This is a genomic window from Desulfatiferula olefinivorans, assembly GCF_054657895.1.
Genome location: NZ_BAAHXV010000005.1, coordinates 1 through 115,343, shown reverse-complemented (window position 1 = coordinate 115,343; position 115,343 = coordinate 1). Strand labels below are relative to the sequence as shown.

The following is a 115,343-nucleotide window of genomic DNA, read 5'->3' as shown; positions in this document are numbered from 1 at the left end:
GTGGCCCCTTTGGAGGCCCCGCTGTTTTTCAGCGAGGTGGCCACCGGCACCACCCCGCAGGAACATAAGGGAAGCGGAATACCGAACAGGGTGGCCTTGACGACCGAGCCCATGGAGTTTTTCCCCAGATGCTTCCGAACCAGCGATTCGGGAAAAAAAATATGCAGAATCGCCGCCACCAGAAAACCGAACAGCAGGTAAATCGCCACCTCATTGAAAAACAAGGCGATCTCCCTGATCAAATACACAATAAAATCCATGCCGTTACTCCTTTCAACACCTCAGGCCGTCAACCCTTGCGGACCTTGTAGATGGTCTCCACCAGCTCATCGATGGCCTGCTGCCCCTGCCCCAGACTGATGGCCGAGGCCACACAGCTTTCCACATGCCGTTTCATGATGATCCGGGAGACACCCGACAGCGCTTTTTCCGCTGCGGTAATCTGGTTGATGATGTCGATGCAGTATTTTTCATTCTCCACCATCTTCATGATTCCCCGAATCTGCCCCTCCACCTTCTTGAGCCGCGTCATGGCCTCGCTCTTCACCGCTTCGTTGATCATCTCTCCTCCGTCCCTGATTAATACCATACCCCAGTAGGGTATCCATGGACATACATTAAGACTCCGTCTGCAAAAGGTCAACTCTGTTTTTTCGAAACAGGACAATCGCATTTATCGTTTTTTCACATTCACGACCACGACAGGCCGGAGTATCTTACCTGTATCATCATTATGCGTATCCAAGGTCATGATAGAAAAGAACTCCGGCTCTTTTCTTCGTGGCTCTTCGTGACCTTCGTGGTTAAATCATTCAACCACCCGGTCGCTGCGCTCCCTGAAGCACACGAAGAGCACGAAGGAAACATGATTTGTCAAAGCCTAACACCATCATATGGAACCTGCTCGTGAAACACGTCCCTCAGGGGGCCATACAATACATGCGATTGCCCTGATTTAACGCCGCCGTCAAAGTAAGGCCGCTTCCAAAGCGAAACGACCTGTCAGAGAAATGAGGACTTAAAGGGGTTTGGGAATGTATCGGCTGTAATCTTTGATTTCGGCGTTGTAATTCGCGGTCATCAGGGGGCTTGAGATAAGAAAGTCGGCGGAGGCCCGGTTGCAGGCCACGGCCACGTTGTACAGCACGCTCATCCGGAGCAGGGCCTTGACATCCACGTCGTGGGGCTGGGCCGCCATGGGATCCCAGAAAAAAATCATGATATCAAGGCCCATGTCGGCGATCAGGGCGCCGATCTGCTGGTCGCCGCCCAGAGGACCGCTCTTGTAACGCCGGACATCGAGCCCGCATTTTTCGGCGATCAGTCCGCCGGTGGTGCCGGTGCCGCAGAGGTCATGCCGGGACAGAATGTCCCGGTTCTTGTCCGCCCACTCAAGGAGATCCATTTTCCGGGCGTCGTGGGCGATCAGGGCAATGCGTTTTCTGGGTGTCATGGGATTGGGCCTCCGTGTTGGCAATTGAAATGGTCCGTACCAGCCGAAGCGGTGACGGGCACGATCGGAATCCATTCATATCAAAATCACCTTCGAGTCGAAAGGATTTAGTGAAGGACAGGGGCAGCTCGTCGGGTTCATTCGCCTGATTTACAAAAGTATTACATGCCGTCCCGCCTTGCACCTTGCCTTTCAAAAGCCCCTCATTATAGTATGGCTCCATTATCGACAACCTCAAACCAAGCAATGTTTAATTTATGACGTCACATTCACCCATCGCCGTGGTCGGGATGGCCGGGGTTTTCCCCGGCGCAAACGACATCGACACCTTCTGGTCCCATATCGAAGGCGGCATCTGCGCCATCGGCGAGGTCCCCGAAGACCGGTGGATTCTGAATCCGGCCCGGACGGTCGCACAAACGGTCGCACCGGACAGAACCCTGTCCCGGAAAGCCGGTCTGATCCGGAATTTCCATTTTGACGCCGAAGGATTTGCTCTTTCACCCGGCCTGCTTTCGGAACTGGACCCCATGTATCACCTGGCTTTGACCGCAGGACGGGACGCCCTTAGGTCGGTTCGGACCACCGACGATCTAAGGAAACGATGCGGCGTCATTCTCGCCGCCATCGCCCTGCCCACGGACGCCGCGTCACGGGTCACCCGGGAGATTCTCGGGAAAACCGTCGAGGCCTCCATGTTCGGCGATGATATCCTTCACACCATGGCCCCGCTCTCACCGGCCCAATGTCTGGCCTCACGGGTGACGGCCCTGCCCGGTGCGCTCCTGGCCCGAGGTCTTGATCTGGGCGGCGGGAGTTACACACTGGATGCCGCCTGCGCCTCATCCCTGTATGCGATCAAACTGGCCTGCGACGAACTTGCCTCAGGCCGGGCGGACATGATGCTGGCCGGGGGCGTGTCCCGCCCCGAATCCCTGTTCACCCAGGCCGGGTTCACCCAGCTCAAGGCCCTGTCCCCCTCGGGCGTCTGCGCCCCCTTCGACGCCTCGGCCGACGGTCTGGTGGTCGGCGAAGGTGCCGGCATCATCGTTCTCAAACGTCTGGATGACGCCCTGCGCGACAAGGACACCATTCACGCCCTGATCCACGGTGCGGGCCTTACCAACGATATCGGCGGCAACCTTCTGGCGCCGGACACGGAAGGCCAGGTCCGGGCCATGCGCCTTGCCTATGCGACCACCGGCTGGTCTCCCGTCGATGTGGATCATATCGAATGCCACGGCACCGGTACGCCGGTGGGCGACGCCATCGAACTCAAGAGCCTGCGCGCGGTCTGGGGATCGTCCGGATGGACCCGGAACCAGTGCGCCATCGGCAGCGTCAAATCCATGATCGGCCACCTTCTGACCGGCGCGGGCATCGCCGGCGCGCTAAAAAGCATCCTTTCACTGACCCGCAAAACCCTGCCTCCGTCCCTGAATTTTAAGGCCCCGGCCTCCGGCAGTCCCCTGATCGACGGACCCTTTACCGTTTTAAGCCAGGCCGCCCCCTGGCCCCGGCCCGCACACCGACCCCGACGGGCCGCCGTCAGCGCATTCGGTTTCGGAGGGACCAACGCCCATGTCCTGATGGAGGAATGGGAACCGACCCGTGCCAAAACTTATGCGGTTCCCGCCATGCCCGATCCCAAACGGCCCGATGTGGCCATCGTGGGTCTTGGAGCGGTGTTCGGTCCGACGGATGATCTGTCTGGATTTCAGGATCTTATCTTTGACGCCCGACCCATGACCGGTTCGCCGGCCCCTGCCGAACGCCTTCGCGGTACGGACAGGGCCGCTCTGGTACACCTTGCCGGCACCCCCCTGCCCCGGGGGAATTACCTGAACGGGCTGACGGTTTCCATCGGCGAATTTCACATCCCCCCCAATGAATTTGCGGACATCCTGCCCCAGCATCTTTTGATGCTCAAGGCGGCGGCCCGGGCCATGGACGATGCGGGCCTTGCAAGGCGCGAGGACCGGCCCCGCATGGGAACGGCCATCGGCATGAACCAGGATTTCGAGGCCGCCAACTTCCATCTGCGCTGGAACCTGGAAAACCAGGTGAGTTCCTGGAACCGTGACTATGGATTGGGGCTTTCCCCCGATCAGGAACAGGTCTGGCTGTCGGATCTCAAAAAACAGGTTCAGCCGCCCCTGACCGCCGCCCGGACCACCGGCGCCCTTGGCGGAATCATCGCCAGCCGCGTGGCCAAGGAGTTCCGGCTGGGAGGCCCCAGTTTCATCGTGTCCGGTGAGGACACGTCCGGCCTCAAGGCCCTGGCCGTCGGCCTTCGGGCCATCCAGAACAACGAGGCCGATCTGTTCCTTGCCGGAGCCGTGGATCTTCCCGGCGAAATCCGCAATCTGGTCACCATGCGGCACCAGCGTTCCTGGTCCCATTCGGACACCATCACGCCCTTTGATCCGGCCTCGCCGGGGACCCTGCCCGGTGAAGGCGCCGTCGCCGTGGTCCTCAAGCGTCTGGATCAGGCCCGGACCGACGGAGACCGGATCTATGCCGTGATCAAAGGCGTCGGCGGGGCCGTGGCCGGTCCGGACCATCTGGCAGACGCCTACGCCGCATCCCTTGACCGGACGTTCACCGATGCCCGGCTGACCCCGTCCGCCATCGGTTATATCGAATGCCACGCCGGCGGCTTTGTGCCCGAAGACAGCGCCGAAGCCCGGGCCGTCAGCGATTGTTTCAGCGGCGTGTCCGGTCCCGTGGCCCTGGGGTGTACCAGTCCCGTCACCGGCCAGACCGGAGCGGCATCGGGGCTGACGGCCCTGATCAAAACCTGTTTGTGCGTCTATCAGCGGACGATCCCCCCCTTTGGACCCCATGGCCTTTCCGGCGGATCACCGTTTGACATCCGGACCTTCAACGCACCCGCTGCGAAAAAAGCCTGGGACACGCCGGTCCGCAGAGCCCTTTTGGGCTCCATCAGTCCGGACGGCAACGTCTGCCACGTGATCATCGAAAATGCCCCCGACGAAGACGCTCACACAAAACCCGGCACGGCCCCTCTGAAACCCGTGTCGGCCATGACGCGCAAGCCCGGAGCAAAAACGGTGACCCTGCCCGTTTGCGGCCCGCCCCTCTCAGGCGTGCTTCCGGAAGGCGTCCGGCCCATTCGGCCCGGTCGCCCGGTCATCACCCCGGCATGTTCGGGCCAGACGGATGCGATCGATCATGATTTTTTCGGGCAGACCCTCCGATCCTTCGAGGACACCATCGCCCAGACGGCCCGGGCCCACACCCGGTACCTCGAATTTTCCCAAACCATGACCCGGGCCTTTGCCGACGCCCTGGACTTCCAGAGTGACCTGATCGGCCGGGCTGTTTCCGCGGGTGATCCGGCATTGGCGGATGCCCTTGTGATCGACCGGCCCTTTGCCTGCGATCCGAAAACACCCCCCGTCGCCCGGCACATTCCGCAGACCCCCGCACCGTTGACGATTCCTGTGGAACCCGTCTTCGAACCGAAGGCGCCGCCCCGGCCGGAACCGACGTTTCCCCGCGACATGTGCATGGAATTCGCCATCGGCTCCATCGGCAAGGTGCTGGGCCCCATGTTCGATGAGGTCGACACGTACAAGGTCCGGGTCCGTCTGCCCGACGAACCCCTGATGCTGGTGGACCGGATCATGTCCGTTACAGGTGAAAAAGGCTCGCTGGGCTCCGGCACGGTGGTGACCGAGCACGATGTCCTTCCCGGAGCCTGGTATCTGGACGGCGGACGCTGCCCGGTGTGCATCTCCATCGAGGCCGGTCAGGCCGATCTCTTTCTCTGCTCCTACCTGGGCATCGATCTGGCCGTCAAAGGCAAGCGCAGCTACCGGCTGCTCGACGCCGTGGCCGAGTTTCACAGCGGCCTGCCCAAACCCGGCGACACGATCCGTTATGTCATCGACATCGACCGGTTCATCCACCAGGGAGAGACCTACCTGTTTTTCTTCCGGTTCAACGGCTACATCGGCGACCGCCACATCATCAGCATGCGAAACGGCTGTGCCGGTTTCTTCACCGAAAAAGAGGTCAAAGACTCCGGCGGCATCATCCTCACCGCAGAGGAAACCGCCCGCGTTCCCGGAGTGCTTGCCGCCGACTGGAAGGATCTCACCTCTTTTTTCCATTCCGGTGAGACTTACAGTCTGACCGACAATCAGGTCGACGCGCTCAGGCGGGGGGATGCGGAAGGCGCCTTCGGACCGTTGTTCAAATCCAGGCGGATTTCACCGTCCATGGTCATCCCCGGCGGTCGCATGAAGCTGGTGGACCGGGTGCTTGAAATCGACCCGGCCGGAGGCCGTTACGGTCTGGGTTCCATAAGGGCCCAGGCGGACATCCATCCGGATGACTGGTTTCTGACCTGCCATTTCGTCGACGACATGGTCATGCCCGGCACCCTGATGTACGAGTGCTGCATGCACACACTGCGCATCTTCACCATGCGCATGGGATGGATCACCGATCTGACCGATGTCGTCTGTGAACCGATCCCCAACGTAAAAAGCGTGCTCAAATGCCGGGGACCGGTGACCGTTGCGACAAAGCATGTGTTCTATCAGGTTGATATCAAGGAAATCGGATACAATCCGGAACCCTATGTGCTGGCGGACGCCCATATGTTCGCCCACGACCAGCACATCGTCATGTTCCGGGACATGTCCATGAAGCTATCGGGAGTCACCCGAAGTGATATTGAACGTTATTGGGGGATTGCGTGATCATGAACTACTCGAAGGTCTACATCGATTCATTCGGCTATGAACTGGCACCGGTGGTGGTCAGCTCCAGCGATCTGGAAAAACGACTGGAGCCGGTCTACAAAAAAATGCGCCTGAATCCGGGCCAGCTCGAAGCTCTGACCGGCATTTACGAACGACGGTACTGGCATCACCGTCACTCCATGCACGAAGGAGCGTCCATCGCCGCCAAACGGGCTCTGGCCAAATCGGGCCTGTCGGCCGCCGACATCGGCATGGTCATCTACGGCGGTGTCTGCCGCGACAACATCGAACCGGCCACGGCCTGCTCGGTGGCCGACTGCATCGGGGTGGGTTCCCATGCGGTGGTCTACGACGTGTCCAACGCCTGCCTGGGGGTTCTGACCGGCATGATCCAGGTGGCCAACGCCATCGAACTGGGCCAGATCAAGGCCGGGATCGTGGTGTCGTCCGAATCGGCCCGCCAGATTGTCGACCTGACCATCGACCGGCTGATCGCCGATCCCACCATGGAGGCCTTCCGGAAGACCATCGCCACCATGACCGGCGGTTCCGGCGCCGTGGCCGTGCTCCTCACCGCAGCCGAGATTTCGGACAAGGGTCACCGGCTCAAGGGCGGCGTCCTTAGAAACGCCGTGGAGCACCACAAACTGTGCATCTGGGGCCCCGATGCGGGGGTCATGGGAGCCGGGGCCCAGGTTTACATGGAAACCGACTCGGTCGGGGTTCTCAACCACGGAACCAAACTGGGCAAGGACACCTTCGAAGCCTTCAAACAGGAAATGAAACTCCGGCCGGACCAGCCGGACAAGGTCATCTGCCATCAGGTGGGGTCGGCCCACCAGAAGCTCATCATGGAAACCCTGGGCATCGACACGAACAAAGACTACGCCACCTACCCGTATCTGGGGAATATCGGCACCGTGTCCCTCCCCCTGACGGCGGCCATCGCCTCGGAGAGGGACTTTCTCCAGAAGGGCGATCTGGTGGGGTTCCTGGGTATCGGCAGCGGCCTGAACTGCATGATGCTGGCCGTCGAATGGTAGGTCGGACCGAATTTATCATTGCATCGGCGGCCCTTTGTCGTCTATAAACGACCTGTTCACCGATTATTCTCAAGGAAACCCATTGACATGACGACCATGGATCTGACCGACATCCGGCATCTGTACCCGTTTGACTCCCATTACCTTTCCGTCCGGGGCTTCAACTACCACTACATCGACGAAGGCTCCGGCGATCCTTTGATCATGATTCACGGAAATCCCACCTGGTCCTTTTACTTCCGTCACCTGATCGCGGGACTGTCCGGATCATACCGGACCATCGCCGTGGACCACATCGGCTGCGGCCTGTCGGACAAACCCGGCACGGACCAATACGACTATCGCCTGAAAAGCCGGGTGGATGACCTTGAAACCCTCATCGATCACCTGAACCTTGACCGGAAGCTCACCCTCATCGTCCATGACTGGGGCGGCATGATCGGCCTCTGCTACGCCCTTCGCCGGCCGGAACGGATCGGTCGCCTGGTGATCACCAACACCTCGGGCTTCTTTCCGCCGGGTCGGGGTATTCCCCTGCGGCTATGGATCATGCGCTACATCACGCCCTTTGCGAAAATCGCCACCCTGGGCTTCAATCTTTTCGCCCGGGCCGCCCTGTACATGGCCCCCCGGCGGCCCCTTGCCCCCGATGTCAAAAAAGGGCTGATTCTTCCCTACAACAGTTGGAAGAACCGCATCGCCACTTACCGGTTCGTGCAGGACATCCCCCTCACGCCGAAAGATCCCAGTTACGATCTGGTCAAATCCGTGGACGAGAATCTCCACACCCTTTCAGACATCCCCATGACCATCGTCTGGGGAAAACACGATTTCGTCTTTACCATGGACTATTTCAACGAGTGGAAGCGGCGTTTCCCGCGGGTCCATGCCCGGCTGTTCCCCAGTGCGGGCCACTATCTTCTGGAAGACGCCCCGGATAAAATTCTGGCCCATATCGAGGCCTTTCTGGCCAAGCATCCGCTGGATGAATAACGACGGGTGATATGATGGCGGATGACAAGGACACCAAAAAAAAGGCAAAGAAATCATCGCGAAAAAAAATGATCCTCGCGCTGGTCTTAACGGTTGCCCTGGCCCTTTCCGGAGCCGCCGTCTACCTTTTTCTGATGGGCAACAAACCGGCGGTCATGGAGACCATTGACCTGCCTCCCGAAATTGTCGCCTTCTCCTTTGAACGGCTTCCCGACGCCTACGCGATGCTTGTCTCTCTCGATGAGGAAATCCGCCGAACGGAAGGTGAAATCGCCCGTATCTCGGCCGTGGGCGAAACCTATCCGGACCAGAAGAAAATCGCCGAGGCCGAGGCCAAGGCCTGGACCGCGAACCTTTCCGCCCTCACCAAGATCCGTTCCGAATTTGAAAAACAGATTGAAATGCTGTACGTCTCCGTCACGGTCAACCCCGAAACCGGCCAGGCTTTGATCGACGAAAAAAAAGACGAATTCCTGAAAAAAACCGAGGCGGTCATCGTGCAGTCCAAAACCCTGACCGACAAGCTTCGGGCCATTGACGAGGCCCGGAGTTTTTTTGAAAAAACCCGAGACCGATTCAAAAAGTGATGATGCCGATGAACGAATTTACCACGGTCAATGTGGCCGCCCATCTGAAACTGCAAGCCGAGAAACAGCCTTACAAACGTGCCGTGGTCTACCCTGCGGGCCGCGATCAAAAGGGTCGGGTCACCTATTCCCACCTGACCTTTGCGCAGCTGGACCGGGAATCGGACCGCCTGGCCCAGGGCCTTGCCTCCATCGGCATCGTCCGGGGTACCAAGACCATTTTGATGGTCAAACCCTGCATCGATTTTTTCATTCTGACCTTCGCCCTGTTCAAGGCGGGCGCCGTCCCCGTGGTGGTCGATCCGGGCATGGGCGTGAAACGCATGCTCGAATGCCTCGCATCCACCGAAGCCGAGGCCTTTATCGGCATTCCCCTGGCCCACGTGCTCCGGACCGTCGCCTCCCGTTTTTTCACCTCGGTGAAAACCTGGGTCACCGTGGGCCGCAGACTGTTCTGGGGGGGACACACCCTCGATCAGATCCGCCATGTGTCCGACGAGCCCTTTGAATACGCACGGACCCTTTCCGATGAAACGGCGGCCATTTTGTTCACCACGGGCAGCACCGGCCCGGCCAAGGGCGTGGTCTACACCCACGGCACCTTCGACGCCCAGCTTCGGAACATTCAGGCCCACTTCAAGATCACGGCCGACGAGATCGACCTGCCCACCTTTCCCCTGTTCGCCCTGTTCGATCCGGCCCTGGGCATGACGGCCGTCATCCCGGACATGGACCCCACCAAACCGGCCAGGGTCAATCCGGTCAAAATCATCGAGGCGATTCAGAATCAGGGGGTCACCAACATGTTCGCCTCCCCGGCTCTCTTGAACCGGGTGGGAAAATACGGCAAGGACCACGGCGTCAAACTTCCGTCCCTCAAACGGGTTGTCTCGGCGGGAGCCCCGGTGCTTCCGTCCAACATCGAGCAGTTCACATCCATGTTCACCGGCGACACCCAGGTTCACACACCCTACGGCGCCACGGAGTCGGTGCCCATCCTGTCCATTGAAAGCGACGAGATCCTCCGTGAAACCCGGCAGTTCAGCGAAGACGGATACGGCACCTGCATCGGCCGTCCCATCGAGGACGCGGACGTCAGGATCATCCGGATCAGCGACGACCCCATTGAACAGTGGTCCGACGACCTGGAGGTTCCTCCGGGCGTGGTGGGTGAAATCACGGTCAAAGGCAGCCTGGTCACCACAGAGTACTACAACAATCCCGAAGCCGACCGCATGGCCAAGATCCATGAAAACGGCCACATCCGCCACCGCATGGGGGATCTGGGCTGGCTGGACAACAACGGCCGCATCTGGTTCTGCGGCCGGAAAAATCACCGGGTGGAAACGGGACGGGACACCCTTTACACCATCAGCTGTGAAGCGATTTTCAACAATCATCCGGACGTTTACCGCAGCGCCCTGGTGGGCATCGGCTCCAAAGGCAGCCAGATTCCGGTGATCATCATCGAGCTGAAACCCGAAACACCCCGGCGTGAACGCAAACGCATCCAAAACGAACTCCTGGCCCTGGCCCAGACCTTCGAAAACACCAAAACAATCCGCCACCTTCTGTTCCACCCTTCCTTTCCCGTGGATATCCGTCACAATTCCAAGATATTCCGCGAGAAACTTAAAGACTGGGCTGAAACGAAGGTGAAGGTGCAATAATTTAAAAACGAGGCGCAGATGACCGACACACAGAAGATTCTCGTCACCGGCGGCGGCGGCTTTCTCGGATTCGCCATTGTGAAGATGCTTATGGACAAGGGGCATGAGGTCACAAGCTTCTCCCGGAATCGCTATGACAGCCTGGATGACCTGGGGGCCGCCCAGATCCAGGGAAACCTTACCGACCCCGACGATGTGGACCGGGCCGTCCGGGGCATGGACGCCGTGTTTCACGTAGCGGCCAAACCCGGTGTCTGGGGGCGTTACGAGGACTATTACACCACCAACACCCTGGGCACGGAACACGTGGTCGACGCCTGTGTGCGCCACCGTATCCATCATCTGGTCCACACCAGCTCCCCCAGCGTGGTGTTCACGGCGGGGGACATGGAAGGGGTGGACGAATCCGTGCCCTACACCGAGGTCTTCCACACCCATTACATCAAAACCAAGAAAATGGCCGAAGACATCGTGCTCGACGCCGAGCGCAACCGGGGCCTTTCCGCCGTCATCCTCCGTCCTCATCTGATCTGGGGCCCCCGCGACAACCATCTGGTGCCCCGGGTCATCCAGCGTCGCAAAAAGCTGTTCAAGGTGGGAAAACGAAACAACCTGGTGGACACCATCTACATCGACAACGCGGCCCACGCCCATGTGCTGGCCCATGAAAAACTCTCCGAAAGCTCTGCCCTGTCCGGCCGGGTCTATTTCATCAGCCAGGACGACCCCATCCCCATGTGGGACATGATCAACGGCATTCTTGCCGCCGCAGGCCATCCCCCCATCACCCGCACCCTTCCCCACCGGGTGGTCTGGTGTGTCGGCGCGGTCCTGGAAGGGATCTACGCCCTCTTCCGCCTGCCCGGCGAACCGAAGATGACACGGTTCGTGGCCGATGAACTGGGCACCTCCCATTATTTCGACATCAGCGCCGCCAAACGGGATCTGGGCTACCGGCCCCTGATCTCCACCGACGAGGGGCTGGCCCGCCTCTCGGCCTGGCTCACGGAGCATCCGATCGCGGGGTGAGGCGCATACCGACAATTCACGATAATTCAGCTGATGGGCACCCTGCGCGTTGCCCATCCTACGGGCGAAACAAGGTAGGATGGGTAAAGCGCAGCGTGCCCATCCTGATTTTGAGCCGATAACCGGCTGGGAAAAGACCCTTTAAGATCTCCCGAATCCGACACTCTCGCATTGACTCTTTACAATCGTTCAATTATATCTGACATATGTTCAATGACCCCGCACCGGCCCATGGCACGACGGGTGTTTTTTTAAGCGACTCCCGTCATCAGAAGGTCCAAGGCCGCTACCGGGACCGGACGGTTCAAAAACGAAAGGATTCCGGATGAAACAGATCGTCACCGTGATGTGCCTGCTGGTCGCGTCCATACTCACTGAAACGGCCCGGGCCGACCAGTTCGTCGGCACCGGCTCACGCTGGCCCGTGGCCCAGACCAAGGCCATCGCCGGTCACCCCGACCTCGATGTCGTATTCGTCGGCGACGGCGACACGCTGAACGTGTTCAGCAAAAGCGACCTCACCCTTTCGGCCCACATCAGACTGTCCTCGATCAGTGAGGGCATAAGGGCTCTTTTGTATGATCATGATCGGCATCTTCTTTTTGCGGCCTGCGGCTTTTCCGGCATCCGGGTCGTCAATGTCCAGAACCCGTTGGCCCCCCTTGAAACCCCGGATGCATCAGCGGACCATGTGTACACCACCTCAGCCCACTACGCCTCCGTCAACCGCATCAACGCCTATGATATCGCCCTTCACGGGAATTATCTGTTTATCGCGGATTACAGTTACGGCCTGAGGGTTCTCGATGTTTCCGTACCGGACATCCCCCTTGAAAAAGGATGGCAGAATCTCGTGTCCGGCGAGGACATCATGACCCCCATGCGGATCGACCTCTATGCCGAGGGTCCCAACACGAATGTCCATGCCGTTGTCCTGATGAATTCGAACAAACTGCCCCTGATCGCGCGTTTTCCCATCTCAGGATTCGATGTCACGCCTCTCACCATTGCCGCACCGGACCTGACCCAGATGCCCTCGGTCATTGCCACGGGCTCCCTTCTGGTTCGGGACACCATGGCCTATTGCACGGAAGCGTCCATCCATGACCTGATCATCTGTGACGTCGATCCCGAGAACGACGTGGTCGAACCTGTGTTCTCCCAGTCGACGAACCCCGACTACGACCCGAGCGGCGACGACGACACCAAACAGACCCTGCTGCTCTTTTTTCCCCGGGGCTTTGACAAATTCAACGAGTATCTCTTTATCACGACCCACGGAAACTACGATCCTACCGGCCAGTCCAACTATTTCGGGCTGAATGTCGTCAATGTGGCCGATCCGTCGGCCCCCCGGGCCATCAGCCGCTATCCGCTGACCGGGGCCAACAGTGTCATGGTGGAGACTGACTCCGCTTACATCATGTCGATCCATGAAGGACTCTACAAGGTCGATCTGACCGTGGACCCCGACGCTGATCCGGAAGTCACCATCACCGACCCGCCCGGTCTTTCCCCTTCCCGGACCATGGTGAACGCCCATGGCCTCTGGGTCCAGAAGGACCTGGGCATCGTGTATATCGCGGACAACATCGCCGGAGCCGGCGGCGGACTGACCCTGCTTAGGCTCAAACCCCAGACCGCCGACGAGGAAGGCGAAACCGTCATCACCCGGTACGCCTCCCCGGCGCTGCCCATCCACGAGCGTTTTATAAGTACTCCGGGAACGGCCAAAGCCGCCTGCATCAATGAATGGAACTCTTACGCCTACGTGGCCGACGGCGACGCAGGCATCCAGGTCTTCGAAATTTCAAATGAAGGCGGCCCCGCCGATCCTATCCTCGTCCCGGGGTCCAACATTGGAATCGCGAGCGGTGACGTGATCGATGTGGAACCCATGGGCTCCCTGCTTGTCGCCGCCACCACGGACCCCGATGAAGATTTGTGGGTGGTGGATGTGTCGGCCCCCACCGACATCGACAATCCGGCCGTCTATACCCCCCGGCCGATCGACCTGTCCCTGGGCGCCGAGACGGCCCGCGGCGTCACTGCCTACGCCCGGGGGGACGCCCTCTACGCCATGGTTCCGGCAGGCGCTGAAGGCCTTGTCATCGTCCGTCTGAACCCCGATGACGAGCACCCTGATCAGTTGCAGATTCCGCCCTTGCCGACGCAGATTGTCACGATCGACGGCACCGACGCCAGAGGCGTCTTCGCCAAAGCCAATCATTCCGGTGATTATGCCGCCCTGGCCGACGGTGCGGGCGGCGTGAAACTCATCCGGCTGTTCCAGGACGACGCGCCCCTTGAGCTGGACCCCGTCACGGCGGCAACCATCGACACCTCGGCCTACGGCGACGCCATCGATGTGGCCGTCTTCGCCGACAGCACCGACACCCACCTCTACGTCCTCACGGACAACCCGGACCGGGCCATTTTACTCTATCAGGTCACCGACATGGAACACCCTGAATTCATGGGATATGCGGCATCCTACGGACGGGGCTCGGCCATCCTGGCCACCGAAATCATCGTCCCGTCGTCCACATCCCTGACCGGACAGGCCACCATCCGGGGCGTCATGGTTGCCGACGGCCCCGGGGGCATCGCCTTTCGCCAGGTGACCAACGACGGCAGTTCCCTCAGCGACCGGACCTGGCCCGACGACGGCAGTTCCTTCTGCTTCGTCTCCCAGGCCTTGTCATCCCCCGCTACCGGCATCCTGCTTTTGACGGCGGCGCTGTGGGCTGCAGCGGCCTTTCTTTTTCACCGGTTTTCTCGAGGAAAGGACAGAACCGGCCGATCCTTATGAGATCAAGGACTGCCGGATTGACGCCGGAGGACATTTGATTCGATGATGCGTTCCGACTATCATCAAAACATCAAATGGGTTAAATAAACGCAGTGACGTTAACCTAAGCCGTACCGGCGTATCAGATAGTGTGGTCGGGACAGGGTCGAACGAAGCGGTCGATGGCGTCGAAGAGGGACTGGGCTTTGATGGGCTTGGCGACGTAGGCGTTCATACCTGCGTCCAGACAGCGTTCCATGTCCCGTTTCATGGCGTTGGCCGTAACGCCGATGATGGGGATATCGCGGTAGGAGACCTCGGGGCCCTTGCCCCGGATAATCCGGGTCACTTCGATGCCGTCCATTTCCGGCATCTGCATGTCCATCAGGATCAGGTCGTAATGCTGTTTTTCAAGAGCCTCGATCACCTCCAGCCCGTTTTGGGCCAGTCCCGTCGAAAAGCCTCTTTTTTCGAGAATTCGCAAGATCAGCGTCTGGTTGACGGGATTGTCCTCGGCCACAAGGACCTTAAGGCGCGCCGATGCCGCAAGCTTCGTTTCGGCAAGGGTGTGGCGGGTGACCAGTTGGGTTACGGCCGTCATGTCCGGACCGCGGCGCGTCACCGTGTCCAGAACCAGATCAAGGCACTCGTAAAGCTGGGTCCGTTTGATCGGTTTGGTCAGATAAGCGGAAAACCCGATCTTTTTCAAACGCCCGGCGTCGCCACGCTGCCCCCGGGAACTGAGCATGACGAGAATGGTGTCGGCAAGAGCCTCATCCGCTTTGACGGCGGCGCCCAGGGCCTCGCCGTCCATGCCCGGCATCATGTGGTCGGTCAGGACCATGTGAAAGGGGTCTTTGTCCCTGGCGGCGGTCTTCAGCATGTCCAGCGCCTCCCGGCAGCCCCCCGCCGTGGCGTAGCGACAGCCCCAGGATTCCAGATAGGCGGAAATAATCTGAAGATTGGTGATGTTGTCATCCACGGCAAGAATACGGCGGCTGGTCAGGGACTCGCGCGGGGAGCCCACGGGCCTCTCCGATGTTTTTTTCGTTTCAAGCACGGCGGTAAACCAGAATACGGACCCCTGCCCTTCGACGCTTTCCACCCCGACCTGCCCGCCCATCAGTTCGGCCAGGCGCTTGGAGATGGCAAGGCCCAGGCCCGTGCCCCCGAAACGACGGCTGATCGACCCGTCCACCTGACTGAACGAACGGAACAGCTTGCCCAGAAGCTCGTTTGGAATCCCGATACCCGTGTCCTTGACCTCGAAACGCAACACCGCTTCACGGTGATTCTGTTTGACCACCGAAACATGGACGTGAACGCCGCCCTTTTCGGTAAATTTGACGGCGTTGCCGATAAAATTGATCAGAATCTGCCTGATGCGGCCCGGATCACCGCAGAGTTGTGCCGGCACATCCTTTTCGATCTCGCAGGTATAATCCAGGTTCTTTTCCTGAAGCCTTATGGCCATCATGTCCCCTGTTTCATCCATCAGGGCGCGGATATGGAAATCAATGGTGTCGATATCCATTTTCCCGGCGCTGATTTTGGAAAAGTCCAGGATATCGTTGATAACCGACAAAAGGGATTCCGCGCTGAGCCGGATGATTCCCGCGTAATCCCGCTGCTCATCGGACATATCCGTGTCAAACAGAAGATCAACCATGCCGATGACCCCGTTCATCGGAGTCCTGATCTCATGGCTCATGTTGGCCAGAAATTCGCTCTTGGCCTCACTGGCCGCCTCAGCGGCTTCCCTGGCCGCTTCGGCCATTTCCCGGGCCTGAACCAAATCCACGGTACGCTCGGTGACCATGTCGTTGAGACGCTTGTTGAGCAGCCGGCTTTCGAGGTGCACACTGATCCGTGCAATAAATACTTCCTTGATAAAGGGCTTGACCACGAAATCCGAAGCACCGGCCCTGAAGATGCGGATTTCCGTGGCCCTGTCCGACTGGGAGGTGAGGATGATCACGGGGACGGTCTTCAACCGATCGCTCTTTCGGATATTCCGGCACAGATCTTCCCCGCTCATCGCCGGCATGTTCAGATCGGTGATCACCATGTCGAAGTCAACCGACTCGTCCATCAGGAGATCCCAGGCTTTCTGTCCGTCCGGGGCCGTGACGATATCGATACCGAGTTCATACAGCACGTCGGAAATAATCTTGACCACCGCCCGGCTGTCATCGACCACCATCACGCGCAGCCCTTTGAAACTCATGCCCTGCTTGATCATGCCTTCCAGGGATGCCTTAAGAGCGCCTTCTTCGAACGGGGTTTCGATGATCCGGGTGATGCCCGCCTTGCGTGCGGCATTCTGGGCATCCCGGTCATGGCCGCTCATCCCCCCCAGGATGGGTATGGGCTCACCGTCCTCTTTTCGGGTGATCTGCCGCTCACGGATTTCCCGGGTATGCCAGACCACGGGAACAAAGGCCAGAACCACGGCGCTGAACGGTTCCGCAGAAAGACGTTCGACGGCCTCCGGCCCCGAATGAAAGAAAAAAGGCCGAAACCGCGTGTCATGGAACTCGCTCTCAAGGACGCGCTGAATGATAGGATTGTCGCAAATCACTGCAATATTCATGGTTCCACCGTTTATGCTCGCCTATCCGCCCTTGGTCAGGACCTGGCCCGAAGCCGGGAGGCCCCGAAAACGGTCCGCATCATTTCATGGGCGATCTGATCAAGGGGCAGCATCCGATCCGCCCCTCCGATTTCCCAGGCCTTTTTCGGCATTCCGAAAACCACTGAGCTTTCTTCGTCCTGAACGAAGGTCTGCGCTCCGGCCCGCTTCATGTCGAGGAGCCCCTCGGCGCCGTCGGCCCCCATTCCGGTCAGCAAAACGCCCAGGGCACGGGGACCGGCACAACGCGCCACCGACCGCATCAAGATATCCACCGACGGACGGTGGCCGGACACGGGCTCGCCGTCTTTGAGCAGCACTTCATACCGACCGTTTCGTTCGTAAACTTCCATGTGCCGGTTGCCCGGGGCGATCAGGACCCGTCCCGGTTCGACCACATCGCCCGATCGCGCTTCGGACACCTGCATCCGGCACTGGGCATTCAACCTTCGGGCGAACATCTCGGTAAACTTTTCGGGCATATGCTGAACAATGACCATGCCGGGGGCCGTGGGGGGAAGCTGCATGAGGATCGTCCGGATGGCTTCGGTTCCCCCGGTGGACGCCCCTAAGGCGACCAATGTTCCTGTGGAGCCCGTGACGCCCGACGCCGGGGCGAAGGCCTGGAACAAAAGGGGCTTGCGAGCTTTCCAATGGGACACATTCACGGTGGATGCAATTTTGATCTTGGTCCGAAGCTCAACCAGCATGTCCGCAAGACTGCTTTCCCTTCCGGACCTTGGCTTGGCCACAAAATCCACGGCGCCGTATTCCAGGGCCTCCAGGGTCACGGCGGCCCCTTTTCCCGTAAACGCACTGACCATCACCGTGGGCAGGGGGTACTGCGGCATGAGTTTCTGGAGGAATTCCAGGCCGTTCATCCTGGGCATGCTCACATCCAGCGTCAGCACATCGGGGTCCAGGGAAACAATCTTGTCCCTGGCCGAATAGGGATCCGATGCCGTCCCCACCACCTCGATGTGGGGGTCCTGATTGAGGCCCGTCGTCAGGATCTCACGGACAAAAGGAGAGTCGTCGATCACAAGGACCCTGATTTTTTCATGGTCCATCATCCCTCCTTTTGATAGATGCCGGGCAGGACATAACGGTAGGGAACCGTTTTTCTGTTCAGAGCTTCGGAATGACCGACAAACAGATACCCTCCCGGCCGGGTCTGTTCATACAGAGCCCTGATCAACTGATCTTTCATTTCGGCATCGAAATAAATCATCACGTTGCGACATGAAATCACATCAAATCTATGCTTGAAAGGAAAGGAGTGATTTTTCAGGTTCAGACGCCGGAAGGTCACTTCCCGCCTGACCGCCTCGATGATTTCATAGCAATCGTTGTCAAGGCATTTAAAATAGCGGTTTTTCAGGGCCGACGGGATCTCGGTCAGCCGCTTTTCCGAATAGACGCCCCGCCGCGCCTCGTTCAGCATCCGTTCCGAAATATCCGTGGCCAGAACCCCGGCGTCCAACGCGCCGTAATGCTCGCCGAAATACTCCAAAAGCTGGATCATGAACGAATAGGCCTCATCACCGGCCGAACAGCCGGCGCACCAGACCCTGACATCGCGGGCGTTCTGCGCTGAGAGTCGGGCCTCGATCTCCGGCAGGGCCGTCCGGATAAAAAAATCGAAATGGTCCGGCTCACGAAAAAAAAACGTGTGGTTGGTGGATATATGATCGATCAGGCCGCCCAGTTCTTCGCCGCTGCCGTCGTTTTCCACATGGTCGAGATAATCGTCGAAGCATGAGAACCCTTTCAGGCGGAGGGTATTCTGGAGCCGGCCCACCACCAGGGACCGTTTTTCATCGGTCAGCCGGATGCCGAAACAGTCGAGAATCAGCCTGCGGATCCGTTCGAACTCACCGGGGCTGATGTCCATGGTCGCAAACGGTTCGGACGAAAGGCCAGGGGATCTAAGTGCCGTTACGGTGCCGGTGTCATGGGTTCTCGTGGGCGTCATCGACGGAGTCCTTGTCGTCATACAGCAGTTTTTCAAGATCGAGGATGATTTTGACGTCCTCTCCAAGCTTGCCCAGGCCCTGAATGAACCGGTTGCGAAACCGCCGATTGGCCATGGGGGGCGGCTCCACCTGATCGGAAGGGAGATCGAGCACGTCGCTGACCGTATCGACCACCAGACCGACCAGGCTGTCGCGGACCGAAACCACAACGATACAGGTCCTCTCCGTGTACTCGCGAATTTCCAGACCGAAACGGGTCCTGACATCGGTGACGGGAATCACCTGTCCCCTCAGGTTGATGACGCCTTTGACAAAATCCGGCATTTCGGGAACATAGGTGATTTTCTGCATCCCGATGACTTCGATGACGCAGGCGATGTCCACACAGTACTCTTCGGTGCCCACAAAAAAACTCAGATATTTGTCTTTCTGAGCGTCCTCGTCGTCATCCTCGTCACTATAATAATAGTCCTCACGCATATCGTTCCCTCGAGGGTTTCCTAAATAGCCAGAGGCTGGGGCGCCCATCCGTATGCCTGGGCTTTTTCGATGACCCCGCCCACATCGAGAATCAGGCTCACCTCACCGTCACCTAAAATGGTGCAGCCCGAAATCCCCTTGACCTGATCCATATAACCGGACAGGGCCTTGATAACGGTCTGCTGTTCGCCGACAATCTCATCGATCAGAAACCCGGCCGCCTCATTTTGGTATTCGACCACCACAATCAGGTCATGGTCCTGCAGGCCGTCCGCCTGGTCAAACCCGTAGAGCCGGTCAAGATGAATCAGGGGGACAAGCTGCCCCCGCTGAAGAATCATCTGCTGTCCGTCCATGGTGGTGGTTACGGTGACGGCCCCGGACTGAATCGTTTCCCGGATCGACAACAGGGGAATGGTGAAACGGGTCCGGCCCACCCGGACCAGCATGCCGTCGATGATGGCCAGGGTCAGCGGAATCCCCAGAATCACCGTCGTCCCCCTGCCGGGTTTGCTGTGGACATGGATATGACCTTTGATTTTCTCCATGTTCTGCTTGACCACATCCATCCCCACCCCCCTGCCGGAAAGATCGGTGACCGTGTCTCGGGTGGAAAAGCCCGGATGAAAAATCAGGTTGTGGATGTCCTGCCGGGTCAGGCTTTCCGGGTCTTTATCGACAATCCCCCGGCTGACGGCCCGTTCGAGAATCCTGTCCGTATCAAGTCCCGTCCCGTCATCGCTCACGAGGATCTGGATCTCTCCCCCGTCGTGGCGGGCCTCAAGGATGATGTGCCCGTCCACGGTCCCGTCGGGCCGGTCGGGTTTCCTTAGAATACCGTGGTCGATGGCGTTCCTGATCAGGTGCACCAGCGGATCCGAAATCAGTTCCGCCACCGTCTTGTCGATTTCCGTGTCTTCACCGATGATGGTCAGGTTGACCTTTTTGCCTGATTTCACGGACAGATCGTGAACCAGCCGGACCATTTTCCGAAACACGACATCAATGGGAATCATGCGAACGGACAGGGCCACCTCCTGGAGGTCACGGATGATTTTCCGAAGATGGGCCCCGGCTTTCTCGAAGTTTTCAAGTTCCAGGTTCCGGAGGTCCGGATTTCTGATCACCATGTTTTCGGCGATGACCAGTTCGCCGACCAGATTGATCAGTTCATCGAGTTTTTCGATGTTGACCCGGATATCCCGGCGCTCGACCTGACGGCGTTCGCCGGTCCGGATCGGGGCGTCGGCATGGACGGACGGGGCGTTTACGTCCCGTTGTTCCGATGGGAAGACGTGTGCCTGCGCCGTCGGTTCCTTCATCCCGGGGTGCGGAGGCAAATGGATATCGGCCGTCTTGTCGTCCATCGTCCGTCCGGAACCGATCTGCTCCAGGATATGAACGAGGGCCGCTTTCTTGTAGACCATGCCCCCGGCCCCCTGCTCCATGGCGGACAGGGTTTTCCTGATTTCCAGAAACACATGCCCCACGGCGTTCCGATCCCAGTCATCGAACACGGCATCGCCGTCCGCCACACGGTCAAGAACCCGCTCGGCACATTCGGCGAGCTGCTCAAGATCCGCCTGACCGGCCATGCCCGAACTGCCCCGAATACGATGGAAGCCGTCCCGGATATCGCTGATCCACAAACGGTCTTCCTTGTCCTGCTCGCCTGCGGCCATCGCCTTTTCCATCATGGCCAGCGATTCGAGAACATCCCGGCGATACAGCGACAAAACATCGACGGCCGGCCCTGATGGTTCATCCGGGCCTTCCTGCGGTACACATTCGCCGGGCAGGGCATCGTCGGACAGATCATGACCCACGGTATCGATCTGACCGATCACCCGTATCAACTGGTCCCCGATATCATGAAGCATGCCCTGCTCGTCGGGACCGGGCAGGCATCCGCGTTGCTCAAGCCTGTCCAGAACGGCCCTGGGTTCGGAGAGAATCAGGCCCACACGATCAAAACCCAGAAAGGCGGCGCCCTGAAAGATAACGTCCACAATGTCTCTGGCCCGCGCGACACGTGACGGCGTCCATCCCGCCCCCGTTTCAAATCCGTCGATCTCATCGATGAGCTTCCGGCATTCCGCCACAAAGATCCGCGTCTGCCTGCCGATTTTAACCGGAGAACACGGCTCCTCGTCTCGGACGCCGGCCATCGCCGTGGCCGCGGCCGGGGCGGCCCCGCCCTGTTCTTCCAGGTTCCGCATACATCGCTCGATCCGTCCGTTAAGCCGGGACAAAAGGGACGAAAGGGCATCGGCATGGCCCTCCCGTTCATCCGGCATTTCGATATCGTCAAGCAGGGAAGCGATCACATCGCAGGATTCACAGAGCAGATCGGTTATTGACGGACTGATCGAAAGGGACCGGTTCCTGAAATATTCCAGGAGGGTTTCCGCCTTGTGCGCCACGGAAACAACCTCATCAAGCTGGTAGAAGGCGGCGGTCCCCTTGATGGTATGAAACCCCCTGAAAATCAGGTTGATCGTTTCATCATCGGGCGCCCGGTGATTTTCGAGCAGATCCCCAAGGCCCACAAGCCGGGGTTCGATATCGTCGATGATCTCGCGACATTCCGAAATCAGTGACCGCAAATCCTCATCAAGTGTGATCGGTGTTTTTTTCATCAAAACGCCCCGGTTTGATCTTCGAGAAGGGACCTGTCGGCTTTTCGATCCTCATTCAACGTGAAACGGGCAACAATCCGTCGAACATGACCGGCCTGGGCCGACAGTTCCTCCACGGCGGCCGAGGTCTCTTCGGAGCTGGAACTGTTGTCCATGGTCACGGTATTGACCCGCTCAAGTCCCTGATTGACCTGGGCGATGCCCTGGGCCTGTTCCAGACAGGCCTGTGCGATGTCGCTCACAATCCCCTTGAGCGCCGTGGTTTCCTGTTCGATATCGTTGAGCACGGCGGCGTTGGTTTCGGTCAAACGGGTTCCGTCGGCCACTTTTCTCACGGAGTCTTCCAGAAGTTCGGCGGTTTCACGGGCCGCCGCCGCCGATCGTGTGGCCAGATTCCGCACCTCCTGGGCCACCACGGCGAATCCTTTGCCGTGTTTCCCCGACCGGGCGGCCTCCACCGCCGCGTTCAGAGCCAGTAGGTTGGTTTGAAAGGCAATGCTGTCGATGGTTGCGATGATCTTCATCATCCGGTCGGTGGATTCGTTGATCGTAAACATGGATTCGGACAGATGCTCCATCTTGCGCACACCGTCCCGGGCTTTTTGATGGGCCGAATTGGCCAGTTCCGACGCCCTGGCCGCATGTTCGGCGTTGATTTCCGTCTGGGTGCCGATCCGGGTCATGGAATGGGAGATATCCTTCATGGCCACGGCCTGGCTCATCGCTCCGTCGGACAGGACCTGGCTGGACGAGGCGATTTCGACGGCACCTGACTCCACAAGGGTCGCGGCCTGATTGAGTTCACCGATGATCGTGTTGAGGCTCAGGATCATCTGCTGCATGGCCTTGCCGAAATGATCCCGGTCCGAATCCAGCGCCACGGTTTGTGTCAGATCACCGTTTGAAATGGCCTGGGCGATGTCTACCCGGTTTTCCATGCGCTCGATCATCCCGTTGAGAGCCGTGGCAACGACGGCGATTTCATCGCCGCTGCGGGTATCGAAACGGACGGTGAGATCCCCCTTGGAAATGCTGCGGATCTTGTCAAGGGTTTCACGGATGGGCCGGATAACCGAACGACGCAGAATCAGAAACACCATGGCCGACGCCATGGAGACCACCAGAGCCGCCATGATCAGATTAGCGCGCTGTTTTCGCCGGTTGAGCGTTCGGGCCTCGATCAGCTGATCTCTGACGGCGCTTTCACATTCATCATAATACTGTTCCAGCCGGTTCAGACATTCATTCCCCTGGGCATTGAGGGCCTGAAACCGGGATTCGTCGACGGGCAATCGCTTATCGTCTGGGGCGTGGATCAGCAACCGGTATTCCCGACCCGCATTTTCGGAAAAGGCCTGAAGGGACTCGATCAAAGCCAGGCACCGCGACGCGTCGATACCCCATTCCCGTGACCGGGTATGGATATCGATCAGCGCCTGAACCGACTCGTCATGGAACTGCGCTGCCTTGTCCAGCAGAGCCGCATCACCAAACAGCACCCCGTCCTGATAGGCCCTGAGCTCATGCCTGAACCCTTCAAGCGCCATGCCGCTTTTTTGTGATGCCGGAAATCCGTAGTCCGAAACCCGGAACAGTATATCGTCGATGGCCTGACCCACACGGGTGCCTGAAGCGAGAATCAGGATATAACCTCCGATCAGGATGGCCATGCACGTCAGAATTTTCTGAACGATGGAAAATCTCATGACCGCTCTCCATAAGATGGGAATCCAGGGCAGATGACGGCTCGATCCGAAGAATTCAATGGAAATACCCCCGAAGGATTGACGAAAATCGCTTCACGATGGAGAAAATCGCTTCCGTAACGACGCAACCGACCCTGCCTTCGATCTTTCTGAGGCGAACGGGGATGGAAAGAACATTGTCGCAGGGTGAAAAGGGTCTTGAATTGGGATAAATATAACCCATTTGCCGAAAAGGGTCAATTCCAACTTCAGGTTTCATCAACTAAACCATGGAATTCCCGTCGAAAAATTTCTTGATTTCCGTAAGCCGTACGGGTATTATCCACAGTTGACGAAAAGCTAGAAAAGTGCTATTGCCTTTCCTTTTTTGCAAATCGTATGTTCGATGATATTCATATAATTCACGATGGGTGACAGGAGCCGTTAATGTCAAAAGTATTTCGACCGAACAACAAGGAATCCATGCTTCTTTCCAAAATTGAATCGTCAAAGGAAAGGGACCGAAGGCAGTCGATCAATATGGTCAGAGAGCATGGTGATGCACTGAGCAACACCATCGCCATGAAACTGGTCGAAAACAAATTTATCGAAACCCAGAGCAAAAACTCCCTCGAAGAACAGATATCCTACAAACTCAATGAACTGCTCAAAGCCGATGATTTCGATATCGACTATCAGGTGGCCCCCTATCGCCACCTGATCGACAACCCCAATCTGGTCAGCCTCTATCTTACCGCATTTGTGCTGGAGACCCTGATCAATCACAAGGACGTCATCGATATCTACGGGTCGGACGAAGAAATTTATCACTGCATCAACAAACAGACGATGAAATACATGCCCGAGTAAGAACCGCCCGATCAGGCCCCGGGTATTCATCGTCAAGGCCCTGTTCGGCAGGGCCTTGACAGGCAGGGGTCACATCTTCCGTTTCCGGATCTCTTCCAGACGATCTTCATAAAAGAATTTTTCTTCACCAAAGGCGGGCTTCAGTTCGGTGATCCACTTGGCTTTTTCGTCATAGCGGGCGAAAAACACCCGGTTGACCCAGCTGCTGTCCCTGCCCTGAATAAATTTCAGGACAAAGACCTTTTCGCCGGCAACCTCGGCAATCCCCTCGATCTTGATTTTCCCCGGCGTGGCGGACATGGACGGGCCTCGAACCGTACGGCACAGGCCCGAGACCTGGCGGTAGGCTTCGGTGAAGATCTCATGGGCGCGGGCCAGGGGAACACCGAAATAGTCCTTGGGGCCCGTGTCGCGTTCCACGAACATATAATAGGGTGTGGCCCCGTAATTGACCTGCATGTTCCACATGGTGGCCCAGACCTTGGGGTCATCGTTGATGTGACGGATCAGGGGAGCCTGGCAGCGGATCATGGCGCCGGTTTCGGTGATGCGCTTCATGGCCGACGCCACCACGTCGGTTTCCAGCTCCCGGTAATGGCTGAAATGGGCCATGATGGCCAGATGCATGTCGCTTTCGAGAATTTCGTCGAACAGGCGGATCAGATCATCCGAATCCTTGTCGGTCAAAAAACGGTAGGGCCAGTAGGCCGGAACCTTGGTCCCGAAGCGAATGGTCCGGACATTGCCCGGTTTCTGCCTGATCAGGGGTTCGACAAAGCGCCGGATGATTTTGGAGCTCATGATCAGCGGATCCCCTCCTGTAAAGAGGACATCGGTGACCTGGGGATGGGTCTCGAGATATCGGATCAGCTCATCCACCTCTTTGGAGGCGAATTTCAGATCTTCATGACCCACAAACTGGGCCCATCTGAAACAATAGGTGCAGTAGGCATGGCAGGTCTGGCCCTGGGTGGGGAAAAACAGCACGGTTTCATCGTACTTGTGCTGCATGCCGGAAAGGGGCTTGCCCTTGTGGACCGGGACATTCAACTGCATCTGACCCGCCGGGTGGGGATTCATTTTATCCTGCACCGCCTTCACGGTCCTGCCGATCTCAGCGTCCGAAGCCCCTCGCTCGACCAGTGCATAAATCGCTTCGAAGTCCTCTTTGGCCAGCATGCCCGGCTGGGGAAACACGAGCTGGAAAATCGGATCGTCCGGTATGTTGTTCCAGTCAATCAGTTCATCGACCACATAATTGTTGGCCCGGAACGGCAAGACCCGTGACACCACCCGGATGGCTCTGAGCACATCGGCGGGAAGGGTGTCGAATTGACGAATTTCGTGAATATTTCGGTTGGTGTAAGCCTTGTATTGTTTTGGCGTGCGCGATCTGTTTATCTTCATGGCAGCATTCCCCTCAACGAAATCGGAATAGTTAACACCCTGAAGCCGTACGGATCAATCGTCGATAACAGGGAACCGGGGTTGAAGGAAGATCAGTCTATCTTGAAAATGAACAGAAAAACGGAATCTGAACGAAAACACCTCAAAATGGAGGAATCTGATAGAGCACCGTCGCTGGCGCGGTGCGGACCCGAACACGTTCGAACCATTGTACCCTGAAAACGTCTTTCGCATGGCTTCGATCTACAATCTAATAGTACAATTTTCTCGATATGTCAACGCACGCGGCAATTATCGAAATCAGAAGGGAATGATGTCGGGATAAGGTTGTCATCCATCGATTTATTCGTTTTTTCTCCGATATCCGACCTTATCCGTCTTTGCGTTCGAGCAGGGCCACGGATTCGATATGATAGGTGTGGGGAAACATGTCCACGGGCTGGACTTCCACAATCCGGTAGACATCCTTGAAAAGCCCCATGTCTCTGGCCAGGGTTGCGGGATTGCAGGAGACATACACCAGGCGACGGGGGGCAAGGGTAAGCACTGCGGCCACCACATCCTTGTGCATGCCCGACCGGGGGGGGTCGATGATCATCACCTCGGGTTTGTGGTCCAGACCGGGCAGAACATCCTTGATATCACCGAGGATGAAACGGCAGTTGTGCACCCCGTTGTCGAGGCAGTTTTTTCGTGCGTCACTGACGGCGCTTTCGACGATTTCTATCCCGATGATTTCCCGGGCCGAAGCCGACAGAAGGATGGGAATGGTTCCGGTGCCGCTGTAAAGATCGAGCACCTGTTCATTGCCGGTCAGACCGGCATAGGCCTCGACCACGGCGTAGAGCGCCTCGGCCCCTTTCGTGTTGGTCTGAAAAAAGGAATTGGCCGAAATCTTGAACTCATAGGCCCCGAGTTTGTCCGAGATATGATCGTCGCCGGCCAGATGGACTTCATACTCCCCGACGGCAATCCCCGCCTTCCGTGCGGTAATGTTGTTGACCACGGATACGATCTGGGGATAATCGGCCGTCAATTGTTCGGCAAGGGGCATGACCACGTCCTTTTTCAATGACGACGTGATGATGTTCACCATCCAGGCATCACGGGATGCCGAATGTCTGAGCATCAGAAACCGCCAGAAGCCTTCATGGCTTTTCAGGCCGTACACGGGTTCGGACGATTGGGCGATGTAGCGCCTGACATCTCCAAGAATGCGGTTGCCCAGAGCGGGCTGGATATCACAGGACTCGATATCGATGACCTTGCTGAAGGTTCCCGGGGCATGAAGACCGATCCCGAACCCCTTTTCGATGTCCTTGTTGGCAAGCTCCTCGGGCATCAGCCAGCGCTGGTCCGAGCATGAAAACTCCATCTTGTTCCGGTACCCGAAAATCAGGGGAGAGGGGATCGCCGGATGAACGGTCACACCGTGGATCAGGGCGATATGCTCGATGGATTCACGGACATGGGCGGTTTTGTATTCCAGCTGCCTGTCGTATTCCAGAAACTGCCACTTGCACCCGCCGCAATATCCGCTGTACCGGCATCGGGGCGGAACACGCAAGGGCGAGGGTTCAAGGATATCGACCACCCGGGCTTCGGCGTAATTTTTTTTCTTGCGGGTGATCAGGGCGCTGACCCGGTCTCCGGGCACCGTCTTGTCCACGAACACCGCAAGGCCTTCATGCCGGGCGATCCCCTTGCCGCCAAAGGCGATATCCGTGATCGAAAGTTCGATTCCCTGCCCTTTTTTCAAGCCCATCACCCTCACCTCCGCAAACAAAAACCATCCGGGACACCGTCCCAAAAAAACCATGACAAACCAAAAGCTTTTGTATATATCGTTTATTTCACTTCAAAACAAGGATTCATTGATGCACGAAACCACCCTGCCCATCACCTTTACGGCTGACGGATACCGCCTCAGCGGCGTCCTCCATCTGCCCGACGCGGACAGGCCTCCCGTGGTCATCGGCTCCCACGGCCTGGCCAGCGACGGCGACTCCCCCAAACAGATCGACCTGGCCCGGGCCTGTACCGACCTGGGGCTGGCCTATTTCCGGTTCCATCACCGGGGCTGCGGCACCAGTGAGGGATTCTTCCCCGACGTGACCAGCCTTGAAAACCGCATTTGCGATTTGAAGGCCGCCGCAGACGCCGTTCTTTCCCGACCTGATACCGGAGACCGTCTGGCCCTGTTCGGCAGCAGCATGGGAGGCACCACCTGCCTGGCCGCGTCCCGGGATCTTCCGGCCCTGGGTTATGTGGTGGTTGCGGCTCCGGTTTACGGCCCGAGCCTGACCACTCCGCCGGAACGGCTGACGGACGAACCGCAGCTCGACGAGGCCTTTTACAAACGATTGCGAGACTTCGACATCCGCCCCCTGTTGTCGGGAATTCGGAACATCCTGATTTTCCATGGGGACAAGGACGAGGTCGTTCCCATCGAAAACGGCCGCATGCTGTTTTCAGGCGCAAGAGACCCCAAACGCATGATCGTGCAGAAAAACGGGGATCACCGGATCTCGGACCCGAAACATCAGAAGGAGTTTATTCGGGAAGCGGCGCTGTGGCTGGCGAAGAGCTTTTCCGGATAGAACGGCGCAGGCCTGTCACGACGGCCAGATGCCGTGAAAATGATACACCGGGCCGTGCCCCCGGCCGAGACGGTAACGGGCCCCGGCCTCAAGGGCCCGGGTCACGTAATCCTTGGCAAGGCGCACGGCATCGTTCATGCCCTTCCCCTTGGCGAGAAACGCGGCAACGGCTGACGACAGCGTGCAGCCCGTGCCATGATTGTTGGGGGTATCGATCCGTTTTTCGGTAAACCGAATGAGCTCGCCGGAATCCGAAAGATACAGAAAATCCGTCGCCTCCGGCCCGTCCAAATGCCCGCCTTTGAGCAGAACGTGGGGGCAGCCCAGATCCGCCAGGTCCCGGACGGCCTTCTCCATGTCCGAGACGCCTGAAATCGTCCGGCCCAAAAGACGTTCGGCCTCGGACAGGTTGGGGGTGATCAGATGAACATGGGGCGCAAGACGAGTCACCATGCGACGGGAGTCCGTATCGTCAAGCAGGGAATCCCCGCTCTGGGCCACCATTACGGGGTCGAACACCACATGGGGCACCGGGTAACGCCCGAGCACCTCGGCCACAACCCCGGCCAGTTCCGAGGACCAGATCATCCCGATTTTGACCGCATCGGCCCCGATATCCGACAAAACCGACGCGATCTGGGCCGCGACGCAGGACGGATCCATGGGGTAGACCGCCTGGACGCCCTCGGTGTTCTGGGCCGTGATCGCCGTGATCGCCGTCATACCGTAACAGCCCAGGGCCGAAAAAGTTTTGAGATCGGCCTGAATGCCCGCACCTCCCCCGGAATCCGATCCGGCGATGGTCAGCGCCCTGATGTATGGTTTCATCGTCATCAATCCCAGACCGGCTTGGTGGCCGCCGCTATGATTTTTTCCTGACGGGCGATGGTTTCCCGGTACTGGGTGACCTGAATGTCTTTTTCCCGCACTTTCTTTTCCAGAGCGTTCACCTCGTCAATGTAGTTCTGAAGCTGCTTTTCCAGGGCCTCGTAGCTGCGTTTGGCCGAAGCGTCGCTTTCCTCGAAGGCCCGTTCGCGTTCCTTGTACCCCTCGACGATCCGGTTAAACCTGAGCTTGATGACATCCTCGGCTTTTTTGGCGATCTTGGCCATGACAATCTGGTTGATCACCTCCATGCTCAAAGCCAGGATAAAGGCATAGACGATACCGGCTTTCCCCAGGTTGGTCGTGAGCAGAAGGCCCGCCATGCACGTCAGGAATACCATAGGTCACCCATCCTCCCGTTACGCTTGATTAAAAACTGTCCTCAGCCCATACGGACACCCGGACAATGCCGTTCATATCCGGCAGGTCCGGATGTCGGAAACGATAATGCCCCGGCACCCGGCCCGGCTCAGGTCGTCGATGATGGTGTTGATGCCCCGTTTCCGGGTCATGGCCTTGACGGCGAACCACCCCTCCCGGCTCAGCGGCGCCACGGTGGGAGCTTCGATCCCCGGCGTGATCTCACAGGCCCTTTGGAGATTGTCCGTCGACACATCGTATTCGATCATCACATACTCACGGGCCACCACGATACCACGGATCCGGTCGATGACCGTCCGGACCTCAGGCCGGTCGGCCGCGTCGGCATCCCGTCCGATCAGCACGGCTTCGGATTCGACCACCGCATCACCCACAATTTTAAGACCGGCCTCCTGGAGGGTCCGACCGGTCTGGACCACGTCGGCGACGGCATCGGCCACCCCCAGGTTGACGGATATTTCGATGGCTCCGTCGAGTTTGATGATTTTGGCCTTGATCCGGCGTTTGTGAAGATCGATGGCCACCAGATTCGGATAGGAGGTGGCGATCCGTTTTCCGGACAGCGTATCGACCGTCAGGTCGCTGTCTGCGGGAACGGCATAAAAAAAACGGGATTTCCCAAAGCCCAGGGCCAGAAGCTCTTCGGCATCGGCCTCACTGTCCACCACCAGATCCCGTCCGGTGATGCCCAGATCCAGAACGCCGTTGCCCACATAGACGGCAATGTCCTTGGGCCTTAAAAAAATGAACGACACCTGGTTTTCATGGTCGACCAGCTTCAACTCCCGGCCCAGTCGTTTGACATGGTACCCGGCATCGGTCAAAAGCGTCACGGCGTCATTGGAAAGCGATCCTTTGTTGGGGATGGCGATGGTCAGCATAAAACTCCTCGTGTCACAGGTATTTGTAGACGTCGTCCAGTTCAAGACCGCAGGCGATCATCATCACCTGAAGATGGTACAGAAGCTGGGAGATTTCCTCGGCGGTCTTTTCTCGGCCTTCGTACTCGGCGGCCATCCAGACTTCACCGGCTTCTTCAATGATTTTTTTCCCGATAAAATGTTTGCCGCGCTCAAGCTCACGGACGGTGCCTGATTGGGGATCCCGGTCCAGGGCTTTTTTCTTCAGTTCGGCAAACAGGTCTTCAAATCGTTTCATGGCGGATGCGTTCCAGGGTCAAAAAACGTAAAAATGCTCGTTGGTCCGGTGATGGGCACGCGTTGCTTTGCCCATCCTGCCTTGTATCGCCCGTAGGATGGGCAAAGCGCAGCGTGCCCATCAGGGTCTTAAGTTAATGACATTGGGTTATACCCTATTTATTCCAAAACCTCAATTTGAATAAAAATCGGCATCTCCGCCCGGTACATGGGCGGAGATGCCGCAAATGACGGGAAAAGGACAGGGAACCGGTCCTTTTTTCACCCGCATAGACTAATAATGCTTGTCCGCGTATCCGACCCAGCCCCCGGCTTCCACCAGGGCCCGGTCAAACCCGGAAACGGCAAAGGGTATCTCCTTTGAAAGATCCCCGGCTCTCAGGGTAAAGACATTCCGGTCAAGATCGGTTTCAAGGGTGGTGTCCTTGCCCGCGAAGGTATTGAAAATCTCATCGAGTACGTCCGACGGCAGCTCTACGGCCATCATGCCGCAGTTGAACATGTTCTGCTTGAAAATCCGGGCGAAGCTTTCGGCCACCACCAGATTGATGTCGTTGACCTCAAAGGCCCAGGGTGCATGTTCCCGGGATGACCCGCAGCCGAAATTGGCCCGGGAAACGACCACCTGGGCCGGAGCGATGTCCGTGGACGCCGAAAACCCCTTCATCTCGAGATCCTCGAGAAGATAGGGTTTCAGGGCCTCCTTGCTGATCTCCGTCAGATAGCGGGCCGGAATGATTTCATCGGTGTTGATGTCCGACCGGTCGAGAAAAAGGACTTTTCCGTTGAACTGCTTCATTTCGCACCTCCCTGTTCCGTGTAAAGACCGGAATTCCTGATCACGCCGGCAACGGCCGTTTCCGCCGCCGTGGCCGGGCTCATCAGGTGGACCATGCCGCCCTTGCCCATGCGCCCGTTGAAGTTTCGATTGGTGGTGGAGGCACAGACCTCCCCTTCGGCCAGCACCCCGTTGCTCATGCCCAGACAGGCGCCGCAGGTGGGATTGGTCACACAGAAGCCCGCATCCATAAAAATCTTGATCAGACCCTCATCCAGCGCCTTGCTGAAAATCGCCGGGGTGGCCGGTGAAACGATGGCGCGAAGGCCCGGGCTGATGGTCCGTCCCTTGAGAACCTGCGCGGCGATTCTCAGGTCTTCCAGCCGTCCGTTGGTGCAGGATCCGATATACACCTGGTCGACCTTTTCACCGTCCATCTCCGCAACGGGCTTGACCTGATCGGGTTTGTAGCCGAAGGTCACCATGGGCGACAGAGTGGAGGCGTCCACATGGATTTCCTGGTCGTAGACGGCATCGGCATCGGCGGTAAACCGTTTGAAATCCTCAAGGGCCGCCTCTTTCGAGGGGTATTCGTCCTTGATGAAATCCCACAGGTAATCGACGGTGACCCTGTCCGGAGCGCAGATCCCGCAGGTGCCTCCGGCTTCGATGGCCATGTTGCACAGGGTCATCCGGGCTTCCATGCTCATCTGATCGACCACGGGCCCCGTAAACTCGATGACCTTGTTGGTGGCCCCGTTCACACCCAGGCGCCCGATCACGGCAAGGATCACGTCCTTGGCGTACACGCCCCCAGGCAGGGTTCCATCGATGACCACCTTGATGGCGGCCGGGTAATGGAAGGCGCAGACGCCTTTGAGGATCCCCACCTCCAGATCCGTGGTGCCCACACCGGCGGCAAAGGCCCCGAAGGCCCCATGGGTGCAGGTATGGGAGTCTCCCATGATGATGGTATAACCCGGACGGACAAACCCCTTTTCCGGGAAAATCGCATGGCAGACCCCGTTGCGGCCGATGTCGAAAAAGTCGACAATGCCGTGCCGCAGGGCCCAGTCCCTGAGGATCTTGCCCTGCAGGGCCGTTTTCGAGTCCTTGGCCGGAGTCACGTGATCGATGACCGCCTTGATTTTTTTCGGATCGAACACCCGGTCCATGCCCCGGCTCACCAGATCGTTGATGGCGACCGGCGTCGTGATTTCGTGACAGAACACCGCATCCAGACGAATCACATGGATATCGCCGAACGGATTGTCCACACGATGGGAATCAAATATTTTTTCCGCTATCGTTTTACCCATAACACCTCCCTGTTTTCCAAGTCATAACCTGATTTATTTTCTGGCGAACAGAAGCCTGGGCGGTGTGATCACCCACAGGGCCTTTAACACCTGATCGCCGGTGTTTTTCAACGTATGGGGGATATCCGATGAAAAAGACACGCTGTCGCCCTCATCCAGACGATAGGTCGACGTACCGTAGACCAGATCGCAGCTCCCTTCCAGGATAATCCCGAATTCCTTACCCGTATGACCGTATTCCAGATCCCCTTTTTCCGAACCAACCCCGATTTCCAGCATGAAGGCCTCGACGGCATGATCGTCGGACAGCTCACCGACCCGGGAAAGCTGGCGCAAGGTCACCCGGCCGAGGGCCAGGGTGCTGCCCTGCCCGCGACGGACGATGGACACCTGTTTGATTCGCTTGTACTCGGTGAACAGGTATTCATGATCGATATCGAGCACATCGGCGATGGTCAGAAGGGTATCGATGGACGGAGAGACCTTGTTCCGTTCGATCTGGGACACCAGACTCTCACTGACCCCCGCCCGCCTGGCCACCTCCTTGAGGGTGATATTCTTCCGTTCACGCACCTCGCGAAGCTTCCCGCCGAACATGTATTTGACCGCTGACTTAACCAATACTTCACCTCCTTCAGTATTTATAAAGTCAGCCCGTGGTTTTGTCAAGCGGGTTTTCGAGGAGAGCAAGGAAAACAATCACTTTACACGCATAGCCGGTTGGCGGTACACAATCAAACGAAACGCCCGACACATTCATTCGGAACCAAAGGAGGTCCCATGCACACAACCAACCATCCATTGCCCGACGATCTGGCGGAATGCGTCCGTTTCCACGGTCATCTCTGCCCCGGTCTGGTCTACGGCTACCTGGTGGCCAAAGAGGCCATCAACCGCCTGGGTATCGGCCGGTCCGCCGATGAGGAAGTGGTCGCCGTCATCGAAAACGATTCCTGCGCCGTGGACGGGATTCAGGTCATGCTGGGCGCCACGGCGGGGAAAGGCAATCTGATCATTCGCAACTACGGAAAAAACGTGTTCACGATCCAGTCCCGAAAAACGGGAAAAGCCCTTCGATTTTCGAGGGTATCGGATTACAGGTATCAGGGAGACCGGCCGGATGAATTCGAGCCCCTCGAACGAAAGATGGCGGAAAAAATCGCCACGCCGGGAGAGATGAAACGACAGAAAAAACTCAAGGCCCTTGATCTGATGAACCGGGAGTGCGACCAGGTTTTCACGATAACGGACACGGCTATGGAACCGATCGGCTATGCACCCCTGGCCCCGTCCCGGGCCTGCGCACGATGCGGTGAATTGACCATGCAGAGTCGGATGGTATCGGACGGCAACGAACGCCTGCTGTGCGTTCCCTGTGCCTCAGCTCTGGGCGTTTCGCCGGGGTTCTGAGTCAGGGTTCCGGGGTTTCGGCAGACGGTTGGGCTGTGCCGTGCTCTTCGGCATACAAGCGTTCGAATTCGGTCACGCTGTCACGGTTAACGGTCACCACCACCTTGTTGACCTTCACCTCGGTCAGGCGGCCCTCGAAATAGGGGGAAAGCACGGCCTGGAATTCACCGATCAGTTCCTTGACCTTTTCCAGGGTCTTGGTGTCCGAATAGGTCTGGCTGCTGAAAAAAAGGATGGCCGTATCCTTGACCACGGGATGCAGATGATAGGTCACCGCGCCGGTCTTGGGATCCGTCTCCGCGGCGAGATACGGGAGGCCGTCCGGGTTTTCCACGCTGATCGACAGATCCAGGCAGAGAAAACGGAAATTCCCGTGGACCCGGTCCATTTCAAGGTTCACCACCAGCGGCCCCGGGTTGAGGATCGCAAGATTCCCTCCCGCAGTCCCATCGTCCGATTGGGAACCGCGTACCCGGGCCCAGGTCCTGACCTGCCCCTGCTCATCTGAAAGAACCAGTTTTTCGGCATTGATTTCAAGAACCTCGAAGCGGTTCGGCTGATCCTTGACCCAGGACCGGTTTCCCTCGACCGTCACGGCTGTGGTGATCACGAGATACAGCTTTTTTGAATCCTTGTCGTAATCCACCTTCCACTCGCCGTCGATCTTTTCCTTGCTTTCAATGATCTGGGAAAATTTTCCTTCCACCCGTTCCTGTTCCGTCCAGCTCCGGTTGTGGCGGTAGCTGTGAACCCAGTGGCTGTTGGCCCGGGCGTAACGCCAGGAACCGATCAGCAGCAGATCGATGTCCGGACCCTTGTCACAGGAAAGCGTCAGGCCGCTCAGAAGCATGGTCAGAAGGGTCACGATCACTGTTTTTTTGTTCATGGTTTTTCCTTGCATGTGAGGGCGGAATGCGTCTGTTACAATTCTTTTACCCGAACCGCGAATCGGACCCGCAGGGCCGATGACGTCGAAAACAATAGTAACGATGATACACCAGTTTCCTTTCAAAGAAAAGATTCGAATCAGGCCGTCCCGGCTTCACGCTTGACAGCCTCACGGCTTTCTGAGTAGGGTAACGGTGTTTTTTCACACGGACGCGCCCATCCGGCGCAGACACCATCACACGATCAGACGGAATCCTATTGTGAAATCATCGCATCATCAGAAAGGCCCCATGGGCGTCTGGACCGGAGGAAGCGCCAACAAAACCATCACCCTGCACGAGGCCCTGCTCCAGACCCGCCATCCCCTTGCCGTGATCCGGACGGGTGATCGGCTTGACATCGCAACCGAAGGAACCATGGCCTTGGGCGGAGACGCCTCCCCATTGCCCGGGGCCGACCTCATGGCCTACGTTCCCGCCCTTCCCCTGGAACATCTGGGCGACCCCGACTTTATGGCGGCCCACGGCCTTCGCTATCCCTATATCATGGGAGCCATGGCCAACGGCATCACCTCCACGGACATGGTCGAAGAAGCGGCCCGTGCCGGCATGGTGGGTTTTTTCGGCGCCGGCGGCTTGTCCATCGACCGAATCAGGGACGCCGTCGACCGGATTCAAAGCCGCGTGGGGAACCTGCCCTACGGATTCAACCTGATCCACAACCACCATGATCCCGATCATGAACAGAAGGTGGTGGATCTTTATCTGGAAAAAGGAGTCCGGCTGGTCAGCGCCGCCGCCTACATGAGACTGACGGCCCCCCTGGTTCAATATCGGGTCACCGGCATCCACCGGGATCAGACGGGCCGGATCATCTGCCCGAACAGGGTCATCGCCAAAGTGTCCCGAAGCGAGGTGGCCCGACGGTTTTTCTCACCGCCGCCGGAAAAAATCGTTCAGCAGCTGGTCAGTCAGGGGAAAATCACCCCGGACGAAGCCGACCTGTCCCGTTTCATCCCCATGGCCCACGACCTGTCGGCCGAAGCGGATTCGGGCGGCCACACCGACAACCGTCCGGCTCTGGCCCTGTTTCCCACCATGATGGCGCTGCGTCAGGAAATGATGACGCTTTACAGGTACGACACCCCCCTGCGGGTGGGGCTGGGCGGAGGGATCGCCACCCCCGAATCGGCCGCCGCCGCTTTTGCCATGGGTGCGGCCTATGTTCTGACCGGTTCCGTGAACCAGTCCTGCGTCGAAGCGGGAACCTCGGACGCAGTCAAAAAAATGCTGTGCGCCGCTGAACAGGCCGATGTGATCATGGCCCCGGCCGCGGACATGTTCGAAATGGGCGTCAAGGTCCAGGTGCTCAAACGGGGAACCATGTTCGCCCTCAAAGCGGCCAGACTCTACGATTATTACCGGACCTACGACAGCCTCGATGCCATGCCGGCTTCGGTGATCGACGAGCTTGAAAAAAAATTCTTTCACACCGCCATCGACCGGGAGTGGGCGTCGACGTCAGCCTTTTTCGAGACCCGTGACCCCCGGCAGAACGAACGGGCGGCCCGTGATCCCAAACACAAAATGGCCCTTTTGTTCCGGTCCTACCTGGGCCGCGCGTCCCTGTGGGCCATCGAAGGAGAGCCTTCGCGTCTGATCGATTACCAGGTCTGGTGCGGCCCTGCCATGGGTGCCTTCAACGAATGGGTCAAGGGCAGCTTCCTCGAAGATCCGAAAGAGCGCAAGGTGGTGACCGTCGCCCAGAATCTTCTGCTCGGCGCCGCGTACGTCCTTCGGGCAAACAGCCTTAGACTCCAGGGCATCAGCCTGTCAGACGAACCGTTAAGGTATACCCCCCTGGATCCGGACCGCCTGCGCGGCCTGATCTGAGCAAATCCGTCGCCTGCGGCCGGGGCAGCGCCCCTGCCGCAGGCCGTCTTTCACCCCCTCAAACCCCCACGATGAAACATAAAGAATATCAATTTATTACAATGGGTTGTCATTGTAAAAAAAATGTAACACACAAAGATTTGCCTGTTCTTCCATTGGAATTCCGATTATCGTTTCACCACATGTGATTACCCGCTCACCCAACACGAAGGATCAAACGGTTTGACCCGACGTTTCAACCACGAGGTTTATCGATGAATCAGAAAAAAAAGGTGTCCCCGGTGGCCGTTATCGGCATGAGCTGTCTTTTCCCCAGATCACCGGGAGTCAAGGAATACTGGCGGCTTCTCTATCACGGAGAGAATGCGGTCACCGAGGTCCCCGAAACCCACTGGCGCGCCGCCGATTATTATGACGCTAACCCCAAGACCATGGATCACACCTACTGCACCCGGGGCGGCTACCTGTCCCCCGTTCCGTTCAACCCGGCCGAATTCGGCATTCCTCCCAGCACCCTCGAAGCCACGGACACCTCCCAGCTTCTGGGCCTGGTCGCCGCACGCATGGCGCTGGACGACGCGGGGTACGGCAGGAATCGGGATTTCGACCGGGACCGTGTCAGCGTGTTGCTCGGCGCCACGGTCACCCAGGAACTGGTCATCACCCTGGGCTCCCGTCTGGGCCATCCGCACTGGCGAAGAGCCCTCGAGGATTCGGGCCTGCCCCCTGAAAAAACCCGGGAAGTGATGGAGCGGATATCCGACGCCTATGTGCCCTGGCAGGAAAGTTCCTTCCCCGGCCTTCTGGGCAACGTAATTTCCGGACGGATCGCCAACCGGTTCAACTTCGGCGGGGTCAACACAACCCTGGATTCGGCCTGCGCCAGCTCCCTTTCCGCCCTGAACCTGGCCTTCATGGAACTTCAGAACGACGACAGCGACATGGTGCTGACCGGAGGGGTCGACACCCTCAACGACATCTTCATGCACATGTGCTTCGCCCAGACCGGGGTGTTGTCCCACACCGGATCGGTCAAAGCATTTTCCGACCAGGCCGACGGAACGATTCTGGCGGAGGGTGTCGGTATCCTGATTCTCAAACGCCTCGACCGGGCCGAACAGGACGGCGACAAAATCTACGGCGTGATCCGGTCCGTGGCCGGCTCAAGCGACGGAAAATCTCTGAGTATTTATGCCCCCAGCGCCAAGGGTCAGGCCAAGGCCATCCGACGGGCCTATGCCGACGCCGGATTCAGTCCGGCCACCGTGGAACTGATCGAGGCCCACGGCACCGGCACCCGGGGCGATGTGGTGGAATTCGAAGGGCTGACCCAGGTCTTCGGCGAGGCCCAGGCGAAGAAAAACGCCTGCGCCCTGGGCAGCGTCAAATCCAACATCGGCCACGCCAAAGCGGCGGCCGGGGTGGCCGGGGTGATCAAGGGCCTGCTTGCCCTTTACCACAAGGTGCTGCCCCCGACGGTAAATGTCGGTACCCCCGACCCCAAGCTTTCAATCGCAGACAGCCCCTTTTACCTGTGTACCGAAGCCCGGCCCTGGCCCACGCCCGAAGGCGGCCTTCCCCGGCGCTGCGGGGTGACGGCCTGCGGTTTCGGCGGCAGCAATTTTCATGTGGTGCTTGAGGAATACGGCGGGGAGAAAAACAAGACGGCCTGGGACGGTTCCGTGGACATCCTCGCGTTTTCCGGCCCATCGACCGGAGACATCATCGCCCGCATCCGAGCCTTCACAGCCGAGACAGTCTGTGACCTGCCCCTGTTTCGCTGCGACCAGGCCTTCCGCTTTGCAGCGTCCCAAAGCCGGGCCGCCTTCAATCCGAAGGAGAAGGCCCGCCTGCTCGTCATCATCGGCACCGACGACGTGCCGTCTGAAAAACTGAACCGGGCCGTCGAGGGTCTTGAATCCGACCGCCATGAATCTCTTGCCCGGCAAAACATCTTCATCGGAACCTCGGAAGAGACCCCGGACAAACCGGCGTTTCTCTTTCCGGGCCAGGGCAGCCAGTACATCCATATGGGCAGGGACATCATCAACGTGTTCCCCGAAGCCCGTGAGCTGCTCGAAAAAATCAACGCCCACGGCGAACCGGAGGGCCCCCGGCTCAGCGACATCCTCTATCCCCTGCCCGACCATATCATTGGCCGCAAGGAAGCCGAAGAACGTCTTCGCCAAACCGACAAGGCCCAACCGGCCATCGGCACCGTCAGTCTGGCCATGCACAGGGTCCTTGAACGTTTCCATGTCACCCCCAGGGTCACCTGCGGTCACAGCTACGGCGAACTGTCGGCCCTGTGCGCGGCGGGCTGGATCGACGTCGACACCTTTCTGGACCTGTCCGTGTCACGGGGCCGCTACATGGCAGCCTGCGCCGACGGCGGCGAGGCCGGAACCATGCTGGCGGTCCGGGCCCCCCTGGACCGGCTCGACGAACTGACGGCGTCGAGCGGACTCGATGTGGTGTTGGCCAACCGGAACGCTCCGGAACAGGGTGTTCTGTCCGGATCGGCGGACGCCATCGAAAAAGCCGAGGCCCTGTGCCGGGAAAACGGCTTCCGGACCACCCGGCTGCCCGTGGCCGCGGCGTTCCACAGCCGCCTGGTCGAAGCCGCAGCCAAGCCTTTTGGCGATGCCGTCAAGAAACATTCCATCCGGCCCACGGACATTCCCGTGTATTCCAACACCACCGGCAAGGCCTATCCCGCCTCAACGCCCGACGACATCGCATCGCTTCTCGGCAACCAGCTGATCAATCCGGTCCGGTTTGTCGACACCATCGAGGCCATGTACGCCGAGGGTATCCGAACCTTTGTGGAGGTGGGACCAAAAACCGTTCTTTCGGGCCTGGTCTCATCCATCCTGAAAGACAGAAAGGCCACAATCCTGGCGCTGGACGCCTCGACCGGCGCCAAATTCGGTCTTCTGGATCTGGCCCGTGCTCTCTGCACCCTTTCGGCCGCAGGCCACGGGGTCGATTTGACCCAGTGGGAGGACGCGGTCGACAAACCGGAAAAACCGGCCATGAGCATTCCCATCAGCGGGGCAAATTACAAAACCCCCAGGACGCCCAGACCGAAAACCGCCATGACCCTTGCCCCGGAACCGGAAGCGAAAAAACCGGTTCCTCAGACAGAAAAACCCCAGGCGACCGTACCCCTTACCACCGTGACCCCGGCGCCCCAACCCAGACGATCCGAGCCCGCCATGAATTCAAACGATACGCTTCAACCCCGAATCATCAACGACGCCCTTGCCGTGATCCAGGAAGGGCTGCGCTCCATGCAGGCCATCCAGACCCAAACCGCCGAGGCCCACAACCGGTTTCTCGACGCCCAGGCCGAAGCCGGAAAAACCCTTCAGGCCATCATGGACAAGGCCCAGACCATGATGCGCGGCACGGCCGTCCCGGCGTTCAATGAAACCGCAACGGCACCGGTCGGACCACGGCCCCAACCCCCGGCGGCCCCTGAGGTCTCCGCCCGAACAACGACGACGACCGTGCCGACCGCGGTCCGTCCCGAGCCCGCGCCCGCCGTCCCGGCGAAGGCGCCCCGACCCGCGGTGCCCGTGAAAACCCAGGCCCCGACTCCGTCGCCTTCGGCCCGGACATCCGATTTCCGAAAAACCGTTGAAACCCACATGCTCGCCGTGGTCAGCGAGCTCACCGGCTATCCCGTCGACATGATCGGTCTTGACATGGACATCGAGTCCGATCTGGGCATCGATTCCATCAAACGGGTGGAAATCATGTCCGCCTTCGAAGAACGGGTGCCCGACCTTCCGCCGGTATCGCCGGACGCCATGGCCGCCATGAAAACCCTGGGCCAGATCGTGGACAGCCTGGTTCAGGCGGAACCGTCGACCGCGAAGGTCCCTGGGGCCCCTGCCCCCGTTCCGTCCGTCGACATGGACCGGGTCACTCAAACCATGCTCGCCGTGGTCAGCGACCTGACCGGCTACCCCGTCGAGATGATCGGTCTTGACATGGATATCGAATCCGACCTGGGTATCGATTCCATCAAACGGGTGGAGATCATGTCCACCTTTGAAGAGCGCATGCCCGATCTGCCCCCGGTCTCTCCCGACGCCATGGGGTCCATGAAAACCCTGGCCCAGATCCTCGCCCACGTGGCCGAGCAGACTCCCGCCGCCAGAGTTCATGCCCCTGCACCGTCGGCCCCGGCCGTCGACATGGACCGGATCACCCAAACCATGCTCGCCGTGGTCAGCGATCTGACCGGCTATCCCGTCGAGATGATCGGCCTTGACATGGACATCGAATCCGATCTGGGCATCGACTCCATCAAACGGGTGGAAATCATGTCCGCCTTTGAAGAGCGCATGCCCGATCTGCCCCCGGTCTCTCCCGATGCCATGGGGTCCATGAAAACCCTGGCCCAGATTCTCGCCCACGTGGCCGACCAGACTCCCGCCGCCGCGGCTGATGCCCCTGTTCCGGCCGCCGATGAGGACGTGATCTACATCGACATGGACCAGCTGACCCGCGTCATGCTCCAGGTGGTCAGCGATCTGACCGGCTACCCCGTCGAGATGATCGGCCTTGACATGGACATCGAATCCGATCTGGGCATCGATTCCATCAAACGGGTGGAGATCATGTCCGAATTCGAGGCGCGCATGCCCGAGCTGCCCCCCGCCTCTCCCGACGCCATGGGGTCCATGAAAACCCTGGCCCAGATCCTCGCCCATGTGGTGGACTGCTGTTCGGACACAAACACCCCGGAGGCGCCTCAGGCATCGGCTTCATCCGCTCCCCCGGCCCTCGACACGGACCGGCTGACCCGCATCATGCTCCAGGTGGTCAGCGACCTGACCGGATACCCCGTCGACATGATCGGCCTTGATATGGACATCGAATCCGATCTGGGTATCGACTCCATCAAGCGGGTTGAAATCATGTCCGAATTCGAAGGCCGTGTTCCGGATTTCCCCGGCGTCGACACCGAGGTGATGGGCTCCTTGAAAACCCTGGAACAGATCCTCGCCCATATCGGCGGACGGACCGCCGCCCCTTCTGTCGAACCCTCTGCCGCCGCCCCTGCACCGTCACCGACACCGGTCCCCGACGCCGCCGAACCGGCCGACGTCTCGCGCCGGATCATCATCGCCACGCCGGTGGATTTGAATTCCTCAGAACCCCTGGACCTCCCCCGGGGAAAAACCGTTTACGTCACCGACGACAAAAACGGTCTTTCCAAGGCGCTGGTCGACGAACTGAATCGCCGGAAGATCCCTTCCAGACTTATCGCCCCGAACGGGAAAACCCCCGATGCGGCGGGTCTTGTGATCGTTTCCGAACACAGAAAGAAACGTTCGGGCGCCCTCTCGGCCCTCACGGGATTCAAAAAGAAAGAACAGGGTCTGTGGGATGCGGCCCAGGATCACATGCTCCGGCAGGCCTTCGAACTGGCCCGTCAGACCGGTCCCGTCCTGCTTGAATCCGCGAAACAGGGCGACGCGTTCTTCGTCACCATCACGCGGACCGACGGCCTGTTCGGGTTCTCCGGCAAACCGTTTGACGCACCGGTTCTGGGCGGGTTGTCCGGGCTTTCCAAAACCGCCGCCCATGAATGGCAGGACGTCAGCTGCAAGGCCCTGGACCTGTCTCCCTCGGAAAAACCATCCGAAACGCTGGTGGCGTCCCTGGTCGATGAAATGCTGCACCGGGGACCGGTGGAAGTGGGTTTTTCCGAAGACCGACGGTATGCCTTCAGCCTGACCCCGACACCGGTGTCCCCCGGGTCCGTTGATCTGGAGCCCGGGGACCTGGTCGTTGTCTCCGGCGGCGCCCGGGGCGTCACCGCCGCCACGGCCGTCGCCCTGGCCGAAACGTGCCGACCGGCCATGGTTCTGCTCGGCCGATCCCCCGAACCGGAACCGGAACCCGACTGGCTGACCGGGCTCACCGATGCCCCCGCCATCAAAAAAGCGATCCTGACCCATGAGTTCACCGGCCAAAACGCCACACCGGCCCAGGTGGACAAGGTCTTCCGGCGAATCATGGGCAACCGCGAAGTCGCGGACACCCTCAGCCGCCTCAGGGCCGTCTGCCCGACCGTGCTTTACCGTTCCGTCGATGTCCGTGACGCCTCCGCCGTCTCGGCGGTGATCCAGGCGATCACCGCGGATCACGGACCGGTCCGGGCCCTGATCCACGGCGCGGGAGTCTTAGAGGACCGCTTCATCGTCGACCAGACTCCCGAACAGTTCGACAGGGTATACAGCACCAAGGTCCGGGGGCTTGAAAGCCTGCTTGACGCCTCCGGCATCGAGAACCTGAAATACCTGGTCCTGTTCTCCTCGGTTGCCGCACGGATCGGCAACAGCGGCCAGGTGGCCTATGCCGTGGCCAACGAAGTGCTGAACAAAGTCGGCCGCGCCGCGGCCCAGCAGAATCCCTTATGCCGTGTGGTCTCGATCAACTGGGGTCCCTGGGACGGCGGCATGGTGACCGACAGCCTGAAAAAGGAATTCGCCCGGAAAAACGTCGAGCTGATTCCCCTGGAACGCGGAGCCCGCTGCATGGTCGAGGAAATGGCCGGAGCCGCCAACCGGGACATCGAGGTGGTCATCGGCGGCACCTTCCCCACCCCCCGGCCCGAAAAACCCGTCTCGCCGCCGCCGGATAAAACCAGTGCCCGGCACCTGTCCCTTTCGTTCAAAAAAGAGGTGGATACCCGCTCCTACCCGATTCTCGAAGCCCATGTGATCGATCACAAGCCGGTCGTGCCCTTTGCGCTGATGACCGAATGGTTCGGCCACGGAGCCCTGCACAGCCATCCGGGTTTCGTCCTTCACGGCCTCGATCGGATGCGGGTGCTGTCCGGCATCAAGATCGACCATGAACCCCGAACCATCCGGCTGATGTCCGGCAAGCTCGAAAAGAAAGGACCCTTTTTTGAGGTGGAACTCGAAATCCGCAACGGGCACAAGGATAAAGAGCATGTGCATTCCAGAGCCCGGGCCCTGTTGACCGAACGGATGCCCCAGGCTCCGACCTACACCGTTCCCAGGGAAATCCTGGCCCAGCCTTACGCCAACGATCTTCGTGAGGCCTATGAGCGCGTTCTCTTTCACGGACCCCAGCTCCAGGGCATCACCGAGGTGCTGGGATGTTCATCCCGGGGCATGGCGGCCACCGTCTCCTCGGCCCCCGCGCCGTCGGCCTGGATCGCCGAACCCTTGCGAACCAACTGGGTCACCGATCCCCTGGTCCTGGATTCAGCCTATCAGATGGCCATTCTCTGGTGCCACGACCAGAAGGGTATGGCCTCCCTGCCCAGTTACAGCGAGTCCTACCGCCAGTATTGCCGGACCTTCCCACAGGACGGCATGACCGTGGTCATGGAAGTCCGGAGCGTCACCGACCACAAAATGACCTCGGATTTCACTTTCCTTAGCCGCGACAACACGGTGGTGGCCACCATCAGCGGCTATGAAGCCGTCATGGACGCCTCCCTGACCGAGGCCTTCGGGAAAAAAGATTCCCGAAACCAGGAAGCAGGCCCCCTGTTCGACCGTGAAAAACTTCTGGCCTACGCCATCGGAAAACCTTCCGAAGCCTTTGGCAAGCCTTACGAGGTGTTTGACCGCGATCGGATCATCGCACGGCTTCCCGGGCCGCCCTATTTTTTCATGGACCGTGTCACCGCCATCGACCACCCGGCCTGGGAACTGAAATCCGGAGGCTGGATCGAAGCAGCCTACACCGTTCCTGAAAATGAGTGGTATTTCAGGGCCAACCGGTCTGACGCCATGCCCTTTTGCGTGCTTCTGGAAATCGCGCTCCAGCCCTGCGGCTTTCTGGCGGCCTATGCCGGTTCGGCCCTGCACAGCGACAAACAGCTGAAATTCCGCAACCTGGGCGGCAAGGCCGTCTTGTTCCGTGAAGTGACCCGTAAAACCGGCACCCTGACCATGCGGACCCGCCTGACCAAGGTATCCGAAGCTGCGGGTATGATCATCGAGGACTTTGACATAAAGATTCTCAACAACGGAGAACTGATCTACGACGGGACCACCAACTTCGGTTTCTTCACCAATGAAACCATGGAGCAACAGGTAGGCATCCGGAACCCTGAGAAGATCATGTTCACCCCCGACGCCGAGGCAATGAAAAACGCCCGTTCGATTACCTTTCCCGCCGAAGCGCCCCTCACACCCGACGACACCGGCGAGACACCCTGCGCCGCGGCGGCCATGCCCTCCAAAGCCCTTTTGATGATCGACGGAATCGACTGCTACATCGAAGACGGCGGCCCCTTCGGCCTGGGTTATGTGCGCGGATACAAAAACGTCGATCCCGACGAATGGTTTTTCAAGGCCCATTTTTATCAGGACCCGGTCTGCCCCGGCTCGCTGGGCATCGAATCCTTCATCCAGTTGATCAAATTCGCGGCCCTCGAGAAATTCGGCGATCTTGCGGAGACCCACCGGTTCGAATTCATCACCGGTTCCGACAACGAGTGGCTGTACCGGGGCCAGGTCATCCCCCGCAACAAAAAGGTGGAGGTGACGGCCCTGATCACCTCGGTGACCGACGGCGAGGCACCGGAAATCATCGCCGACGGCTACCTGTGCGTGGACGGCCTTCTCATTTATCAGATGAAACAATTCGGCATCCGCCTGACCCCTCTTCCCTGACGCGTTTTGCCCCTGCCTGTCCATGCCCGCCGGGGCATGGACAGGCACCGTTTTCACGTCCCTTTCCCACCTGCGTCTCAATGACGAGAAACAACACCTAAATTTGATGATCGGACGTTTTCCCAGGGCGTGGCATTTGAAATTCCGCGTTTGCATGCCTATGTTTTTGTTAAAAGAGATTCTTTCCCCCTCACGGAGGTATGACGATGAACCAAACCCGGTTAACCCAATCACGACTCGCCCACGAACTGAAGACCGTGCTTATGATCGCTCTGATGGCCGTACTTCTCGGGTTATTGGCCTATATTGTGGCCGGCGCCGTAATCGCCGTCCTGGTCCTTGCACTGATCGCCGGTGCCTATGCCGTGGGGCCGTCCATGGCTCCCCGTCTGGCCATGCGTTTTTTCAAGGCCCGGTCCCTGTCCTACCTGGACGCCCCGGGCCTGCATCAGATGCTTCGATCCCTGAGCAGCCGGGCCGGCCTTGAAAACCTGCCGGAATTGTACCTGATCCCCAGCCCCACCCCGGCGGCCTTTGCCGTAGGGGACAGCGACAAATCGGCCGTCGCCCTGTCCGCAGGTCTTTTGAACCGGCTGGAACCCGTCGAAATCGCAGGGGTCACAGCCCACGAAATAAGCCATATCCGCAACAACGACATGAGGGCCATGTGGTTCGCCATGCTGATCAGCCGCGTGACCGATCTGCTTTCCATGGCCGGCCAGGTCCTTTTAATAATTACCCTGCCGATGGTTCTGATCAGCCAGGTAACCGTCAGCTGGCTGCCCATCGCGTTACTTATCATGGCGCCCAGCCTGTCCTACCTGGTCCAGCTCGGTCTGTCCCGGGTCCATGAATTCAAGGCCGACTTAGGTTCCGCAGAAATCATGGGTTCCCCCGAACCGCTGATTTCTGCCCTGGCCAAAATCGAATACGGACGACCCGGATTTCTGGGTTACTGGTTTCCCATGAAACGGCCTGAGACCGAATCGGTGCTGTTCAGGACCCATCCGCCCACCGCCGAACGCATACGTCGTCTCAAGGAAATCCGGCCCCATTATCCCATGTTGGCCCGGGACAGCCGACGGACCATGCACCGGCGCGTTCCCGTCATCGGAAACAGCCGCCGCCCGATGGGTTTGACCTGAGAATCGGGACATGCCGGAATACACGGATAACATTTGAATTTTCCCGTGGTGAATGCTATTATCATGAACATATTTTTTGACTTCCCGTGCATGTCCCGAATGCCAAACCCGAAAACCGACGCATCTCAAGGCCCGAGAGCTGAACATTCATGACCGAAAAAGAACCCTGTCATATTCTCCTGATCGGAGAACCCTCGACGCCGGATGAACGGATCACGGACATACTGGCCGATGAGGGCCGTACGGTGATCCATGCGCAATCCGGCCTTGAAGCCATTGAGATCCTGCTTGAGTACGACATCAGCATCATTGTGATCAACATCACCGGTCGCTCGTCCCAGGGAATCTTGCAGGCCCGAACCATCCGAAGCAGCGAACGGTTCAAACCCATCCCCATCGTTTTCCTGCTGGATCGCAACCCCGCCCCCCAATGGAGCTGGCCCGACCCGCCGACCGGCCCCATCGACATCATGATCAAACCGCTCAACCGCTTCATTGTGAATCATAAGCTTTCACTCTTACAAGCCATCGTCGGGAAATCCCGATCCGAGCGGGAACTGATCGAGGCGAAAAAACAACTGGAACACGCCAATGCCGAACTCCAGCGGCTTACGGAAGACCTTGAAACCGCCATATCCAAGGCCAACAAAATGGCCGTCGACGCTGAAATCGCCACCATCAGCAAGAGCAGCTTCCTGGCCAGCATGAGCCACGAGATTCGAACCCCGTTGAACGCCGTGGTGGGGTTCAGCGACCTGATGGCCGAAACGGATCTCAACCCCGAACAAAAAGAATACATGGACGCCATACGGTCTGCGTCGAAAATATTCCTTGAACTGCTCAACGACATTCTGGATTTTTCCAAAATCGAAGCGGACATGATCCAGCTTGAAAGCATTCCTTTCAGTCCGGAAGCCGTGGTGGACGACGTTCTGGGGACCCTGGCAATCAAAGCCTTTGCAAAGAACATCGAACTGGCGGCCCTGATCGACGACGATGTCCCGAAAACGGTCCTGGGCGATCCGGTCAGGCTCAAACAGGTCATCATGAATCTGGTGGGCAACGCCATCAAGTTCACCCCCGAGGGAGAGATCGTTGTGCGGGTCGAATTTGCCTCGGAACCGACCGATGAATCGGTCTTCGGACTCCATCTTTCCGTCGCCGATTCCGGTATCGGCATTCCCGAGGCCCAGCAGGGTAAACTGTTTCAACCCTTTTCCCAGGCCGCCCATTCCACGACCCGTGAATTCGGCGGTACGGGACTGGGACTGGCCATTTCCAAACGGCTGGTCGAACTGATGCAGGGCAGCATCTGGATCCAGAGCCCCAACCCCGAATCGCACCGTCTGCCCGGAACGGTTTTTCATGTCCGGGCCCTGTTCAAGCCCGCACCGGCAGACAAGAAAAAACAGGCGGCAAGGTCAGCTCCCTCCCCCGACGGCCGTGTCCTTGTCTTTCACCGCAGCAGGGCGATCCTGTCGGTTCTCAGCCGCATGCTCGACAGCGCCTCCCTTTCCGTTCTCACCGTGGACACACCCGAGGCGATTGCCGACACCCTGGTCCGCGAACGCGAATCCGGTCGTGACGTCACCCATGTTTTTATCGATGATTCCGACGGTGTCTCCGCGGCATTGAACCTCAGGGATATCCTGCGTGAAAAGGCGGCCTATGAGGGCCGGATCATCATTATGACCCGGCCCGTCAGAAATCATAGCATCGACGGGCTGATCGACGAATCGCTCATGGACATTCGGGTCCGTAAACCGATCAGGCCGTCCGTGATCTTCCCGGTGTTTTCGACGGATAAGGGCAACGATAATCCGGAACCGGACAGAACGCACCGGAACCCGGATCCGGAGGCGATTTGCGAGCCGCTTAACATTCTTCTGGTTGAAGACAACATCATCAATCAAAAGGTGACCGAAAAAATGCTCGGACGCCTGGGCCATCAGGTGACTATCGCCGATAACGGGAAAAAAGCCGTCGATCTTATCGACCAGGGCCAACGTTTCGATCTGGTTTTGATGGACGGTCAGATGCCGGTGATGGACGGCGTCCATGCCACGGAAGTGATCCGCAGGCGGGAAGCGGACCGCGGCGGAGACCGGATCCCCATCATCGCGTTGACGGCCAACGCCATGAAAGGAGACCGGGATCGTTATATCCATGCGGGCATGGATGACTACATCGCCAAACCCGTCAAGATCACCAGCCTGTCGAAGGTCATCGGTCGGGTGATCCAACGAAAAAAAGAAGGTTCACTTAACGTTCAACCCCGTCGTTCCAAGGGTGACGTCCCGGTGTTCTGAATGAGAAACACGGCCATATTCCAATCAGGAGGTATTATGAAACACGCATTGCTTGCACTTTTTTTTCTGCTTGCCGCAACCCTTGCCCATGCCGATGTTCTGGTCATCGCCAATCCATCCGTTCCGGACAAGGCCCTCTCCTCCAAAGACATCAAGGATATCTTTCTTGGAAAAAAACTCCACTGGAGCGACGGAACCAAAATCGTTTTCGCCACCTTGACCGAAGGCGACGCCCACAGGGATTTTCTTAGCGCCTATCTCAACAAAAGCCCCAAACAGTATGCGGGAACCCTTGAAGCAAAAGTGTTCACCACCGCCGGCCAGTCACCCAAACGGTTTGCCGCATCCAAAAAACTGGTGGAATACGTATCCGCCACCAAAGGCGCCATCGGGTACATCGATGCCGCGACCAATGTCAAAGACACCGTTCCCGTCACGATCGACTGATCATAAGGACCGTTTATTTGGACGTGCGGAACGCGCGGTAGTAGTTGGCGATAAACTCCAGGCCGATGGGTTTTTCCTTTGCCGTGCGAAGAAGCATGTAAAGGCCGAAACCTCCCATGATGATGTTGGGCATCCACATGCCGAATACCGGAGGGAAAAGGCCGCTCTTGCCGCCGGACCAGCCGAAGCCCATCAGGGCGTAATACCCAAGAAAGCAGACCAGGCCCAGACCGAGACCCGACGATTTCCGTGAAAAAGCCGATTTCAGTCCCATGGGCATGGCCAGAAGCCCCAGGGTAAAGCAGGCAAAAGGAATGGAAAATTTTTCATGCAGTTCCATCACGGCGGCGTTGCGTTTTTCTTCGGTAAGGTCGTCTGCGCGGATATAGGCCTTAAGCTCGGCCACCGTCATTTCATCCTGGGCCTTTTTGTCGCCCGGGGCGGGAGACGCGGTTTTTTCAATGGGGATGGTGACATCATAGGTATCGAAACGGATGGTGTTCACCGACAACTCATCGGGATCGACCTTCACAATCATGCCGTCATACAGTCGCAGGGTGAAGGAGTCCGGATTGTCCGGGTTGGTGTAACGCCTGGCCCGGGGAGCGACCACGGTGCTTTTGTTTTTCTCGTTGCGTGAGTCTTCGATAAACACCTCGTTCATCTGCTTGTTTTTCACGTCCACCTGATTCACATAAAAGACAACCCCGGGGACGGTGTCATTGAATACCCGTTCCTTGATAGCGGCGTCCGCCCCCTTGGCCATCACGGCGTGCACCAGCCGGTTGTACTCAAACTTGCCCCAGGCAAACCCGTAGACACTCATGAAGAAGGCCATGGAAAACCCCAGGAAACAAAACAGAATGACCGGTGCCGTCAGATGGTAAATGCTGCATCCACCGGCTTTAACGGCAATAATCTCTTTGTCGCTGGCCATTTTGAGAAAAGTCAGAAGCACGCCCATCATCACCGACATGGGAATGGTGAATTTGAGAAACTCCGGCATGGAATAGACGACCAGGAGAAAAAGCGAGGTCAGACTGACGTTGTAATTCACGACCAGATTGGTGATTTCGAGGATCTGGGCCAGAAGAAAAATAAAGGAGAGAAACCCCAGGTTGATCAGAAACGGCGGGATCATGGACCTGAAGATGTACCGATTGATGATGGAATCGAGTTTCATGCCGAAAGAAAAGTCCTTCACGACCCGTCAGATACCGATATTCGCCAGAAGAGAGCAGAACGAGTTGACGACGGACACCAGTTTCGGGTTTGACGCTTCAAAACCGTCCACGGATCGTTTCAGGCCTTCGATGGACAGATCCAGAAGGTCCCGGTTGGTTTCCCGGCGCGTGGCCTCGTGGGCCGACATCCGGGCGAACCCGCTGATGGTTTCAGCCTGATCCAGCTCGGTCGACGACAGGGTTTCCACCTCCCGTCGCAATTCACCGAGCATGGCAAGGTATTCCTGCTTATTGGCGTCGGTGATATGAACGGACGCTCTGATTTTCGTTTCGATCTTGTCCATGGTTTCGTTGATCATAAGTCACCTCCGGAAGCATAAGCGTTAAAACAAGGGGAGCCGCACGAGAGTCGATTGTCAATTATAATAAGGTGTATAATCTTCGACATAACCGGTCAGGACCTTGATGCCGGCCCGGCCCAGGCTCTCCACCGCCTTGTCGCCGTCATCGGCCCTGACCCGCAGCACCAGCTGGATCATGTGATCCCCTTCCTTTTCAGGCCAGGTGACCAGACTCTGAATGTTGACGGCATTGTCCCTGAGAACCGACGTAACCTCGGCGATGGTGCCGATGCGGTCTTTGACCAGAACGATCAGTCGCTGGGTATCCTCGCTCATGCCGAGGGCATCGAGCAGTACACCCATCACGTCCGTCGTGGTCACGATCCCCACAAGCCGATCGTCCTTCATCACGGGAAGTGCCCTGATCTTGTTGGTTTGCATGATGTAGGCCGCCCGCTCCACCGTCGTGTCCGGGGGAACGGTGAGCACCTTCCGGGTCATGAACGACCCCACGGTCACCTTGTCCAGGAGATAATTAAGCTCATGGGTGCTGAGGGTGGTCGCCGGAGAAGCCAGGGTTCGCTTGATGTCATGGCTGGAGACGATGCCCGCCAGTTTGCCGGCGGCATCCAGAACGATCAGGTGCTGGATGTTGTGCGTCTGCGTGATGTCGATGGCGTCGTTCAGCGACGCGTCAGGGGTGATGGTAATCAGATTCCGATGCATGATCCTGCCCACGTACATGGTAGCCTCCTTTTCAGGTCCGAATGGTTGACTTCACATTACCATGTTTCATTTAAAAATGAAATGGACTTTTCCCCGTATAAACAACAAAATAAATACTTTTATAACAACATGTTATCCAAAATCCATCCGGGGTTTCAACCTTAAAATTCGTTTGACTTTGGCCCGGGTTTTTATTATGTGATTGATGTTTACCCAGAAAGGGCCGTCAACGCCTGTCCATCATCTTCACACCCACGATCCGGCAACGAAAGGAACGGTATGAAACCATATTGCAAGCCCCTTATTTTCTTATGTGCCATGTCTTTTATCTGTCTTGGCCTCGTTGCATGCACCCCGAACGATCAGAAAGAACCCGAAACCGTTTTTGAATCCACCGAAGGGGTCACACCCGATACAGCCGCCCCAGCTGCTCCTGCCGACGGCGCCGACGTAACGCCGACCGCGCCTCCGAAAACTCCGGGCGAATCGCCGACCGACGCTCCGGCCGTTCCGTCAGCTGAAAAACCGTCCGGAGAACCGATCCGCATTGGTGTGGCGGGTGCACACAGCGGCGAGCTGGCCAGCTACGGCCTGCCCACGGTCAACGCGGTGACCCTGGTCACCGATGCCGTCAACGCACGGGGAGGTCTTCTCGGAAGACCCGTCGAACTGGTGGTTGAAGACGATGTGTGCAAACCCGAGGTGGCCACCAACAGCGCCACCAAACTGGTCACCAACCACGTGGCGGCCGTCATCGGCCATATCTGCAGCGGGGCCACCAAAGCCGCCCTCAACATTTACAGAGACGCCGACCTGGTCTGCGTGTCTCCGTCGGCCACCAACACGGACCTGACCCTCTCCAGTGAATATCCCAATTTTTTCAGAACCATTTCCCATGACGCCGCCCAGGCCAAACTTCAGGTGGACTTCGCCCTGACCCGGCTCAAGGTCAAGAAAGTAGCCATTCTTCACGACAAAGGCGACTACGGCAAGGGGTCGGCCACACTGGCCAAACAGTTCTTCGAAGCAAGCGGGCTGGTCGAGATCGTTCTTTTTGAAGGCGTCACCCCGGGTGCGGTGGACTATTCCGCCATTGTCCAGAAGGTGAAATACGCCGGAGCCGACCTGGTGGTCTGGGGAGGTTATCACCCCGAAGCCTCACGGATCGTCAAACAGATGCGCGTTAAAAAAATGGATACGCTGATGATCGGCTCCGACGGTTTGAAGGACGACAGTTTCATCAACACGGCAGGTGAATACGCCGAAGGCGTCTATGTGAGCGGACCGCTGGATACCTCACAAAACCCCCTTTACATCAAAGCCGTTGACGAACACAAGGCCCGGTTCGGTGAAGAACCCGGCGCCTTTTATTTCAACGCCTATGCCGCCGCCCTGGCACTCACCAACGCCATCGAAAAAGCGGGCAGCACCGATTTCGCCGCCGTGACCAAAGCCCTGACCACGGAATTTGTGGACACCCCCATCGGAAGAATCAGTTTCGATCAGTACGGTGACGCCATCGGAGCCGGTTTCACCATGTTTCAGGTGAAAAACGGCGTTTTCACCCAGCTCCAATAGACGGGCCGGCCGACGATGGATCAGTTCAGAATCGAGCTTCAATACTTTCTGGAGCTGTTCCTCGGGGGATTGACCAAGGGCAGCATTTACGCCCTGATCGCCCTGGGATACACCATGGTTTACGGCATCATTGAACTGATCAATTTCGCCCATGGTGAAATCTATATGATCGGGGCCTTTACGGCCCTGATCATCGCCACGGTGCTGAACATCATGGGGGTGGAACAGGGGGCCGTGATTCTTCTCCTGGCGGCGGGCGGTGCGGTGATCTATGCGGCGGCCTACGGATACACGATCGAAAAAATCGCCTACAAACCCCTTCGAAACGCCCCCCGACTGTCTCCCCTGATCAGCGCCATCGGCATGTCCATCTTTCTCCAGAATTACGTGCTGCTGGCCCAGACCTCGAATTTTGTGCCCTTTCCGAAACTGATCCCCGAATTCGCCTTCCTCGAACCCGTATCCCATATCCTGGGTTCATCGGAGTTCACCATCATCGTCACCACCGCCGTGATCATGATACTCCTGACCCTTGTGATCAAATTCACGAAGATGGGCAAAGCCATGCGGGCCACCGCCCAGGATAAAAGCATGGCCCTGCTTCTTGGCATTAACGTCAATCAGGTGATCTCTCTGACCTTCATCATCGGATCGGCCCTGGCCGCCGTGGGCGGAGTCCTGATCGGCTCCCAGATGGGTCAGATCAATTTTTACATCGGTTTCATCGCCGGCATCAAAGCGTTTACCGCCGCGGTGCTCGGCGGCATCGGAAGTATCCCGGGCGCGGTCCTGGGCGGGCTGGTTCTCGGATGGACGGAAAGCTTCGGAACCGGCTACATTTCCAGTGATTACGAAGACGTGTTCGCCTTCACCCTTCTGGTTCTGATCCTGATCTTCAAACCATCGGGAATCCTCGGGCGCAACACCACACAGAAAGTCTAACCATGATGCAGCCCGTGAAACACATCCTGAGATCCCTTTTGGTCTCCGTCTGGTTCATGTTCCTCACCTTTCCGATCATGGTGGTGTCCATCAATCCCCTGTCGAGAACGGTGTCCTTAAGATGGCGGAACATGGCCCTGGTGGGGACCTGTGCCTTTGTTCTTTCCTTTGTCTATCGCGCCCTGATGGAGCGCAAGCAAAGCCGGAGGACCGCGACCGGGGACGAGGCCGCCGAATCACGTCTGCGTCGTCTTTCGTCCCATCCGTGGGTTGCCCGGCCGGCCCTAGGCCTTTTGATCGCCGTCGCCCTGGTTTTCCCCTTCATCTTTTCATCCTACCAGACCAACGTGTTCACCACGGCGCTGATGTATGTGGTACTCGGCCTGGGGCTGAACATCGTCGTGGGACTAGCCGGACTTCTCGATCTGGGCTACGTGGCCTTCTACGCGGTGGGTGCCTACTGTTACGCCCTGCTCAATCATCATTTCGGACTGGGTTTCTGGATCGTCCTGCCCATCGGCGCCGTCCTGGCCGCCCTCTTCGGCATTCTCCTGGGGTTTCCCGTTCTCCGGCTCAGGGGGGATTACCTGGCCATCGTCACCCTGGGTTTCGGGGAAATCATCCGGCTGGTCCTTGAAAACTGGGACGCGGTTTTTTTCGGCCCCAGCGGCATTGCCAACATATCCCGACCCGGATTTTTCGGCGTTGAACTCCTGGAAAAATCCGTGCCCCACGCCATCAAATATATGTATTATCTTGTGCTTGCACTGGTTCTTTTGACGATTTTCTTTGTGGGACGGCTCAAGCATTCCCGCATCGGCCGGGCATGGATGGCGCTGCGCGAAGATGAAATCGCCTGCCAGGCCATGGGGATCAACAAGATGAAAACCAAGCTCACCGCCTTTGCCTTGGGAGCCACCTGGGCAGGCATGGCAGGGGTTCTTTTTGCTGCCAAGACAACGTTCATCAATCCGGCCAGCTTCACCTTCATGGAGTCGGCCATCATTTTATCCATCGTGGTGCTCGGCGGCATGGGTTCGATCCCCGGCGTAATCCTGGGCGCGTTTTTTCTGATCCTGCTGCCCGAATATTTTCGAACCCTGGGGGATTACCGAATGCTGGCCTTCGGCGCATCCATGGTAATCATGATGGTCTTCAGACCCCAGGGACTGATCAGCCACAGCCGGACCCGATATCGGTTCACCCCCCGGAACCCGGAGGCGGAATAAATCATGGCGACGATTCTGGACGTCAAAAACCTGACCATGGATTTCGGAGGGGTCAGGGCTCTGAACCATCTGGATCTGGACATCCGTCAGGGAGAAATCGCCGCGCTCATCGGCCCCAACGGTGCGGGAAAAACCACGTTTTTCAACTGCATCACCGGCATCTACACCCCCACCGGCGGGGATATCCGTCTTGCGCCCCCAACGGGGAAGCCCGTTCGAGTCAACGGATTCAAACCCCATGAGGTCACACGGATCGGTATGGCCCGAACGTTCCAGAATATCCGCCTGTTTCCCAACATGACCGTTCTTGAAAATATCATGATCGGCCGCCACTGCCGAACCCGTTCGGCCATCTTCGGGGCGCTTTTCCGGCCGTCGACCACCCGGGCCGAGGAAAAACAGATCGTCGAGGACAGTTTCAGACTGCTCAGCATGATCGGCCTTGAAAAGCAGGTCAATGAATTTGCACGGAATCTGTCCTACGGTGATCAGAGGCGGCTTGAGATCGCCCGAGCCATGGCCACCGACCCCTTTCTTCTGCTGCTCGACGAACCGGCTGCGGGCCTGAACCCCCAGGAGACCCGGGAGCTTGTTCAGCTGATTCACCTGCTCCGCGAAGAAAAGCAGGTGGCCATTCTTTTGATCGAGCATGACATGAAGCTGGTCATGACCCTTTCGGAACGCATTTTCGTCATGGACTACGGCCGAAAAATCGCCCAGGGCCGCCCCGAAGACATCCGGAGCGACCCGGTGGTGATCAAGGCCTATCTCGGGGAGGACAGCCATGCTTGAGCTTAACGGCGTCAACACGTTTTACGGCCGTATCCGCGCGCTGAAGGATGTTTCCCTGACCATCCGCGAAGGAGAAATCATCAGCCTGATCGGTGCAAACGGGGCCGGTAAAACGACCACCCTGATGACCGTCTCCGGATTGACTCCGGCCCGATCCGGACGGATTGTGTTTGATAACAATGCCATCGAAGCCGTGGACCCTGAACGTATCGTCCGGCTCGGAGTCTGCCATGTCCCCGAAGGACGACGGATTTTTCCCTATCTGACCGTCCTCGAGAATCTGGATATGGGGGCTTATCTCCGCAAGGACAAGGCCGGCATCCGAAAAGACCTGTCCCGGGTGTTCGAGCTTTTTCCCATTCTTGCAAAACGGAAGCACCAGGCCGGGGGCACCCTGAGCGGCGGCGAACAGCAGATGCTTGCCATTTCCAGAGCCCTGATGGCCCGGCCCCGCCTGCTGCTGCTCGACGAACCGTCCCTGGGTCTGGCACCCCTTATCATCCGACAGATTTTCGATATCATCGAAAAACTCAACCGGGAACACAACACAACCATTTTCCTGGTCGAGCAAAACGCCAACCTGGCCCTTTCCATCGCCCACCGGGCCTACGTGATGGAAAACGGACGCATCACCCTCTCAGGCAGCGGCCGGGACCTGCTTGACAACGACGCGGTCAAAACGGCGTATCTGGGAATCTGACCATCATGAACCGCCGCACCGTTCCGGAAAAATCAGAGACCGAGGCCTTCAAAAGCGACGTGATCGCAGGGATGTCGGGGGCCTGGCCCATCTGCCTGGGCTACATCCCCCTGGGAATGACCCTGGGGGTTCTGGGCCAGAAAGCCGGTCTTACCCCCGTTGACATGGGAATCATGTCCCTGTTTGTCTTTGCCGGAAGCGCCCAGTTCATCGCCGTTTCCATGATCATAACCGGCGCCTCGCCTCTGTCGATCATCATGACCGCCTTTGTGGTCAACCTCAGGCACCTTTTGATGAGTTCGTCACTGTCCCTCTTTCTCGATAAAACCCGAAAAACAACCCTCACGGCCTTTGCACACACCATCACCGATGAAACCTTCGTGATCAATTCGGAAAAATTCATTCAAGGATCGTGGACGGTCCGCCGGGCCATGGTTCTCAGCTACACGGCTTACGGTTCCTGGGTGGCCGGCACCGTCGCCGGTGCGGTGACCGGACGGTTCATCGAGGAAAACGCCTTGGGCATGAACTACGCCATGACGGCCATGTTCATCATCCTTCTGGTCCTTCAACTGAAAACACCCCTGCACGGGGTGACCGCCGCCGTGTCCGGTCTGGTCGCAGCCCTTTCGGCGCGTTTCATCCCGGGAAACGGGTATATTATCATCGGAGCGGTGACGGCGGCCACCGTCGGCCTGCTGATCCGCAGCGTCATTGAAAGGAAAAACGAATCTGATGCCTGAAGACCGCTATCTTTTTCTGGTTCTGGGTATGGGGCTGGTCACCTTTGCACCGCGCTTTTTTCCCGTGTTTTTTCTTACCGGGAAATCGCTGCCCGAAGGGTTTAAGCGATGGCTGGAGTTGATTCCCGTGGCCCTTTTGAGCGCCATTCTCCTGCCGTCGTTGGTGGTCACCCGGACGCCCATGGGCTTCACGTTCGCGTCAATCGAACTTCTGGTGGCCATACCGACCGTTGTTCTGGCGGCCGCGACCCGTTCCCTTTCGGCAACGATCATCGGAGGCATGCTGATGTACTGGATGGCGGGTAAAATCGGAGGGTGAATTGCGGCGTGAAGCAGCGGCTGTGGCCGCCGCTTCACCCGTCAATCGTGTGTGTCATGATCAATTGACCGTTCGCTTCACGTGGTTGTCGATAAAGGCCCGGACCTGTTCGACCTGGGAATCGCTCAGATCGACAAATTCGATGCAGGCCACACGTTTTTCAAGGCGACCGCCTGATCCGGTTGTTTCCGCCGGATAATCCGCCACTTTCTTGAACGGAATCCGCTCGAGACAGAAGCCGAACCCGGTGGCCAGGACATCCATGGTCAGGGATTCAAAAGCCGGTTCGTCGCCCTTGAAGTAAACATAGGAAAGGCCCGCTTCGGACATGTTGGTGATCGTGCAGATCTGGGGTGCATAGGAGTCGATCACTGCGTAGACGCCGTCATCGACCTTTTCACGGGGCATGTCTCTCTGGTCCATGGACAGGTCGCGGTATAGACCGCGCACGCTGTCGACGTGGGTGCCATGGGATTGTTCGGACTGTCTGAACCATACATTGTCGTTTTTTTTCATCGGCGCAGGAATAGGCATAGAAGACCTCCGTGGAATGATGGTTGTTCACAACGCCCAGAGCCCGTTCATGCAGCCCCGGCCCCTCTTGTTCCCCCCCCCTTGCGGGGACGACGGTATCATCACTGTAGTCTGATGTTAGGACCTATATATGAAACTTAAAGATCGATTGTCCATAGAACGAAACCCTCATTTTCATGGGGAATCCCCCCAAATATCTGGAAAAACAGGGTTTTATTTGCGAAAGTGACCCAGGGTCATTTCATAACCTATTGATATAAAAGATTTTTTATACCCCCAGACACCCCAGAGACGCTCTGGGCAACAGCGGGGAAACCCGTTGAATCAACAGGGAAAACTGATCAAAATCGGGAAAAAATCCTGAATTTTCCAATCCGTATCGGGGAAGAGGTATCATCCATGCTGTGCATTGCAGACAATATCCAGATCACGCGGCCCGCCATTGCGGAAGCCCTCCTACGATTCAAGGGTAAGGCGATCATCGACGACGTCATCGCCTGTGAACAGAAGGGGGCCTGCATGATCGACATCAACACCGGCCCACTCACCCGAAACCCCGAAGAGGGCATGCGCTTCATGGTTAAAAGCGTAGAGCAGGCCACCGCCCTGCCCCTGATGCTCGATACCGCCAACCCCAGGGCCATGGAAGCCGGTTTATCGGCGTGCAAAAATCCCGTGCTTATCAATGGTTTTTCCCTGGAGCCCCGGAAACTGGAAACGATCCTGCCTCTGGCCGTTCGCCATGGCGTTCCCATCGTCGGCTACCTTCTGAATCCGGACAGCAGCGTCCCCGCCAATGCCCAGGAACGCCTGGCCATCGCCCTTAGCCTGTTCGAGCATTGTCAGGCCCGGGGTCTGCCGCCCGAGCACCTGATCATCGATCCGGTGCTGGTTCCGCTGATGTGGGCCGACGGCGCCGGCCAGGCCGTGGAGATCCTGGACGTGATCCGCACCCTGCCCGAGCTTCTGGGCTTTCCGGTCAAAACCGTCATCGGCCTGTCCAATCTGACGACCGGCATTCGGGACAGGGCAAAAAAACGTCTGATGGAAACGACCTATGCCGCCATGCTCTGCGCCGCCGGCCTCGACATGATCCTGATGAACGTTTTTCATCAGGAAACCGTCAAAACCGCCAAAACCGCATCGATCCTCATGAAACGCGGCATTTTTTCCTGGGAGGAGCTGCCCTAGGGCAAGCGTCTGCCCTGACTGATCCAGCCTTGACGGCGTCCGATCTTTTTGTCATAACGCAGGGAAATGATACGGGAGAATCACAGGCCATGACCCGAAAGACCTTGCTCAACACTCAAAAACAGGAGATCCGCACCCTCATCACGGATCAGGGCCTTGATCCCGGCGGGTTCTCCTGGGTCGACAGCCCCAGCGGCATCCCGCCTTATCCGATGGTTTCCAGGCTGGTGTTGACCGGAACCGACTTTTTTTACGCCTTCGACATGAAGGGCCAGGTTCACTGGGCGTTTTTTTCACCGGGCCGGGAGGCCTGCATCGGCTCGGAGGTTCCCGTGACCTGGACCCTCCAGAAAGCCCGTTTTTCCGAATGGCTGAAGGATCTCACAAGGGAGCTCGATACGCCGGATCCCTGGACCGAGCCCCCTGAAAAAAACGGGGTCACCTCCTATGTGGTCGCAGAGCCCCCTGAAAAACGCATTGATCCGGTGCAGATGGCCCGGCGCCTCAACGCGCTGCTGCAAAAAGCCGACAATCCCGATGGGCGCCCGCCCGTATCCCCCATCAAACGGTATTACGGCAAGGCCTGATTGGAAATCCGAGGATTTTCCGCCGGCGATCGCTCATTTACCACATGAGCAAAAAATATTTAACACACCGGATTAAATAATAATTACAACATTGCTTCATCATTTCGAGCTTCTGCGCAACCCCATGAAAAAGCCGTGGAAATTTTCATTGTTCTGTGATAAGGCTTAAACCATTAAGGGTTGGTTATCATTGTTCACTAAGACGATTAAGGTTTTTTATCAAAAAAGACCGTTTGGGCACGATAGGGCCATGGCATCAAACGTTTTTAAAATCTTTTTTCTGGGACTGATCATCTGCTGCATGCTGCCGTCGATGATTGGGGCAAAAGAGCCTGTCGATGCGTCAGTGCCCGGTTTCGAGCCGGGACTTTCGGACCCGGACTGGAAAGAAACGGACCGCTGCGACGGTTTCGTCAGTTTCACCCGCCGGATCGAAGGCAGTGAACTCACCGCGTATAAAGGCGTCGGAATCATCGACTGCCCCATCGAGCTTCTCTTTGCCGTTCTGACCAACGTTTCCGAACACAACACCTGGGTCACCTACTGCGCCAGCGCAAGAGAACTCGTGCGGTCGTCAGACAATCACCAGTCTTTCCAGTATTACGACTTCGATGTGCCCTGGCCCCTGTCCAACCGCGATGTCGTCGTTCACTGCACCACCCGGACCAACTGGGCCGAAGGCAGAATCATCATTCAGGGGGATGCGATCAAGGAACCCCTGGTGCCCGTAAAAAAAGACCATCTGCGCATTACCGATTCCAGCCATACCTGGATTCTCGAATCCGTCTCCCCGGATTCGACCCGGGTGACCTTTCTCAGCCGGACCCTGGTCAGCGGCCCCGTTCCCGGGCTTCTGAACCGTCTGGTATCCCATGTCATCCCCGCAACCAGCCTGAGGAATCTCAAAAAACTGTCCATGGACAAATTTCAGGCTTCTTCCGAACGGCTGCTGGCCAAAAACTGCCCGAGGCCCGCGGATGCCGATGTGACCGCCCCCTGACCTTTTTTTTCTTGAATTTTTTATCCCAAAGTGTAAAAAATACCTGCTTTTAAAAAAAGTAAACCACTCTGACCACTGCCGTTTTCAAAGAGTTTTTTTCATGTCCAATCAGTCAAAAGGAGTTGAAACATGATCCACGTTGAAGGATTAACCAAGTATTATGATGATTTCTGCGCGGTGGACAAGATCAGCATGGACATCCGCAAGGGCGAAATCATCGGTCTCCTTGGACCCAACGGCGCAGGAAAAACCACGACTCTTCGGATGTTGACCGGTTATTTTCTGCCCAGCGCCGGGACCATCAGAATCAATGGATTTTCAGTCACGGAAAACCCTTTGGACGTCAAGCGAAGTATCGGTTATCTGCCGGAATCCGCCCCCCTTTACCATGACATGATCGTCTTTGACTACCTGTCCTACGTGGCGGATATCTGGGGCTTCGTGCCGGAGGCCAGGCTCGCCCGGATCCGCAAGCTCTCGGACCTGTGCGGGCTTGACGCCATCATGCACAAAACCATCGGTGAATTGTCCAAGGGCCTCAAACAGCGGGTGGGCATCGCCCATGCCATGATGAGCGACCCGGAAATTCTCATCCTCGACGAGCCCACCTCGGGCCTCGATCCCAACCAGATCGTTGAAATCCGTAAGATCATCCGGGAGATCGGGCGGGAAAAAACCATCATCCTGTCCACCCATATCCTGTCGGAAGCCGAGGCCACCTGTGACCGGATCATCATCATCAACAAAGGGAAAATCGTGGCCGACGGGTCCACCGAAAGCATCAAGCGCTCGGAGGAAGGCGGCTCGATTCTTTCGATTTCATTGAAAGACGCGATCTTCGCCGCGGTGGATGCGGAACTCAAAAGCATTCCCGCCGTATCCGAGGTAAAAAAACTCCCGTCGGACGACGAGAACATCCTGAACATCACCGTCACGTCCAAAGACAACACCGACGTTCGTGAAGCCGTGTACCTGAAAATCAAGAAGCACAACTGGATCATCACGGCCTTCTATCAGGAGACCCGTTCCCTTGAAAACATTTTCCGCAATCTGACCATGGAGAGCTGACATGCAACAGGTGAAACACATATTCAAAAAAGAATTCAAAGATTATTTCGCCTCCCCCATCGCCTATATCGTGATTTCGATTTTCCTTCTGGTGACGGGGTGGTTTTTCTTCACGACCTTCTTTCTCAACGACCAGGCCACCCTGCGGAGTTTTTTCGGCCTTCTGCCCTTCACCTTCGCCTTTGTGATCCCGGCGGTGACCATGCGGCTGTTTTCCGAAGAACTCTCGATCGGATCCTATGAGATCCTGATCACCCTGCCGGTGTCCGCATCGGATATCATTCTGGGCAAGTTCCTGGCCGGATCGGCCTTTGTGGCCGCCATGCTTGTACCGACCCTGTCCTATCCGCTGTTCATCTCTTTCGTGGGAAGCCTGGACTGGGGAACCGTCATCGGCGGCTACCTGGGCGCCCTTCTTCTGGGATCGGCCTATACGGCCGTGGGTCTTCTGGCCTCGTCCCTCACCCGAAACCAGATCATCGCCTTTATCATCGGCGTGCTCATCTGTTTTTCCCTGACCCTGGTGGACAAGATGCTGTTCTTTTTCCCGGAGTCCGTGGTCAAGGTCGTGGGCTACATCGGGGCGGACTACCATTTTCAGAATATATCCAAGGGCATCCTGGATTCCAGGGATATGCTGTACTTTGCCGGCGTGATATTCATCTGCCTCTACGGTGCGGCCCTTTCGATGACTGAGAAGGAATAAGGAGTACATCATGGCGATAAAAACCAAATCCGAAAAATTCATGAAAAGTCTCATCTACCTGGTGATTGTCGTGTTGATCAACCTGGTGGGCTTCTCCCTGTTTTTCCGGGTGGACCTGACGGAAAACAAGATCTATTCCCTGTCGGACATCAGCCGGGACGTGGTCGGAACCCTGACCGAACCCATGACGATCACCGTGTTCTTCAGCGAAGACCTGCCGGCCCCCTACAACAACACCAAGCGGTACCTCCAGGATCTTCTCAAGGAATACGAGATCAACGGAAACCGGTATTTCAATTACAGTTTCAAGGACATTTCGTCGGCCGGTGAAGAAAACGAAGCCTCCCGCAAAAATCGGGAACTGGCCGAAAGCTACGGGATCAACCCGGTGCAGATCCGCATGATCGAACAGGACGAACTCAAGTATAAAAATGCCTACATGGGGCTGGTGCTGATCCACGGGGATCTGATCGAGAAAATCCCGGCCCTCACCGATGTGGAAACGCTCGAATACACCCTGACCATGCACATGAAAAAGCTCAACAACAAGATCAGCGCCCTTCTGGGACTCTCTGAGAAAATCCGGGTGGAGCTTTACATGTCCTCGTCCCTCACGGATGTGGCGCCCTACATGAAGCTCTCCGATCTGCCCTCGATTCCCCGGCAGGTGGAATCCACGGTGGAAAAAATCAACCTGAAGACTTACGGCCGCCTGGTTTACAAACACCTGGACCCCTCTGCGGACAACACGCTCCATGAGATGGTCAAACGTCACAACGTCATGGCCCTCAAATGGAACGCCATCGGCGACAAAATCCCCGCCGGAGAAGGCGGCATCGGCCTGGTGATCAAATACAAGGATCGGTCCGTGGACATTCCCCTTTTGCACGTGATCCGGATTCCCATTTTCGGGGATCAGTATGAACTGGTCAACATGGACGAGCTTGAAGAACTGATCAACGGCGGGATCGAATCGCTGATCGACATCAACCAAAAAGTCGGGTATCTGGCCGACCACGGCACCTTAAGCCGCATGGGCCAGGGCGGCATGATGAACCAGGGCCAGTCGGATATGAACAGCTTCAACACCCTGATCGCCCAGAACTATTCGCTGAAGGACGTTGACCTGACCGAGGGCGGCATCCCCGGCGATATCGAAAGCCTGATCATTGCCAATCCCGTCGAAGCGTTTACCGATTACGATCTGTATCAGATCGATCAGGCCCTGATGGCCGGGAAAAGCCTTATCCTGTTCATAGACGCCTTCCAGGAGACCGAACAGCCGGGCCGCCAGTTCGGCTTTGCCCAGGGTCCCTCGTTCCGGCCCGTCGTGACCGGTCTTGAAAAACTGCTGACGCATTACGGCGTCACCATGGAAAACGCCTATGTTCTTGATGAAAACTGCTTCAAGCAGAACATGCCCCAGCGTTTCGGAGGGGGCCAACAAAACATCTATTTCGCCCCCCTGATTGAAAACGAGAACATCAGCAAGGATCTTGATTTCATGAAAAACATCAAGGGCCTGATCACCATGCGGTCCGCCCCGCTTTCACTGGTGGACGATCGGATCAAGGCCCATGATATCAGGGCCACCGCCTTGTTTTCATCCTCCGGCAAATCCTGGATCATGGAAAACAACATCAATCTGAACCCCATGTTTATCCAGCCTCCCAAAAACGATGATGACAAACAATCCTACACCCTGGCCTACCTGCTGGAAGGCGTTTTCCCCAGCTACTTCGACGGCAAGCCCATTCCTGAAAAACCCGTCGAAGAGTCAACCAACGAAAAGGACGATGAACCCAAGGCCGACGAGAGCAAGCCGGATCTGTCCGGCTTCGAGGCAACGGGCGGATTTCTGGCCAAAAGCAAACCCGCAAGGATTCTTCTGGTGTCATCGGCTGAAATGCTCAAAGACACCATGCTGGACCCCGAAGGGCAAAGCCCCAACGCCACCTTTATCATGAACGCCATCGATGCCGTCAACGGCAAGGAAGGCATCGCCGCCATGCGAAGCAAGAAGCAGAGCTTCAACCCCCTTGACCCCACCGAGGCCATGACCAAAACGGTGATCAAGGCGTTCAATATCGCGGGACTTCCCATTCTGGTGGCGGTCTTCGGCCTTCTGGTCTGGTGGACGCGTAAGCTGAGAAAAAAACGGATTCAAATGATTTTTCAGAAATAGAGAGGTTTTCCGATGAAAAAAGAATACATCATCCTTGCACTTATTATCGCGGCCCTGTCCGCCTACCTTATCCTGCACCGGTCGGACAGCACCCATTACACCCTGCCCGTGCTTGACGATCTTTCCGGCCGGACCGTCACCCGGATAGAGCTCAACCGGGGCGAGGCAACCCTTGTCCTTGAAAAAAACGGAAACGACTGGGTGGTGGGCCCGTCGAAACTCCCGGCCATGGCGACCCTGGCCGGCGCCATGGTCACGGCGGTCAGGGATCTGACCCTCACGGCCCTGGTGTCCGAGTCCAAAAGCTATACCCGCTACGATCTGGATGAGGCCCACCGTATCCGTGTGACGGCGTTCGCCGACGGCAAGGCCGTGCGGACCTTCGATGTGGGCAAGGTGGCCGGGTCTTTCAACCACACCTTTGTCAAAATCGACGGAGATCACCGGGTCTACCATGCCGCCGAAAACATCAAAACCGTCTTCGACAAAACCGAAAACGCCCTGCTCGACAAAAAGGTCCTGGCCTTCGACAGTACAACGGTCAACGGCCTGACCGTCAAGGACGGCGACATCAGCCTGGCCCTGGAGCGCAAACGCGACACGGTTCCGGTCGATGTGACCTCCGAAGACAACACCGAAGAAAACGCCCCGTCGCCCCCGCCCGCCGAGACCTGGGTCGACGCGTCGGGCAGCGAGAAGGACACCGACAAGGTCACGGCCCTGATCTCCCTGATCAGCCGGGTGACGTGTGAAAGCTATGTCCCGGAAAAAGCCAAAGACGCATGGGCAGGCCCCGTCATCGAAATCACCGTCAGCGCCGACAGGCTTTACACCCTGTCCGTTTTTCCCCCGGCGGATGAGACATCGTCCTTTCCTGCCGTCAGCTCGGAAAGCGCCTTTTCCTTTCTGATTCCCAGAGCCAAGGTAGACGACATCCGAAAAAAAATCGGCGACATCTGAAAACAAACGGGCCTGTGCTCGGCACAGGCCCTTTAAATATACGTCACCCCGAACGATCAGTACTTGAATTGACCGACCAGGCTGCGAAGCTGTTCTGAAAGCTCCGACAATTCCCGGGCGCTGGTGTTGACCTGGTCGCTGCTCGAAGCCATCTCCTCGGTGGATGTATTGACATCGGCAATATTTTTCGCGATCTCACCCACGGCCACGGAACTCTGGCTGACATTCTCATTGACATCCTGAATCCCACGGGCCGTCTGGGACACGTTGACGGCGATTTCACTGGTGGCCGAGGACTGTTCCTCGACGGCCGACGCGATGCCGATCACCACCTCATTGACATCGCTGATCACCTTGGCGATTTCCTCGATGTCTTTGACCGTCATCCGGGTGGTGTTCTGAATGCCCTCGACCTTGTTTTTGATATCAAGGCTGGCGTCGGCGGTCTGCTTGGCCAGTTCCTTGATTTCATTGGCCACCACGGCAAACCCTTTGCCGGCTTCCCCGGCCCGGGCCGCCTCGATGGTGGCGTTCAGGGCCAGCAGGTTGACCTGTTCGGATATTTCAGTAATGGTTTCAACGACCTGGCCGATATCCAGGGCCGCTCTGCCCAAATGTTCCATCTGGACGGACGCGTCACCGGCCTTGCGGGCGGCATCGCCTGAGATCGTCCCGGCTTTTTCGGAATTTCTCGCGATTTCGTTGATGGTGGACGACATCTCTTCGGCCGCCGTTGCCACCACATGGGTGTTGGTCGTCGATTGTTCCATGGCCGCCGCCACGGTGCTCATGTTGGAACTCAGCTCTTCGGTGGCGGCGGACACCGTGCCGGTCCGGCTCTGGGTATCCTTGGCCGCCCGGGTCATCTGGGTGGAAATGGCCGACAGTTCGGTGGATGAGGATGAAATCGTCTCGACACTCCCGGCAATCTGGCGAATCAGCCCCTGAAGTTTCTCGATAAAGGTGTTGAACCACGTGGCCAGATCACCCACCTCGTCGCGGGTCAAGACCGGCAGGCGCATGGTCAGATCCCCCTCGCCCCGGGCGATATCCTTGAGACCGGCCACCGCCGCCTTGATCGGATTGACGATGCTCCGGGACATGAAGAGCACGCCGACAAAAGTCAGAACCGCAACCGCCAGGGCGATCAGCACAATCGAGTTGCGGATGAACACCGCCGCCCGATCGAATTCATACACGTCCTGGGTCACACCGATCGACCAGCCGTTGATGCCCACCGGGGCAAAGCCTGCAACTTTTTCAACCCCTTTGAAAACATAGGGTTCAACCCCGCTTTTTTCGCCGGTCATCCGGGCGGCGATGCCTTCCATCCCCGGAACCTTGGTCACATCCACCTTCAGGATGAAGTCGGCATTGGGATGGGCGATGGCCACGCCGTTACGGTTCAGCATAAAGCCGTACCCGGTCTCACCGACCGTTCGTCCGGCGATGATATCGGTAAAAAACTCCGCCCGGATCGTAAGGCCGAAGACCCCTAAGAACTTCCCCGTTGAGGACATGATGGGGGCGATGGCTCCAGTGACGGGTTTACCGGTGGCCTTGGAGATCAACATATCATCGAGACGAGCCTCACCGTTTTGTTTGACCGCCCGCAGGGTTGGGTTGGAACTGATGTCTATCCCCTTGTACTCTCTTCCGTCCTGAAGAACCCCGGTATAGATCATTCCGGCGGCATTGGTGATGAACAGCCCCTGATAGTGATTGTCCAGGCCTTTAAACTGGGCCGTGAGATCCTCGAAGACGTCCCTGATCTGATCGGCCGCCCCGTCGATCCCCACCCGATCCACGGTCTCGGCCAGAGCGACCATGCGTTTCTGGGCCGCAAACGTCCTGGCCTGATGCAGTTCAAGATTCAGCAGATAACGGGTAAACCGGGCCAGATCCTCGGCGATGCCGTGAACCTGGGCACGGGATATCTCGGACAGGGCGTTTTGGGATCTGAAATAGGACAAGGCCCCCACGATCGAAAGGGGAATCAGGGCGAGAAGAATACCGGAGACAACCAGCTTGAACGCAATCGAACGCGTGTTGACCTTCATGACACACTCCTTTTTTCTTTCAGATAATCGGATCTTGTTTTTTACGGCATGGAGGGTGATGACCATGTCGACCATCAGGGTTCCGGTAACTCTTATCGGACTCGCGGTGGAGAATCTTGAATGAAAAATCACCGGAAGCATGGGGTTCCGGCCCTGCCTGGGACCAGGCAGGGCCGGGAAGGGTTATCACATGATCAGGTCGATTCGGGCGAGATGCGTTTGTTGGCGTCCCACATCTTCGGCGCTTTGGGCAGAAGCGGCAGGTATTTGAACCAGGCGTGGGTTTTCAGGTGCTCGGGGTCCATCTGGAGTTCACGGCTGTGATACAAAATGGGCGGCACCAGGGTCTTGATGTCCTGATCAAGATCTTTGGCGATGGTATACGATGCGGCCCGGATGGCCGACTCCACCGCCTTTTGGCTGTACTGCTGGGACGAGGTCAGGGTGGCCAGGGCCTTGGTGGGGTTGTGGAAACCCACGCTGTTCTCCGCAGACACCAGATCCCAGAAAAACTGGCCCTTGCGGCACCATTTGCGGGCCTCGATCATCAAGGCGTCATAATCGGCCGGTTTTTCACCCGTAAATTCGTGGGCCATGCGGATGGCTTCGTGGGCCTTGACCGAGATGTCCTGGGCGATCAAAAGTTCCTTCCAGACCTTGTGCTGGGTGTAAAGCACCCTCTCCTTGAGGAATTCCGGCGTCTTGTCCGTATGGCACTGGCGGCAGGCCTTCATCTCGGGGTCTTTCAGGGGAGAGGTCCAGTGATGGTTTGAAATCTTTTTCTTGCCGTCCATGCGCGTGTAACTCATGTGGCAGTCGGCACAGGACACGCCCGCCGCCCCGTGGACCCCGTTGTGCCAGGTTTCGTACTCGGGGTGCTGGGCCTTGAGCATGGGGGTCCTGGACACAGGATGGGTCCAGTCCACGAAATAACCCTCAAATCCGGGGGTTGTTGTGTCGCCCCGATCGGAATAGTATTCATAGATCTCTTCGGGGTCTTTACCCTTTTCCCAGGGGAACACCGGTTTCTTGGCCGGGCCGAAGCCCTTGTCCTGGAAATAGTATTCCACATGGCACTGGCCGCAGACCAGGGCCCGCTGCTCGTTTCGGTCAATGGTCTCGAAGGTCTTCCCCTCGGCGGCCAGATGATTTTTCAAAGGATCGCTGTAAAGTCTCAGTTCCATGGTTTTCGGATTGTGGCAGTTGGCACAGCCGATGGTGTTTTCATCCGGATCCACCTGCTCGCGGAATTCATTGAAATCCCGGGCCCAGAAGTCGTCGCCGTATTCCTTGAGAAAATCGTTCATCTTGGCGGTCTTGCAGTTGATGCAGGTGGCGGGCATCTGGCCTTTTTCGGCGTACAGGTTGATCCGGTCGATGTGAAGGTTGTCCAGAAGGGCGTACGTATGACCCCGGGCGGCCTTGTATTCGTAGCTGAACGGATACCCCAGCCAGAGATTCTTCAGATAGGGCTGGGCGTATTTGTATCCCTTGGGAAGCGGGTTGACGTTGTCATGCTTGTCGTAGGCCACGGACCCGCCGTATTCGGTCATGATCTCCGTCTCGTTGTTCCGAAGATAGGTTTCATAATGAAGGGGAAACAGCTTTTTAAACACGGAGTTTCTGATTTCATCCTCGGCAAGATCGGTGTCGTACACCGGGGGCACGGGTTTTTCCGCCTTGGAACAGGCGGCAAACGCGACCAAAACGATCGCGGCCAGACAGAGGGTGAGAGAAAACAATCGGCGTGAATCAAGCATCGGCGGCACTCCTTTTCGCAACGGGGGTTTTCGGACTGTGGGGGACATGACGGTGACAGTCGGTGCAGCGGTCCTTGGACAGCATGTTCACCTCCTTGATCACGGAGCCGTGACAACGCAGGCAATTGTTCTGGATGACCGTCAGGGTGGTCTCGTTCGGATGAATCAGGTCAGGGACGTTGTAGGTGACGGTTTTGTAGACGTCACGGGCCCCCTCTTTGGTTTTGAACGGGATTTTGGGAATCAGGTTGTGGGGGGCATGGCATTCGTTGCAGGCGAACTGGGCGTGAACCGAAGTGCTGTGGGTCAGCGCCGCCTCGGCCATGGAATGACAGCTCCCGCAGAAGGCCGCCGAATCCGTCGTGTGCATGGCAAAGGATGCGGCCAGGGTGACGGCGATGCCCGCTGCAAAGGGGATCAGAACAAAGGTCCATCGTCCGCGCCACGGTTTTTTCCACCAAAAAGACATGGTTCCTCCTGAGGTGTGACGGTGTCCCGAAACCCTTGCTCGGACGCGGACGATAAAGAGGGCCAAACGTCCGGAACCGCATCAGGCAACGGTACCATTAATAATCAACATGGGTTTGTTTTTGCATAAAAGGGGTCAGTCAATGAAAAGAATGCGTGGATTATAACGAATCATGCGCACGATTTCAACCGGTTAATTGGAAATGATTCAGGCAGAGCGGCCCGGCAGGACAATAAAAAAAGCCTCAGGGCCGATCGTTTCCGTAAAACGAACGCGTTCTTGTGTCATGAATGCCGGCGCCCGACGCGTCGTTACGATAGGTCCGCTCGACAAAGGTCCCGCCGCCCCGGGCATCGAAACGAACGACGGCCGACGACCGGGTGCCGTAGGTGTCGCCGGCAATGAAGATCGGCGCAAGCATCCTCTCCCAGGCCAGGCCCACGCCGGTGTCCGGCAGATCCCGGTCGTCGGGAAGCGTGTCGTCGGCCATCAGGTCCAGCAGATGATCGGTCGACGCATCCCGGTACCGTCGAATGATCCGTTCGAACGCGCGCTTCCCCCGGTCGACCTTGGGCCAGGACGTATCCAGAAAGGCGTTGCTCAATCCGTACGTGCCCGGCGAAAGAGACCGGATTTCCCCGCCCATGTTGGAATAGTAGAACAACGATGACGCCTTGCCGGTCAGACAGCCGACCAGAAGGTTGAACCCGTTGAAGGCGGCCGCCGAAGGGCGGATGCTTTCGAGGTAGTCCTTCGGAGCCTTTCCGCCTGCAAGAAAATCACGCACCAGAAGTCCCCGGGAGGGTGCGGCGGCCTTGATCAGTGAGGGGGCCCTGTAATTGGTGATGGCGGCAAAGCGGCCGGATCGGGTCACGCCCATCCAGGTTCCGTTGTTTTGAAGATCCCTTCCGGCAAGGATTCCTTCAAAATCGTCCCAGAAATCAAGGGGCTGTGTGGCTCTGTGGTAAAATTCATCCCGGTTGGCGGCCACCGTCAGGGGATAATCGGCATCGGTCATGTATGAAAACAGAATCAGGCACATATCAATCGTTGTCTTTTCCTTGCGTTTTTGTTATTCTCCCGGATTGATGTTTACCAGATTTTTGAATGATAACAAAGGTTTTATATATAATTTCAATCAAGGAGGATCAACATGAGAGATGTTGTCATCGTAAGCGGTTCACGTACAGCGGTCGGCGCCTTCGGCGGCGGCCTGAAAAGTGTCGAGGTGATTGATCTTGGTGCGGCGGTCATGAAGGAAACCTTGAAAAAAGTCAACCTGAAGCCCCAGGTCAGCGCCGAAATGAAAGAGATCTACCCGGATGCGCTCAAAGATCAGGGCATGGTCGAACTGGAATCCAAAAATCAGGACTGGAACGATTCGGCCGCGCCGGTGGTCATCGATGAAATCATCATGGGTAACGTGCTCCAGGCCGGCAAGGGCCAGAACACCACCCGCCAGGCCATGATCAAAGCCGGTTTCCCCAAGGAAACCCCCGCGTACACCGTCAACAAGATCTGCGGGTCCGGCCTCAAGGCCATCGCCCTCGGCGCCACGGCCATCATGGCCGGTGAGGCCGACGTTATCCTGGCAGGCGGCCATGAAAGCATGAGCAACGCGCCCATGGCGCTTCCCAACGCCCGCTGGGGCCACCGCATGGAACTGACCGGCGTGGGTCAGGTCTACGACCTGATGGTCTACGACGGCCTTTTTGAAATATTCTACGGCTACCACATGGGCATCACCGCCGAGAACATCATCGCCAAATACGGCATCTCCCGCGAAGAGCAGGATCAGCTCGCTCTTTTGAGCTATCAGCGCGCCATGGCCGCCATCAAGGACGGCTCCTTCAAGGACGAGATCGTGGACATCGTGATCAAATCCCGCAAGGGCGACACGGTCTTCAACGTGGATGAACGGCCCATGGAAACCACCCTCGAAAAACTGGCCGCCATGAAACCCGCCTTCAAGAAAGACGGTTCCGTCACCGCCGGCAACGCCTCGGGCATCAACGACGGCGCCGCCTCCGTCCTGATGATGACCGCCGAAAAAGCAAAAGAACTTGGCCTTGAACCCATCGTCAAAATCAAGGGCTACGCCAGTGGCGCCATGGACCCGGCCTACATGGGCTTAGGTCCTGTTCCCGCCGTTCGCAAGGTTCTCAAACGCACCGGCATGACCGTCAGCGATTTCGACATGATCGAACTCAACGAAGCCTTCGCGGCACAGGCCATCGGCTGCATGCGTGAACTGAACATTCCGGTCGAAAAACCCAACCAGGTGGGCAGCGGGATTTCCCTGGGTCACCCCATCGGATGCACCGGTGCCCGCCAGATGGTCACCGGCATGTACCTGATGCAGCGGAAAGGCTACAGTACCGGCCTGATCTCCATGTGCATCGGCGGCGGCATGGGCATGGCCATGGTCATCGAACGATAAGATAAAAAAAAGCCGGGGATGGGCCCGTCCATACCCCGGCTTTTCTTACCGTCCCCGGACGTTCCGATCCCCATGTCCGGACTGCCGAAAATCAATTCACATTTCAAGTGATATTATCGGGTTACCGCCCCCTTGGGAAATCATGATTTTCCCATAGTTTTCTCTTTACTTGGAAGAATTGGCTTGTTAAACAAGGTAGGTTCATGCATGGGATAAAACATGTTTTCGAGGCGTTTCACACACCCCCCCGAGATCGACAAAACAAGGAGACGATGAGCATGGGTATATCACAAAAACTGGGAATCCTGATTTTCACCGGCGTCCCCGCCATCATGGGCGGCGGAATCATCTACGGTCTCACCCACGGCTTCACGGGCGTCATCATTTATGAAGCGGCGCTTTACCTGGGCGTCGGCATCTTTTGTCTAAAAAAATAACCGTCAGTGTCACCGATTGTTTTTTCGATCAGTATCGGTCGGGTCGGCACGCCGGCCGGCGGATCGTTTTGATTATAGTGTCGTCTGATACACGTTCGAGTGCGTGTCTGGAGTAAACCCGTTATGGCAGGAACATCCCGTGATCTGATTTTATGGTTTTTTCTTGCATTGTTCGTCCTGTCGTTCTTTCTTCTGGGTAAGCTGTTCTGGCCCTTTCTGGCTGTCATCGTGCTCGCATCCGTGGTCACGGGCATTTTCTACCCCGTCTACCGGCTGGTCGCCCGAAAACTGCCTCCGGCCTATGCCTCCCTTCTGACCTGCATCCTGATTTTTTTCATCGTCTTCATTCCCCTGGTGCTGTTTATCGTCATTCTCGCCCGGGAAGCCCACGGCTTTGTCATTTACATCCGCGACGCCAACCTGGCGACCCAGATCATCGCCCTTCTGGAAAACAAGAAGGTCCTTGAACGGCTGAACGGCTTTCTGGCCAACTTCGACATCACCCTGACGTACAACGAACTGGTCAAACCCATCAGCGACCTGGGCAAGTTTACCGGCCTTTTTTTGCTCAACCAGGCCAACGCCATCGCCGGGCACCTTTTGAATTTCGTCATCAATTTTCTCCTGATGCTCGTCATCACCTACTACCTTCTCATCGACGGGAAACGGCTGGTCTGGTTTATCATCGACCTGTCCCCCCTGCCCAATGAAGAGGATGTGATCCTGTTTAAAAAATTCAAGGAAATGAGCGGCGCGGTCCTGATCGGAAACGGGCTCAGCGGTCTGATCCAGGGCGTGGCGGGCGGCATCATCTTCGCCCTGTTCGGCCTGCCCTCCCCCATCATCTGGGGAGTCATCATGGGTTTCCTGGCCTTTCTTCCCATTGTGGGCATCGGCATCGTCTTCGTGTCCGCCTCGTTCTTCATGTTTCTCAACGGACGCATGGTCGCCTGCATCGCCCTTCTGGTTCTTTATGCCCTGCTGTCCGGAGGGGTGGAGTACCTGTTCAAACCGATCCTCGTGGGGAAACAGGTGAAAATGCACGCCCTTCTGGTGTTTCTTTCGATCATCGGCGGCCTTTACATGTCCGGCATTCTGGGCATCATTTACGGCCCCCTGATCGTGACGTTTTTTCTGACCTTGACCGACATTTACAATTCAAAATACCGGGCCTTCATCGAACCGTCGAATGAGACGGCCGTCGACGATATCAACCTAATCTGACGTTTAATCGTGTAGGAGACTTATGACTGACCAGGATATCCAATCAAAAATCAGCCTCGAGAGCGAGATGAAGAAATCGTACCTCGAGTATGCCATGAGCGTCATCATCGGAAGGGCCCTGCCCGATGTCCGGGACGGCCTGAAGCCCGTTCACCGGCGTTCGCTTTACGCCATGCGGGAGCTGAAAAACGACTGGAACAAACCCTACAAGAAATCCGCCCGTATCGTCGGTGACGTCATCGGTAAGTACCATCCCCACGGCGACACCGCCGTGTACGACACCATCGTCCGAATGGCCCAGGATTTCTCCCTGCGCTATCCCCTGGTCGACGGTCAGGGGAACTTCGGCAGCGTGGACGGCGATTCCGCCGCCGCCATGCGTTACACCGAAGTCCGGATGAAGCGCATCGCCCACGAGCTTCTCGAAGACCTCGACAAGGAAACCGTGGACTGGAGTCCCAACTACGACGACTCCCTGGTCGAACCGTCGGTGCTGCCGGCCAAGATCCCCAACCTTCTGATCAACGGGTCGTCGGGCATCGCCGTGGGTATGACCACCAACATCCCGCCCCACAATCTCGGTGAGGTGATCAACGCGATCTGCGCCCTGATCGACCGGCCGTCCATCGACTGGCAGGAACTGATGGAATACATGCCCGGCCCGGATTTTCCGACCCAGGGCATCATCTTCGGCACCCAGGGCATCAAGGAGGCCTACAGCACCGGCCGGGGCATCATCCGGGTCCGGGCCAAGGTCGACATCGAACGGGATGAAAAGACCGAGACGGAAACCATCGTGGTGACCGAGCTGCCCTATCAGGTCAACAAGGCCCGCCTGGTCGAAAAAATCGCCCAGCTGATGAAGGAAAAAGTCATCGAGGGACTGCGCTATGTGCGCGACGAGTCGGACCGGACCGGCATGCGCATCGCCATGGCCGTCAAAAAGGACTTCATGGCCGAGGTGATCATCAACCAGCTGTTCAAGCACACCCAGATGCAGAACAGTTTCGGCATCATCTTCCTGGCCGTGGTCAACAACCGTCCGGAGCTCTTGACCTTAAAGGAAATCCTTGAACATTTCATCCTTCATCGCAAGGAAATCATCGTCAGGCGGACCATCTACGACCTGAGGAAAGCCGAGGAACTGGCCCATATCCTCGAAGGGTACAAGATCGCCCTGGACAATCTCGATGAGGTGGTGGCCCTGATCCGGGCCTCCAAGACACCGTCCGAAGCCAAGGACGGCCTCATGTCCCGCTTTGATCTGTCAAGCATCCAGGCCCAGGAAATTCTGAACCTGAGACTCCAGCGCCTGACCGGCTTGGAACGGGACAAGATCATCGAGGAATACGAGAACGTGATGAAGGACATCGCCTGGTACAAGGAAATCCTGGCCAGCGACGCCCTGGTGCTGAAAATCGTCAAAGACGAGCTGATCACCATCCGGAACGACTACGGAGACGCCCGGAGAACCCGCATTGTCGAAGCCAGTGCCGATATCACCATCGAGGATCTGATCGAAGAGGAAGACATGGTGGTGACCATCTCGAGCAAGGGCTACATCAAGCGGAATCCCATCACCCTGTATGAAAGCCAGAAACGCGGCGGCAAGGGCAAGATGGCCATGGGCACCAAGGACGATGATTTCGTGGAGCATTTGTTCGTGGCCTCCACCCATCACATGTTCCTCTTCTTCACCAATCTGGGGCGGGTCTACTGGAGCAAGGTCTACGAACTGCCCATGGCCGGAAGGACCAGCAAGGGCCGGGCCATCGTCAACTTCCTCAACTTCGTCAAGGACGAGAAGCTGACCACGGTCCTTGCCGTGCCGTCCTTCGAGGAAGGCAAGAACATCATCATGGCCACCAAAAACGGTCTGATCAAAAAATCAGACCTGATGGCTTACAGCCGTCCGCGCCTGGGCGGCATCATCGCCCTCGACCTGGTGCCCGGCGACGAACTGGTGGCGGCCCGGATTTCCGACGGGACCATGGACGTGTTCCTGGGAACCCGCAAGGGCAAGTCCATCCGCTTCCATGAAAGCGTCGTCCGGACCGTGGGCCGCGTATCCCGGGGTGTCCGGGGTATCAGGCTCGGTACCGGCGACGAGATCGTCAGCCTGGAAGTGCTCAGCTACGGCCAGACCCTCTTCGCCGTGACAAAAAACGGCTACGGCAAACGGACCCTGATCGACGAGTACCCGGTGCGGAACCGGGGAGGCAAAGGGGTGATTTCCATCAAGACCACGGCGCGCAACGGGAATGTGGCCGCCATTGTCCTGGTGGATGAGGACGACGACCTCATGCTGATGACCGATACCGGCAAACTGATCCGCATTGCCATCAGCGGGGTTCCCGTGATCAGCCGCAACACCCAGGGCGTTCGGCTGATCAACCTGGACAAAAAGGAAAAAGTCATCGGTGCGGTCCGCATTGCGGAGCAGGAAGAGGATGAAAACGGTGATCCCCTCACCTCTGCCGCCGTGATCCCCCCGGCGGACCTTGAACCGGTCGACGAGGAAGACTGGGACGATGAGGAGGACCTCGACGACGAGGACGACGATATGTCGGACGAAGACGAGATCGACGAGGACGATGACGACGAGTCCGCGGATTAGCGTCCGCGTCTCATTTTACATTTAATTTTTTTTAAATCACAGACAATGCGGGCAGACGCGCCGTATGACGGGCGTGTCTGTCTGTTGTATGAAAGAATCGTTATGCCCGAACATTTTCAAAAAAAAGCCGCCTCCCTGTCCATCGGGGTCGTGGGAGCCGGAAGCTGGGGCACGGCCCTGGCCAACCTGCTGGCGGTCAAAGGCTATCGTATCGATCTCTGGGTGTTTGAACAGGAGGTCAAAGAAAGCATCGAACAACACCACATCAACACGGTCTTTCTTCCCGACATCGTGTTGTCGGAGAACATCGTCCCCACCAACGACATCCGCACGGCGGTCTCCGGCAAGGACCTGGTCCTCGTGGTGGTGCCTTCCCACGTCATGCGTGAAACCGCCGCCATGATGGCGGACCATATCGGCCCCGACACCATCATGGTGTCCGCCTCCAAAGGCATCGAAAACAAGACCCATCTGACCATGCTCGGCGTGCTTGGGGACATGCTGCCGTCCGTTACCGAAGATCGGCGGGTGGTGCTGTCGGGTCCCAGCTTTGCCAAAGAAGTGGCCCTGGAGATGCCGACGGTGGTGGCGGTGGCCTCGACGAACCGCAGGACCGCCCGTCTGGTTCAGCACGTGTTCGCCACCCCCCGGTTCCGGGTCTATACCAACGATGATCCGGTGGGCGTGGAAGTGGGAGGCGCCATCAAGAACGTCATCGCCATCGCCGCAGGGATATCCGATGGGCTGGACCTTGGCCTCAATGCCCGGGCCGCCCTGATCACCCGCGGCCTGACCGAAATGAAACGCTTAGGGGCCTGCTTCGGGGCCGACCCCCATACCTTTGCCGGTCTGGCCGGGGTGGGAGATCTGATGCTCACCTGCACCGGGAACCTGTCCCGGAACCACACGGTGGGCGTTCAGCTCGGAGAAGGAAAAACCCTGGATGAGATTCTGCTCGAAATGCGTATGGTGGCCGAAGGTGTGAAAACCACGCGCTCGGTGTACAACCTTTCCCAAAAACTGGGGGTTGAGCTGCCCATCTGCAACGAGGTCTACAGGATCCTGTTCGAGAACCAGGACCCGAAAAAATCCATCACACGCCTGATGACCCGGACCCTCAAACACGAGCTGGACTGACCCATGGGCGGAACGGCGGAACAGAGCAGTCAGGGGCACCGCAAACGGCTGCGGGAACGGTTTCTTGAATCGGGTTTTTCCGGTTTTCATGACTACGAGGTCATCGAACTTCTTCTGACCCTGGGCACCCCGAGGAAGGACTGTAAAGACGCGGCCAAGGCCGCCATCAGCCGGTTCAAGACCCTCCAGGGCGTCTTCGAGGCCTCGGCATCCGAGCTGACGGAAATCCCCGGCATCGGTCCGGCCAACCAGTTCGGCATCCGGCTGGTCCGGGAAGCATCGGTGCGTTACCTTGAAAGCCGGGTCATCGGCACGGATCCGATCCGGCATGCAAAGGAGCTGCTTGATTATCTGAACATGGCCATCCGCGACAAGTCCAGGGAATGCTTTGTCGCGGTCTTTCTCAACGCTAAAAACAAGGTGATCGCAAGTGAGACCCTGTTCACCGGGACCCTGACCGCCACGTCGGTCTACCCGAGGGAAGTGGTGCGCTCCGCCCTCGATCACCGGGCTGCGGCGGTCATTTTCGCCCACAACCATCCGTCCGGAGATCCCGAACCGTCACCGGAGGATACGGCCATGACGCGGCAGCTGGTGTACGCTTTGAAACTCATGGGCGTCACCGTTCACGAGCATCTTGTGATCGGTGCTTCCGGTCACTACAGCTTCGCCGAACACGGGCACATGGCCCGGTTCAACCGCGAATTTCATGAAAACAACAAAATCGCCGCTGAATGAGGCGGAGGCCGGACTCCCATGACACCGTCCGATAAAACAAAACCCGACTGCTTCGGATGCCTGGACCGGGTCTTTCCCATGACCGACTCCGGTCTGAGGCAAAGCCCCGAGACCTGCATCCGTCAGTGCCCCTGCAAGACCGAGTGTCTGAGGGCCGCACTTTCCGCTAGCACGAAGGCCCGCGAGGAACAGGTGGACCATGCCTATCAGGCCGGGCTGATGTCCTTTCTGGACCGATGGTCCCGAAAAAAACAACTGAACCGGGAAAAAAAACGACCCCAAAACCCCAAACCGCATCCCTGATGGAGTGAAACATGAAAACGATCAACGACATCGATATTTCAGGCAAAACCATTTTTATTCGTGTGGATTTCAATGTTCCCATGGACGACCGTCAGCTGATCACCGAAGACACCCGGATCACCACCGCCCTGCCCACCCTGGAATACGCCCTCTCCCAGAACGCGAAAATCATCCTGGCCTCCCATCTGGGCCGCCCCAAAGGCAAGGTGGTGAAAACCATGAGTCTCAAACCGGCCGCCGACCACCTGGCCAAGCTGATCGGCAGGCCGGTTGCCATGGCGCCGGACTGCATCGGCCCCGAGGTCAAAGCCATGGCCGCCGCCATGAAGCCGGGCGAAATTCTGATGCTGGAAAACCTGCGGTTCCATGAGGCCGAACAGAAAAACGATCCGGATTTCGCCCGGGAGCTGGCCTCGCTCTGCGATGTCTACATCAACAACGCCTTTGCCGTGTCCCACCGGGCTGATGCATCAGTGGCCGCCATTACCGACTTTGCCCCACAATGCGCCGCCGGGCTGCTCCTGTTCCGGGAAATCGATTTTTACAAAAAGGCCATGGAAACCCCCAAACGTCCGCTGGTGGCCATCGTGGGCGGAGCCAAGGTGTCGAGCAAGCTCGGGGCCCTTGAAAACATGCTCGGGAAAGTGGACTGTCTGATTATCGGGGGAGCCATGGCCAACACCTTTCTGAAAAGCCGGGGGTACGACGTGGGAGCGTCCCTGGTTGAAGACGATCTCATCGATACCGCGAAAAACGTCATGGACCGGGCCAGAGAAAAAGGCGTCCGCGTCCATATCCCTGTCGATGTGGTCGCCGCCGACGCCTTCGACGCGGACGCCCCCCATCGGGTGGCAACCGTGGACGCCATCCCCGCAGGAACCACGGCCCTTGACATCGGCCCTGAAACCGTTGCCGATTTTTCAGAAGCCCTTGAATCAGCAGGCACCATCGTCTGGAACGGCCCCATGGGGGTCTTTGAGATGGCCGCCTTCAGCCGGGGCACCTTCGCCATTGCCGAGAAGGTGGCCCAGTCCAGCGCCCTGACCATCGTCGGCGGGGGTGATACCGATGCCGCCGTGCATGCGGCCGGCGTGGCCGACAAAATGTCCTACATCTCCACCGGCGGCGGCGCCTTCCTCGAACTCATGGAAGGCAAAATCCTCCCCGGGGTCGCCTGCCTGGAAAAAACCCGAAAATAACGGACCGCAAAGCCTGTTATTTTTGAGGCGCATGTCGTGAAAGGAATGGATCGTGGATAAAGCTGAACGCAGTCTGATACGCTGCGAAGCGCTTTCGTTCAAATACGCGGACGGCCCCCTGGTGTTCAGCGGGGTGTCCCTCACCTTCGGGGCCGGCGAGTTCCACCTGGTCCGGGGCCCGTCGGGAACAGGCAAGTCCAGCTTTCTGAGATTGCTGAACCGGCTGGAGGAACCGGCCGGCGGCCGCTTGTTTTTCAAAGACCGTCCCTATGCCGACCTGGCCGCGCCGGAACTCAGGCGTCAGATCCTTTATATCCAGCAAACCCCGGTGGTCGTCGACGGGACGGTCAGGGACAATCTTCTGATGCCCTTTTTGCTCAAACACAACCGAACCCTGCCAAAGCCGGATGATCAACGGCTTCGCGAACGGCTCGACAGCGTCAGCCTGAACACCGTGGCCCTGACCCATCCGGCGCGAAGCCTGTCGGTGGGTCAGCAGCAGCGTCTCTGCCTGATCCGCGGCCTTCTTTTGTCCCCTGCGGTGGTCCTTCTCGATGAGCCGACCAGCGCCCTGGACGATGAGAGCAGCCGGATTGTGGAAGCCATGGCGGAAGCCCTCTGCCTGGACAGCGGAAAAACCGTCGTCATGGTCAGCCACCGCGAATTCCGGCCTCGGCGGGTGGTTCCCCGGATCATCGATGTCAGGGACGGCCGCTTCACCGTCACCCGTGGAGAGAAGGCATGACCCATCAGCTCGTGGATATCGGCCCCCTTCAACTGGCCGTCGGCCTCGTGTTCGTTCTGATCTCGGGCCTGGCCTCGGTGGCCTATTCCCTCAAACTCGAAAAAGATCTTCTGATCGGAACGGTAAGAACCTTTGTCCAGCTGTTCGCCCTGGGCTACGTGCTGAAATTTGTCTTCGCCCTGTCCAGCATGGCCCTGGTGCTCGGCGTGTTCGGCTTCATGATCCTGTTTGCCGCCTGGACCATCTACAGCCGGGTCAAGGACAGGCAGATTCCTTTTTTTCTTCCGGTATTCTTCTCCATGCTGCTGAGTTTTTCCCTGGTGTCCTTTGTGGTCACTGCCGTGGTGGTAGGGGTCAAGCCCTGGTGGGAGCCCCGCTACTTTATTCCCTTAGGGGGCATGGTCATCGGCAATTCCATGAATGCCATCGCCATCGCCATCGAGCGCCTGATCGGCGAACTGAAAAACCTTCGGGCGGAAATCGAAATGAAACTCTGCCTGGGCGCGGACAGCCGGGAGGCCTCGGGGCCCATTCTCCGGAAAGCCATGCAGGCCGGGATGATTCCCTCCATCAATTCCATGATGGCCGTGGGCATGGTCTTCATCCCCGGGATGATGACCGGCCAGATTCTCTCCGGGGCCGATCCCCTGATCGCCATCAAATACCAGATCGTCGTCATGGTCATGCTCACCGGCTCCACGGCCATCGGCACCCTGACAGCCGTACTCCTGGTCCGCAAACGCTGCTTCAACAAAGCCGAACAGCTGGTCCTAAGACCCGACTGATTGTGTCCTAGCGGCAGGGGCAATCCTCTGAGGACGGCCCGTCGGCCGGCGGAGCCTGATAAACGGCGCCGGAAAGCAGGGCGTTCACGGCCAGCGACAGGGGCACGGGCAGATCCAGTTCGGACAGATCGAATACCGTGTGATCAAGCGTTTTCCCGGCGATGCGTGAAGCCAGGAAAAGACAGGTACGCTCAAACACCGACAGGTCACTGACCGCGCCGCGGGCCAGGTCATCGCTCAGCCCCAGGGCGTTTTCCACAACACCGGCATACGCCGGATCGAGAAGCAGTCTCTCCAGCCGAACATGCAGATCAGCGGGTTTATCTTTCACCAGACATCGGGCCCCGTCGACCAGGGAGGACACGCTCACACGTCTCTCTTCAAGACGCTGAAACACATCCCGTCCCCCTTCCAGTCCGTTCTGCCGGGCCACGGCCTCCCGCACCCCGGCGTAAACGGCCCGGGCAATCAGCTCACCCATTTTCGAATGGCCTCCGGCGTTATCGATCAACGCACCGTCACCCGGCGCCACGAGGATGTTGTCGGTTCCCGTGCCCGTGGCCGAGGCGGATAGCGGGGCATAGGAACTCCGAACATCCAGATCCCAAAGGGCTGCCGTTTTGGCCTCGGTGGCCGTGATGATCGCCCGGGTCATGGCCCGGACGCTGAGGGCCATGTTGCTGAGAACGATCACGTTGATGGTGCCGGGTTCGAAATAGTCTCCCGAATCGGTGCCCATCCGCATGGCGTTGCCCCGGACGCCTGCGGTGACCAGGGCCGTAACGGTCATGGTTTTGAACCGTTCTGTTTTCACCGAAAGATGGTCCATGTCGGCCCCGGTGAACAAAAACACGCTTTTCTCCGGATCTTTTCCGATCACCCGGCACAGGGCCCCGCGGAGATCGTCGAGACCGGCCCCATGAGTGAGAGACCAGCAGGGCGGCGGTGAATAATGGTTGCCCACGCTCACAACACCGGATCTCAGGCCGTCCAGGGTGGAGACCACGGTGCGGGGTGTTTTGAAATCGATGATCAGGGTTTTGTTCTCAAAATCGTCGATCATGCCGACGGCGACCCGGGCCCGGTTCACATGATCAAACGACAGATCCATGGGCCTGTTCTCCACAATCGCCCGGGGCAGGACGTTTCGCGCGGAGTCGGCGAATTCTTCGGCATAGATCCGGGCCGACAGCCAGGATACAAAATCACCCAGATGGACGCCGGAACGGCAGGTCAGCCCGCAGGGAAAAGTCAGAAGCCGCCCGTTACGCACGGCATCGGCATCACGAAACCCCTCTCTTTCAAACAGGCTCCCTGCGGTGGTGAGATCGTCCCCGCAGCCGTAAATCACCTGGGGATTGAAGGCCGAGAATTCCTCAGGAGTCACCGGGACCACGTTCCCGGCTTTTCCGAAGTCCGGGGCGATGCCCCCGGCGGCCCGGATCATCTCATTTTGAAAGGAATCGTTGCCCGGCGTCATGACCTGATCCCGCCCCATGAGACGCATCACGCGCAGCCGTTTATTCACGGGAATCGACGCCGTCTTGCGGGCAATGACCTCCAGCTGCCTGCGATTTTTATCGATCAGCGCCCGGGCCTTACCGCCGCGATCGAAGAGCGTGCCCATCATTTCCAGGTGCCGGAACGCATCGTTCATCATCCGGGTGTCGAGTACGCAGACCGGCACGGTATCGCCGATCCGGTCGATCAGTATCTTCTGAAACGACGAGGCGATGATAAGATCCGGCCCAAGGGCCGTCACCTTATCAAACGAAGGCCGGGTGAAGCCGCCCACCACCTGTTTGCCCACGGCGCCTTGGAGATCGCCGCTATGCACGGTCAGGCCAATCACATGGCTGTCCGCCCCGAGGGCAAAGATCATCTCCGCCGCCGAGGGCACCAGGCACACGACCTTCCGAGGCGGCTCGTCGAAACGGATGACGTTTCCCGTATCATCCGTAACGGATAACGGCCCGGCCCCGACAACGCCGGACCAACCCAGTATAAACGCAAAAACGACAGCCGCCGGCCATGTAACATAAGGGTTTGAGTGCATTTTACATCTCCTGCTCTGATATGGGGTGATTCACAACGGCTGTCCGGAAATAAAAATCCCCGGACCGATACGGTTTCGATCCGGGGATGTCCCTTTTTATCCGAATGGATCGGGCCGGGCACTTCCCAGTGCGTTCGGCACCCTGGTTCGGGCAGGTCTTCTGACTCTCGGATCATCCGATGGGGCCGCCCCTTCCCGGGCCATGTTCTGCCCAGTGGTCTCGCGCGGCCGTCGTCCCCGATCACAGCGGTGGGCCCGTCCCCGTTTTTCACGGGGTTCCCTTTCAAGCTCTTAAAAAGCACCCGAACCCTTTTTCCTCCTATTCATACCCCATGGCCCAATTAAGTCAAGGAGCAAGATCAGAGGCGCTTTTTTGCGCTTCAAGGGGCGGTGATTAAACCCACAGCCGTGCAATAAAACGTTGCTTTTTGAGATCATTCTGATAATTTAAAAAATCTATTTTAAGCATAGAAAGTGTTCTTTAATAATATCAAATTGTTACAACGGCGGCATCATTGTTTCACACAACGGATGATGTCCCTGCAAGCGGATTCGGTCCCGTTTTTCACAGACCGTGATCCCATCAAACCGATTCGGCCATGACCCCGGCCCTGCGCCGAAGGTCTCGACCAGAGCCTTTCATCTCTTCATTCAACAATCCCCACGTCATTTCCGCGCCGAATCACACCGTTTTCAAAACCCATGATTAAAAGATATAACTAATTAAAATAAAAGGAGATTAAGATGGATCGAGGCGAGGATAGAAAAAAAACAAGAAAACTTGTCATCGAGGGAGGCCAAAAAGCGTTCACCAAAAACCTCTCGGTCCCCAACCCCGTCCCGGAAAACGCCATTGAAAAGGTCAGCGACATTCTAAGGTCAGGCGAACTGTTTCGATATGCCTGCGACCACCCGTCAGAATCGGAAGCCGCCCTTTTGGAAAGGGATTTTGCCCGGTATATCGGCTCGACCTATGCCCTGGCGGTCAACTCCTGTTCCAGCGCCATTTTCATTTCCCTGCTCTGCGCAGGCCTCGAGCCCGGCGACAAAGTCCTTGTTCCGGGATTCACCTTCACCGCCGTTCCGAGCAGCATCATCCACGCAGGGGGCGTTCCCGTCCTGGTCGAATGCAACCCGAATTACACCTTGAACACCGATGACCTGGAACAAAAAATTGCCGATGATACACGGTTCCTGATGCTGTCCCACATGAGGGGACATGTTTCGAATATGAAAAAAATCGTCGAGATCTGCCGGGCCAAGGGCATTTGCCTGATCGAAGACGCCGCCCACAGCCTCGGAGCACGTTTCGACGGTCAATTGGCCGGCACCTTCGGGAAAGCCGGGTGTTTCAGTTTCCAGTCCCACAAAATGATCAATGCCGGAGAAGGCGGCATGCTGGTGACCGACGACGAGGAGTTTATCGCCAAAGCGATTCTCTATGCCGGCTCATTTGAAAAATCCTATGAGAAGCATTTCATCGACAGCGACAAGCTGCCGGAACTCCAGAAAAAAATCCCCACCTACAATCAGCGGATATCCAATGTGACCGCCGCCATCGCACGGACCCAGATTCCCCTGATCGATGCCAACGGCAGGAAATACAACCGGAACTTCTCCGTTCTTTCGGATATCATCGGAGGGTCGGACTATATCGATATCCCCAAGGTGGAAGACGGGGTTTACAAGATCTACGATTCGGCCCAGTTCAACCTGGTCAACCTTTCAGGATTTCAGATCGAACGGTTTGTGGAACTGATGAACATGGAAGGCATCAAACTGTCGGTCTTCGGCATTGAAACGGACAACGCGAGGTGTTACTGGAACTGGGAGTATATACGGGAAGATCATCATCTTCCTGAAACCCGGGAAACCCTGGTGGCGGCCTGCGACCTCAAACTGCCGCTTTATCTCGACCACGGGGACATGAGAGTCATCGGCACGACCCTCCTCCAGGTTCTCGATTATGTGGTACGCGAGGATGATGAACGTCTGTCGGCCTGAACGGCCACCGGTTCGTTCGGAAATGCAGGGCTTGATTCCCCGCTCATGGCGTATTATAAACGGCCCCGGACCCACTTAAACGGCACGAGGCTTGTCATGAACGATATCGAACGCAACCTGGCCCGTTACCTGGCCATGGAGACCCTGCTCAACGAATTTTTCGGAGCATTTGATTACTGCCTGTCCCGCTGCATCCGACCGGCTATGGAAAAAAACGGCAATCGCCCCGTGGCGGCCTGCTGCAAAAACAGGTATTACGGCCTTTACGACCTTGACCACCCGGCCTTTGACCGGCTGAGGGACGAGCGGGAAATGCGGTATGGGAAACCCGGCGACCATCGCTGGATGTCGCCGGTGTCCCCATGCGAATACCACAATCCCGAGTCCGGCTGTGTGCTTGCCACCCACAAAAGCCCCGTCTGTCTGGCCTTCATGTGCCGGGAAAGCATCGACTTTCTTCGGGAAACCTATGGGCTCTATGCCTACGACTACCTTGGCGTAAACTACGCCCTGGAATGGATCCTGACCGGCGATTTGCCCGAGGACCAGTACCGTGAGTTCAAGGCCGGTATCGAGTCGATGATCCGGACCATCACAGACAAAGCCCTCTGATCGTCACAGCTTAGAGAGCTTTTCCTTCGCTTTTCAAGGCCAGATAGGCCTCTTCCAGTTTTTTCAGCAGGTTTTCGGCATCGGGCGCCTGTTTGGATATGATCAGGTGAACCTTGATGTTTTTCAGCACGGTGTGGCTGAGTCCGGTGATGTTGGCGGCCTTCAGGGCCTCCTCGGCGGGTTTCTTGTAATCCAGAACATAGTCTCCACGCCCTTTGATTAGTTTTTTAAACGCCAGCTCATGGCTGTCCGAGGGATCGGTGGCCACCTGGTTGTCGGGATTGTTCAGGTAGCCGATCAGTCCTCCGTAGCCGAAGCCGCGGATGGTAATGACTTTTTTCCCGTTGAAATCGGGGATGGCCGCAATGGGCGGGGTCCCTTCCCTGTTGTACACACGAATTTCAATTTCAGTGACCGGAATATCGCTGTTCAGCACCACGCCCTCAAATTCGGGAACACCTTTGATGCCCAGCCAGATCTGGGTCGTTCCTTCGGCCAGGTTCTTGTAGAGACGCTTGGGAGGAAATCCTTTCAATTCGTATGTGATGCCCGCCTTGTCCATGATGCTCCGCAAAAGATCCGCCATGGAACCTTCGACCTCATTCTCGCTTTTCACCACATAAAACGGTGGAAAATCGAGAACGCCCGCCTGATACACGGTGTCTGCCGTGACGGGAGTTTTGGCGAGCAGAACCAGAGCCGCCATAAGACCAAACCATCGAACGGACGAAAAAAACATGTCTTTCATCATCATCCACCTCTCTCAAATGGGTTCAACAACGAGCCTTCGCGATCTCCTTCGAAGGCGGGACAACACAGAACATGCCCCCGGGGCATAAAAGACCGGAGTATCCAGTGAACGGAATCTTCTTTAAAGAATTATCGTCTCCATCGCAGGCAAACTTCAGTTTTTTGACCGACCCGATCATCAATCCCATCGGAAGGCCACCACCTTATGATTGAAAAAGGTGGGAATAAGCAGCAGTTTTTTGTCTGCCACATATTCCAGATCCGCCGACTGGATACCCGCGTCGGTGGTATCGAGAAGAACGGTCGCAGGACCGGCTGGGGGAACCAGGCGTGTGGCCCCCTTCCAGTCGGAAACGATGAAATTCCCCTTGCCGTCGGGACGAAGGCCGTCGATGCCCGACCCCACGACGGCGAAATTCACGATCGTCTGATCGGACAATCGGACGCTTTTAATGGTGCCGTCGCCGGAGTTGCCCACCATCAGCTTGTCCTCCTCCATATGAAGCCCGTTGGGCGAACGTATTTCCGGGGTCTTCAACCATACGGCGAAGGTTTTACCGGACAAACGCCAGACGGCACTCTGTTGTTCGTCCATGTCGGACACATAGATGTTTCCCGCACGATCGGCCGCCACGTCATTCAGAAAAACGGCCCCCGGTGCCGGGTAGGCGGCCGTGATATCCCCGGTGACGAGATCAATCTCAACCAGACGATCGATATCGCTGACATACAGGCGCTGCCCGTAAATAGCGGCGCCTTTGGGCGCATCGAGTCCCGTGGCCCATTTCAACTGAAGGATCTCCCCGGTGAGGGACAGCCTGGAGATAAACCCCCGGCCGTTTTTCTCGGTGGGCTTGCCGTTGATGTTCGACACAAAAAGGGTTTGGCTGTCAGGGTGATAAAGGACCGATTCAGGGACCTGAAGCCCGTCCGCCGTCTCCCACAGACGAACCAGGGTCTCGACGGCCTGGGAGTGGCACGTCATCACCGCAAGCATGACAATCAACGCACAAAGCATTTTTTTCATGATAACATCTCCTGTTCGGGACGCGAACGCATCTGAGGTATGATTGTTTCAGGGTGTCGTTTTTAAGGATCATTGACGATGACGGTTCGTCGATTGTCCCGCCGGGAAACCGGGCTTTCTTTGAACGGATGGGGGCGTTTCAGACGGCCGTCGGACAGGCCTGAGCGATGGCGGTGAGCCGGACTTCCCCGCCTGAAAAAACGGGGAAGTCCCTTTCACACGTCGGTCATCACCCGTTCTGGGTCACGACAAAGCCGCTGGGCTGAAGGCCCGTTTCCGCAGGCGTTCCGGCGATATTGGCCAGATAGGTGTTGCCCAGATTGGTGATATGCGACGCCACATTGTCAAAATAATTGTAGTGAAGCTGCTCCTCATCGATGATGGTCTCGAACAGTTTCATGCTGATGCTGTCGCCGTTCTCTCGACAGACCTGGAGGAACTGATTGTACTGATCCACGGTATCGTCCTCCAGATCGGCATCGAAGGGATAGATCGTATCCACGGCCTGACGTTTTTCAATGGGACCGATGGGATCGGCCGTGGGCTCGCCGCCCAGTTCCTTGATGCGTTCGGCGAACATTTCCGAATGCCGCATTTCATCAATGGCGATGAGTTTGAGTTTGGCTGCCAGTTCCCCGTAATCCATGTCGTCAAGATTGTAATGCTGATTCATGTACTGATGAATGGCCTGAAGCTCCATGGCCCTGGCTTTATTGAGAACCTCAATGACGTTGTTGCGCCGTTTTTCCCTGTCTTCCTTGGACATTGTAAAACCTCCTTTTCGATTGTATGGCAAGTCGAGATTCGTTTTGTTCAGTTTCACGCCCGTTCATGGTGTTACGGCAGCGGTTGATACCGCCCACGGCCATGATTTTTTTTTGATGCAGTGTCACACTATAAGCAAACCGACCGACAAAATCAACCCACTTGTTTCCCGAAGAGAGCGTCAAATGGGGTTTTCGAACTTGTAACCCACACTGTAGACCGACATGATAATGTCTTTGTCGGGGTAGATATCATGAATTTTCCGCCGCAGTTTCCGGATGTGGCTGTCAATGGTCCGATCACTGACCACGCGGTCGTCCGGATAGATGGACGTCATCAAAAAATCCCGGGTAAAAATTCGCCCCGGACGCGCCGCCATGACTTCAAGGAGGGTAAACTCGATGGCTGTCAGCGTGACGGTTTTTCCCATGACGGTCACCTGATGCCGTGAACGATCGAGGCTGATCCCCCGGAGCAGATCCTCGTCGACACGGGCCTGGGATCGCCGGAGTACGGCTTTGACCCGAGCCACCACCTCCCGAAAACTGAAGGGCTTGCAGATATAGTCATCGGCGCCGAGTTCAAGGCCCAAAAGCCGGTCGATTTCTTCGACCCGGGCGGTGATCATGATCACGGGGATCTGCGAAAAGGTTCTCAGTTCCCGGGCGATATCCAGCCCGTCTTTGCCGGGAAGCATCAGATCCAGAAGCATCAGATCCGGAGGGGTCTGCCTGACATAGGGCAGAACCTCGCGGCCGTCGCCGATCATATGCGTCTCGAATCCCGACGTCTTCAGATAATCGCTGAGCAGCGACGCCAGCCGTTCTTCATCTTCGACAATCAACACACGCTCGTTCATTGCTGTTGCCCTTTCGTTCCCGAACCGTTTTTTATCTCAGAGTCATGCATTCTTGCGGTCCGTCAGAGGCAATTCGATGTCCAGCCGTAATCCGCCCAGCGGGGAATGGGACGCGACGATGCGCCCGCCATGGGCCTCGACGATGTTCCGGCAGATGGCCAGCCCCAGGCCCGACCCGCCGTAGCGCCTGTTTCGCGACCCTTCAACCCGGTAGAGCCGGTCAAACAGTCGCCCAAGGGCGTCGGCGGGAACCCCGGGAGCCGAATCGTCGATCCGAACCCGAACCGATGATCCCAGGGGGTCGATGCCGATGTGGAGCCGGCCTCCGGATGCGGTGTAATCCAGGGAATTCTGGACAATGTTGCCGAACAGCTGTTTCAACCGTTCGGGATCGGCGAACACCAAAGGACGCACGACGGAACAGGTGACATCCGCGGTGATCCCGCTGCGGCCCAGGGCCTCCGCATGACGATCGACGACCTGGCCGATCAGGTCCGCCAGGTCGGTTTCCTGTTTCCTGTAATTCATCGAGCCGGTGTCCGTCCGCGACAACTCGTTCAGATCGTTGACCAGACGGATCAGATGATGAATATCGGCCTGAAGGTTCCGGACGGTGTCGGGCGTCAGATCGCGGACACCGTCTTCCAGGGCTTCCAGTTCGCCGCTGAGCAGGGTCAAAGGGGTTCTGAGTTCATGGGCGATGTCCTCGACCCACTTTTTCCGGTCCGCTTCATTTTGTTCGAGGGTTTGGGCCAGGGCGTTGAAATCGTCGGACAACTGCCCCAGTTCATCCCGGGATGTCACCGGAATCCGGGTCGCCAGATCCCCGGAGGTCAAGGCTTGTGTTCCGCGGATCAGCACGGCGATGGGCCGTTCCAGGTAATAGGCCGTCCACACCGCTGCCAGAATCGACATCAGCACCATGCCGAGGGCGATCATCAGAAACACCCGGGTCTGCCTCTGGAAAAACAGCAGTTCCTCCGCCTGGATCCTTGTCGGTGAATGGGACAGGCCCAGATATCCGACGGTTTGTCCCTCCACGACCACCGGCACCAGGTTCTTCGGGCCGATGCCGTCCAGGGTGCCGAGCACCGGGTGACGGTTCTGGTCAAGAAGGACCAGGCCGGGTTTTCCTCCCCCGGGAGCAGGCCCCCTAAGATCCTTCGCCGGACGACCGTGACCGGGTCGCCCCGGAGGCTGAGGGGGATGGGCGCCGTGGTTCAGACGGCGCCATGTCCTGAACGCATAACGCTGGACCCCGTCCCAGCTGTCCGGATTATCGGTGAGAAAGGACCAGCTGCCCTCCTCGGCATAGTTTTCGGCCAGCATCCGGCACATTACCCCGAGGTGTTTTTCCTGCATGGTGTCCATGTAACCGATCAGCCCCTGTTTGAAGGTCATCCGGGTAAACACGAACATGCCGATGATAATCAGAAGACTCACCGACAAAAGAATGGCGAACACTTTGTATTTGATACCGAACCGCATCTCAGGCTCCACCTGTGGGAAAGACACCCCGACCGCACAAACGCACATGCCCGGCCGCTACCGGCCGGGCAAGGCGTTATCGTTCATGATCAAGAGGATCACTGGGCGGCAGCAGGGCCCGTGAACGGGCAGTCACCCATGCGGGGACCGAATCCGCCTTCGCCCTTCCCGTGGGCCTGACCGCCCTTGCCTTTATGGAAAGCCCCCCGCATCCCCGGGCAGCGTGCATCCATACCCGCTCCTGCGGTATGAGCCGTGAACACGGCCCACTGCTCGTCGGTCAGGACCTTTCGCAGGTCATCGAGGGCGTCGAGACGAGCCAGTTCCTTTTCCTTTTGGATACCGACCATGGATTCAATCTGCTTTTTTACCGCATCCTTTTTAAAGTTGCGGTCCTTGATCAGATTCTGCTTGTCGACCCGGGCCACCTGGTAGTCGGCCCGCAGGCGAATCATCTTTTTCCGGTGATCGGCGTCCTTCTCGGTCAGCGCCGATCTTTGGGCGTCATCCAGGGTGATTCCCGGAATCCGTTCGACCATGGTAAAGCAGGAGGGCTGGGCATAGGCCTGAACCGCTCCGGCCACAAAAAGGGTTATGATGGTGATCACGGTGAGTTTTATGGCTGTTTTCATGTTATAAATCCTCCGGTTTGTTGGTGATGGACGTCTTGTCCCTGTCCTTTGATTCCCATATAACCAGAAAAGTATGCAAACACGATGAAGCAAATGTGAAAAGATTGTGCACGATCAAACCAACGGGGCCGACGGCCCCAGACCCCGATCAGGAAGGATCGAGGAAGGGATAGTCCGTGTATCCTTTCGCTCCGCCTCCGTAAAAGGTGGCCTGATCCGGGACATTCAGCGGCGCGTTTTTCCTGAATCGTTCGACCAGATCCGGATTGGCCAGAAACAGCTTGCCCAGGGACACCGCATCGGCATCCCCATGCAAAAGGCTTCGGGCGATCCGTTCACGGTCGTATCCCCCGTTGGCCATGTACGGTCCCTTGAACCGGTCCTTGAGCTGCCTGTAATCGAGCCGCGCCTGACCGCTTACAAAATCGCCCTCCACCACATGGAGAAAGGCAAGGCCAAATCCGCTCAGCATGCGGGCCGCCCCATTGAACGTCGATTGGGGGTCACTGTCGGTGATGTCGTTAAAGGTGTTCTCCGGGGACAGGCGTACGCCCACCCGGTCTGGCCCGACCGCGTCACAGACCGCCCCGGTCACCTCGCCGAGAAATCTCAACCGGTTTTCAAGGCTTCCCCCGTAGCGGTCCGTCCGCCGGTTGCTGCCGTCGCGGATGAATTGATCAATCAGGTAGCCGTTGGCCCCGTGTATTTCCACCCCGTCAAACCCCGCGTCCACGGCCAGCTTCGCCGCACCGGCGAATTGGGCCACAATCTCCTGAATTTCTTCGGTTTCAAGAGCTCGCGGCGTTTCGAAGGGCTTTGGCCCCTCCGGTGTGAAAATCTCCCCCGCCGGGGCCAGGGCCGAGGGGGCTACCGGCCGCGCTCCTCCGGGCTGGAGAAGCGGGTGGGAAATGCGTCCCACATGCCAGAGCTGGATCACCATCAGCCCGCCCTTTTCATGGACCGCCCGGGTGACGGTTTTCCAGCCTTCCACCTGTTCGGAGCTGTAAATACCCGGCGTTCCGGGATACCCCTGTCCCTGCGGGGAAATCTGGCTTCCCTCACTGACAATCAGCCCCGCACCGGCGCGCTGGGCATAGTATTCGGCGTTCAAATCCCCGGGGGCAAGATTCTCCCCGGCACGGTTCCGGGTCAGGGGTGCCATGACCAACCGGTTTTTGAGGTGCAGGGCGCCCAGTGTGATCGGTGAAAACATATCGTTTGTATTCATAAGGTCACTCCTTGTAAGAATTCGGTGTCAAACGCAACGGTATCTGAACAGACGGACCTGACGGCCCGGACCTGTTGACGAGAAGGGTTTGACTGACAATATAGGTCCTTTTCCGACAATGTGCAACGCACCATCTTCAATATCGGTATCGGAATCGATTCCACAGCCTTTGCGGGCAAAAAACGGTTGCCTATCAACACCCCCTGAGATCACCCCGCCCTTTTCCTTGCATAACGGGCGTCGAATGCGTTAGATATAGGACCGTACAATCATACGATGATTATCACCGCCGGCCGAAACGGAAAAACACATGCCCCAGAAAGCACCTTCGTGGACCATAGACGACCTGATCGACCTCGAGTATTTCATGCACCGGGAAGATCCCCGCATCGACGAGACGGACCGGGACCTGCGCCATCAGCAGGAAAGGGCGTTCTACCTGACGGATATTGTCCCCCGGCTCGACGGGGCCGGACCATCGACGGCCCGCCGGACCGGGATGATCCTGCGGCACTGGCTGGAGTTCCGGAGAAATGACCACCCCCCCGGTCCCGCCCACGGCCCCCTTCTGCCCGGGTCTGTTTTCAGGCAGATTTACACGGCCCTCATGACGATCTTTGTGTTTCTGGGATTTGCATCGGGCTGGGGTCTGGCCTTTTCCTTTTTAGTCTATAAAGGCAGCGCCCCCCTCAACGTGTCATCCTACCTGGGGCTCTTCGTCTTCAGCCAGCTTGCTCTGATTCTTCTTCTACTGACTGTTGCCGCCCTCCCCCGGCGACGGCCGGGCACCCAGACCTTTTCCCTGATCCGGACGGGGCTTGGCGCTCTCCTGATCCATGCGGCGGCATGGCTGGGCAAGCGGTACGACCGCCGTCTTTCCGCGGAAAAACGCAGTCACTTCAAAGCGGCCCTGGGGGTTATCCGGGGGAGAAGCCGGAACTATACGGGCTTATTCCCCTGGCCCGTCGTGATCCTTACCCAGGTGTTCGCCGTTTTTTTCAATCTCGGCGTTCTTGCCGCCACCCTGCTGCGGGTGATTGGATCGGACCTGGCCTTTGGCTGGCAGTCCACCCTTCAACTCAGCGCCGAAATGGTCCACCGGGCCGCCGCATTTCTGGCCCTGCCCTGGTCGGGACTGGTTCCCCCGTCCCTGGCCCATCCGTCGCCTGCCCAGATCGAAGGATCGCGGATCATCCTCAAGGACGGGATCATGCAGCTTTCCACGCCGGATTTGACGGCCTGGTGGCCCTTTCTCTGTCTGGCCGTTGTGTTTTACGGCCTGATTCCCAGAGTGATTCTTCTGGCCTTCGCCTTTTTCATGGAACGGCGGACCCTTGACCGGCTTGTTTTTTCAAGCATCGCATGTGATCGTCTGCTGCAACGACTCCGTTCACCCTGGCTGGACACCCGGGGAGAACGGCAGGACGCGACGCCAAGACCCGAACCCGCAAGAACACCGGCCGCCGACATTGCCCCCGAGGACCCAACCCGCGCCGTGATCGCCCTGGTCCCTGACGACCTGGTCGGGCTGTGCTCCGAAGCGGACCTTGACAGCCGTCTTCTCAGCGTTTTTGGATCGGGTCTTTCCCGGATCGTCCCGGTCAGCCTGACCATGAGCCGGGACCGGGCGATGATCGAAGGTCTGCTTGACGATGCCAAGGGCCGCCTGGTGCTTTTGATGGAATCCTGGCAGCCGCCCATCCGGGAAACCCTTGCCTACATCCGGGAACTTCGCAGCCTGGGGGGCCCGGCATTCAGGGTGTATGTCCTGCTGACCGGCCCTGCCGCGTCACAAACCCTTTTTGAGACACCCACCCCCCGGGATGTCACGGTCTGGGACCGTGAGATCAAGGCCCTGGGAGACCCCCTGATTCATCTTGAATCAGCCGAACCCGCAAATATCCGGACAGGACCCACGCCATGACCACCCAAGCAAGCATCCCTGAATTCGCCGTCCTGGGCCATCCCAACGAGGGAAAATCGTCGCTGGTGTCGACCCTCACGGAAGACGACAGCGTCAGGATCAGCGCCTTTCCCGGCGAAACCACCGAGTGTCGGGTGTTTCCCGTCATCATCGACGGCAAGGAGATTATTCGGTTCACGGACACGCCCGGATTTCAGGCACCCCGCCGGACCCTGGAATGGTTCGAAAACCACAGCGGCCCGGAAGACGACATCGTCCGGGACTTCATCCGGGTTCACCGCGATGATTCCCTGTTCCGGGATGAAATCGAACTGCTGACCCCCATCGCCCGGGGGGCGGGCATCATTTACGTGGCGGACGGCTCACGGCCCATTCGAAGCAGCGATCGTGCGGAGATGGCCATCCTCAGCCGGACGGGCCGGCCCCGTATCGCCGTCATCAACAGCAAGAACGATGAAACACGGTTCAATGCTCAATGGGAGGATGCGTTTTCACAGCATTTCGACACCGTCACCCATTTCAACGCCCACCATGCCAGTTATCGGGAAAGAATTTTTCTGCTCGAAACCATCGGCAGAATGCGAAGCGACCTGAATGTCCCCCTCACCACGGTCATCGAGGCATTCAAAACCGACTGGAGCCGGAGAAACCAAACCACCGCCGAACTGATACTCAGCCTGGCGGAATCCTGCCTCTCCCATTCGGTTCAGGGCGTCATCCGGGACAAATCGGCCAAGGACAGAGAGAAACGCGCGCTGATCGATCGTTGGGTTTTAGACGTCTCAGAGATGGAAGCCCAAACGCATCAACAGATACGGGCCCTTTTCAAACACAATATCTTCAATATTCTTATGCCCGAGCATTCCATTTTGTCCCGGGACCTGTTCGATTCGGAAACCTGGCGTGTACTGGGGCTATCCAGGGCTCAGCTGGCGGCGGCCGCCGCCACCGTGGGCGGAGCCGCCGCCGCCCTTATCGATCTGGCCGCCGCCGGTCATTCTTTGGGCCTGTTCACCCTTCTGGGCGGTGCGGCCGGAGCGGGTTCGGCCCTGTTGGGAGCCAGACGGATCGCCAGGGTCCGCCTGCTGGGCCAAAGCCTGGGGGGATACACCCTCACCGTGGGGCCTCACCGGGACCTGGGGTTCATGTTCGTCCTGTTTGACCGTGCGCTGTTGTTTTACAGCCACATCATCAATTGGGCCCACGGCAAGCGCACCCACGCCCCCCTTCCCGCCGACCGCTTGGGCGACAAGGACGCCCTGACGGCCCACTGGCCCCGCGGGGTGAGAAACGATATGATGTCGTTTTACTCCGCCCTGAAAACCGGTGATCCGTCCAAACGGGAAACGGCAAAGCAAAGAGCCGCCGAGACACTGAAAGCGATTCTCGACGCCATGCCCTATCGCTCATGATAGCGCTTCCCGGGACCTTGACAAAAAAACAAGGGGGGCCTCACAAAAGGATTGTCATTTATTTTTTTTCTGGTATAGTGTGCAAAATTGATTGCCGGGTCGATGTCATGTCGCCGGGCCATCGCGAAGGATCACAGCCCTGATTGTATCAGGGGCGTTAAACGACGGGAAACCGTCCAGGAAAAATTATTGCACCAGTTTCGATCTAATTCAGACACCATCAAAATCTTCGATTTAGCCTCAAAATTAAAAATCACACGATTTGTTTTTTATTTCAAAGCTAAGAGAATACGATTTTAAAATTGAAAACATGCGACAGGCCCCGACGCTCAATGCCCTATCAACCGATGAAACCATGGAAAACACCGTTCAGGTTCACCACCATGCTTTTCAACGGGATCGGCTTGAAACGTCAGCCTTTATGTTTCGGATGATATGCCTTCTGTCATCGTGATACATGACCTCATGTCTGAGACGAATTCGGCGCACAAGCAACATTGAAAAGGAGAAAACACAATGGCAAAAGGCACTGTAAAATGGTTTAACGATCAAAAAGGTTTTGGCTTTATCGAACAGGAAAACGGACCGGATGTATTCGTACATCATTCAGGTATCAACTCCTCCGGTTTCAGATCCCTGGCCGAAGGTCAGCAGGTGACCTTTGATATCGAGCAGGGCCCCAAAGGCCCCGCAGCCGTCAATGTGGTCAAATTCGAATAACTCGGACTCAGTTGTCAATACGTCCTGTGTCAGGGCGTGATGGTTCGTTTTTCAGGTAAGATTTTTTCGCCAACATGGCACCGCCCTGAAGTAAGGAACTATAGAAAAAAAACAAAGAAAAACAAGGAGATTGTCATCATGGCTGAAGGAATCGTAAAATGGTTTAACGATCAAAAAGGTTTTGGTTTTATCGAACAGTCAAACGGACCGGATGTATTTGTGCATCATTCAGGCATCAACGCCACCGGTTTCAAATCCCTCAACGAGGGTGACCGCGTTCGTTTCGACATCGAGCAGGGCGCCAAAGGCCCCGCGGCGGTCAATGTAACCAAAATCTGATCGTTATCGACATAGTGTAATCCGCACCCGTTCAGGGTCCGGTTTACCGTAAGCGTGATCAAAAGCCCCGATGATTCGTTCATCGGGGCTTTTTTTATTCCAGACCCATCCAAATTTTTACAACAAATAAAAAACGGTGTTCTTTCATTTTTGAATAGGTTATGGTATCAATTCTTTTTTCTTTCAACCACGACCTGGGATCAGAACCCGATCGGCCCGATCGGCGTTTGGCTGATCGCACACGAAAACCGGATCCATGAAACCAAACGAAACGACCATCAGGACCCTCAGGCAATCGCTCTTCTTCCTTACCCTACTGGCCATCTTTGCCGTCATGATCTGCGTCCTTTTTTTCTATGGTCGCTACCCCCAGGGCGACACGCTGGTTTCACTGAACGGCGACTGGAAAATCCGCCTGGGCGATGACCCCGCCTTTGCCGATCCCGGTTATGACGATAGCGACTGGGGCTCGATTGCGCTGCCGGGAAGCATGATCCGGCACACCCTCCGGGAGACCGGCTCGGCCTGCGGCGTCCTCTGGCTCCGGAAGCAGGTGAGGCTCCCCGAACACCCGAGTGATGAACCCCTCGGACTGATTCTCGGTCGAATCGGAAATGCGGACAGAACCTATGTCAACGGAACCATGATCGGCGGCCTGGGCGGATTTCCTCCGAACGAATTTTCCATGTGGAACCATCCCAGACACTACCTGATCCCCGCGACCCTGATCCGTCCGAACGAACCTGCCGTCATCGCCATCCGGATTTCTTACGCCACCTTCTGCGAAGTACTGGGGGACATGGCCGTCACCGATCGGACCACCTACGATACCCTCAAGACATCCCAGACGTTCTCGACCATCACGGCCGGCTTCATTTCCATGGCTGTGGGGCAGGTACTGCTGCTCCTGTTCTGCATCATCTACCTGATCCGACCCGAATCGGAGGAATACTACTATTACTGCCTGCCCCTCCTGTTCGGCCAGCCGATCATCTTTGACATGTGCACCTACCTGAACCCTTACCCGGGCACCCTGTTCCGATTCAAAATCCTGAGTATCGCCTTTTCAGGACTCTGCATCACCCATACATTTTTTCTCCACCGGATCTACGACCTTGAGCGCAAACGGATCGAAACCGTGTTGAAACTCTACCTGGCCGCCGTGGCCTTTTTTTCGCTGTTTTTCCTGACCGAAAGCGCCATCAGGTCAATCGGTCCCGTGGTGATCCTTGTCGCCATCGGCGTATCGATCTACAACGCGGCCTGCAACCTGGCCGCCATGATTGAAAAAAAACCCTTTTCCCTGTTGTTCGGTTTTTTCGGGATCGGATTCTTCCTGTTTGTGGCCCACGACGGTTTCGTCTATCTGGCCAAATTTTCCTCGTTCAATATCTTTCCCCAAGGGTACAATCTGGGAATGGTGTCCCACCTGGCGGCCGTTCTTTTGTATCTGGGAACGGCCCTTGTCATGATCAAACGCCTGGTCCACATGATGGGTGAGGTGGAGGATCTGAACACCAGCCTCGAAAACTACATCATTGAAAACGCCCTGCTCAACGACAAACTGAAACATTCCCAGGAGAAGGAAACCGTCAAGTCAGACGCAAAAAAAATATCATCCCGGGCCGAAGAGAAAATCGTCAGCGTGATGCAGTTCATCAACGACAACTATGCCTCGGACATCACCCGGTCCACCCTGGCCGACTCCTTCGATATCCATCCGGACAGTCTGGGCAAACAGTTCAAAACCTATACGGGGAAAAAACTGGGGGATTACATCTATGAATTGCGTATCGCCGAGGCGGCCCGGCGTTTGCGGGAAGAAGAGACCAACATCATCGACATCGCCTTTGACGTAGGGTTTGAAAGCATTCGGACCTTTCAGCGTATTTTTCCGAAATACATGGGAAAAACCCCGGATCAGTACCGTCGGATGCACCGCGTGACCGATCCGGCGCCGTGACAGATCATTCGAATTTCCGAAGTTCCTGCTCGATCAGTCCGGCCATGCGCTCAAAGGTCATGTAACCGGGGCTGAGCCGTCCGTTGATGATGAACGTGGGCGTTGAACTGACGCCGGAGTCCCGGGCCGCCTGTTTTTCCTTTTCGATGACGGCTGAATATTTCCCCGCCTCGAGGCATTGTGAAAAAACAAGCGGTTCAAGTTCAAGCTGCCGGGCAAATCCAAGAAGCGCCTCATGATCCGGGTGGGCAGGCCCGGCATACAAAAGATCCTGATAATCCCAGAAGTGCCCCTGCTCACCCGCACACCGGGCCGCCTGAGCCATCAGACGGGATTCACGGTGCCGGTCGAGCGGATAGTCCTTGAACACCCATCGGATACGACCCTTGAAGCGGTCCCGAATCCGGACCGACACCTCATGGGCCTTGCGGCAGGACGGACACTGATAATCAGAATACTCGAAGACGGTGACCGGGGCGTCCACCGGCCCGATGGCGGGACTCGCCCCCTCCTTGACCGATGTGACCGGCAAGGCCGGGGGCTCAAGAAAAATCCTGACGCCGTAGCGATCCTTCAACGGCTTTGTGTAGCGCTCAATTCTTTCCCTGGCCTGGGTGTCGTGCAGGTATTTGCTCACCTCACGGCGAAGATCCTCAGTGCTGCCTTTCCAGGATGTCGCAAGCCCCGGCACCTGATCGATGTAACGGTCAATCTCGTCTTCTGCAACCTCCACATCGCCGCCGCTCACCCGGAAGAGGTGAACCTCCGGTGAGAGCCCTTTTTCCAGGGCATCGAGCTCGATCAAGCGTCGTTCGATCAGATAGTCAAGCCGCTCTTTTCTAAGATCGTAAATCTGCCGCTCGAGCTTGTAAATCCGGCTTGAAAGGGGCTCGTTGACATCGCTCTCCCGGATCAGCTCATCGCCCACCTTGGCAATCACCGATGGCGACGGGGCCCGGAGCACACGCGGCTGACCCGGCTCATTATCATGAACCAGAAGATGGTCGGAGATGACGAAAAAGAGAGCCGAGACGGCCAATGCCTGCCAAAGACGCCGATTTTCGAACAGAAGAAAAATCGCAAGGGCCATGATCAGAAGATTGATCATGCACAGCACGCAGGCCCATTTCATTTCGATCATCATCAAAACAAGCGACAATTCCACACCGGCCCCGGCCATGACCGGAATAAAAAGACTCCGTGATGCAAAAAACGAGGCGACAGTAAGAAGCAGATAGTAGATCACGCCCCAGAGAGCCACCGGCAGGCCGAAGGCCGTCACCTGACCTGTTTCCCGGCATCCGTTTCCCCAAAGCGAGCAGAACGAGGCAATCCAGTCAACACGGCTTTCAAGGGCCGACAATCCGGCGAAAACAAGTCCCGCGACAAATACGATTTTTAGGAGCATATCCTTTTTATTATTTACAATCATCACTCCGGCTCTTCAACGCTACAAGATAAAGGGTCTTCACAGGTCTTTTTCAAGATTCAAACCGATTCACGGGAGGCTGCGGGAATCAGCAAAAGGATGGAAAACACACGACGGTTCATTCCCGGCCGCCGGGGGCATCGTCCCGTTTGCGCTGCCAGAAATCCCGGGTCCGTGCAAGAACATCCTCCAGGTCCTCCTCCATGGAAGGGGGCGCACCATCGTCTGCAGGCACGTCGGAATCGGGCGTTTCGTTTTCCGTTTCAAGGGCAGGAAACGACTCCGCGAGGAGGTCTTCCTGATCGGCCGCCGGTTCAGGTCCGGACAATTCATCATCGAGGACAGGCGTGTCGTCTGTTACGCCGCCGATCAGCTCACCGTTTCTGTCAAACATCACGGTCACATCAAGAGTGACTTTGAAATCCATCTGATAAACAATCCGGTCTCCCCGGATCACCATATCGCCCCGAACAAATTCCATCCGGTCAGGGACAAGGGTTTTTCCGGCCACACGCGCCAGGGTTTCAGGATTCATTTTTTCCATAATCGAAGCGATCAATTCCTGTTCACCCGCTTTGATACTGTCCGAATCGGCAATTTTCATGGGTTGGATTCTCCTGCGGCGGTCGGGCCGTTACCGCCGCGGCGGTATCGGGCCTGTGAATTGAGTCAAGACAGACGTTTTTAATGTCGTGGACAGTATAGTTCATCGCCACCGGCCTTGTCAATCCATCCATTCGCGGGTCCTTTTCGATCCCGGTATTGCCAAAGAAAAAAATATCTGTTAATATTTCGGCATATTTTTCAACGGGCTGGAATCATCCCGTCATTTTCATGAATCACCCGTTTAAGTTCTGATATGTATGTGCCGATAGTCTTTATGAAACAATCCCGTCAGGCGGGCCGCTGACGCAGTCTTTCCGTCTGATGAACGGATTGTTCAATCCCGTTAAACCATCACGAACCATGGTGTGACCGCCCTGATTACGGTTGCGACGTCAGCGACCCGGGTGAAAGGCGGGTGACAGAATCGCCGGATCATCCGCCGCAAGGGTGCCGAAAGCGGCGGCTGCGGTCGGTTCAAACCATGATGATTCCTCTCAAAGGAGGCTATCGATGCCCGATATCCCTGTGATCAGGATCGGCCACCTGAAAATCACCGACCATCTCATCCTTGGAATCACGGCCGACAAGATCGCATCCGGTGTTGAGACCTTCACCCACTGCACGCTGGAACCCGTCCTGATGCACGGGTGGAACCAGGTCGCCGACGCCCTGAGCGACGGGAGCCTTGAAGGGGCCTTCGTGCTTGCCCCCACGGCCATGGACCTGTTCAAATCGGGCGTCCCGGTCAAACTGCTGCTTTTTACCCACAGGTCCGGAAGCATCCTGGTGAAGAACAAGGCGGCCGGCATCCGGCGGATGCAGGATTTCAAAGGGAAAATCGTTCTGATCCCCTATCAGCTCAGCGTTCATCATATGCTGTTCCACAAACTCCTGGCGGAAATGGGTTTGAAACCCGGGACCACCAACGACCCCCGGGCCGACGTATTTCTCGAAGTCATGGCGCCCTCGATGATGCCCGAGGCCATCCAGTACGACGACGAGGGAGAAATCGGCGGCTTTATCGTGGCCGAACCCATCGGAACCCAGGCCATCATGCAGGGGTGCGGAGAAAAGGTCTGCCTGTCCAAGGACCTGTGGCCCGGTCATCCCTGCTGCGTGTTCGTGGCGCGAACCGACATCATCGACGCCTACCCCGACGCGATCCGGGAAATCACCGCAAGCTTCGTCCAGTCGGGCTTTTTCGCAGACAAAAATCCCGAAAAGGCCGCCATTGTCGGTGCGGATTTTCTCGGACAGGACGTGGATATCATCAGGGCGGTTCTGTCGGAACCGTCGGATCGCATCACGACCGGCAGCCTGTTCCCGGTCATCAGCGACCTTGTCGTCATTCAGGACTACATGATACACGACATGAACATCATGACCTCGTCCATCGACATGGACGCGTTTGTAGATTCACGATTCGCCAGATCGGCGGGCGCACTTTGACGGTTTGCCCGCCATCACGATAAACGATTGTTCAGCTCTTAACACAACCCGACGGAAGGAGAGTTTCGATGCCCCTTGACATGAATATGACCATTTTAGTCGTCGACGACTCAGGCACCATGCGACTGATGTTCAAACAGTATCTCAACAAAGCCGGATTCCACAATATCCTCCTGGCCGTTGACGGAAACGACGCCGTCAAAAAACTCCAGGAAGGCGGTAAAATCGATCTGATCGTCAGCGACTGGAACATGCCGAACATGGACGGCCTGGCCCTGCTCCAATGGGTGAGAAGCCATGATCCCTTCAAAGCCATGCCCTTTATCATGGCCACGGCCCAGGGGGACAAGAGCCAGCAGATGGTGGTCATGGAAAACGGCGGGAACGGCCACATTTCGAAACCCTTTGACAGCGAGGAGATCAAACGGAAGATCACCGATGTCTTCGAAGGCGCCGCACCCAAAACGACCGGTCAGAGGGCACCGGAAATCGTCGACGGCAAGCTGAAAATCAAGCTCGCCCACATCCAGATCACCGATCACCTGATTCTCGGCGTGCTCAAACACCAGATCGCCACCGGACAGGTCTCCCCCAAAACCTTTACCCTCGAAACCGAATGCATCGGCGGCTGGAACCCGATCCAGGAAAAACTGGAAACCGCCGCCGTGGACGGCGCCTTTGTCCTCGCACCCATCGCCATGGACCTGTTTGCCTTCAACGTGCCCATCAAACTGGTTCTTCTGGCCCACAAAAACGGCAGCGGATTTATCCGGAACAAAAATTACGACAGTGAGCCCTTCGATTCACTGAAGGATTTCTACAAGTACAAGGTCGTCAACATTCCCCATAAAATGTCCATTCACAACATGCTGGCCCACCAGTTTCTCAAGGGACTGGGTCTGAAACCGGGTGTTCCCGGAAAAAAAGCCATCGATGTTCGCTTCGAAGTTGTTCCGCCCATTAAAATGCCCGGCATCATGAAAGAAAATGAGGATGTTGGCGGGTTTATCGTGGCCGAACCCATCTGTTCCAAAACCATCGCGTCGGGAATCGGTGACATGGAGTTCATCTCCGCGTCAATGTGGAAGGACCATCCCTGCTGCGTGGTGGCCCTGCGTGACGAACTGGTGCAGGGCTACCCGGATGTGGTTTACGAGTTGACCGATCTTCTGGTCAAAGCCGGTCGTTATGTGGAGGCCAATAAGCCCGAGGCGGCACAGATCGCCGTGAACTTCCTTGATCCGGACAAATCGCTGGGGCTGAACACCACCGTTCTTGGCAAGGTGCTCAACCAGGAAGGCGGCATCACCATGCACGACCTCCACCCGAAAAAAACCGAGCTGGACAGAATTCAACAGTATATGTTCAACGAAATGGACATCGGAAAAATCATCGATCTGGATCAGTTCGTGGATTTGAGATTCGCCGACAAAGCCTGCTGATCATCGTCGGGGCACGGCCCGCCGTGCCCCTCCCCCACCCCAAAAAAATCCCTCCTTACGCCGATCTTCCTGCGCATCATATCCTTCTAGAATTGCCGCTGTCCCCCTAATTGAGGAGCTGGTCTCCGCCTGAGTCGAGGGCGCCGGAACGTTCCAGGAATTCCAGAAACCGTCGGATGGAATCTTCAGGGGTGTAGAACCTTTCCAGAATCGCCGCATCGTTCAGGGGTTCGACCTCGTTTTGCATAAACAGGTCGATGGACGATTCCATGGCGATCCGGTCCATGCCCTCCAGGGAATGAAGAAGGACCGTTTTCAGGGCATAGGCCAGGCTGTCAAGAAGGGTGTGCCGGTCGGGCATGGTCAAGGGGTCGCACGTCACGGTGTTTGTCCGTCAACATTCAGATTAAAAGTACACATCAGATAGGCTTCCAGATCGTCCAGAATCCGCCGCTGCTGATCGTCGATATGGCCCTCGGCCCGGAGGGTTCGGATCTGGGTTATGGCCGCACGGGGCGTCAGGCGTTTGTCGTTGCGGTAATCGACCATGGCGCCGCCTTCGGTCGCGGGATTGACCCGGTCCATATAGGCCGCGTACTCGTTTGCCAGCGGCGCAAGCATCGCCTCGGGCAGGTTCCGGAAAAGAATCCGCATGGCCTGGGTTCGAAGGGGGCCCTCGTCAAAGCGTGAAAGAAACCCGACGCCGTCGGTGGCGAGATGACGGTGAAACAAGGAGCAGAGCTTCTGTTCATCACGGCTGAGAAATCCGGACAGATACAGGGCCCCATCCACATCCACCTGTTCCACCAGCGGATAGCGGAAATCACGGAAAAATGCCACCAGGGCCTGAAAGTGCTCCGATTCGTTTTTAAGCCAGGCCAGATTGTCCATGGCCTGATGCTGCCTCTGGTCGGTCAGCCTCCGACGAAACCGTTCAAGGGGCGGCAGGATGATATGGGGTTCCCCCATGCGCTTGCGCATGACCCGGACGGCATCGTAATTTTTGCCGACACAGGCGTCCCTGAGGGCCGGATCATCGAGCTTCAGCCAGAGGCTCTGGTTTTTGTAAGCATCCGAATCCCCCAGATACAACACCGGCGCCTGATACAACTGATCCGGTCCGAAGCCGCTACCGGTCATGATACCGGTGAAATGATTGCAGGACCCGGAATCGAAGGCCACAGGGAGTTTGCGGATCCGTTCCTGGTCCAGGGCCTTGTTGAAATAACCCGTCACATAATCCCACATATCCCGCACGCTGAAAAACCGCCGGGCCAGGGCCAGGGTGGCTTCGACGTCAACCATGGCGTCATGGGCCGGTCCTTCGGCCAGACGGTTTTCCCGGGACAGCAGCTCCAGTTTCAGCGAGGGTTTCCCCTCCGCCTCGGGCCAGGTGAGTATCCCGGGGCTGTAAAGGTAGTAGAGCACCGCCATGGGCAGAAGATCCATCCGGCCGCACTGGTTGGCATACTGGTGGGTATAGGGAGACAAAAGGTTGCGATAAAATGAAAAACGAAGAAATTCATCATCGAAACCCAGGGTATTGTAGCCCAGACTGATGGTTCCCGGCGTGTTGACCAGGGCATGGATATGCCGCACGGCTTCCAGTTCGTCAAGACCGTCCTGATAGTCGGCCATGGACATTCTGTGGGTGACGGCGGCATAGGGAGAGGGAATCACGTCGGGCCGAAGTTTCACCCGGATGGCGTACCGATTGGTTTCCCTGAGCTGTTCGTCGGTTTCGATGGCCGCAAACTGAAGAATCTGGTCAAAGGACTTGTTCAGTCCCGTCGTTTCGAGATCATAAAACAAAAATCGCTTCATCAGCACCACTTGTCGATGATCGCCTGAAGCTCGGATTTCAGACTGATGAATTTTTTGGCAAGAAAGGGATCAAAGTGGCTGCCGCTCCAGGTTTCGATTTCCCGGATGGCCTCATCCACAGTCCAGGCCTTTTTATAAGGTCTTTCGGACACCAGGGCGTCAAACACGTCACAGATGCAGACAATCCGTCCGGCCAGGGGAATCTCCTCTCCCTTCAACCCTTCGAAATACCCACTGCCGTCCCAGCGCTCATGATGGGTTTTAGCTATAATTTCGGCAAGCTGCATCAGCCGTGAGTTCCCCCCCGACAACAGTTCGCCGCCGATGATCGAATGCCGCTTCATCTGTTCCCATTCCCGGTCGCTCAAGGCCCCGGGCTTGAGGAGAATATCATCGGCGATACCGATTTTGCCCGCATCGTGCATGGTGCTGGCCAGGGCCAGCAGTTCGTATTCCTCAGGTTCCATGCCTGCCGCCTTGCCCAGAAGGCGGCAGTATTCACTCATACGCTGGACGTGCTGTCCCGTTCCCTCGTCCCGGTATTCGGACGCCAGGCCCAGGCGGTTGATGATCTCGACCTGGGTCTCTTCCAGTTCACGGGTCTGTTCCCGGACCTTCAGTTCAAGGGCCTCGTTCTGAATTTTCAACTCCTTCCTGGCCGTGATCAGGGTCAGATGGGTCCGGACGCGTGCTTTGACTTCGGCGATATCAAACGGTTTGGTGATATAATCCACCGCTCCCATTTCAAAGCCCCGGGTCTTGTGTTCCGGTGCATCCATGGCGGTGATGAAGATAATCGGGATATCCTGGGTGGCCGGATTCCGTTTGAGAATCTCGCACACGTCATACCCGTCCATCTCCGGCATCAGAACATCGAGAAGAATCAGATCCACATGATTGGCGGCCACATAGTCAACGGCCTTTTTCCCGCTCAGGGCCACACCCAGCCTGAAATCATCCTTCAGGGTCTGCACCAGAATGTCGATATTGGTTTTCGTATCATCGACCAAAAGAACCCTGCACGTACTCAAGTCACGCATACACTTAAAATCCCAGTTGTTTCTTCAGTTTCCTGTCGATGGTCCTCAACGTGGCGCAGGCGTCGTCGAAATGATATTCGACCACCTGGCGCTCCAGCCTGCGGCCGAGATCTTCGAATTCCGGATTGACCGAGCCAAAGGAAAACCCGCGTTTGATTTCGTTGAAGCACAACTCAGACCGGACAGGATCCGACTCCTTCAGGCCCTCCCCCAATTCCCTGAACAGGGCAAACAGTTTCTCAGGATCGACGCCTTTGCCCGGGCCCACCACATGGACACGGGTCACATCGCGCTGATCGAGAGCCGCAACGGCGTCGGCAACCCGACGGAAGGCGTCCCGGATCACCGGCATCGTCATGGTGATCCTCTCTTTGTTTCCCCTGGCACAGGCCTGCTCGAGAATACCTGAAACCGTCCTCAGTTCGGGGGCTGAAATATTTCCAGCCGCACCTTTGAGCGAGTGGGCCAAGAGGCCTGCATCCGTATAGTTACCCTGTTCGACATAGTCTGTAAACTCCTTATCAAAATTATTGAAGGAGAGAACAAAATCCCGAACGATGTCCCGATAGCGATCCAGGTTCCCGCCCATGCGCAACACGCCCTCATCCACATCCAGGCCCGGCATCGCATGGGTCCGTTGCCCCGCTCCTCCCGAACCGTCGTTGGATGAAAGGGAGGGTGAAAAGCAAAAGTCCTCTCCCAGTCGGCAGATATTGGCACGGAGAGCCGAAAACAGCTGTTTGCGGTCGATGGGTTTGGGCACATAATCGTTCATGCCTGCGGCCAGGCATCGTTCCCGGTCACCGTACATGGCATGGGCCGTCATGGCGATGATGGGGATATCGGTCATTCCCAACCGGTTCCTTATATACCTGGACGCTTCAAGGCCGTCCATTTCAGGCATCTGAACATCCATCAGCACGGCGTCGTAAGGCTTGCCGCGCAGGGCCGTAATCGCTTCGACACCGCTGGCCGCCTTGTCCACCGAAATACCCGCGGAGGCAAGGATTTCCGTGGCCACCATCTGGTTGATGGGGTTGTCCTCGACCAGAAGGACCGTAACGTCGTTAAATTCATCCCAGGACATCAGCCCCTGGCCATCCTCGGTTTTTTTCATCACACGGAAACCGAATATCTCCATGACCGTGTCGAACAGAATCGACTGTTTGACCGGTTTCATCAAAAAGCTGTCGACCCCCGCGGCCCGGGCACGTTTCACATCCCCGTCATTGCCGTAGGCCCCCATGCAGATGATCGCCGGGGATTTTTGCCTGACGTCCCCTTTGATCCGAGACGCAAGCTCAATGCCGTCCATGCCCGGAAGGGTCACATCAATAATAATCAGCCCATAAGGATCCCTGCCCTCGGCGTGGGCGTACATCTGAAGGGCCGATTCCGACGACGAGGCCAGATCGGTCTTAAACCCGAAGGATTCGACAAACCGCTTGAGGATCATCAGGGTCGAGGGATTGTCGTCGACGATCAGCACCTTTCTGTCCCTCAGATCCGCAGGCACCAGTTGGGGAACCTCGCCATCGGTTCGAGCGACCCGCGTTTCAATGGTAAAAAAGAAACAGCTCCCCTTGCCCGGTTCGCTCTCGACCCAGATATCGCCGCCCATCATCATCACAATTTTTTTGCAGATGGCCAGACCCAGACCGGTTCCGCCGTATTTCCGGGTGGTCGACCCGTCGGCCTGGGCAAAGGCGTCGAACAGTTTGTCGGTCGTTTTCGGATCGATGCCGATGCCGGTGTCCCTCACCGAAAACAGCAATCGGGCCTGATCGCCTGAAAGAGACTGCGTTCTCACCGTCATGCAGATCACACCCTTCTGGGTGAATTTGAAGGCATTGGACGTCAGGTTGGCCAGCACCTGACGCAGCCGCAGGGGATCGGTCACCAGCCTTCGGGGAACATCGGGTTCGATATCCACCACCAGCTCGATGTCCTTGGCCATGCTCCGCTCAAGAAACATGTCCGACACCTCCTCAATCACCGCGCGAAGGTAGAACGGCACATTTTCAAAGGCCATCTTGCCGGCATCGATTTTTGAAAAATCAAGAATGTCGTTAATCAGTTCCAAAAGAGATCGGGACGATGAGCGGACGATGCTCAGATACTCTTTCTGTTTGCGGTCCAGGTCCGTGTTCATCACCAGATCGCACATGCCGATGATGGCGTTCATCGGCGTACGGATTTCATGGCTCATATTGGCCAGAAACTCGCTTTTTGCCTTCCCCGACGCATCGGCCTCCTCTTTGGCTTTTTTCAGCTGGGCGTTGATTTCCTTGAGTTCGTAAGTGCGCTCCTCGACCCGTTTTTCAAGGTCGTCATTGGCCCGCTGCAGTGCGAATTCGGCTTGTTTTCTCGGGGTGATATCAATGACCGACGCGATGGTCTGACCGCTTTTCTCATCGACATTGACTTCGGAAAACACATGGATGGTTCCGCCGTTCTTGTGCTTGAGACAAAACTCGTATTCATCGGGAGGCGGCGCACCATGCTCAAGACGGTCCTTATACTCGCGTCTCAGGGCCTCCATGCTCTTGTCTTCCACAAAATCCATCCACCGGAACCGGCCCTCAATTTCATAGCGGGAGTAACCGGTCATCTTTTCAAGCTTGGGATTGGCTTCCACCACCATCATGTTTTCATCGATGATCAAAAGCCCGGCACCCGTGTTTTCAAAAATATTACGGTATCTGGAATTGCTGATTTCAAGGGCCAGGGTCCGTTTTTTCGTTTCATCCCTAAATTTTTCGATCCTGTGTATAAACTTGTTCACATAGATCAAAATCGAAAAACAGAGCACAAGAAGAAACAGTTCAGGAACGCTGAACCCCCAGAGAAACGAACGGCCGGCAAAGACCAGGGGGGCGACGAGACCGACCCCCCAGCGAAGGAGGGTAAAGGCCCTCAGCCCGTACTGAACGGCATTTCCCACGACGATAATAACGGTGAACAGCATCAGCGGGGCGGGTTGAGACGGATCGTAGAGAAAAACCAGATAGGACAAGGTCAGATCGGCCAGGATGCTCGGACGGATAAAGGTCCAGGTCAGCCCGCTTAGCTGCATCTGACGTCGGATGATAAGCTGGACAACGACGTAACCCGACAAAAAACAACCGAGGGTAAACCGATCCATCACCAGGGATTCGGGCATCAGAAACATGTAACACACAAGCCCGAAAACAAGAATGCCCCGGACCAGATACTGAAGCCCCGGAACATGATTACGCTTAAGACAGTCGCTCCCCCCGGCTCCGTCAAAGGTTTCGGCGGTCAGATTGCCCTCCCCCATGGATTCCACCCCTTACCAGTTCGAAAAACGAAAAGCGATATGACACGTCGATTTCCCACCCGGACAACCGACGGTTCTTCCGGCACGGCATACGGAGCGCATGACGACCCAAACCGTATTCCCGTATGGCACGGGCCTGGATCACGTCTTTTTGTACGGCTGGATGGTTAATGATGTATTGCAGGTCTTTGATTAAGTCAATAGAAGAATTTCAATTGGTTAGCGCGGCGATAAAATCAGGGGCCGACTCCGGGGGTACTACGGAAACTAAAACTTATAAATAATATTTAAAATCAATGTTTTAAAACCAAATGCCTCTCATTTTCCCAATTGCTCACCGCCCGTGATTGAGGGCATAAAACAGAACCGTTCACCGATCATCAGTCGGATTTCAACCACGGGCAGCCGTTTTTTTTCACGAGGTCCTCTCTTCGGACATCGCCACACGGAATCCGAGATTGATGTATTTCAGGCCCTGGGTCATGCGGCGTCGGGCCGTGGTCCGGCACCGTTTGGCATCCAGGTTGTAACCGCCGCCCCGGACCACCCGGTCCACCCCGTGCGTCAAACGTCTGGGCTGAGGCGGGGCCTCACGGGTGTAGGCGTCGTCTTCGAAAATATCCTCGCACCATTCCATCACATTGCCGCACATATCGAAAAGGCCTAGGCCGTTGGGGAGCTTGAGACCCACCGGCTGGGTGGAATGACTGCTGTTTTCCTTGTACCAGGCCACCTCGCCGACATCCTTGGCTCCGGCAAAGATTTCCGGCCTTCCCCCGCTTCGGGCGGCGTATTCCCATTGCCGTTCACTGGGCAGATGAAACAGGGTCCCCGGTTTGGCCGATGCGTTCATGCGGATCAAAAACCGCTGGGCGTCATCCCAGGACACCTGCTCGACCGGGTGCTCCGGCGTCCGGATAAAATGGGACGGATTGGTTCCCATGAGGGCTTTCCACTGCTGCTGGGTCACCGGACATCGACCGAGCCAGAACCCTGAAACGGTGACCATGTGGGTTGGTTTCTCATTGGAAAGGGCATCGGGGTCATGATCGAGACCGCCCATCGAAAAGGAACCGCCTTCGACCCAGATAAATTCCATGCCGGTATGGGGTTCCCGAAACTGACGCACCGACACCCGCTGATACGAAGGTTTCACAGGTACGGACGCCTCCGCAGTCACCCGGGTACCCATGTCCACGGTGGCGGACAGATCCTCCTCCCCGCTGACCGGATCGCGACGCCGGGGTTCCCGTTTGGTCGTTGGTAAAGGTGAAGGCGGAGCCGGAAGACCGGCCTTACCGATGCGCTGGAGAATCTCTGAAAAACCGCCCGGTCGGTCCTCGGCATCGAAGCTCAGGCAATCGGCAATCAGCGTGCGAATGTCCGCAGGCACAAAGGTGTTGTCATAATGGAGACCCTTTTCCCGAATCTTTCGGATGCGCTCGATGAAATCCTCTTTTTCATAGGGCAACTGGCCTTCAAAGATGTAGTAGGACACCAGGCCGAAGGAATACAGGGCGGAAAAAAGGCTGGGGCGCTCGCCCTTGAGAACCAGTTCCGGAGCGGACCAGTTTGGGGTGAACTGGGCGTTTGCAATGGTCGATACGCTGGACAGGCGTTTGAGTCCGCCCAGGTCACCGATCAGCAGTTTGCCGTCGTCGGTGAGCAGAAGGTTCGAGGGCTTGAAATCCGTCAGCAGAAAACTGTTTCGCGTGCCCTGGGACAGACGGTCCAGAACACGGGCCAGGGCCCTCATGTACCCCACCGCTTCGCCCGCGGACAGAGGAAAATGATCGATGATGTAATCCTGGAGGTTGATCGGACAAAGTTCCATCAGAATAACCAGATAGGCTTCAGCCTCCTTTTTCGACACCTGTTTGTCAACCAGGTGGAAATCGTACACACCGATGACCCCGTCACCCTTGATGGTTTCATAATATTCGCGAACCGCGTGAAAATCCTGGGACACTTTGGAATCCAGGTCCGTTTCCGTCCGATAAAGACGGGACCGTTCCACACGGATGGGCACGATCTTGACCGCCCTCTCCTTGAGCTGGTCCTTGACCTTGTAAACATGCCCGTAAATGCCTTCACCGATTTTTTCGACTATATCGTACGTCGGCAGACATTTTTTTATCAGATTTTTCATCCGCATCTCCATGATCGCTGTTCCGAATCCGTGTTGGGCAAAATGCGCCGAAAACCTCCGCAAAGACCAAGAAGGCCGCCGCAAGACCCCGACAATGACTCAGGAATGGGATATTTGAGCAATGATAAAACTGGTGTTGTCTTTCAAACGGATATCTTTCAGGGCATCCATCAGGGCATCCGCCCCGGCAAGGGGATCGGCCCCGAGAGCTTCCCGGAGATCCCGGTTCCGGATGATATCGCTGACACCGTCGGAGCAGATCAGATACAGGGCGCTGTCGCTGATTTTCTCCTCAAAAATATTGAGATCGTATTTGGACCTGGCTTTGACAAAGGCCGGTCCGATTCCGAAATTCACCACATTTTTGTAAGGGTGATGAAACGCGTCCTCGTCACTGATCAATCCCTTGTCAAGCAGATCCTGAACCAGGGAATGATCTCTGGACACGCAGTCGATCATCTCTCCCTCGATGCGATAGACCCTGCTGTCCCCGGCGTTGAACACGATGACCCGGTCGTCCTTGACCATCAGACCGGCCAGGGTGGTCCCGCTCCCCCTGGGCAGACAATGGCAGGATGAATTCTGGACAACCGACATGATGGTCTGAAGGCTTTTCCCTGAAAATTCGACAAGATCGATGATGGTGTTGAGCTTTTCGCAGACAAACCGGCTGGCCTCTTCCCCGGCGTCGTGCCCCCCCATGCCGTCGCAGACCGCCATCATGATAAAATCCGACTCATAGTCCGAGCGATTGGTCAGACAATCTTCCTGGTAGACCTGATGCTCGATGAGAATGCAGTCCTCCTGTTCAGATCTGGGTCCGACATCCATCACACATACATATCTGCATTTCATGCTACAGTATTCCTCGGCATTGTCGACATCGGAGCCCAAACCTGTTTCGATCGTGGGGCCTCCCCCGCCCGCACAATTCTGTTTTGAGCGATATCGTTTTCTGATATAAGGAGATTACATAGGGTTACGGCAAGATACAAGTTTTATTTTTTCAGACATGCGAAAAACCATGATCACGGAAAGGCGCCATGGACAACCATCTTGAAGAAAAAAGCAGGACGCGGATAAAAAAAGAGGCCACCGAGCTTCAGCATATTGGAGAAAAACTCACCGGTCTGAACCACGACCAGCTCACAGCCATGGACATGCCTTTCGAACTCAAAGAGGCCGTCACCGCCTTGCGTTCGATCACGTCGAACCAGGCCAGGCGACGCCAGATTCAATACATTGGTGCGCTGATGAGAAAAATTGACGTGGAGCCTATCCTACAGGCGCTGTCCCTCATCGATGCGGGATTGTCTCTCAGAAGAAAAACGGAAAGCGAAATCGGTCAATGGGCCGAACGCCTTGCGGCAGGTGATGACGCACCCTTTGACGTGATCATGGAAAACCATCCCCAGGCGGACCGCCAGAAACTCCGCCACCTGATCCGAAACGCCCGAAAAGCCATCGATACCCCCCAGGCGGCAAAGGCCCTGAAAACCCTGACCGGTTACATTCGGGACCTGGGCCGTATTTAAGGCCCCCGGGAAAAACAATTTCTGGTTATGCACTTCCCTCAAGTTGGAGGTGGTTTTTCAATTGTTAAACCACCCGTTCGCGTTGCTCACTGAAGGGCACGAAGAGCACGAAGAAGTACGTAAATAGTGGGCTTTTCTTCGTGATCCTCCTTCTTCAGTGAGCGCAGCGAACGGGTGGTTAATAAATCTGTAGCTTTTCTCAAGGGGAAA

The 115,343-nt window shown here is 57.2% G+C and carries 92 protein-coding genes and 1 riboswitch (1 of these 93 running past the window's edge); of the genes, 49 read left to right on the top strand and 43 right to left on the bottom strand.

Annotation, left to right across the window (positions count from 1 at the left end):
• The 3 genes from ACYQ11_RS05895 to ACYQ11_RS05885 form a co-directional block, all read right to left on the bottom strand.
• On the bottom strand, positions 1 to 260 hold the 5' end (the start) of the coding sequence (locus tag ACYQ11_RS05895) for a permease (RefSeq protein ID WP_459922832.1). 982 nt of this gene lie to the left of the window's left edge; 260 of the gene's 1,242 nt are visible here — the first part of the coding sequence; the start codon lies at positions 258 to 260; the stop codon falls past the left edge of the window.
• 29 nt (positions 261 to 289) lie between these two features.
• Positions 290 to 562, bottom strand: a complete 273-nt coding sequence (locus ACYQ11_RS05890; RefSeq protein ID WP_459922831.1) for a metal-sensitive transcriptional regulator — start codon at positions 560 to 562, stop codon at positions 290 to 292.
• 456 nt (positions 563 to 1,018) lie between these two features.
• Entirely contained in the window at positions 1,019 to 1,453 is a 435-nt protein-coding gene (locus tag ACYQ11_RS05885) for a methylglyoxal synthase (protein ID WP_459922830.1), read from the bottom strand.
• Positions 1,454 to 1,710: 257 nt separating this feature from the next.
• On the opposite strand from ACYQ11_RS05885, the gene ACYQ11_RS05880 reads away from it, so the two are divergent.
• The 7 genes from ACYQ11_RS05880 to ACYQ11_RS05850 all read left to right on the top strand — a co-directional run bounded on the left by ACYQ11_RS05880 (position 1,711) and on the right by ACYQ11_RS05850 (position 14,323).
• Positions 1,711 to 6,186 (top strand): beta-ketoacyl synthase N-terminal-like domain-containing protein, encoded by a 4,476-nt coding sequence (locus tag ACYQ11_RS05880; protein WP_459922829.1) that lies wholly within the window; start codon positions 1,711 to 1,713, stop codon positions 6,184 to 6,186.
• 2 nt (positions 6,187 to 6,188) lie between these two features.
• Positions 6,189 to 7,232: a 3-oxoacyl-ACP synthase III gene (locus tag ACYQ11_RS05875; RefSeq protein ID WP_459922828.1), complete on the top strand. Its 1,044-nt coding sequence runs from the start codon at positions 6,189 to 6,191 to the stop codon at positions 7,230 to 7,232.
• 87 nt (positions 7,233 to 7,319) lie between these two features.
• Complete coding sequence (locus ACYQ11_RS05870; RefSeq protein ID WP_459922827.1) at positions 7,320 to 8,225, top strand: alpha/beta fold hydrolase; 906 nt, start codon at positions 7,320 to 7,322, stop codon at positions 8,223 to 8,225.
• 11 nt (positions 8,226 to 8,236) lie between these two features.
• Positions 8,237 to 8,812, top strand: a complete 576-nt coding sequence (locus tag ACYQ11_RS05865) for a hypothetical protein (RefSeq protein WP_459922826.1) — start codon at positions 8,237 to 8,239, stop codon at positions 8,810 to 8,812.
• 8 nt (positions 8,813 to 8,820) lie between these two features.
• Positions 8,821 to 10,482: a fatty acid CoA ligase family protein gene (locus tag ACYQ11_RS05860; RefSeq protein WP_459922825.1), complete on the top strand. Its 1,662-nt coding sequence runs from the start codon at positions 8,821 to 8,823 to the stop codon at positions 10,480 to 10,482.
• Positions 10,483 to 10,500: 18 nt separating this feature from the next.
• Positions 10,501 to 11,511, top strand: coding sequence for an NAD-dependent epimerase/dehydratase family protein (locus tag ACYQ11_RS05855; RefSeq protein ID WP_459922824.1), 1,011 nt, complete (start codon positions 10,501 to 10,503; stop codon positions 11,509 to 11,511).
• 325 nt (positions 11,512 to 11,836) lie between these two features.
• Entirely contained in the window at positions 11,837 to 14,323 is a 2,487-nt protein-coding gene (locus ACYQ11_RS05850; RefSeq protein WP_459922823.1) for an LVIVD repeat-containing protein, read from the top strand.
• Positions 14,324 to 14,444: 121 nt separating this feature from the next.
• Here the strand turns inward: ACYQ11_RS05850 and ACYQ11_RS05845 are convergent, their stop codons facing one another.
• From ACYQ11_RS05845 to ACYQ11_RS05820, 6 genes are read right to left on the bottom strand one after another with little or no spacing between them, the layout of a single operon-like run.
• Positions 14,445 to 16,895 carry a hybrid sensor histidine kinase/response regulator gene (locus ACYQ11_RS05845; protein ID WP_459922822.1) on the bottom strand — a complete coding sequence of 817 codons (2,451 nt, stop codon included), beginning with the start codon at positions 16,893 to 16,895 and terminating at the stop codon, positions 14,445 to 14,447.
• 35 nt (positions 16,896 to 16,930) lie between these two features.
• Positions 16,931 to 18,007: a protein-glutamate methylesterase/protein-glutamine glutaminase gene (locus ACYQ11_RS05840; RefSeq protein WP_459922821.1), complete on the bottom strand. Its 1,077-nt coding sequence runs from the start codon at positions 18,005 to 18,007 to the stop codon at positions 16,931 to 16,933.
• Positions 18,004 to 18,909 (bottom strand): CheR family methyltransferase, encoded by a 906-nt coding sequence (locus ACYQ11_RS05835; protein WP_459922820.1) that lies wholly within the window; start codon positions 18,907 to 18,909, stop codon positions 18,004 to 18,006. The genes ACYQ11_RS05840 and ACYQ11_RS05835 overlap by 4 nt, the downstream gene beginning before the upstream one ends.
• A complete protein-coding gene (locus ACYQ11_RS05830; protein WP_459922819.1) occupies positions 18,887 to 19,390 on the bottom strand; it encodes a chemotaxis protein CheW in 504 nt (167 codons plus the stop codon). Before ACYQ11_RS05830 ends, ACYQ11_RS05835 begins: the two co-directional genes overlap by 23 nt.
• 20 nt (positions 19,391 to 19,410) lie before the next feature.
• Entirely contained in the window at positions 19,411 to 22,029 is a 2,619-nt protein-coding gene (locus ACYQ11_RS05825; RefSeq protein ID WP_459922818.1) for a chemotaxis protein CheA, read from the bottom strand.
• The gene (locus ACYQ11_RS05820; protein WP_459922817.1) at positions 22,029 to 23,735 is read right to left on the bottom strand and encodes a methyl-accepting chemotaxis protein; all 1,707 of its coding nucleotides are present in this window, start codon (positions 23,733 to 23,735) and stop codon (positions 22,029 to 22,031) included. The genes ACYQ11_RS05825 and ACYQ11_RS05820 overlap by 1 nt, the downstream gene beginning before the upstream one ends.
• A 426-nt stretch (positions 23,736 to 24,161) precedes the next feature.
• Here ACYQ11_RS05820 and ACYQ11_RS05815 point away from each other — a divergent pair, with 426 nt between their 5' ends.
• Positions 24,162 to 24,584, top strand: coding sequence for a hypothetical protein (locus tag ACYQ11_RS05815; RefSeq protein WP_459922816.1), 423 nt, complete (start codon positions 24,162 to 24,164; stop codon positions 24,582 to 24,584).
• 69 nt (positions 24,585 to 24,653) lie between these two features.
• On the opposite strand, the gene ACYQ11_RS05810 is transcribed toward ACYQ11_RS05815, so the two are convergent.
• Together ACYQ11_RS05810 and rlmD are read right to left on the bottom strand one after the other, a co-directional pair.
• Positions 24,654 to 25,991: a KamA family radical SAM protein gene (locus tag ACYQ11_RS05810; RefSeq protein ID WP_459922815.1), complete on the bottom strand. Its 1,338-nt coding sequence runs from the start codon at positions 25,989 to 25,991 to the stop codon at positions 24,654 to 24,656.
• A 370-nt stretch (positions 25,992 to 26,361) separates the two neighbouring features.
• Positions 26,362 to 27,756 carry a 23S rRNA (uracil(1939)-C(5))-methyltransferase RlmD gene (rlmD, locus tag ACYQ11_RS05805; protein WP_459922814.1) on the bottom strand — a complete coding sequence of 465 codons (1,395 nt, stop codon included), beginning with the start codon at positions 27,754 to 27,756 and terminating at the stop codon, positions 26,362 to 26,364.
• 112 nt (positions 27,757 to 27,868) lie between these two features.
• On the opposite strand from rlmD, the gene ACYQ11_RS05800 reads away from it, so the two are divergent.
• The gene (locus ACYQ11_RS05800) at positions 27,869 to 28,591 is read left to right on the top strand and encodes an alpha/beta hydrolase family protein (protein ID WP_459922813.1); all 723 of its coding nucleotides are present in this window, start codon (positions 27,869 to 27,871) and stop codon (positions 28,589 to 28,591) included.
• Positions 28,592 to 28,606: 15 nt separating this feature from the next.
• Here the strand turns inward: ACYQ11_RS05800 and thiD are convergent, their stop codons facing one another.
• The 7 genes from thiD to ACYQ11_RS05765 form a co-directional block, all read right to left on the bottom strand.
• The gene (gene thiD / locus ACYQ11_RS05795) at positions 28,607 to 29,419 is read right to left on the bottom strand and encodes a bifunctional hydroxymethylpyrimidine kinase/phosphomethylpyrimidine kinase (protein ID WP_459922812.1); all 813 of its coding nucleotides are present in this window, start codon (positions 29,417 to 29,419) and stop codon (positions 28,607 to 28,609) included.
• Positions 29,420 to 29,424: 5 nt separating this feature from the next.
• A complete protein-coding gene (locus ACYQ11_RS05790) occupies positions 29,425 to 29,817 on the bottom strand; it encodes a hypothetical protein (RefSeq protein ID WP_459922811.1) in 393 nt (130 codons plus the stop codon).
• A 72-nt stretch (positions 29,818 to 29,889) separates the two neighbouring features.
• On the bottom strand, positions 29,890 to 30,738 hold the full coding sequence (gene hisG / locus ACYQ11_RS05785) for an ATP phosphoribosyltransferase (RefSeq protein WP_459922810.1): 849 nt from the start codon (positions 30,736 to 30,738) through the stop codon (positions 29,890 to 29,892).
• Positions 30,739 to 30,751: 13 nt separating this feature from the next.
• The gene (locus ACYQ11_RS05780; protein ID WP_459922809.1) at positions 30,752 to 31,015 is read right to left on the bottom strand and encodes a phosphoribosyl-ATP diphosphatase; all 264 of its coding nucleotides are present in this window, start codon (positions 31,013 to 31,015) and stop codon (positions 30,752 to 30,754) included.
• Between the two features lie 273 nt (positions 31,016 to 31,288).
• Complete coding sequence (locus ACYQ11_RS05775) at positions 31,289 to 31,813, bottom strand: 3-isopropylmalate dehydratase small subunit (protein ID WP_459922808.1); 525 nt, start codon at positions 31,811 to 31,813, stop codon at positions 31,289 to 31,291.
• Positions 31,810 to 33,111 (bottom strand): 3-isopropylmalate dehydratase large subunit, encoded by a 1,302-nt coding sequence (locus ACYQ11_RS05770; protein ID WP_459922807.1) that lies wholly within the window; start codon positions 33,109 to 33,111, stop codon positions 31,810 to 31,812. Before ACYQ11_RS05770 ends, ACYQ11_RS05775 begins: the two co-directional genes overlap by 4 nt.
• Positions 33,112 to 33,144: 33 nt before the next feature.
• Positions 33,145 to 33,732, bottom strand: coding sequence for a helix-turn-helix domain-containing protein (locus ACYQ11_RS05765; protein ID WP_459922806.1), 588 nt, complete (start codon positions 33,730 to 33,732; stop codon positions 33,145 to 33,147).
• Positions 33,733 to 33,891: 159 nt separating this feature from the next.
• On the opposite strand from ACYQ11_RS05765, the gene ACYQ11_RS05760 reads away from it, so the two are divergent.
• Positions 33,892 to 34,521, top strand: coding sequence for an FmdE family protein (locus tag ACYQ11_RS05760; RefSeq protein WP_459922805.1), 630 nt, complete (start codon positions 33,892 to 33,894; stop codon positions 34,519 to 34,521).
• A 1-nt stretch (position 34,522) separates the two neighbouring features.
• Here ACYQ11_RS05760 and ACYQ11_RS05755 read toward each other — a convergent pair whose 3' ends face one another.
• Positions 34,523 to 35,407: a flagellar basal body-associated FliL family protein gene (locus ACYQ11_RS05755; RefSeq protein WP_459922804.1), complete on the bottom strand. Its 885-nt coding sequence runs from the start codon at positions 35,405 to 35,407 to the stop codon at positions 34,523 to 34,525.
• Positions 35,408 to 35,669: 262 nt separating this feature from the next.
• Between ACYQ11_RS05755 and ACYQ11_RS05750 the strand changes: the two genes are divergently transcribed.
• From ACYQ11_RS05750 to ACYQ11_RS05730, 5 genes are all read left to right on the top strand, one after another.
• Complete coding sequence (locus ACYQ11_RS05750; RefSeq protein ID WP_459922803.1) at positions 35,670 to 37,301, top strand: PfaD family polyunsaturated fatty acid/polyketide biosynthesis protein; 1,632 nt, start codon at positions 35,670 to 35,672, stop codon at positions 37,299 to 37,301.
• 254 nt (positions 37,302 to 37,555) lie between these two features.
• On the top strand, positions 37,556 to 45,979 hold the full coding sequence (locus ACYQ11_RS05745) for an SDR family oxidoreductase (RefSeq protein ID WP_459922802.1): 8,424 nt from the start codon (positions 37,556 to 37,558) through the stop codon (positions 45,977 to 45,979).
• Between the two features lie 206 nt (positions 45,980 to 46,185).
• The gene (locus ACYQ11_RS05740; RefSeq protein WP_459922801.1) at positions 46,186 to 47,124 is read left to right on the top strand and encodes a zinc metalloprotease HtpX; all 939 of its coding nucleotides are present in this window, start codon (positions 46,186 to 46,188) and stop codon (positions 47,122 to 47,124) included.
• A gap of 149 nt (positions 47,125 to 47,273) precedes the next feature.
• On the top strand, positions 47,274 to 49,433 hold the full coding sequence (locus tag ACYQ11_RS05735; RefSeq protein WP_459922800.1) for a response regulator: 2,160 nt from the start codon (positions 47,274 to 47,276) through the stop codon (positions 49,431 to 49,433).
• A 36-nt stretch (positions 49,434 to 49,469) separates the two neighbouring features.
• Complete coding sequence (locus ACYQ11_RS05730; protein WP_459922799.1) at positions 49,470 to 49,880, top strand: substrate-binding domain-containing protein; 411 nt, start codon at positions 49,470 to 49,472, stop codon at positions 49,878 to 49,880.
• A gap of 13 nt (positions 49,881 to 49,893) precedes the next feature.
• Here the strand turns inward: ACYQ11_RS05730 and lptF are convergent, their stop codons facing one another.
• Genes lptF through ACYQ11_RS05715 form a run of 3 tightly spaced genes read right to left on the bottom strand, consistent with a single transcriptional unit; the run spans position 49,894 to position 52,149 of the window.
• The gene (gene lptF, locus ACYQ11_RS05725) at positions 49,894 to 51,063 is read right to left on the bottom strand and encodes an LPS export ABC transporter permease LptF (RefSeq protein ID WP_459922798.1); all 1,170 of its coding nucleotides are present in this window, start codon (positions 51,061 to 51,063) and stop codon (positions 49,894 to 49,896) included.
• Between the two features lie 27 nt (positions 51,064 to 51,090).
• Positions 51,091 to 51,423 carry a hypothetical protein gene (locus ACYQ11_RS05720; protein WP_459922797.1) on the bottom strand — a complete coding sequence of 111 codons (333 nt, stop codon included), beginning with the start codon at positions 51,421 to 51,423 and terminating at the stop codon, positions 51,091 to 51,093.
• A gap of 57 nt (positions 51,424 to 51,480) precedes the next feature.
• Positions 51,481 to 52,149: a CBS and ACT domain-containing protein gene (locus ACYQ11_RS05715; protein WP_459922796.1), complete on the bottom strand. Its 669-nt coding sequence runs from the start codon at positions 52,147 to 52,149 to the stop codon at positions 51,481 to 51,483.
• 261 nt (positions 52,150 to 52,410) lie between these two features.
• Between ACYQ11_RS05715 and ACYQ11_RS05710 the strand changes: the two genes are divergently transcribed.
• The 7 genes from ACYQ11_RS05710 to ACYQ11_RS05680 are packed head-to-tail and all read left to right on the top strand — an operon-like array spanning position 52,411 to position 58,434.
• Positions 52,411 to 53,709 (top strand): branched-chain amino acid ABC transporter substrate-binding protein, encoded by a 1,299-nt coding sequence (locus ACYQ11_RS05710; protein ID WP_459922795.1) that lies wholly within the window; start codon positions 52,411 to 52,413, stop codon positions 53,707 to 53,709.
• Positions 53,710 to 53,724: 15 nt separating this feature from the next.
• Positions 53,725 to 54,651: an ABC transporter permease subunit gene (locus ACYQ11_RS05705; RefSeq protein ID WP_459922794.1), complete on the top strand. Its 927-nt coding sequence runs from the start codon at positions 53,725 to 53,727 to the stop codon at positions 54,649 to 54,651.
• 2 nt (positions 54,652 to 54,653) lie between these two features.
• Positions 54,654 to 55,880, top strand: a complete 1,227-nt coding sequence (gene livM, locus ACYQ11_RS05700) for a high-affinity branched-chain amino acid ABC transporter permease LivM (protein ID WP_459922793.1) — start codon at positions 54,654 to 54,656, stop codon at positions 55,878 to 55,880.
• 3 nt (positions 55,881 to 55,883) lie between these two features.
• A complete protein-coding gene (locus tag ACYQ11_RS05695; protein WP_459922792.1) occupies positions 55,884 to 56,672 on the top strand; it encodes an ABC transporter ATP-binding protein in 789 nt (262 codons plus the stop codon).
• Positions 56,665 to 57,372: an ABC transporter ATP-binding protein gene (locus tag ACYQ11_RS05690; protein ID WP_459922791.1), complete on the top strand. Its 708-nt coding sequence runs from the start codon at positions 56,665 to 56,667 to the stop codon at positions 57,370 to 57,372. The genes ACYQ11_RS05695 and ACYQ11_RS05690 overlap by 8 nt, the downstream gene beginning before the upstream one ends.
• Positions 57,373 to 57,377: 5 nt before the next feature.
• Positions 57,378 to 58,115 (top strand): AzlC family ABC transporter permease, encoded by a 738-nt coding sequence (locus ACYQ11_RS05685; RefSeq protein WP_459922790.1) that lies wholly within the window; start codon positions 57,378 to 57,380, stop codon positions 58,113 to 58,115.
• Positions 58,108 to 58,434: an AzlD domain-containing protein gene (locus ACYQ11_RS05680; RefSeq protein WP_459922789.1), complete on the top strand. Its 327-nt coding sequence runs from the start codon at positions 58,108 to 58,110 to the stop codon at positions 58,432 to 58,434. The genes ACYQ11_RS05685 and ACYQ11_RS05680 overlap by 8 nt, the downstream gene beginning before the upstream one ends.
• Positions 58,435 to 58,494: 60 nt before the next feature.
• On the opposite strand, the gene ACYQ11_RS05675 is transcribed toward ACYQ11_RS05680, so the two are convergent.
• Complete coding sequence (locus ACYQ11_RS05675; protein WP_459922788.1) at positions 58,495 to 58,968, bottom strand: hypothetical protein; 474 nt, start codon at positions 58,966 to 58,968, stop codon at positions 58,495 to 58,497.
• A 399-nt stretch (positions 58,969 to 59,367) separates the two neighbouring features.
• On the opposite strand from ACYQ11_RS05675, the gene ACYQ11_RS05670 reads away from it, so the two are divergent.
• From ACYQ11_RS05670 to ACYQ11_RS05640, 7 genes are all read left to right on the top strand, one after another.
• On the top strand, positions 59,368 to 60,159 hold the full coding sequence (locus tag ACYQ11_RS05670) for a dihydropteroate synthase (protein ID WP_459922787.1): 792 nt from the start codon (positions 59,368 to 59,370) through the stop codon (positions 60,157 to 60,159).
• A gap of 89 nt (positions 60,160 to 60,248) precedes the next feature.
• Positions 60,249 to 60,746, top strand: a complete 498-nt coding sequence (locus ACYQ11_RS05665; RefSeq protein ID WP_459922786.1) for a hypothetical protein — start codon at positions 60,249 to 60,251, stop codon at positions 60,744 to 60,746.
• A 250-nt stretch (positions 60,747 to 60,996) separates the two neighbouring features.
• Complete coding sequence (locus tag ACYQ11_RS05660) at positions 60,997 to 61,746, top strand: START domain-containing protein (protein ID WP_459922785.1); 750 nt, start codon at positions 60,997 to 60,999, stop codon at positions 61,744 to 61,746.
• Positions 61,747 to 61,875: 129 nt separating this feature from the next.
• Positions 61,876 to 62,814: an ABC transporter ATP-binding protein gene (locus ACYQ11_RS05655; protein WP_459922784.1), complete on the top strand. Its 939-nt coding sequence runs from the start codon at positions 61,876 to 61,878 to the stop codon at positions 62,812 to 62,814.
• Position 62,815: 1 nt separating this feature from the next.
• The gene (locus ACYQ11_RS05650) at positions 62,816 to 63,520 is read left to right on the top strand and encodes an ABC transporter permease subunit (RefSeq protein ID WP_459922783.1); all 705 of its coding nucleotides are present in this window, start codon (positions 62,816 to 62,818) and stop codon (positions 63,518 to 63,520) included.
• A 10-nt stretch (positions 63,521 to 63,530) separates the two neighbouring features.
• Positions 63,531 to 65,705: a GldG family protein gene (locus ACYQ11_RS05645; RefSeq protein WP_459922782.1), complete on the top strand. Its 2,175-nt coding sequence runs from the start codon at positions 63,531 to 63,533 to the stop codon at positions 65,703 to 65,705.
• Between the two features lie 12 nt (positions 65,706 to 65,717).
• Positions 65,718 to 66,665 (top strand): DUF4340 domain-containing protein, encoded by a 948-nt coding sequence (locus tag ACYQ11_RS05640; RefSeq protein WP_459922781.1) that lies wholly within the window; start codon positions 65,718 to 65,720, stop codon positions 66,663 to 66,665.
• A 56-nt stretch (positions 66,666 to 66,721) separates the two neighbouring features.
• On the opposite strand, the gene ACYQ11_RS05635 is transcribed toward ACYQ11_RS05640, so the two are convergent.
• The 4 genes from ACYQ11_RS05635 to ACYQ11_RS05620 form a co-directional block, all read right to left on the bottom strand.
• Positions 66,722 to 68,725 (bottom strand): methyl-accepting chemotaxis protein, encoded by a 2,004-nt coding sequence (locus tag ACYQ11_RS05635; protein WP_459922780.1) that lies wholly within the window; start codon positions 68,723 to 68,725, stop codon positions 66,722 to 66,724.
• 194 nt (positions 68,726 to 68,919) lie between these two features.
• On the bottom strand, positions 68,920 to 70,485 hold the full coding sequence (locus ACYQ11_RS05630; protein ID WP_459922779.1) for an ammonia-forming cytochrome c nitrite reductase subunit c552: 1,566 nt from the start codon (positions 70,483 to 70,485) through the stop codon (positions 68,920 to 68,922).
• A complete protein-coding gene (locus ACYQ11_RS05625; RefSeq protein ID WP_459922778.1) occupies positions 70,478 to 70,954 on the bottom strand; it encodes a cytochrome c3 family protein in 477 nt (158 codons plus the stop codon). Before ACYQ11_RS05625 ends, ACYQ11_RS05630 begins: the two co-directional genes overlap by 8 nt.
• Positions 70,955 to 71,198: 244 nt before the next feature.
• Positions 71,199 to 71,996 (bottom strand): NRDE family protein, encoded by a 798-nt coding sequence (locus tag ACYQ11_RS05620; protein ID WP_459922777.1) that lies wholly within the window; start codon positions 71,994 to 71,996, stop codon positions 71,199 to 71,201.
• 111 nt (positions 71,997 to 72,107) lie between these two features.
• Between ACYQ11_RS05620 and ACYQ11_RS05615 the strand changes: the two genes are divergently transcribed.
• The 10 genes from ACYQ11_RS05615 (at position 72,108) to ACYQ11_RS05570 (ending at position 82,579) form a co-directional block, all read left to right on the top strand.
• On the top strand, positions 72,108 to 73,394 hold the full coding sequence (locus ACYQ11_RS05615) for a thiolase family protein (protein WP_459922776.1): 1,287 nt from the start codon (positions 72,108 to 72,110) through the stop codon (positions 73,392 to 73,394).
• Positions 73,395 to 73,672: 278 nt separating this feature from the next.
• On the top strand, positions 73,673 to 73,831 hold the full coding sequence (locus ACYQ11_RS05610) for a hypothetical protein (RefSeq protein WP_459922775.1): 159 nt from the start codon (positions 73,673 to 73,675) through the stop codon (positions 73,829 to 73,831).
• Positions 73,832 to 73,954: 123 nt separating this feature from the next.
• Positions 73,955 to 75,055, top strand: coding sequence for an AI-2E family transporter (locus ACYQ11_RS05605; RefSeq protein WP_459922774.1), 1,101 nt, complete (start codon positions 73,955 to 73,957; stop codon positions 75,053 to 75,055).
• 22 nt (positions 75,056 to 75,077) lie between these two features.
• Complete coding sequence (gyrA, locus tag ACYQ11_RS05600; protein WP_459922773.1) at positions 75,078 to 77,672, top strand: DNA gyrase subunit A; 2,595 nt, start codon at positions 75,078 to 75,080, stop codon at positions 77,670 to 77,672.
• 102 nt (positions 77,673 to 77,774) lie between these two features.
• Positions 77,775 to 78,809: an NAD(P)H-dependent glycerol-3-phosphate dehydrogenase gene (locus tag ACYQ11_RS05595; protein WP_459922772.1), complete on the top strand. Its 1,035-nt coding sequence runs from the start codon at positions 77,775 to 77,777 to the stop codon at positions 78,807 to 78,809.
• A 3-nt stretch (positions 78,810 to 78,812) separates the two neighbouring features.
• Entirely contained in the window at positions 78,813 to 79,547 is a 735-nt protein-coding gene (gene radC / locus ACYQ11_RS05590; protein WP_459922771.1) for a RadC family protein, read from the top strand.
• Between the two features lie 18 nt (positions 79,548 to 79,565).
• Positions 79,566 to 79,850, top strand: coding sequence for a hypothetical protein (locus tag ACYQ11_RS05585; protein WP_459922770.1), 285 nt, complete (start codon positions 79,566 to 79,568; stop codon positions 79,848 to 79,850).
• 11 nt (positions 79,851 to 79,861) lie between these two features.
• Entirely contained in the window at positions 79,862 to 81,049 is a 1,188-nt protein-coding gene (locus ACYQ11_RS05580) for a phosphoglycerate kinase (protein ID WP_459922769.1), read from the top strand.
• A 52-nt stretch (positions 81,050 to 81,101) separates the two neighbouring features.
• Positions 81,102 to 81,794, top strand: coding sequence for an ABC transporter ATP-binding protein (locus ACYQ11_RS05575; RefSeq protein WP_459922768.1), 693 nt, complete (start codon positions 81,102 to 81,104; stop codon positions 81,792 to 81,794).
• Complete coding sequence (locus ACYQ11_RS05570) at positions 81,791 to 82,579, top strand: ABC transporter permease (RefSeq protein WP_459922767.1); 789 nt, start codon at positions 81,791 to 81,793, stop codon at positions 82,577 to 82,579. Before ACYQ11_RS05575 ends, ACYQ11_RS05570 begins: the two co-directional genes overlap by 4 nt.
• A gap of 7 nt (positions 82,580 to 82,586) precedes the next feature.
• Here the strand turns inward: ACYQ11_RS05570 and ACYQ11_RS05565 are convergent, their stop codons facing one another.
• Entirely contained in the window at positions 82,587 to 84,635 is a 2,049-nt protein-coding gene (locus ACYQ11_RS05565; RefSeq protein ID WP_459922766.1) for an adenosylcobinamide amidohydrolase, read from the bottom strand.
• 133 nt (positions 84,636 to 84,768) lie between these two features.
• Positions 84,769 to 84,956: riboswitch (cobalamin riboswitch) on the bottom strand.
• A 423-nt stretch (positions 84,957 to 85,379) separates the two neighbouring features.
• Here ACYQ11_RS05565 and ACYQ11_RS05560 point away from each other — a divergent pair.
• On the top strand, positions 85,380 to 86,639 hold the full coding sequence (locus tag ACYQ11_RS05560) for a DegT/DnrJ/EryC1/StrS family aminotransferase (protein WP_459922765.1): 1,260 nt from the start codon (positions 85,380 to 85,382) through the stop codon (positions 86,637 to 86,639).
• Between the two features lie 96 nt (positions 86,640 to 86,735).
• Complete coding sequence (locus ACYQ11_RS05555; RefSeq protein WP_459922764.1) at positions 86,736 to 87,251, top strand: hypothetical protein; 516 nt, start codon at positions 86,736 to 86,738, stop codon at positions 87,249 to 87,251.
• Positions 87,252 to 87,261: 10 nt separating this feature from the next.
• Here the strand turns inward: ACYQ11_RS05555 and ACYQ11_RS05550 are convergent, their stop codons facing one another.
• The 7 genes from ACYQ11_RS05550 to ACYQ11_RS05520 form a co-directional block, all read right to left on the bottom strand.
• Positions 87,262 to 87,990, bottom strand: a complete 729-nt coding sequence (locus ACYQ11_RS05550) for a substrate-binding periplasmic protein (protein WP_459922763.1) — start codon at positions 87,988 to 87,990, stop codon at positions 87,262 to 87,264.
• 189 nt (positions 87,991 to 88,179) lie between these two features.
• Complete coding sequence (locus ACYQ11_RS05545) at positions 88,180 to 89,028, bottom strand: SMP-30/gluconolactonase/LRE family protein (RefSeq protein ID WP_459922762.1); 849 nt, start codon at positions 89,026 to 89,028, stop codon at positions 88,180 to 88,182.
• Between the two features lie 229 nt (positions 89,029 to 89,257).
• On the bottom strand, positions 89,258 to 89,794 hold the full coding sequence (locus ACYQ11_RS05540; protein WP_459922761.1) for a ferritin-like domain-containing protein: 537 nt from the start codon (positions 89,792 to 89,794) through the stop codon (positions 89,258 to 89,260).
• Positions 89,795 to 89,974: 180 nt separating this feature from the next.
• Positions 89,975 to 90,652 (bottom strand): response regulator, encoded by a 678-nt coding sequence (locus ACYQ11_RS05535; RefSeq protein WP_459922760.1) that lies wholly within the window; start codon positions 90,650 to 90,652, stop codon positions 89,975 to 89,977.
• A gap of 42 nt (positions 90,653 to 90,694) precedes the next feature.
• Complete coding sequence (locus ACYQ11_RS05530) at positions 90,695 to 92,140, bottom strand: ATP-binding protein (protein WP_459922759.1); 1,446 nt, start codon at positions 92,138 to 92,140, stop codon at positions 90,695 to 90,697.
• A gap of 98 nt (positions 92,141 to 92,238) precedes the next feature.
• Positions 92,239 to 92,772, bottom strand: a complete 534-nt coding sequence (locus ACYQ11_RS05525; protein WP_459922758.1) for a Spy/CpxP family protein refolding chaperone — start codon at positions 92,770 to 92,772, stop codon at positions 92,239 to 92,241.
• A 148-nt stretch (positions 92,773 to 92,920) separates the two neighbouring features.
• Positions 92,921 to 94,000, bottom strand: a complete 1,080-nt coding sequence (locus tag ACYQ11_RS05520; protein WP_459922757.1) for an alkene reductase — start codon at positions 93,998 to 94,000, stop codon at positions 92,921 to 92,923.
• A gap of 310 nt (positions 94,001 to 94,310) precedes the next feature.
• Here ACYQ11_RS05520 and ACYQ11_RS05515 point away from each other — a divergent pair, with 310 nt between their 5' ends.
• The 5 genes from ACYQ11_RS05515 to ACYQ11_RS05495 all read left to right on the top strand — a co-directional run bounded on the left by ACYQ11_RS05515 (position 94,311) and on the right by ACYQ11_RS05495 (position 100,358).
• Complete coding sequence (locus ACYQ11_RS05515) at positions 94,311 to 95,924, top strand: DUF2868 domain-containing protein (RefSeq protein WP_459922756.1); 1,614 nt, start codon at positions 94,311 to 94,313, stop codon at positions 95,922 to 95,924.
• Positions 95,921 to 97,336: a GTPase/DUF3482 domain-containing protein gene (locus ACYQ11_RS05510; protein WP_459922755.1), complete on the top strand. Its 1,416-nt coding sequence runs from the start codon at positions 95,921 to 95,923 to the stop codon at positions 97,334 to 97,336. The genes ACYQ11_RS05515 and ACYQ11_RS05510 overlap by 4 nt, the downstream gene beginning before the upstream one ends.
• A gap of 516 nt (positions 97,337 to 97,852) precedes the next feature.
• Positions 97,853 to 98,056, top strand: coding sequence for a cold-shock protein (locus ACYQ11_RS05505; protein WP_459922754.1), 204 nt, complete (start codon positions 97,853 to 97,855; stop codon positions 98,054 to 98,056).
• Positions 98,057 to 98,194: 138 nt separating this feature from the next.
• Complete coding sequence (locus tag ACYQ11_RS05500; RefSeq protein ID WP_459922753.1) at positions 98,195 to 98,395, top strand: cold-shock protein; 201 nt, start codon at positions 98,195 to 98,197, stop codon at positions 98,393 to 98,395.
• A 256-nt stretch (positions 98,396 to 98,651) separates the two neighbouring features.
• Complete coding sequence (locus tag ACYQ11_RS05495) at positions 98,652 to 100,358, top strand: AraC family transcriptional regulator (protein WP_459922752.1); 1,707 nt, start codon at positions 98,652 to 98,654, stop codon at positions 100,356 to 100,358.
• Positions 100,359 to 100,362: 4 nt separating this feature from the next.
• Here the strand turns inward: ACYQ11_RS05495 and ACYQ11_RS05490 are convergent, their stop codons facing one another.
• Both ACYQ11_RS05490 and ACYQ11_RS05485 read right to left on the bottom strand, forming a co-directional pair.
• The gene (locus ACYQ11_RS05490; protein WP_459922751.1) at positions 100,363 to 101,790 is read right to left on the bottom strand and encodes a thioredoxin domain-containing protein; all 1,428 of its coding nucleotides are present in this window, start codon (positions 101,788 to 101,790) and stop codon (positions 100,363 to 100,365) included.
• A 115-nt stretch (positions 101,791 to 101,905) separates the two neighbouring features.
• Entirely contained in the window at positions 101,906 to 102,391 is a 486-nt protein-coding gene (locus ACYQ11_RS05485; RefSeq protein WP_459922750.1) for a hypothetical protein, read from the bottom strand.
• Between the two features lie 512 nt (positions 102,392 to 102,903).
• On the opposite strand from ACYQ11_RS05485, the gene ACYQ11_RS05480 reads away from it, so the two are divergent.
• Positions 102,904 to 103,842, top strand: a complete 939-nt coding sequence (locus tag ACYQ11_RS05480) for an ABC transporter substrate-binding protein (protein WP_459922749.1) — start codon at positions 102,904 to 102,906, stop codon at positions 103,840 to 103,842.
• 68 nt (positions 103,843 to 103,910) lie between these two features.
• The gene (locus tag ACYQ11_RS05475; RefSeq protein WP_459922748.1) at positions 103,911 to 105,284 is read left to right on the top strand and encodes an ABC transporter substrate-binding protein; all 1,374 of its coding nucleotides are present in this window, start codon (positions 103,911 to 103,913) and stop codon (positions 105,282 to 105,284) included.
• Positions 105,285 to 105,390: 106 nt separating this feature from the next.
• On the opposite strand, the gene ACYQ11_RS05470 is transcribed toward ACYQ11_RS05475, so the two are convergent.
• The 6 genes from ACYQ11_RS05470 to ACYQ11_RS05445 form a co-directional block, all read right to left on the bottom strand.
• Complete coding sequence (locus ACYQ11_RS05470; protein WP_459922747.1) at positions 105,391 to 105,666, bottom strand: hypothetical protein; 276 nt, start codon at positions 105,664 to 105,666, stop codon at positions 105,391 to 105,393.
• Complete coding sequence (locus ACYQ11_RS05465) at positions 105,663 to 107,108, bottom strand: exonuclease domain-containing protein (protein WP_459922746.1); 1,446 nt, start codon at positions 107,106 to 107,108, stop codon at positions 105,663 to 105,665. Before ACYQ11_RS05465 ends, ACYQ11_RS05470 begins: the two co-directional genes overlap by 4 nt.
• Complete coding sequence (locus tag ACYQ11_RS05460) at positions 107,108 to 108,148, bottom strand: HD domain-containing phosphohydrolase (protein ID WP_459922745.1); 1,041 nt, start codon at positions 108,146 to 108,148, stop codon at positions 107,108 to 107,110. Before ACYQ11_RS05460 ends, ACYQ11_RS05465 begins: the two co-directional genes overlap by 1 nt.
• A gap of 4 nt (positions 108,149 to 108,152) precedes the next feature.
• A complete protein-coding gene (locus ACYQ11_RS05455; RefSeq protein WP_459922744.1) occupies positions 108,153 to 111,449 on the bottom strand; it encodes a hybrid sensor histidine kinase/response regulator in 3,297 nt (1,098 codons plus the stop codon).
• Between the two features lie 415 nt (positions 111,450 to 111,864).
• Positions 111,865 to 113,598, bottom strand: coding sequence for an SUMF1/EgtB/PvdO family nonheme iron enzyme (locus ACYQ11_RS05450; protein WP_459922743.1), 1,734 nt, complete (start codon positions 113,596 to 113,598; stop codon positions 111,865 to 111,867).
• 99 nt (positions 113,599 to 113,697) lie between these two features.
• Positions 113,698 to 114,453 (bottom strand): PP2C family protein-serine/threonine phosphatase, encoded by a 756-nt coding sequence (locus ACYQ11_RS05445; protein WP_459922742.1) that lies wholly within the window; start codon positions 114,451 to 114,453, stop codon positions 113,698 to 113,700.
• A 188-nt stretch (positions 114,454 to 114,641) separates the two neighbouring features.
• Here ACYQ11_RS05445 and yjgA point away from each other — a divergent pair, with 188 nt between their 5' ends.
• On the top strand, positions 114,642 to 115,133 hold the full coding sequence (gene yjgA / locus ACYQ11_RS05440) for a ribosome biogenesis factor YjgA (RefSeq protein ID WP_459922741.1): 492 nt from the start codon (positions 114,642 to 114,644) through the stop codon (positions 115,131 to 115,133).
• Positions 115,134 to 115,343 lie beyond the last annotated feature (210 nt).

What these genes read in the sequence shown, in the direction of transcription:
- ACYQ11_RS05885 (WP_459922830.1), bottom strand. Translation starts at nt 1,453, where the DNA reads ATGACACCCAGAAAACGCATTGCCCTGATCGCCCACGACGCCCGGAAA.
- ACYQ11_RS05620 (WP_459922777.1), bottom strand. Translation starts at nt 71,996, where the DNA reads ATGTGCCTGATTCTGTTTTCATACATGACCGATGCCGATTATCCCCTG.
- lptF (WP_459922798.1), bottom strand. Translation starts at nt 51,063, where the DNA reads ATGAAACTCGATTCCATCATCAATCGGTACATCTTCAGGTCCATGATC.
- ACYQ11_RS05860 (WP_459922825.1), top strand. Translation starts at nt 8,821, where the DNA reads ATGAACGAATTTACCACGGTCAATGTGGCCGCCCATCTGAAACTGCAA.
- ACYQ11_RS05555 (WP_459922764.1), top strand. Translation starts at nt 86,736, where the DNA reads ATGAACGATATCGAACGCAACCTGGCCCGTTACCTGGCCATGGAGACC.
- ACYQ11_RS05875 (WP_459922828.1), top strand. Translation starts at nt 6,189, where the DNA reads ATGAACTACTCGAAGGTCTACATCGATTCATTCGGCTATGAACTGGCA.
- ACYQ11_RS05650 (WP_459922783.1), top strand. Translation starts at nt 62,816, where the DNA reads ATGCAACAGGTGAAACACATATTCAAAAAAGAATTCAAAGATTATTTC.
- ACYQ11_RS05810 (WP_459922815.1), bottom strand. Translation starts at nt 25,991, where the DNA reads ATGAAGATAAACAGATCGCGCACGCCAAAACAATACAAGGCTTACACC.
- ACYQ11_RS05690 (WP_459922791.1), top strand. Translation starts at nt 56,665, where the DNA reads ATGCTTGAGCTTAACGGCGTCAACACGTTTTACGGCCGTATCCGCGCG.
- ACYQ11_RS05570 (WP_459922767.1), top strand. Translation starts at nt 81,791, where the DNA reads ATGACCCATCAGCTCGTGGATATCGGCCCCCTTCAACTGGCCGTCGGC.
- ACYQ11_RS05890 (WP_459922831.1), bottom strand. Translation starts at nt 562, where the DNA reads ATGATCAACGAAGCGGTGAAGAGCGAGGCCATGACGCGGCTCAAGAAG.
- ACYQ11_RS05540 (WP_459922761.1), bottom strand. Translation starts at nt 89,794, where the DNA reads ATGTCCAAGGAAGACAGGGAAAAACGGCGCAACAACGTCATTGAGGTT.
- ACYQ11_RS05580 (WP_459922769.1), top strand. Translation starts at nt 79,862, where the DNA reads ATGAAAACGATCAACGACATCGATATTTCAGGCAAAACCATTTTTATT.
- ACYQ11_RS05720 (WP_459922797.1), bottom strand. Translation starts at nt 51,423, where the DNA reads ATGATCAACGAAACCATGGACAAGATCGAAACGAAAATCAGAGCGTCC.
- ACYQ11_RS05870 (WP_459922827.1), top strand. Translation starts at nt 7,320, where the DNA reads ATGACGACCATGGATCTGACCGACATCCGGCATCTGTACCCGTTTGAC.
- ACYQ11_RS05565 (WP_459922766.1), bottom strand. Translation starts at nt 84,635, where the DNA reads ATGCACTCAAACCCTTATGTTACATGGCCGGCGGCTGTCGTTTTTGCG.
- ACYQ11_RS05865 (WP_459922826.1), top strand. Translation starts at nt 8,237, where the DNA reads ATGATGGCGGATGACAAGGACACCAAAAAAAAGGCAAAGAAATCATCG.
- ACYQ11_RS05515 (WP_459922756.1), top strand. Translation starts at nt 94,311, where the DNA reads ATGCCCCAGAAAGCACCTTCGTGGACCATAGACGACCTGATCGACCTC.
- ACYQ11_RS05645 (WP_459922782.1), top strand. Translation starts at nt 63,531, where the DNA reads ATGGCGATAAAAACCAAATCCGAAAAATTCATGAAAAGTCTCATCTAC.
- ACYQ11_RS05635 (WP_459922780.1), bottom strand. Translation starts at nt 68,725, where the DNA reads ATGAAGGTCAACACGCGTTCGATTGCGTTCAAGCTGGTTGTCTCCGGT.
- rlmD (WP_459922814.1), bottom strand. Translation starts at nt 27,756, where the DNA reads ATGGGCTTGAAAAAAGGGCAGGGAATCGAACTTTCGATCACGGATATC.
- ACYQ11_RS05485 (WP_459922750.1), bottom strand. Translation starts at nt 102,391, where the DNA reads ATGAAAATTGCCGATTCGGACAGTATCAAAGCGGGTGAACAGGAATTG.
- ACYQ11_RS05735 (WP_459922800.1), top strand. Translation starts at nt 47,274, where the DNA reads ATGACCGAAAAAGAACCCTGTCATATTCTCCTGATCGGAGAACCCTCG.
- ACYQ11_RS05655 (WP_459922784.1), top strand. Translation starts at nt 61,876, where the DNA reads ATGATCCACGTTGAAGGATTAACCAAGTATTATGATGATTTCTGCGCG.
- ACYQ11_RS05685 (WP_459922790.1), top strand. Translation starts at nt 57,378, where the DNA reads ATGAACCGCCGCACCGTTCCGGAAAAATCAGAGACCGAGGCCTTCAAA.
- hisG (WP_459922810.1), bottom strand. Translation starts at nt 30,738, where the DNA reads ATGCTGACCATCGCCATCCCCAACAAAGGATCGCTTTCCAATGACGCC.
- ACYQ11_RS05730 (WP_459922799.1), top strand. Translation starts at nt 49,470, where the DNA reads ATGAAACACGCATTGCTTGCACTTTTTTTTCTGCTTGCCGCAACCCTT.
- ACYQ11_RS05850 (WP_459922823.1), top strand. Translation starts at nt 11,837, where the DNA reads ATGAAACAGATCGTCACCGTGATGTGCCTGCTGGTCGCGTCCATACTC.
- ACYQ11_RS05695 (WP_459922792.1), top strand. Translation starts at nt 55,884, where the DNA reads ATGGCGACGATTCTGGACGTCAAAAACCTGACCATGGATTTCGGAGGG.
- ACYQ11_RS05530 (WP_459922759.1), bottom strand. Translation starts at nt 92,140, where the DNA reads ATGCGGTTCGGTATCAAATACAAAGTGTTCGCCATTCTTTTGTCGGTG.
- ACYQ11_RS05630 (WP_459922779.1), bottom strand. Translation starts at nt 70,485, where the DNA reads ATGCTTGATTCACGCCGATTGTTTTCTCTCACCCTCTGTCTGGCCGCG.
- ACYQ11_RS05840 (WP_459922821.1), bottom strand. Translation starts at nt 18,007, where the DNA reads ATGATGGACCATGAAAAAATCAGGGTCCTTGTGATCGACGACTCTCCT.
- ACYQ11_RS05835 (WP_459922820.1), bottom strand. Translation starts at nt 18,909, where the DNA reads ATGACGCCCACGAGAACCCATGACACCGGCACCGTAACGGCACTTAGA.
- ACYQ11_RS05545 (WP_459922762.1), bottom strand. Translation starts at nt 89,028, where the DNA reads ATGAAAAAAATGCTTTGTGCGTTGATTGTCATGCTTGCGGTGATGACG.
- thiD (WP_459922812.1), bottom strand. Translation starts at nt 29,419, where the DNA reads ATGAAACCATACATCAGGGCGCTGACCATCGCCGGATCGGATTCCGGG.
- ACYQ11_RS05815 (WP_459922816.1), top strand. Translation starts at nt 24,162, where the DNA reads ATGTCAAAAGTATTTCGACCGAACAACAAGGAATCCATGCTTCTTTCC.
- ACYQ11_RS05855 (WP_459922824.1), top strand. Translation starts at nt 10,501, where the DNA reads ATGACCGACACACAGAAGATTCTCGTCACCGGCGGCGGCGGCTTTCTC.
- ACYQ11_RS05500 (WP_459922753.1), top strand. Translation starts at nt 98,195, where the DNA reads ATGGCTGAAGGAATCGTAAAATGGTTTAACGATCAAAAAGGTTTTGGT.
- ACYQ11_RS05665 (WP_459922786.1), top strand. Translation starts at nt 60,249, where the DNA reads ATGACCCGAAAGACCTTGCTCAACACTCAAAAACAGGAGATCCGCACC.
- ACYQ11_RS05525 (WP_459922758.1), bottom strand. Translation starts at nt 92,772, where the DNA reads ATGAAAACAGCCATAAAACTCACCGTGATCACCATCATAACCCTTTTT.
- ACYQ11_RS05450 (WP_459922743.1), bottom strand. Translation starts at nt 113,598, where the DNA reads ATGAAAAATCTGATAAAAAAATGTCTGCCGACGTACGATATAGTCGAA.
- ACYQ11_RS05770 (WP_459922807.1), bottom strand. Translation starts at nt 33,111, where the DNA reads ATGGGTAAAACGATAGCGGAAAAAATATTTGATTCCCATCGTGTGGAC.
- ACYQ11_RS05715 (WP_459922796.1), bottom strand. Translation starts at nt 52,149, where the DNA reads ATGTACGTGGGCAGGATCATGCATCGGAATCTGATTACCATCACCCCT.
- ACYQ11_RS05675 (WP_459922788.1), bottom strand. Translation starts at nt 58,968, where the DNA reads ATGCCTATTCCTGCGCCGATGAAAAAAAACGACAATGTATGGTTCAGA.
- ACYQ11_RS05610 (WP_459922775.1), top strand. Translation starts at nt 73,673, where the DNA reads ATGGGTATATCACAAAAACTGGGAATCCTGATTTTCACCGGCGTCCCC.
- ACYQ11_RS05790 (WP_459922811.1), bottom strand. Translation starts at nt 29,817, where the DNA reads ATGGTATTCCTGACGTGCATGGCGGGCCTTCTGCTCACGACCAACCTG.
- ACYQ11_RS05710 (WP_459922795.1), top strand. Translation starts at nt 52,411, where the DNA reads ATGAAACCATATTGCAAGCCCCTTATTTTCTTATGTGCCATGTCTTTT.
- ACYQ11_RS05740 (WP_459922801.1), top strand. Translation starts at nt 46,186, where the DNA reads ATGAACCAAACCCGGTTAACCCAATCACGACTCGCCCACGAACTGAAG.
- ACYQ11_RS05605 (WP_459922774.1), top strand. Translation starts at nt 73,955, where the DNA reads ATGGCAGGAACATCCCGTGATCTGATTTTATGGTTTTTTCTTGCATTG.
- ACYQ11_RS05615 (WP_459922776.1), top strand. Translation starts at nt 72,108, where the DNA reads ATGAGAGATGTTGTCATCGTAAGCGGTTCACGTACAGCGGTCGGCGCC.
- ACYQ11_RS05510 (WP_459922755.1), top strand. Translation starts at nt 95,921, where the DNA reads ATGACCACCCAAGCAAGCATCCCTGAATTCGCCGTCCTGGGCCATCCC.
- ACYQ11_RS05825 (WP_459922818.1), bottom strand. Translation starts at nt 22,029, where the DNA reads ATGAAAAAAACACCGATCACACTTGATGAGGATTTGCGGTCACTGATT.
- ACYQ11_RS05830 (WP_459922819.1), bottom strand. Translation starts at nt 19,390, where the DNA reads ATGCGTGAGGACTATTATTATAGTGACGAGGATGACGACGAGGACGCT.
- yjgA (WP_459922741.1), top strand. Translation starts at nt 114,642, where the DNA reads ATGGACAACCATCTTGAAGAAAAAAGCAGGACGCGGATAAAAAAAGAG.
- ACYQ11_RS05745 (WP_459922802.1), top strand. Translation starts at nt 37,556, where the DNA reads ATGAATCAGAAAAAAAAGGTGTCCCCGGTGGCCGTTATCGGCATGAGC.
- livM (WP_459922793.1), top strand. Translation starts at nt 54,654, where the DNA reads ATGATGCAGCCCGTGAAACACATCCTGAGATCCCTTTTGGTCTCCGTC.
- ACYQ11_RS05455 (WP_459922744.1), bottom strand. Translation starts at nt 111,449, where the DNA reads ATGGGGGAGGGCAATCTGACCGCCGAAACCTTTGACGGAGCCGGGGGG.
- ACYQ11_RS05755 (WP_459922804.1), bottom strand. Translation starts at nt 35,407, where the DNA reads ATGAACAAAAAAACAGTGATCGTGACCCTTCTGACCATGCTTCTGAGC.
- ACYQ11_RS05560 (WP_459922765.1), top strand. Translation starts at nt 85,380, where the DNA reads ATGGATCGAGGCGAGGATAGAAAAAAAACAAGAAAACTTGTCATCGAG.
- radC (WP_459922771.1), top strand. Translation starts at nt 78,813, where the DNA reads ATGGGCGGAACGGCGGAACAGAGCAGTCAGGGGCACCGCAAACGGCTG.
- ACYQ11_RS05705 (WP_459922794.1), top strand. Translation starts at nt 53,725, where the DNA reads ATGGATCAGTTCAGAATCGAGCTTCAATACTTTCTGGAGCTGTTCCTC.
- ACYQ11_RS05660 (WP_459922785.1), top strand. Translation starts at nt 60,997, where the DNA reads ATGGCATCAAACGTTTTTAAAATCTTTTTTCTGGGACTGATCATCTGC.
- ACYQ11_RS05880 (WP_459922829.1), top strand. Translation starts at nt 1,711, where the DNA reads ATGACGTCACATTCACCCATCGCCGTGGTCGGGATGGCCGGGGTTTTC.
- ACYQ11_RS05460 (WP_459922745.1), bottom strand. Translation starts at nt 108,148, where the DNA reads ATGCGTGACTTGAGTACGTGCAGGGTTCTTTTGGTCGATGATACGAAA.
- ACYQ11_RS05680 (WP_459922789.1), top strand. Translation starts at nt 58,108, where the DNA reads ATGCCTGAAGACCGCTATCTTTTTCTGGTTCTGGGTATGGGGCTGGTC.
- ACYQ11_RS05820 (WP_459922817.1), bottom strand. Translation starts at nt 23,735, where the DNA reads ATGAGATTTTCCATCGTTCAGAAAATTCTGACGTGCATGGCCATCCTG.
- ACYQ11_RS05585 (WP_459922770.1), top strand. Translation starts at nt 79,566, where the DNA reads ATGACACCGTCCGATAAAACAAAACCCGACTGCTTCGGATGCCTGGAC.
- ACYQ11_RS05760 (WP_459922805.1), top strand. Translation starts at nt 33,892, where the DNA reads ATGCACACAACCAACCATCCATTGCCCGACGATCTGGCGGAATGCGTC.
- ACYQ11_RS05780 (WP_459922809.1), bottom strand. Translation starts at nt 31,015, where the DNA reads ATGAAACGATTTGAAGACCTGTTTGCCGAACTGAAGAAAAAAGCCCTG.
- ACYQ11_RS05640 (WP_459922781.1), top strand. Translation starts at nt 65,718, where the DNA reads ATGAAAAAAGAATACATCATCCTTGCACTTATTATCGCGGCCCTGTCC.
- ACYQ11_RS05625 (WP_459922778.1), bottom strand. Translation starts at nt 70,954, where the DNA reads ATGTCTTTTTGGTGGAAAAAACCGTGGCGCGGACGATGGACCTTTGTT.
- ACYQ11_RS05490 (WP_459922751.1), bottom strand. Translation starts at nt 101,790, where the DNA reads ATGATTGTAAATAATAAAAAGGATATGCTCCTAAAAATCGTATTTGTC.
- ACYQ11_RS05775 (WP_459922808.1), bottom strand. Translation starts at nt 31,813, where the DNA reads ATGAAGCAGTTCAACGGAAAAGTCCTTTTTCTCGACCGGTCGGACATC.
- ACYQ11_RS05535 (WP_459922760.1), bottom strand. Translation starts at nt 90,652, where the DNA reads ATGAACGAGCGTGTGTTGATTGTCGAAGATGAAGAACGGCTGGCGTCG.
- ACYQ11_RS05505 (WP_459922754.1), top strand. Translation starts at nt 97,853, where the DNA reads ATGGCAAAAGGCACTGTAAAATGGTTTAACGATCAAAAAGGTTTTGGC.
- ACYQ11_RS05595 (WP_459922772.1), top strand. Translation starts at nt 77,775, where the DNA reads ATGCCCGAACATTTTCAAAAAAAAGCCGCCTCCCTGTCCATCGGGGTC.
- ACYQ11_RS05800 (WP_459922813.1), top strand. Translation starts at nt 27,869, where the DNA reads ATGCACGAAACCACCCTGCCCATCACCTTTACGGCTGACGGATACCGC.
- ACYQ11_RS05480 (WP_459922749.1), top strand. Translation starts at nt 102,904, where the DNA reads ATGCCCGATATCCCTGTGATCAGGATCGGCCACCTGAAAATCACCGAC.
- ACYQ11_RS05550 (WP_459922763.1), bottom strand. Translation starts at nt 87,990, where the DNA reads ATGTTTTTTTCGTCCGTTCGATGGTTTGGTCTTATGGCGGCTCTGGTT.
- ACYQ11_RS05475 (WP_459922748.1), top strand. Translation starts at nt 103,911, where the DNA reads ATGCCCCTTGACATGAATATGACCATTTTAGTCGTCGACGACTCAGGC.
- ACYQ11_RS05465 (WP_459922746.1), bottom strand. Translation starts at nt 107,108, where the DNA reads ATGAAGCGATTTTTGTTTTATGATCTCGAAACGACGGGACTGAACAAG.
- ACYQ11_RS05845 (WP_459922822.1), bottom strand. Translation starts at nt 16,895, where the DNA reads ATGAATATTGCAGTGATTTGCGACAATCCTATCATTCAGCGCGTCCTT.
- ACYQ11_RS05445 (WP_459922742.1), bottom strand. Translation starts at nt 114,453, where the DNA reads ATGAAATGCAGATATGTATGTGTGATGGATGTCGGACCCAGATCTGAA.
- ACYQ11_RS05495 (WP_459922752.1), top strand. Translation starts at nt 98,652, where the DNA reads ATGAAACCAAACGAAACGACCATCAGGACCCTCAGGCAATCGCTCTTC.
- ACYQ11_RS05520 (WP_459922757.1), bottom strand. Translation starts at nt 94,000, where the DNA reads ATGAATACAAACGATATGTTTTCACCGATCACACTGGGCGCCCTGCAC.
- ACYQ11_RS05670 (WP_459922787.1), top strand. Translation starts at nt 59,368, where the DNA reads ATGCTGTGCATTGCAGACAATATCCAGATCACGCGGCCCGCCATTGCG.
- gyrA (WP_459922773.1), top strand. Translation starts at nt 75,078, where the DNA reads ATGACTGACCAGGATATCCAATCAAAAATCAGCCTCGAGAGCGAGATG.